Annotated in this window: 102 protein-coding genes and 5 pseudogenes (2 of these 107 only partly in view); 64 read left to right on the forward strand and 43 right to left on the reverse strand. The window is 63.1% G+C overall.

Annotated features, from left to right (window positions below; all coding sequences use genetic code 11):
* A protein-coding gene (locus tag YUA_RS0117820) for an NRAMP family divalent metal transporter (protein ID WP_027531920.1) crosses the window boundary here: on the reverse strand, positions 1-773 show its 5' portion. It extends 475 nt beyond the left edge of the window; 773 of the gene's 1,248 nt are visible here — the first part of the coding sequence; the start codon lies at positions 771-773; its stop codon lies off the left edge, out of view.
* Positions 774-1,249: 476 nt separating this feature from the next.
* Between YUA_RS0117820 and YUA_RS48335 the strand changes: the two genes are divergently transcribed.
* Positions 1,250-1,423: a DUF3606 domain-containing protein gene (locus YUA_RS48335; protein ID WP_084292666.1), complete on the forward strand. Its 174-nt coding sequence runs from the start codon at positions 1,250-1,252 to the stop codon at positions 1,421-1,423.
* Between the two features lie 50 nt (positions 1,424-1,473).
* Here the strand turns inward: YUA_RS48335 and YUA_RS0117830 are convergent, their stop codons facing one another.
* A complete protein-coding gene (locus YUA_RS0117830; RefSeq protein WP_027531921.1) occupies positions 1,474-1,659 on the reverse strand; it encodes a hypothetical protein in 186 nt (61 codons plus the stop codon).
* Positions 1,660-2,092: 433 nt separating this feature from the next.
* Between YUA_RS0117830 and YUA_RS0117845 the strand changes: the two genes are divergently transcribed.
* Entirely contained in the window at positions 2,093-2,341 is a 249-nt protein-coding gene (locus tag YUA_RS0117845; protein WP_027531922.1) for a hypothetical protein, read from the forward strand.
* A gap of 107 nt (positions 2,342-2,448) precedes the next feature.
* Entirely contained in the window at positions 2,449-2,706 is a 258-nt protein-coding gene (locus YUA_RS0117850; protein WP_027531923.1) for a hypothetical protein, read from the forward strand.
* A gap of 298 nt (positions 2,707-3,004) precedes the next feature.
* Here the strand turns inward: YUA_RS0117850 and YUA_RS0117855 are convergent, their stop codons facing one another.
* Positions 3,005-3,190, reverse strand: coding sequence for a hypothetical protein (locus tag YUA_RS0117855; RefSeq protein WP_027531924.1), 186 nt, complete (start codon positions 3,188-3,190; stop codon positions 3,005-3,007).
* A gap of 304 nt (positions 3,191-3,494) precedes the next feature.
* Between YUA_RS0117855 and YUA_RS51720 the strand changes: the two are divergent.
* The 4 genes and pseudogenes from YUA_RS51720 to YUA_RS0117870 form a co-directional block, all read left to right on the forward strand.
* Positions 3,495-3,632, forward strand: a pseudogene (locus YUA_RS51720) (GNAT family N-acetyltransferase); the annotation flags it as partial.
* Between the two features lie 233 nt (positions 3,633-3,865).
* Positions 3,866-5,134 (forward strand): CaiB/BaiF CoA-transferase family protein, encoded by a 1,269-nt coding sequence (locus YUA_RS0117860; protein ID WP_027531925.1) that lies wholly within the window; start codon positions 3,866-3,868, stop codon positions 5,132-5,134.
* 64 nt (positions 5,135-5,198) lie between these two features.
* Positions 5,199-6,428, forward strand: coding sequence for an acyl-CoA dehydrogenase family protein (locus YUA_RS0117865; protein WP_035971224.1), 1,230 nt, complete (start codon positions 5,199-5,201; stop codon positions 6,426-6,428).
* Positions 6,429-6,437: 9 nt separating this feature from the next.
* The gene (locus YUA_RS0117870) at positions 6,438-7,001 is read left to right on the forward strand and encodes a flavin reductase family protein (protein WP_027531927.1); all 564 of its coding nucleotides are present in this window, start codon (positions 6,438-6,440) and stop codon (positions 6,999-7,001) included.
* A 6-nt stretch (positions 7,002-7,007) separates the two neighbouring features.
* Here the strand turns inward: YUA_RS0117870 and YUA_RS0117875 are convergent, their stop codons facing one another.
* Positions 7,008-7,916, reverse strand: coding sequence for an NAD(P)-dependent oxidoreductase (locus tag YUA_RS0117875; protein WP_027531928.1), 909 nt, complete (start codon positions 7,914-7,916; stop codon positions 7,008-7,010).
* 176 nt (positions 7,917-8,092) lie between these two features.
* On the opposite strand from YUA_RS0117875, the gene YUA_RS0117880 reads away from it, so the two are divergent.
* From YUA_RS0117880 to YUA_RS0117905, 6 genes are all read left to right on the forward strand, one after another.
* Positions 8,093-9,076: an ABC transporter substrate-binding protein gene (locus YUA_RS0117880; RefSeq protein WP_027531929.1), complete on the forward strand. Its 984-nt coding sequence runs from the start codon at positions 8,093-8,095 to the stop codon at positions 9,074-9,076.
* Between the two features lie 77 nt (positions 9,077-9,153).
* A complete protein-coding gene (gene ilvD, locus YUA_RS0117885) occupies positions 9,154-10,848 on the forward strand; it encodes a dihydroxy-acid dehydratase (protein WP_027531930.1) in 1,695 nt (564 codons plus the stop codon).
* Between the two features lie 126 nt (positions 10,849-10,974).
* On the forward strand, positions 10,975-11,820 hold the full coding sequence (locus tag YUA_RS0117890) for an ABC transporter ATP-binding protein (protein ID WP_027531931.1): 846 nt from the start codon (positions 10,975-10,977) through the stop codon (positions 11,818-11,820).
* Positions 11,817-12,602, forward strand: coding sequence for an ABC transporter permease (locus tag YUA_RS0117895; RefSeq protein WP_027531932.1), 786 nt, complete (start codon positions 11,817-11,819; stop codon positions 12,600-12,602). The genes YUA_RS0117890 and YUA_RS0117895 overlap by 4 nt, the downstream gene beginning before the upstream one ends.
* Complete coding sequence (locus YUA_RS0117900) at positions 12,599-13,366, forward strand: ABC transporter permease (RefSeq protein ID WP_027531933.1); 768 nt, start codon at positions 12,599-12,601, stop codon at positions 13,364-13,366. Before YUA_RS0117895 ends, YUA_RS0117900 begins: the two co-directional genes overlap by 4 nt.
* 29 nt (positions 13,367-13,395) lie before the next feature.
* A complete protein-coding gene (locus YUA_RS0117905) occupies positions 13,396-14,442 on the forward strand; it encodes a peptidase M29 (RefSeq protein ID WP_027531934.1) in 1,047 nt (348 codons plus the stop codon).
* Here YUA_RS0117905 and YUA_RS0117910 read toward each other — a convergent pair.
* From YUA_RS0117910 to YUA_RS0117930, 5 genes are read right to left on the reverse strand one after another with little or no spacing between them, the layout of a single operon-like run.
* Positions 14,439-15,431, reverse strand: a complete 993-nt coding sequence (locus tag YUA_RS0117910) for a 3-hydroxybutyryl-CoA dehydrogenase (protein WP_027531935.1) — start codon at positions 15,429-15,431, stop codon at positions 14,439-14,441. The genes YUA_RS0117905 and YUA_RS0117910 overlap by 4 nt on opposite strands.
* 3 nt (positions 15,432-15,434) lie before the next feature.
* A complete protein-coding gene (locus YUA_RS0117915) occupies positions 15,435-16,523 on the reverse strand; it encodes an NAD/NADP-dependent octopine/nopaline dehydrogenase family protein (RefSeq protein ID WP_027531936.1) in 1,089 nt (362 codons plus the stop codon).
* The gene (locus tag YUA_RS0117920) at positions 16,520-18,046 is read right to left on the reverse strand and encodes a class I adenylate-forming enzyme family protein (protein WP_027531937.1); all 1,527 of its coding nucleotides are present in this window, start codon (positions 18,044-18,046) and stop codon (positions 16,520-16,522) included. Before YUA_RS0117920 ends, YUA_RS0117915 begins: the two co-directional genes overlap by 4 nt.
* Before the next feature lie 2 nt (positions 18,047-18,048).
* Positions 18,049-19,338 carry an acyl-CoA dehydrogenase family protein gene (locus tag YUA_RS0117925; RefSeq protein ID WP_027531938.1) on the reverse strand — a complete coding sequence of 430 codons (1,290 nt, stop codon included), beginning with the start codon at positions 19,336-19,338 and terminating at the stop codon, positions 18,049-18,051.
* Positions 19,339-19,345: 7 nt separating this feature from the next.
* Positions 19,346-20,164, reverse strand: coding sequence for an alpha/beta fold hydrolase (locus YUA_RS0117930; RefSeq protein WP_027531939.1), 819 nt, complete (start codon positions 20,162-20,164; stop codon positions 19,346-19,348).
* Positions 20,165-20,394: 230 nt separating this feature from the next.
* On the opposite strand from YUA_RS0117930, the gene YUA_RS0117935 reads away from it, so the two are divergent.
* The 4 genes and pseudogenes from YUA_RS0117935 to YUA_RS0117950 all read left to right on the forward strand — a co-directional run bounded on the left by YUA_RS0117935 (position 20,395) and on the right by YUA_RS0117950 (position 23,760).
* Complete coding sequence (locus tag YUA_RS0117935; protein ID WP_027531940.1) at positions 20,395-21,156, forward strand: SDR family NAD(P)-dependent oxidoreductase; 762 nt, start codon at positions 20,395-20,397, stop codon at positions 21,154-21,156.
* A gap of 43 nt (positions 21,157-21,199) precedes the next feature.
* Positions 21,200-22,036 carry an enoyl-CoA hydratase family protein gene (locus YUA_RS0117940; RefSeq protein ID WP_027531941.1) on the forward strand — a complete coding sequence of 279 codons (837 nt, stop codon included), beginning with the start codon at positions 21,200-21,202 and terminating at the stop codon, positions 22,034-22,036.
* A 76-nt stretch (positions 22,037-22,112) separates the two neighbouring features.
* Positions 22,113-22,374: pseudogene (locus YUA_RS0117945) on the forward strand (bifunctional salicylyl-CoA 5-hydroxylase/oxidoreductase); the annotation flags it as partial.
* 135 nt (positions 22,375-22,509) lie between these two features.
* Positions 22,510-23,760, forward strand: a complete 1,251-nt coding sequence (locus YUA_RS0117950; RefSeq protein WP_027531943.1) for a flavin-dependent oxidoreductase — start codon at positions 22,510-22,512, stop codon at positions 23,758-23,760.
* Between the two features lie 8 nt (positions 23,761-23,768).
* Here YUA_RS0117950 and YUA_RS0117955 read toward each other — a convergent pair whose 3' ends face one another.
* Together YUA_RS0117955 and YUA_RS0117960 are read right to left on the reverse strand one after the other, a co-directional pair.
* Positions 23,769-24,227 carry a cupin domain-containing protein gene (locus tag YUA_RS0117955; RefSeq protein WP_027531944.1) on the reverse strand — a complete coding sequence of 153 codons (459 nt, stop codon included), beginning with the start codon at positions 24,225-24,227 and terminating at the stop codon, positions 23,769-23,771.
* Between the two features lie 30 nt (positions 24,228-24,257).
* The gene (locus YUA_RS0117960) at positions 24,258-25,433 is read right to left on the reverse strand and encodes an ABC transporter substrate-binding protein (RefSeq protein WP_027531945.1); all 1,176 of its coding nucleotides are present in this window, start codon (positions 25,431-25,433) and stop codon (positions 24,258-24,260) included.
* A 274-nt stretch (positions 25,434-25,707) separates the two neighbouring features.
* Between YUA_RS0117960 and YUA_RS0117965 the strand changes: the two genes are divergently transcribed.
* The 3 genes from YUA_RS0117965 (at position 25,708) to YUA_RS0117975 (ending at position 28,516) form a co-directional block, all read left to right on the forward strand.
* Entirely contained in the window at positions 25,708-26,199 is a 492-nt protein-coding gene (locus YUA_RS0117965; protein WP_035971233.1) for a MarR family winged helix-turn-helix transcriptional regulator, read from the forward strand.
* A 148-nt stretch (positions 26,200-26,347) separates the two neighbouring features.
* Complete coding sequence (locus tag YUA_RS0117970) at positions 26,348-28,039, forward strand: benzoate-CoA ligase family protein (RefSeq protein ID WP_027531947.1); 1,692 nt, start codon at positions 26,348-26,350, stop codon at positions 28,037-28,039.
* A gap of 21 nt (positions 28,040-28,060) precedes the next feature.
* A complete protein-coding gene (locus YUA_RS0117975; protein ID WP_027531948.1) occupies positions 28,061-28,516 on the forward strand; it encodes a RidA family protein in 456 nt (151 codons plus the stop codon).
* Positions 28,517-28,523: 7 nt separating this feature from the next.
* Here YUA_RS0117975 and YUA_RS0117980 read toward each other — a convergent pair whose 3' ends face one another.
* Complete coding sequence (locus YUA_RS0117980; RefSeq protein WP_027531949.1) at positions 28,524-29,252, reverse strand: CBS domain-containing protein; 729 nt, start codon at positions 29,250-29,252, stop codon at positions 28,524-28,526.
* A 211-nt stretch (positions 29,253-29,463) separates the two neighbouring features.
* Here YUA_RS0117980 and YUA_RS0117985 point away from each other — a divergent pair, with 211 nt between their 5' ends.
* On the forward strand, positions 29,464-31,296 hold the full coding sequence (locus tag YUA_RS0117985) for an alpha/beta hydrolase (RefSeq protein ID WP_027531950.1): 1,833 nt from the start codon (positions 29,464-29,466) through the stop codon (positions 31,294-31,296).
* Here YUA_RS0117985 and YUA_RS0117990 read toward each other — a convergent pair.
* Positions 31,293-32,267: a CHAD domain-containing protein gene (locus YUA_RS0117990; protein WP_027531951.1), complete on the reverse strand. Its 975-nt coding sequence runs from the start codon at positions 32,265-32,267 to the stop codon at positions 31,293-31,295. The two genes, YUA_RS0117985 and YUA_RS0117990, sit on opposite strands and share 4 nt — an antisense overlap.
* 25 nt (positions 32,268-32,292) lie before the next feature.
* Positions 32,293-33,816 carry a bifunctional aminoglycoside phosphotransferase/ATP-binding protein gene (locus YUA_RS0117995; RefSeq protein WP_027531952.1) on the reverse strand — a complete coding sequence of 508 codons (1,524 nt, stop codon included), beginning with the start codon at positions 33,814-33,816 and terminating at the stop codon, positions 32,293-32,295.
* Between the two features lie 195 nt (positions 33,817-34,011).
* Here YUA_RS0117995 and YUA_RS0118000 point away from each other — a divergent pair, with 195 nt between their 5' ends.
* On the forward strand, positions 34,012-34,851 hold the full coding sequence (locus YUA_RS0118000) for a universal stress protein (RefSeq protein WP_027531953.1): 840 nt from the start codon (positions 34,012-34,014) through the stop codon (positions 34,849-34,851).
* Here YUA_RS0118000 and YUA_RS51725 read toward each other — a convergent pair.
* Together YUA_RS51725 and YUA_RS51730 are read right to left on the reverse strand one after the other, a co-directional pair.
* Positions 34,848-35,147: pseudogene (locus YUA_RS51725) on the reverse strand (IS630 family transposase); the annotation flags it as partial. The gene YUA_RS0118000 and the pseudogene YUA_RS51725 sit on opposite strands and share 4 nt — an antisense overlap.
* 40 nt (positions 35,148-35,187) lie before the next feature.
* Positions 35,188-35,646: pseudogene (locus YUA_RS51730) on the reverse strand (DNA ligase); the annotation flags it as partial.
* Positions 35,647-36,277: 631 nt separating this feature from the next.
* Here YUA_RS51730 and YUA_RS46940 point away from each other — a divergent pair.
* The 3 genes and pseudogenes from YUA_RS46940 (at position 36,278) to YUA_RS0118020 (ending at position 44,216) form a co-directional block, all read left to right on the forward strand.
* Positions 36,278-40,306 (forward strand): FG-GAP-like repeat-containing protein, encoded by a 4,029-nt coding sequence (locus tag YUA_RS46940; RefSeq protein WP_084292670.1) that lies wholly within the window; start codon positions 36,278-36,280, stop codon positions 40,304-40,306.
* A 278-nt stretch (positions 40,307-40,584) separates the two neighbouring features.
* A pseudogene (locus YUA_RS51065) lies at positions 40,585-41,456 on the forward strand (IS630 family transposase).
* A 69-nt stretch (positions 41,457-41,525) separates the two neighbouring features.
* A complete protein-coding gene (locus tag YUA_RS0118020) occupies positions 41,526-44,216 on the forward strand; it encodes a bifunctional acetate--CoA ligase family protein/GNAT family N-acetyltransferase (RefSeq protein ID WP_027531955.1) in 2,691 nt (896 codons plus the stop codon).
* Positions 44,217-44,226: 10 nt separating this feature from the next.
* Here the strand turns inward: YUA_RS0118020 and YUA_RS0118025 are convergent, their stop codons facing one another.
* On the reverse strand, positions 44,227-44,715 hold the full coding sequence (locus tag YUA_RS0118025) for a hypothetical protein (RefSeq protein ID WP_027531956.1): 489 nt from the start codon (positions 44,713-44,715) through the stop codon (positions 44,227-44,229).
* Positions 44,716-44,985 (reverse strand): hypothetical protein, encoded by a 270-nt coding sequence (locus YUA_RS0118030; protein ID WP_027531957.1) that lies wholly within the window; start codon positions 44,983-44,985, stop codon positions 44,716-44,718.
* A gap of 181 nt (positions 44,986-45,166) precedes the next feature.
* Here YUA_RS0118030 and YUA_RS0118035 point away from each other — a divergent pair, with 181 nt between their 5' ends.
* The 3 genes from YUA_RS0118035 to YUA_RS0118045 are packed head-to-tail and all read left to right on the forward strand — an operon-like array spanning position 45,167 to position 48,183.
* The gene (locus tag YUA_RS0118035; protein ID WP_027531958.1) at positions 45,167-46,303 is read left to right on the forward strand and encodes an ABC transporter permease; all 1,137 of its coding nucleotides are present in this window, start codon (positions 45,167-45,169) and stop codon (positions 46,301-46,303) included.
* 2 nt (positions 46,304-46,305) lie between these two features.
* Positions 46,306-47,076, forward strand: coding sequence for an ABC transporter ATP-binding protein (locus YUA_RS0118040; protein ID WP_027531959.1), 771 nt, complete (start codon positions 46,306-46,308; stop codon positions 47,074-47,076).
* A gap of 3 nt (positions 47,077-47,079) precedes the next feature.
* A complete protein-coding gene (locus YUA_RS0118045; RefSeq protein WP_027531960.1) occupies positions 47,080-48,183 on the forward strand; it encodes an ABC-type transport auxiliary lipoprotein family protein in 1,104 nt (367 codons plus the stop codon).
* A 13-nt stretch (positions 48,184-48,196) separates the two neighbouring features.
* Here YUA_RS0118045 and YUA_RS0118050 read toward each other — a convergent pair whose 3' ends face one another.
* The gene (locus tag YUA_RS0118050) at positions 48,197-48,514 is read right to left on the reverse strand and encodes a cytochrome c (protein WP_027531961.1); all 318 of its coding nucleotides are present in this window, start codon (positions 48,512-48,514) and stop codon (positions 48,197-48,199) included.
* Between the two features lie 154 nt (positions 48,515-48,668).
* On the opposite strand from YUA_RS0118050, the gene YUA_RS0118055 reads away from it, so the two are divergent.
* Positions 48,669-49,382: a helix-turn-helix domain-containing protein gene (locus YUA_RS0118055; protein ID WP_027531962.1), complete on the forward strand. Its 714-nt coding sequence runs from the start codon at positions 48,669-48,671 to the stop codon at positions 49,380-49,382.
* Positions 49,383-49,636: 254 nt separating this feature from the next.
* Positions 49,637-50,365: a Crp/Fnr family transcriptional regulator gene (locus YUA_RS0118060; protein ID WP_027531963.1), complete on the forward strand. Its 729-nt coding sequence runs from the start codon at positions 49,637-49,639 to the stop codon at positions 50,363-50,365.
* 10 nt (positions 50,366-50,375) lie between these two features.
* On the opposite strand, the gene YUA_RS0118065 is transcribed toward YUA_RS0118060, so the two are convergent.
* Positions 50,376-51,152, reverse strand: coding sequence for a cyclase family protein (locus YUA_RS0118065; protein WP_027531964.1), 777 nt, complete (start codon positions 51,150-51,152; stop codon positions 50,376-50,378).
* A gap of 613 nt (positions 51,153-51,765) precedes the next feature.
* Between YUA_RS0118065 and YUA_RS0118070 the strand changes: the two genes are divergently transcribed.
* From YUA_RS0118070 to YUA_RS0118085, 4 genes are all read left to right on the forward strand, one after another.
* Complete coding sequence (locus YUA_RS0118070) at positions 51,766-52,737, forward strand: TRAP transporter substrate-binding protein (RefSeq protein WP_027531965.1); 972 nt, start codon at positions 51,766-51,768, stop codon at positions 52,735-52,737.
* Positions 52,738-52,801: 64 nt separating this feature from the next.
* Positions 52,802-53,350 (forward strand): TRAP transporter small permease, encoded by a 549-nt coding sequence (locus tag YUA_RS0118075; RefSeq protein WP_027531966.1) that lies wholly within the window; start codon positions 52,802-52,804, stop codon positions 53,348-53,350.
* Positions 53,341-54,633 carry a TRAP transporter large permease gene (locus YUA_RS0118080; RefSeq protein ID WP_027531967.1) on the forward strand — a complete coding sequence of 431 codons (1,293 nt, stop codon included), beginning with the start codon at positions 53,341-53,343 and terminating at the stop codon, positions 54,631-54,633. Before YUA_RS0118075 ends, YUA_RS0118080 begins: the two co-directional genes overlap by 10 nt.
* A gap of 78 nt (positions 54,634-54,711) precedes the next feature.
* Complete coding sequence (locus YUA_RS0118085; RefSeq protein ID WP_027531968.1) at positions 54,712-55,518, forward strand: SDR family NAD(P)-dependent oxidoreductase; 807 nt, start codon at positions 54,712-54,714, stop codon at positions 55,516-55,518.
* Between the two features lie 9 nt (positions 55,519-55,527).
* Here YUA_RS0118085 and YUA_RS0118090 read toward each other — a convergent pair whose 3' ends face one another.
* Genes YUA_RS0118090 through YUA_RS0118105 form a run of 4 tightly spaced genes read right to left on the reverse strand, consistent with a single transcriptional unit; the run spans position 55,528 to position 59,789 of the window.
* The gene (locus YUA_RS0118090; protein ID WP_027531969.1) at positions 55,528-56,226 is read right to left on the reverse strand and encodes a substrate-binding domain-containing protein; all 699 of its coding nucleotides are present in this window, start codon (positions 56,224-56,226) and stop codon (positions 55,528-55,530) included.
* A complete protein-coding gene (locus YUA_RS0118095) occupies positions 56,223-58,352 on the reverse strand; it encodes a molybdopterin cofactor-binding domain-containing protein (RefSeq protein WP_027531970.1) in 2,130 nt (709 codons plus the stop codon). Before YUA_RS0118095 ends, YUA_RS0118090 begins: the two co-directional genes overlap by 4 nt.
* On the reverse strand, positions 58,349-58,819 hold the full coding sequence (locus YUA_RS0118100) for a (2Fe-2S)-binding protein (protein ID WP_027531971.1): 471 nt from the start codon (positions 58,817-58,819) through the stop codon (positions 58,349-58,351). The genes YUA_RS0118095 and YUA_RS0118100 overlap by 4 nt, the downstream gene beginning before the upstream one ends.
* 13 nt (positions 58,820-58,832) lie before the next feature.
* Positions 58,833-59,789, reverse strand: coding sequence for a tripartite tricarboxylate transporter substrate binding protein (locus YUA_RS0118105; protein WP_198029454.1), 957 nt, complete (start codon positions 59,787-59,789; stop codon positions 58,833-58,835).
* A gap of 252 nt (positions 59,790-60,041) precedes the next feature.
* Here YUA_RS0118105 and YUA_RS0118110 point away from each other — a divergent pair, with 252 nt between their 5' ends.
* Entirely contained in the window at positions 60,042-62,132 is a 2,091-nt protein-coding gene (locus tag YUA_RS0118110; RefSeq protein ID WP_027531973.1) for a molybdopterin oxidoreductase family protein, read from the forward strand.
* A 126-nt stretch (positions 62,133-62,258) separates the two neighbouring features.
* Positions 62,259-63,041, forward strand: a complete 783-nt coding sequence (locus YUA_RS0118115; protein ID WP_027531974.1) for an enoyl-CoA hydratase/isomerase family protein — start codon at positions 62,259-62,261, stop codon at positions 63,039-63,041.
* Between the two features lie 883 nt (positions 63,042-63,924).
* Here YUA_RS0118115 and YUA_RS0118120 read toward each other — a convergent pair.
* The 3 genes from YUA_RS0118120 to YUA_RS0118130 form a co-directional block, all read right to left on the reverse strand.
* Positions 63,925-64,353: a heme-binding protein gene (locus YUA_RS0118120; protein WP_027531975.1), complete on the reverse strand. Its 429-nt coding sequence runs from the start codon at positions 64,351-64,353 to the stop codon at positions 63,925-63,927.
* On the reverse strand, positions 64,346-67,321 hold the full coding sequence (locus YUA_RS0118125) for an FAD-binding and (Fe-S)-binding domain-containing protein (protein WP_027531976.1): 2,976 nt from the start codon (positions 67,319-67,321) through the stop codon (positions 64,346-64,348). The genes YUA_RS0118120 and YUA_RS0118125 overlap by 8 nt, the downstream gene beginning before the upstream one ends.
* A gap of 104 nt (positions 67,322-67,425) precedes the next feature.
* Complete coding sequence (locus tag YUA_RS0118130) at positions 67,426-68,163, reverse strand: GntR family transcriptional regulator (RefSeq protein WP_027531977.1); 738 nt, start codon at positions 68,161-68,163, stop codon at positions 67,426-67,428.
* 133 nt (positions 68,164-68,296) lie between these two features.
* On the opposite strand from YUA_RS0118130, the gene YUA_RS0118135 reads away from it, so the two are divergent.
* The 8 genes from YUA_RS0118135 to YUA_RS44320 all read left to right on the forward strand — a co-directional run bounded on the left by YUA_RS0118135 (position 68,297) and on the right by YUA_RS44320 (position 77,055).
* Entirely contained in the window at positions 68,297-69,499 is a 1,203-nt protein-coding gene (locus YUA_RS0118135; RefSeq protein WP_027531978.1) for an alanine--glyoxylate aminotransferase family protein, read from the forward strand.
* Positions 69,500-69,554: 55 nt separating this feature from the next.
* On the forward strand, positions 69,555-70,838 hold the full coding sequence (locus tag YUA_RS0118140) for an MFS transporter (protein ID WP_027531979.1): 1,284 nt from the start codon (positions 69,555-69,557) through the stop codon (positions 70,836-70,838).
* Between the two features lie 114 nt (positions 70,839-70,952).
* Positions 70,953-72,152, forward strand: a complete 1,200-nt coding sequence (locus tag YUA_RS0118145; RefSeq protein WP_027531980.1) for an alanine--glyoxylate aminotransferase family protein — start codon at positions 70,953-70,955, stop codon at positions 72,150-72,152.
* Positions 72,153-72,268: 116 nt separating this feature from the next.
* Positions 72,269-73,066, forward strand: a complete 798-nt coding sequence (locus YUA_RS0118155) for an enoyl-CoA hydratase/isomerase family protein (protein ID WP_027531981.1) — start codon at positions 72,269-72,271, stop codon at positions 73,064-73,066.
* 122 nt (positions 73,067-73,188) lie between these two features.
* On the forward strand, positions 73,189-74,163 hold the full coding sequence (locus YUA_RS0118160) for a tripartite tricarboxylate transporter substrate-binding protein (protein WP_027531982.1): 975 nt from the start codon (positions 73,189-73,191) through the stop codon (positions 74,161-74,163).
* Between the two features lie 77 nt (positions 74,164-74,240).
* Positions 74,241-74,783 carry a tripartite tricarboxylate transporter TctB family protein gene (locus tag YUA_RS0118165; protein ID WP_027531983.1) on the forward strand — a complete coding sequence of 181 codons (543 nt, stop codon included), beginning with the start codon at positions 74,241-74,243 and terminating at the stop codon, positions 74,781-74,783.
* Between the two features lie 11 nt (positions 74,784-74,794).
* Positions 74,795-76,312 (forward strand): tripartite tricarboxylate transporter permease, encoded by a 1,518-nt coding sequence (locus YUA_RS0118170; protein WP_027531984.1) that lies wholly within the window; start codon positions 74,795-74,797, stop codon positions 76,310-76,312.
* 368 nt (positions 76,313-76,680) lie between these two features.
* Entirely contained in the window at positions 76,681-77,055 is a 375-nt protein-coding gene (locus YUA_RS44320; RefSeq protein WP_156947161.1) for a hypothetical protein, read from the forward strand.
* Positions 77,056-77,480: 425 nt separating this feature from the next.
* Here the strand turns inward: YUA_RS44320 and YUA_RS0118185 are convergent, their stop codons facing one another.
* A complete protein-coding gene (locus YUA_RS0118185) occupies positions 77,481-78,410 on the reverse strand; it encodes an SDR family oxidoreductase (RefSeq protein WP_063627799.1) in 930 nt (309 codons plus the stop codon).
* A 284-nt stretch (positions 78,411-78,694) separates the two neighbouring features.
* Here YUA_RS0118185 and YUA_RS0118190 point away from each other — a divergent pair, with 284 nt between their 5' ends.
* Both YUA_RS0118190 and wecB read left to right on the forward strand, forming a co-directional pair.
* Positions 78,695-79,981 (forward strand): class I SAM-dependent methyltransferase, encoded by a 1,287-nt coding sequence (locus YUA_RS0118190; protein WP_084292674.1) that lies wholly within the window; start codon positions 78,695-78,697, stop codon positions 79,979-79,981.
* 36 nt (positions 79,982-80,017) lie between these two features.
* Entirely contained in the window at positions 80,018-81,100 is a 1,083-nt protein-coding gene (gene wecB / locus YUA_RS44325; RefSeq protein ID WP_063627800.1) for a non-hydrolyzing UDP-N-acetylglucosamine 2-epimerase, read from the forward strand.
* 100 nt (positions 81,101-81,200) lie between these two features.
* Here the strand turns inward: wecB and YUA_RS0118200 are convergent, their stop codons facing one another.
* Positions 81,201-81,974: a glycosyltransferase gene (locus tag YUA_RS0118200; protein WP_027531989.1), complete on the reverse strand. Its 774-nt coding sequence runs from the start codon at positions 81,972-81,974 to the stop codon at positions 81,201-81,203.
* A gap of 38 nt (positions 81,975-82,012) precedes the next feature.
* Positions 82,013-82,279: a hypothetical protein gene (locus YUA_RS0118205; protein ID WP_156947162.1), complete on the reverse strand. Its 267-nt coding sequence runs from the start codon at positions 82,277-82,279 to the stop codon at positions 82,013-82,015.
* Between the two features lie 154 nt (positions 82,280-82,433).
* Between YUA_RS0118205 and YUA_RS0118210 the strand changes: the two genes are divergently transcribed.
* The gene (locus YUA_RS0118210) at positions 82,434-84,236 is read left to right on the forward strand and encodes a hypothetical protein (RefSeq protein ID WP_156947163.1); all 1,803 of its coding nucleotides are present in this window, start codon (positions 82,434-82,436) and stop codon (positions 84,234-84,236) included.
* A gap of 460 nt (positions 84,237-84,696) precedes the next feature.
* Here the strand turns inward: YUA_RS0118210 and YUA_RS0118220 are convergent, their stop codons facing one another.
* Entirely contained in the window at positions 84,697-85,890 is a 1,194-nt protein-coding gene (locus YUA_RS0118220) for a CaiB/BaiF CoA-transferase family protein (RefSeq protein ID WP_027531993.1), read from the reverse strand.
* Positions 85,891-86,409: 519 nt separating this feature from the next.
* On the opposite strand from YUA_RS0118220, the gene YUA_RS46945 reads away from it, so the two are divergent.
* The 3 genes from YUA_RS46945 to YUA_RS0118235 all read left to right on the forward strand — a co-directional run bounded on the left by YUA_RS46945 (position 86,410) and on the right by YUA_RS0118235 (position 90,544).
* Positions 86,410-88,743 carry an NF038122 family metalloprotease gene (locus tag YUA_RS46945; RefSeq protein ID WP_051383257.1) on the forward strand — a complete coding sequence of 778 codons (2,334 nt, stop codon included), beginning with the start codon at positions 86,410-86,412 and terminating at the stop codon, positions 88,741-88,743.
* Positions 88,744-88,896: 153 nt separating this feature from the next.
* Positions 88,897-89,871: a glycosyltransferase family 2 protein gene (locus YUA_RS0118230; protein ID WP_027531994.1), complete on the forward strand. Its 975-nt coding sequence runs from the start codon at positions 88,897-88,899 to the stop codon at positions 89,869-89,871.
* A 34-nt stretch (positions 89,872-89,905) separates the two neighbouring features.
* A complete protein-coding gene (locus tag YUA_RS0118235) occupies positions 89,906-90,544 on the forward strand; it encodes a class I SAM-dependent methyltransferase (RefSeq protein ID WP_027531995.1) in 639 nt (212 codons plus the stop codon).
* Positions 90,545-90,552: 8 nt separating this feature from the next.
* Here the strand turns inward: YUA_RS0118235 and YUA_RS0118240 are convergent, their stop codons facing one another.
* Together YUA_RS0118240 and YUA_RS0118245 are read right to left on the reverse strand one after the other, a co-directional pair.
* Complete coding sequence (locus YUA_RS0118240) at positions 90,553-91,476, reverse strand: hypothetical protein (RefSeq protein ID WP_027531996.1); 924 nt, start codon at positions 91,474-91,476, stop codon at positions 90,553-90,555.
* A 14-nt stretch (positions 91,477-91,490) separates the two neighbouring features.
* Positions 91,491-92,153 (reverse strand): acetyltransferase, encoded by a 663-nt coding sequence (locus YUA_RS0118245; protein WP_027531997.1) that lies wholly within the window; start codon positions 92,151-92,153, stop codon positions 91,491-91,493.
* A gap of 599 nt (positions 92,154-92,752) precedes the next feature.
* Here YUA_RS0118245 and YUA_RS48365 point away from each other — a divergent pair.
* Both YUA_RS48365 and YUA_RS48370 read left to right on the forward strand, forming a co-directional pair.
* Complete coding sequence (locus tag YUA_RS48365) at positions 92,753-93,115, forward strand: hypothetical protein (protein ID WP_156947164.1); 363 nt, start codon at positions 92,753-92,755, stop codon at positions 93,113-93,115.
* Positions 93,116-93,172: 57 nt separating this feature from the next.
* Positions 93,173-93,664, forward strand: coding sequence for a hypothetical protein (locus YUA_RS48370; protein WP_198029452.1), 492 nt, complete (start codon positions 93,173-93,175; stop codon positions 93,662-93,664).
* Positions 93,665-93,733: 69 nt separating this feature from the next.
* Here YUA_RS48370 and YUA_RS0118255 read toward each other — a convergent pair whose 3' ends face one another.
* On the reverse strand, positions 93,734-94,435 hold the full coding sequence (locus tag YUA_RS0118255; protein WP_035971234.1) for a WbqC family protein: 702 nt from the start codon (positions 94,433-94,435) through the stop codon (positions 93,734-93,736).
* 217 nt (positions 94,436-94,652) lie between these two features.
* On the opposite strand from YUA_RS0118255, the gene YUA_RS0118260 reads away from it, so the two are divergent.
* Positions 94,653-95,168 carry a tetratricopeptide repeat protein gene (locus YUA_RS0118260; RefSeq protein WP_371259896.1) on the forward strand — a complete coding sequence of 172 codons (516 nt, stop codon included), beginning with the start codon at positions 94,653-94,655 and terminating at the stop codon, positions 95,166-95,168.
* A 133-nt stretch (positions 95,169-95,301) separates the two neighbouring features.
* Here the strand turns inward: YUA_RS0118260 and YUA_RS0118265 are convergent, their stop codons facing one another.
* Both YUA_RS0118265 and gspD read right to left on the reverse strand, forming a co-directional pair.
* Positions 95,302-95,901: an A24 family peptidase gene (locus tag YUA_RS0118265; protein WP_051383260.1), complete on the reverse strand. Its 600-nt coding sequence runs from the start codon at positions 95,899-95,901 to the stop codon at positions 95,302-95,304.
* 4 nt (positions 95,902-95,905) lie between these two features.
* Positions 95,906-98,293 (reverse strand): type II secretion system secretin GspD, encoded by a 2,388-nt coding sequence (gspD, locus tag YUA_RS0118270; RefSeq protein ID WP_027532001.1) that lies wholly within the window; start codon positions 98,291-98,293, stop codon positions 95,906-95,908.
* Between the two features lie 136 nt (positions 98,294-98,429).
* Between gspD and YUA_RS0118275 the strand changes: the two genes are divergently transcribed.
* The 10 genes from YUA_RS0118275 to YUA_RS0118320 all read left to right on the forward strand — a co-directional run bounded on the left by YUA_RS0118275 (position 98,430) and on the right by YUA_RS0118320 (position 107,282).
* On the forward strand, positions 98,430-100,115 hold the full coding sequence (locus YUA_RS0118275) for a GspE/PulE family protein (protein WP_371259897.1): 1,686 nt from the start codon (positions 98,430-98,432) through the stop codon (positions 100,113-100,115).
* A 272-nt stretch (positions 100,116-100,387) separates the two neighbouring features.
* On the forward strand, positions 100,388-101,599 hold the full coding sequence (locus tag YUA_RS0118280) for a type II secretion system F family protein (RefSeq protein WP_027532003.1): 1,212 nt from the start codon (positions 100,388-100,390) through the stop codon (positions 101,597-101,599).
* Positions 101,600-101,624: 25 nt separating this feature from the next.
* The gene (gene gspG, locus YUA_RS0118285) at positions 101,625-102,080 is read left to right on the forward strand and encodes a type II secretion system major pseudopilin GspG (RefSeq protein WP_027532004.1); all 456 of its coding nucleotides are present in this window, start codon (positions 101,625-101,627) and stop codon (positions 102,078-102,080) included.
* Complete coding sequence (locus YUA_RS0118290) at positions 102,043-102,552, forward strand: prepilin-type N-terminal cleavage/methylation domain-containing protein (protein ID WP_027532005.1); 510 nt, start codon at positions 102,043-102,045, stop codon at positions 102,550-102,552. The genes gspG and YUA_RS0118290 overlap by 38 nt, the downstream gene beginning before the upstream one ends.
* The gene (locus tag YUA_RS0118295; RefSeq protein ID WP_027532006.1) at positions 102,530-102,928 is read left to right on the forward strand and encodes a prepilin-type N-terminal cleavage/methylation domain-containing protein; all 399 of its coding nucleotides are present in this window, start codon (positions 102,530-102,532) and stop codon (positions 102,926-102,928) included. Before YUA_RS0118290 ends, YUA_RS0118295 begins: the two co-directional genes overlap by 23 nt.
* Complete coding sequence (locus YUA_RS0118300) at positions 102,925-103,653, forward strand: hypothetical protein (protein WP_035971235.1); 729 nt, start codon at positions 102,925-102,927, stop codon at positions 103,651-103,653. The genes YUA_RS0118295 and YUA_RS0118300 overlap by 4 nt, the downstream gene beginning before the upstream one ends.
* Entirely contained in the window at positions 103,650-104,609 is a 960-nt protein-coding gene (locus YUA_RS0118305; protein ID WP_245285192.1) for a general secretion pathway protein GspK, read from the forward strand. The genes YUA_RS0118300 and YUA_RS0118305 overlap by 4 nt, the downstream gene beginning before the upstream one ends.
* Before the next feature lies 1 nt (position 104,610).
* A complete protein-coding gene (locus tag YUA_RS0118310) occupies positions 104,611-105,648 on the forward strand; it encodes a PilN domain-containing protein (RefSeq protein WP_027532009.1) in 1,038 nt (345 codons plus the stop codon).
* A complete protein-coding gene (gene gspM, locus YUA_RS0118315; protein WP_027532010.1) occupies positions 105,645-106,226 on the forward strand; it encodes a type II secretion system protein GspM in 582 nt (193 codons plus the stop codon). The genes YUA_RS0118310 and gspM overlap by 4 nt, the downstream gene beginning before the upstream one ends.
* 357 nt (positions 106,227-106,583) lie before the next feature.
* Positions 106,584-107,282: a hypothetical protein gene (locus YUA_RS0118320; RefSeq protein ID WP_027532011.1), complete on the forward strand. Its 699-nt coding sequence runs from the start codon at positions 106,584-106,586 to the stop codon at positions 107,280-107,282.
* Positions 107,283-107,343: 61 nt separating this feature from the next.
* Here YUA_RS0118320 and rffA read toward each other — a convergent pair whose 3' ends face one another.
* On the reverse strand, positions 107,344-108,486 hold the full coding sequence (gene rffA / locus YUA_RS0118325) for a dTDP-4-amino-4,6-dideoxygalactose transaminase (RefSeq protein WP_027532012.1): 1,143 nt from the start codon (positions 108,484-108,486) through the stop codon (positions 107,344-107,346).
* 117 nt (positions 108,487-108,603) lie between these two features.
* On the opposite strand from rffA, the gene YUA_RS0118330 reads away from it, so the two are divergent.
* Positions 108,604-110,169, forward strand: coding sequence for a lipopolysaccharide biosynthesis protein (locus YUA_RS0118330; protein ID WP_027532013.1), 1,566 nt, complete (start codon positions 108,604-108,606; stop codon positions 110,167-110,169).
* Between the two features lie 9 nt (positions 110,170-110,178).
* Here the strand turns inward: YUA_RS0118330 and YUA_RS0118335 are convergent, their stop codons facing one another.
* The 6 genes from YUA_RS0118335 to YUA_RS0118360 form a co-directional block, all read right to left on the reverse strand.
* Positions 110,179-111,387, reverse strand: coding sequence for a glycosyltransferase (locus YUA_RS0118335; protein ID WP_027532014.1), 1,209 nt, complete (start codon positions 111,385-111,387; stop codon positions 110,179-110,181).
* Complete coding sequence (locus YUA_RS0118340; protein ID WP_027532015.1) at positions 111,384-112,151, reverse strand: class I SAM-dependent methyltransferase; 768 nt, start codon at positions 112,149-112,151, stop codon at positions 111,384-111,386. The genes YUA_RS0118335 and YUA_RS0118340 overlap by 4 nt, the downstream gene beginning before the upstream one ends.
* Positions 112,148-113,269: a DegT/DnrJ/EryC1/StrS aminotransferase family protein gene (locus YUA_RS0118345; protein WP_027532016.1), complete on the reverse strand. Its 1,122-nt coding sequence runs from the start codon at positions 113,267-113,269 to the stop codon at positions 112,148-112,150. The genes YUA_RS0118340 and YUA_RS0118345 overlap by 4 nt, the downstream gene beginning before the upstream one ends.
* Positions 113,266-113,712: a hypothetical protein gene (locus YUA_RS0118350; protein WP_027532017.1), complete on the reverse strand. Its 447-nt coding sequence runs from the start codon at positions 113,710-113,712 to the stop codon at positions 113,266-113,268. Before YUA_RS0118350 ends, YUA_RS0118345 begins: the two co-directional genes overlap by 4 nt.
* A 100-nt stretch (positions 113,713-113,812) precedes the next feature.
* The gene (locus YUA_RS0118355) at positions 113,813-114,994 is read right to left on the reverse strand and encodes a glycosyltransferase (RefSeq protein ID WP_027532018.1); all 1,182 of its coding nucleotides are present in this window, start codon (positions 114,992-114,994) and stop codon (positions 113,813-113,815) included.
* A gap of 147 nt (positions 114,995-115,141) precedes the next feature.
* Positions 115,142-115,343 carry the 3' end of a phenylacetate--CoA ligase family protein gene (locus YUA_RS0118360; RefSeq protein WP_027532019.1) on the reverse strand. Its footprint extends 1,022 nt past the window's final position, so only the last 202 of its 1,224 coding nucleotides appear in the window; the start codon falls outside the window, past its right edge; the stop codon is at positions 115,142-115,144.

The raw sequence follows: 115,343 nt of genomic DNA on the forward strand, positions 1-115,343 counted from the left end.
TTGGCGTTCAGCACCGAGGCGGTGGTCAGGATGATGAAGAAGGCGATGCCGTTCGACAGCAGCATGCCGACGATGGTGTCGGCCCTGATGCGCGCGATTTCGGGATCGCCGCCGTTCGGCAGGTCGCGCAGCGGCTTGTCGCGCTTGCCCTGGTTCATCTCCTCGACCTCTTGCGACGCCTGCCAGAAGAAGAGATAGGGGCTGATGGTGGTGCCGACGACTGCGACCACCATCATGAAATAATCGGCGTTGACGGTCGCCTTCGGCCACACCGTGGCAAGCAGCGCCGTGCTCCACGGGATCTTCACGGTGAAGGCGGTGGCGACATAGGCGAACAGCGACAACGTCAGGAATTTCAGCACCGGCGAATAGCGTCGATAGGGCACGAACACCTGGAGCAGGGTCGAGCCCGCCGCGAAGATCAGCGCGTGCTCGTGGTCGAGCCCGCCGATGACCAGCGAGAGCGCCTCCGCCATCGCCGCGATGTCGGCGGCGATGTTGAAGGTGTTGGCGGCAACGAGCAGCCCCACGAGTCCCATCACGATCCAGCGCGGCGCGAGCTGCAGGATGTTGGCGGCCAGCCCCTTGCCGGTGACCCGGCCGATCTGCGCGCTGACGAGCTGGATGGCGATCATGAACGGCGTGGTCAGGAACACCGTCCAGAGCAGCCCGTAACCGAATTGCGCGCCGGCCTGCGAATAGGTCGCGATACCCGACGGATCGTCGTCGGCCGCGCCGGTGATGAGTCCGGGACCGAGCAGCCGCAGCCACATCGGAGCGGACTTCGCCGGCGCGTCCGGGCGGCCGTGCTTGGTGGGCCGGTGGTGCGATCGGTTCGACAGGGCTGACCTTCCGGAAATGACGAATTCAAGGCTCAAGCGCCATCATAGCCGGAAAGTTCCTCGGCCGGCCAGCGACATGCGGTGCCCACGGTCTTTCTCCGGCGGCGGTCTAGCTTCGCTTCAAGACAAGGCCGTGACCTAGCTTGTCGCTGCGCGCGATTCCCTTGCGGAAAGCACACGGTGAGGCGCGACGGTTACCTGCTGCTCCGCGGCGCCGGCACGCGCGACTTAACATTTATCAGGTGCGACGCTCCGCCGGACTCGGAAGCGATCTTGCGCGCCGCGGCGCTCGGCTGCCCAGCCGGTTTTCCGAATCGCAAATCTCGTGCGCAAACACCGCGCCGACGATCCGTTTCGGAACGGCGGAGGCGCGATGGCGTTCTTCTGTCGTGAGGAGGACGTCGCAAATGGACCATCTGACGAAACGCGAGCAGCCGGACCGCAGCAAGATCAACATGCACGAGGCCTGGGAGGTTAAGTACTGGACCCATGCGCTCGGCGTTTCCAGGGACAAGCTGCAACAGGCCGTCGACAAGGTCGGCAATTCGGCCGCCGCGGTCCGCAAGGAGCTGGCGGTTTAAGCCGGCCCCTTTTCCGTCGGATTATTCCGCTCGCTGTCGCCGGCGGCGGGCTACTTGATGCTGACGAACATGCCCCAGGCGGCGGCGAGCGCCGCGCCGGTGAAGACGACCACCGGGTTCTCACAAAACGTGCTGCCATAGGTACAGACGCCCGCTCCGAACTGGCCGAGCTCGTGGTGGCTCGCGGAGTAGAACAGTCCTGAAAGCCCAAGCAATGCGGCGGCGACGTAGTACATCGGCCCTCTCTCCTGAGAACGACATGTGCCAGTATGGCGCGAACAGATTTCGTTCCGCCGAATCCGATTCGTTGCATTCAATTAAAGTTTGACTCGTCGGCCTCACGGTCACGACTGGATGCAAATGGGCGGTACGGCTTTCGGCTCGCTGCTATGCTTCGCCGGCGCGCTCATCGGGTGGCAGCCGCACGGCTGAGTCCGTCTCGCGCGATGCGGCCTGCGCCGACAACGAAACAATCTTGAAACAATCCTGAAACCAGATCGTCCTGAACGCCTTCGCTGTTCGCCCCGACCAACGGAGCGAAAAGGAGATTATCATGATCCAGATCGGTTCGAAGGAAGAAGTCGCGCTGCTGCTGGCGCTGTTCGGGACGCATACCCAGCCCGTCAGGAAGCCCAAGACGAAATCGCGGCAAGGCTGAGATACGAACCCATGCCGGGTCTGGCCGATTGCCTGAGCTTTCTGCGTTTGCTGATCGCGAGGGGAGATCCGAAAGGCATCCCGCTGGCGATGGGCGCCATCGACGACTATCTGGCGATGGCGCCGGTCAGCGCACGCAGGCGTGGCTTGCGCGTGCTCCAGCAGGACGCGCTTGAGCTCCATGTCACGTCGGTTGGCGTGCAACGCTCGTTTGCGGAGACGGTGGACGCCTATATCGAGCGGAGGCTGGCGGAGGAGTGAGGCGCTCAGGCGCTTGTTCTGGTTCCTTAAAAGCTGGCATCGCTTTTGCTGCATGACGTCTTCATCCAAGCCCGGCCCATCGGGCCGTTTCAGATTGAGGCGATCACATGCAGTCACCGTCCCGTTTCGAAGCGACCGCGTCCTTGCAGCTCCATGCCCTGATCTCCGATCTGCAGTGGCGGATCCAGATGCTGGAGAGCGACATTGCCGAGGAGGAGCGCAATGCCCGCAATGCCGATCCCGGCAGTGCCACCTATTCGATGCTGGCCCTCGCGTTGCGCGCGCGCAGGGACAATCTGCTGACCTCGATCGCCTTGCTGCAGGGACGCGAACAGCGCGCGGCGGAGTTGTCGCGAGCTGCGTAACGGCTGGTAGCTCGGTTAGGAACTTCCGGCTCCGAAGCTGATTTGGTGAGGTGGTCGGTCTGGCCGCCGATGGACCGGCCTGGAATGGCGGCTCCGGCGCCCAAGCCCCCGTCCCGCGCCGGGGCCGTTCTCTCGCTTTGACACGTCGGGCAAAACACCGGCACAATGGCATCATCGAAACAGTTCGGTCCGCGCGAAAGACATCCGTCGCGGGCTTTTTTACGCAAGCCATCTTTGCGCAAGCCTTCGCCCTTCGCCTCGCTGCAGGCTGATTTCGCCGGCGGACGCGCGGCGCGGCTCAATCGTCTCGCGAGAGATTGCGGGGCTTGGCGGGAATGCCGATGGTGCCGCCGTCGCCGTGCACGAGGTCGCGGTCCTTGTTGTCGGTCTTGTCGGCGTCCTCGATGACCGCCTGCTGCGTGTCGCGCTCGCTGTCCTTGCGTGGCTCAGGTCCGGGCAGAGTTCGTGAAGTCTTGGGTGTCATGGTCGGGTGTCCTGTCGGGTGTCCTGGCGGATATGCTGATCCCAACGTTTGCCTTGCTCAATCGTTCGTTTGACACGTCGGGCAAAACACTGGCAGAATGGCATGATCGGAAAATCGAAAATCAGGTCGCGCCCGCGCGGAGGCAATCCGCCGCGGGTTTTCATTCGTGGAGGAGATACGCGCCGCGACTAAGGCCGCGAAGCTAGTCTCCGGCAAGTGGCGTCGCCATCTGTCAAGTCAACTTCCGATGCGCACGACACGACGCGGGTGCGTTGTCCCGCGTACCGTTGCGCTTCTCGACAAATGGGACGGTATCGTTTCGGATACAACGGACAATCGTTTCTCCGCTAATAATTTCATCATGGCGGGCTATCGGCTCTACGAACCCGAGGTGCCCTGGGCCTGGTCGCACACGCTCTATTGGCGAAGGTCGCTTCGCTGAGTGGAGCTTCCCGTGGTGCGGAAGGTGACTTTCGCAACGTCAAATCGTGTGCCGACGCAAGCTCGGACTTGTTCACCTGAACTGCTTGAGGACCCGGCAGCTTGACCGCTGCCGGGTCCTTTTTGCGTATTGAAGCGTTGCTGCTGAAGCACTTGCGAAGTCGGCCCTATCGGGCTTTAAGTTCGCTTGCAGGAAATTCGGCGAGCACAAGCCGATGTAAGGGAGCCTAAGGGATGTCCACCAAGCCTCAATTGCCGGAACGTCCGTCGCGGGCGGCGGGAGGACCAACTGCACTTGATGGTCTGCTAGTCGTCGATTTCACGCGCGTGGTCGCGGGTCCCGCCTGCACCCAAACGCTCGCCGACTTCGGTGCGCGCGTCATCAAGATCGAGAATCCCGATGGTGGTGACGACACGCGCGCGTATGAACATGCCGAAATCGGCGGCGAAAGCGCGGCCTATCTCAGCCTGAACCGCAACAAAAGCGGCATCGCACTCGATCTCGGCGTGCCGGAGGCGCGCGAAATCGCGTTGGATCTGATCCGCAAGGCGGACGTGGTCGTGGAGAATTTTTCCAGCGGGGTGATGAAGAAGTTCGGGCTGGACTATGAGGCCGTGGCGCCACTCAATCCGCGGCTGGTCTATTGCTCGATCTCGGCTTACGGGCGCACCGGGCCGTTCGCCTCGCGCCCCGGCTTCGATCCCATTACACAAGCCGAGAGCGGATTCATGTCGCTCAACGGGTTTGCCGACGGTCCAGCGGTTCGGACCGGCCCGCCGATTGTCGACATGGCGACGGGGATGTCGGCCTGCAATGCCATCCTGCTGGCGCTACTGGCGCGGGATCGGCTTGGCCGTGGACAGCATGTCGAGGTCGCGCTGTTCGACGTCGCCATGGGAATGACCGGATTTTACGGCATGGCCTATCTGATCAACGGCGAGAACCCGGGACGATTTGGCAATTCGCCGAGTGGCTCTCCCACCGTCGGCGTCTATGAGGCATCCGACGGTCCGCTCTACATGGCCTGCGCCAATGACCGGCTGTATCGACGGCTGGTGGTCGAGGTGCTGAACCGCCCGGACCTCGTCAACGAGCCGCAGTTCGCCACGCGGAAGGCGCGGTCCGAGAACAAGGAGCTCCTGCGTACGGCCATCGCGGAAGTGTTCGCAAGCGACACGCTCGAGAACTGGATGGCAAAGATGAAGCTGGCCAATATTCCGGTCGGCTATCTCCGGACAGTCGAGGAGGGATTCAATGCGCCCGAAGCACGCGAACGCGCGCGCTTGAGCCGAATCCCGCATCGTACGGCGCAGTGGGTGCCGAACATCGAACCGCCGATCAATATGAGCCTGACGGCCGCAATTGATCCCGTGGCCGCGCCGCTGCTGGGCGAGCACACTGAGGGCGTCATGCGCGAGACGCTCGGCTACGACACAGACCGGATTGCGGTTTTGGTCGAAAAAGGGGTATTTGGGCGGCGCAAGGCTGCGACGTCAGGCTGAGCGCCGCACCAGCTTGATTTGGCAGGGTTCCCGCCGCATAAATGCTTGAGAGCGAGGGATACGAATGGCGCCTGGTCAAGAGCCGAGTATGGGTCAGTCGGTTGCGACCGACTCCGGCGAGCGAGCCTATGCGACGATGATTGCAAGGGCCCGGTCGCTCGTGCCGCAACTGCGGGAACGCGCGGCTCGCACTGAGGAGTTGCGGCACCTCCCACCGGAAACCGAGCGCGACCTGCACGACGCGGGCCTGTTCCGGATGCTCCAGCCGAAGCGCATCGGCGGCGCCGAGCTCGACTATGTCGCCCTGATCGATTGCGCAGAGCTGCTCGGACGCGCGGACGCATCGGTGGCGTGGAATCTTGCCAATCTGGCGAGCCACCATTGGATGCTCGGCATGTTCGAGCAGCGTGCGCAGGATCTGGTCTGGAGCAGAGATCCGGACGTGCTGATCGCATCATCCTTCATCTTCCCCGCCGGCCGTGCCAGCAAGATCGAGGGCGGATACCGGCTGCACGGAAGCTGGCCGTTCTCGTCGGGCGTCGGCTCCTGCGCATGGAACATGCTCGCAAGCGTCGTCTCGTCTGACGACGAGGCCGATGGCATTGAATACCGCATCTTTCTGTTACCCAAGGCCGACTACAAGATCCTCGATACCTGGAACGTCGCCGGACTGCGCGGCACCGGGTCGTCGGATGTCGAAGTCAGGGATGCATTTGTGCCCGAGTATATGACAGTCGCTGTCGGTGATCTTGCGGGAGGCGCAACGCCCGGAAGCAAGGTGAACCCCAATCCGCTGTACGCGCTCCCCGTGTTCTCGCTGTTTCCCTATGTTCTCTCTGGCGTCGCGCTTGGAAATGCGCAGGCCTGCCTGGACGACTATGCGGAGGTCGCGCGTCACCGCGTATCGACGTACAACCGCGCCAAGCTCAGCGACTTCCAGAGCACGCAAATCAAGATCGCCGAGACCTCAGCCAAGATCGATGCCGCGCGCCTGATCATGCGCTCGGCCTGCATCGAGGCGATGGGAGACGCACGACGCAACCACACGCCCGACATGATGGCCAAGACCAGATATCGACGTGACGGGGCGTTCTCGGTCAATCTATGCACGGACGCCGTCTCAATGCTGTTTGCAGCGAGCGGGGCGCGCGGCCTGTTCACGACAGGGGTGTTGCAGCGGCAATTCCGCGATGCGCACGCGATCAATTCACATCTCGCATTCAATTTCGATGCGGCCGGAACTAATTATGGACGTGTGGCACTCGGCCTGCCGTCCGAGAATCTCACCTTGTGAGGCCGGCTGATGAATGATTTGCCAAAGCAGCCGGCCGCGCCTGATCCAGCCAACGAGTTCGCGAGCGACAGCTCTCAGATTGATCCGCGTGATTTTCGCAACGCGCTCGGCAGTTACGGAACAGGCGTCACGATCATCACGGCCACGGCGGCTGATGGAAAGCCGTATGGCATCACCTGCAACTCATTTGCGTCGGTTTCCTTGAATCCTCCCCTGGTCCTCTGGAGCCTCGGAGTTTATTCGTCGAGCCTGATCGTGTTTCAGAACGCCAGCCATTTCACCGTCCACGTGCTGGGCACCTCGCAGCAGGCGCTTGCAGACAAATTCGCAAAATCGTCCGACGACAAGTTCGCGGGAGTGGACTGGACGCCAGGCCTCGGCAACGCACCGGTGCTTGCCGAGAGCGTAGCGAATTTTCAATGCCGATCCGTCAATCGCTATTATGGCGGCGATCACGTGATCTTTCTCGGTGCGGTAGAGGCTTATGCCTACAACGCAACAGAGCCGCTGCTGTTTGCGCGGGGGGCGTATGGCCGGTTTCTGGCCGACGACGAGCGCCAGAAGTCGCCGTAGGTCGATTCACCGATCTGTGGCCGAGAGCTTGTAGATTTCCAAAGCGTCTGCGTCTGCGCCGCGTGCAGCCTTGGCCAATCTGAAGATCTGTCCCGCGAGGGTCGCCATCGGTACCGGTGTCGACGTCGCCTGGGCGACATCGGCGACGGTGTCGAGATCCTTCAGCATCGTCGCGATGTGGCCGAGCGGCGGCGAGTGGATTCCATGGACCATGCGCGGCACGAAGAGCTGAAGCGGGATCGAATCCGCAAAGCCGCCGGCGAGCGCCTCGGGCAGCCGGCTTGCGTCAATTCCAGCATTCGAGGCAAGGCGCGTTGCTTCCGCGAGCACGGCCATTGCGCACCCGACGATCACCTGGTTGCAGAGTTTTGTGGTCTGTCCCGCGCCGGCCGGACCCATGTGGGTGAATCTGCGCGCCATGGCCAGCACGTAGGGCCGCACTCTCTCGATATCGTCAGCTGCTCCGCCGGCCATGATCGCAAGCGTGCCTTCTTCGGCCCCCTTGGTGCCACCGGACACCGGTGCATCGATCCAGCTTGCGCCGTTCGCAGTTTTCAATCGCGCCGCAAGCTCGCGCGCGGCGTCGGGGTGGATCGACGAGAAATCGACCACGAGCTTGCCTGCGGCGGGAGCGGCTGCAAGGCCCTCTGGTCCGAAGATCACTTCTTCGACGGCGGTGGCATCCGTCACGCACATGAAGACGACGTCGGAGTTCTCCAACAGGTCACGAGGCGTGCCCGCGCGCTTGGCGCCGGCTTCGACGAGCGGAGCTACCTTGCCCTCCGAACGGTTCCAGACGCTGACGGGATACCCGGCCTTGAGCAGGCGCCGGGTCATCGGCGTTCCCATCAGTCCTAGGCCGAGATAGCCGAGCCTCTCGGCGCCTTGCGGGTTTGCCTTGCTCGCATCAGCCATAGGTTGCCTCCTCCTGTCGCGGCGCAAAGCCGCGCGACCGCTGCGCACCATACATGAGGGATCCCACAGCGAAACCGGCCGGCATGCATGGCTTGCCTGATTGTTTGAACCATGAAACATTTGGGCTGGTCGGGTTGGGTGGCGTCGGTCGGCGCCGGAGCAACGGAGTGGGCACGATGCGGGCAGTTTCGAGGTGGATGCTGGCAGCAGGGGCTGTGGCGGCCATGATCGCGGGCGCAAGCCCTTCACGGGCGCAGCAGATGATCCGCGTGGGCTGGACCATCCCGGCCGAGGAATCCAAATACTGGATGATGCGCAGGCCGGCCGAATTTCCCGCTATCGGCAAGACCTATAATATCGAGTGGACCCAGTTTCAGGGTACCGCACCGATGACGCAGGCCTTAGCGGCCGGCGCACTGGATTGCGCGACGCAGGCGCCGCTGTCGCTTGCCAACGGCGTGGTCGGCGGCAATCTCAAGGCCTACATCGTGGCGCAGCACGTCTTCGAGAAGCCCGGTGGCTTCTCAGTCTACTGGGCGGTCATGGATGACTCGCCAATCAAAACGATCGCAGATCTCAAGGGCAAGACGGTCGGCATTTCCGTCATCGGCGGCGGCACGCAAGGCCCGTTCAACCTGCTCCTGAAGCAGAACGGCATCGATCCGACCAAGGACATCAAGCTGGTTGAGGTTGGTTTTGCCGTCTCCGAGGACGCGCTGCGTCAGGGCCGGGTCGATGCGGTCAATATGAACCAGCCCTTTGCGGCGCGAGCTGAGGCCAAGGGCGGCACCCGCAAACTTTTCTCGCTGTCGCAGGCCATGCCGAACATCGTGCACATTCTGGAAGCCTGCCGTGCCGATTTCGTCGACAAGAACCCGGAGCTGGTCAAAGCCTATGTCCGCGACATCACGTCGGGCATGAAGAAGGCGCTGGCGAACCGCGAAGAGACGTTGAAGGTCGTCAATGAGGTCTTGAAAGCGCCCATCCCGGTGCTCGAGACCTATCTCCTCAAGGACAATGATTTCGGTCGCGATCCCGGTGCGGCGCCGAATTTCCCGGCGATCCAGAAGATGCTCGACATCTATGCGGAGACGGGAATGTTGCCGAAGCTGGATGTTGCGCAGTTCAAGCACCCGACGATCGTCGCGCCACTGCAATAGGCGATCGGGCTGTTCCTGGACCAATGAGGTCGCAATGTCCCGCCGCGTGCGGGACATTGCATGAAGATGATGCTGGCATGAAGAAGTTGCGATCACGGATAACGACCGACGGCCTCGACCGAGCGCCGCACCGCGCCTTCATGCGCGCCATGGGCCTGGACGACGCGGCCATCGCCAAGCCGATGGTGGGCATCGTCAGCATGAAGGGCGAGCAGACGCCCTGCAACATGACCCACGATTTCCAGGTGGCTGCGGCCAAGATCGGGATCGAGGAGGCCGGCGGGACGCCGCGCGAATTCTCGACCATCTCGGTTTCCGACGGCATCAGCATGAATCACGAGGGGATGAAGTTCTCCCTGTTTTCGCGTGAACTGATCGCCGACTCCATCGAGGCCGTCGTCCATGGCCTCGCCTACGATGCGCTGATCGGATACGGCGGATGCGACAAGACGCTTCCGGGCGTGATGATGGGCATGGTTCGTTGCAACGTACCTTCCATCTTCATTTATGGCGGCAGCTCGCTGCCGGGACACGTGGATGGGCGAACGCTGACCGTTCTCGACTCCTATGAGGCCGTCGGCAGCTTCATGACCGGAGAGATCGACGCTGCGACGCTTGAGCGGATCGAGCGCGCCTGCCTGCCGACCATCGGCGCCTGCGCCGGCCAGTTCACCGCGAACACCATGGGGATGGTGTCGGAGGCCATGGGCCTGACCATTCCAAACGTGTCGATGGTGCCCGGTGTCTATGCCGAGCGCGCGCAGATCTCCCGCCGCGCTGGGCGGCTGATCATGGAGATGCTCGAACGAGGCGGGCCGCTACCACGTGACATCGTGACGCGGAAATCCCTGGAGAATGGCGCGGCGATCGTTGCTGCGACAGGCGGCTCGACCAACGCCGCGCTGCATCTGCCGGCGATCGCGAACGAGGCCGGTATTGCATTCACGATCGATGATGTCGGTGAAGTCTTTGCCAGGACGCCGTTGATCGGAAACTTGCGGCCCGGAGGCAAATACACGGCGAAGGACGTCTACGATATCGGCGGTGCGGCCGTCGTGATCCGCGAGTTGATCCAAGGCGGGCATATCGATGGCAGCTGCCTGACCATCACGGGCCGTACGCTCGCGGAAGAATATGGCGCGGCCCATGCGCCCGATGGCGATGTCGTTTACGCGGTTCGCGCGCCGATCATGCCCGACGGCGGTGTAGCTGTGCTGAAGGGAAACCTCTGTCCTGATGGCGCCGTCATCAAGGTTGCGGGTTTGAAGAGCCAGTTCTTTGAGGGCGTAGCGCGCGTCTTCGAGGATGAAGAGGCTTGCGTCGCGGCTGTTCGTGACCGCAGCTACAAGGCCGGCGAGGTTTTGGTGATCCGCAATGAAGGGCCGGTGGGTGGTCCCGGCATGCGCGAGATGCTCGGCGTCACCGCGCTGATCTATGGCCAGGGTATGGGCGAGAAGGTGGCCCTCATCACCGATGGTCGGTTCTCCGGCGCCACGCGCGGTATGTGTATCGGATATGTATCGCCCGAAGCGTTCGTTGGTGGGCCGTTGGCGCTCGTTCGCGATGGCGATAAGATCCGGATTGATGCCGCTGACCGCCGCATGGACCTGCTGGTCGCCGAGCAGGAACTCGCTACGCGCCGACGCGATTGGAAGCAACGCCCGCCGCGTCATCGCGCCGGCGCGTTGGCGAAATATGCGCGTCTGGTCGGCCAGGCGCCAGGCGGGGCCGTCACGCATGAGGGGCCGACGGAGTGGCCGTGGTTCGACTGAGCAATCGGACGTGTGCGAAAGTGGTGACCCGTTTGGCAAGTTTCTTGCTAAGCTCGTGCTGCTGATGGAGGACATTCAGCAAGATCGGTTGCGTGATGTCAGCGCGAGAGTGAAGCGAGAAACGGGATGAAGGTAGTGCCTTCGAGATCGAGCGAATGGGTGGGACCGGTGACGTCACAAAAGCGGGCTTCGGCGATCATCGAGATCGACCGCGTCTCGCAGGTCTTCCAGACTTCGGCGCGCAAGGATCATTTGGCGCTATCGAATATCTCGCTGACGATCGAGGAGGGAGCCTTCGTCTCCATCCTTGGGCCGTCCGGTTGCGGCAAGTCGACATTGCTTTACATCGTCGGCGGTTTCGTCAGCCCGACCAGCGGCGCGGCGAAGATCAAGGGACAGGCGATCACCGGGCCGGGCCCCGATCGCGGACCGGTGTTCCAGGAATTCGCGCTGTTTCCATGGAAAACCGTGCTTGGCAACGTGATGTACGGTCCGCGCCAGCAGGGTGTGCGAGCCGCCGAGGCGGAAGCGCAGAGCCGCGCTTTGATCGAAATGGTCGGGCTCAAGGGTTACGAGAGCTTCTATCCCAAGGAGCTGTCGGGCGGCATGAAGCAGCGCGTCGCGCTCGCCCGGACGCTCGCCTACCATCCCGAAGTCCTGCTGATGGACGAGCCGTTCGGCGCACTTGACGCTCACACCCGGACCCGCTTGCAGAACGACCTTCTGAACATCTGGGAGCGTGACCGCAAGACGGTGCTATTCGTCACCCACTCCGTCGATGAAGCCGTCTTCCTCTCGGACAAGGTCGTGATGATGTCGAAGTCTCCCGGCTGCATTCGGGAAGTCATCGATATCGACCTGCCGCGCCCGCGGCGCCGCAACGAGTTGTTGCTCGATCCTCGCTACCAGAAATACATCGTCAACATCGAGCGCATGTTCGATGAAAGCGACGAAGCCGGGGCGCCCTCATGATCTCGCCGGCTGCCGTAACGAAACGCGCTGCGCCGGTGCTGGCCTGCATCGGATTGCTGGCGGTGTGGCAGGTCGCCTCGCTCGGGCTGAAGAACGACAGTTTCCCGACCGCTATCGAAGCGATCCGCGCGATCCCCGATATCCTCGGTGACAAGGAATCGCTGATCAACATCCTGGCCTCGCTCCGCCGCATGGCGATCGGCTTTGGCATCGCGGTACTGGTTTCTATTCCGCTAGGCCTGTTGATGGGCCGTAGCCGCGCGGTCGCGGCCTTCTTCAATCCGCTGCTGATGGTGATCTATCCAGTGCCGAAGGCGGCCTTGATGCCGATCATCATGCTGTGGCTCGGCGTCGGCGATATCACCAAGACGCTGGTGATCTTCCTCGGGGTCAGCCTGCCGGTGATCTATCACAGTTTTGAGGGTGCCAAGGCCGTCGAAGAAAAGATGCTGTGGTCGGGTGCGGCGATGGGACTGTCGCCTTTGCAGCGCCTGGTCCGGATCGTGTTGCCGGCTGCGCTCCCGGAAATTCTGACCGGGTGCCGCACTGGCCTAGTGCTGGCATTGATCACCATGATCACCAGCGAGATGATCGCTCGCCAGTCGGGAGCCGGAAACATCCTCTTCAATGCGCTCGACATGGGGCAATACGACACGGTCTACGCGATGATCATCATCGTCGGCGCGATGGGCATTTGCCTTGATGCAGTCTTTGAGCGGGTCCGCGCAAGGCTCGTGCGCTGGTCCGAGCCTCAGTTCGACATGCCGTTGAGCTTCTCATGATGTCGCGGTTTCTCTCAGCAAACGTCATCTTTGGGCTCGCGCCAATCTTGTTGGTGGTTGCGCTGTGGCAAGGCCTGGTATCATTCGGCTTCGCGCCCGCGGTTTTGCTGCCCCCGCCGGGCGTCATTTTCAGCCGGCTGCTCCAACAGCTTGTAACGTGGACGTTTCAGCAGGATATCGTGGCAACGCTGATCCGGCTGTTTGCTGGTTTTGCGATAGCGGTCGTGCTTGGCGTCAGCATCGGCATTGCGGCGGCTGCTAGTCCGGCGATCAATGCCGTGGTGCGGCCGATCGTGCGGGTGCTGGCGCCATTGCCGAAGGTCGCTCTCTATCCGGCGCTGTTGCTGTTGCTTGGCTTCGGTCACGGATCGAAGATCACGCTGGTGGCGGCGGACGCGCTCTTTCCCATTCTGCTGTCAACCTATTACGGGGCTTCGACGGTGGAGCAAAAGCTGATCTGGTCGGCCATGGCGGCGGGAACGCCGCGCTATGAAATCCTGTTCAAGGTTGTCTTGCCGGCGGCAATGCCCTCGATCCTGACCGGGTGCCGGATCGGCCTTGTCATTTCCTGCATCGTGGTGTTTCTGGCAGAGATGATCACGTCGACGGACGGCCTGGGCCATGCCCTCGTGACAGCGGCCCGCACCTTCCAGGCCGTTGATATGTTCGTGCCGTTGATCACAATCTCGGTTTTGGGTTTGATCCTGAACGGCCTGTTGGGTGCCGTGCGATCGTACCTCTTGCGGGGTTTCCCCGAAGCGTGAATTGACGAACAGAAGACCAGGAGTGAACCATGCTGGCTGACCGCATCGAGGCAAAGTGGATCGACGCATTTTGCGAGATTTTTGAGCGATGTGCGGTCAAGGCCGGCGATACCGCGGCGATCCTCTCGGAGACCCAGTCGCGCGCGCTGAATGTACATCTGGCGGAGCTGGCCCTGCTGCGGATGGGTGCGAAGCCGTTTCACGTCGTCATGCCGACGCCGCGCAACCGCAATATCGTTCCGGTGCGCTCGACAGGCGCGAGCGAAGCGATCCAGCGGCTCGGCCCAGTCATCACTGCGCTTCAGCAAGCGGGCTTCGTGGTGGATTGCACCATCGAAGGCCTGATGCATGCGGTGGAGACGCCCGAGATATTGAAGGCTGGCGCGCGCATTCTGGTGATCTCCAACGAGCATCCCGAGGCGCTCGAGCGGATGATGCCGGATCCAGCGCTTGAGAAGCGCGTTCGGACGGCAGCGAAGATGTTGCGTGGGACGAAGCGGATGCGGGTCACCTCGAAGGCCGGCACGGCGCTCGATGTGGACATGGTCGGCGCTTCGACAGTCGGCGTATGGGGCTGGACGGACAAGCCCGGCACTCTGGCGCATTGGCCGGGCGGCATCGTCGTCAGCTTCCCGAAGAGCGGGACGATCAACGGCACGCTGGTGATGGCGCCTGGCGACATCAACCTCACGTTCAAGCGCTATCTGACGTCGCCGGTGAAGATGACGTTGGAGGACGATTACGTGGTCGAGCTGGAAGGCGAGGGGACCGATGCCGCAATGATGCGCGCCTATCTCGCCGCCTGGGGCGATCGCGAGGCCTATGCCGTGTCGCATGTCGGTTTCGGCATGAACCCCGGTGCGCGCTACGAGGCGCTGTCAATGTATGACCAGCGCGACACCAACGGCACCGAGATTCGCGCCGTCTCTGGCAATTTTCTGTTCTCGACCGGTGCTAATGAGTTTGCCGGTCGTTATACCGCAGGCCATTTCGACCTGCCAATGATGGGAACGACCATCGAGCTCGATGGCGTCGCAGTGGTGCGGGAAGGCGTGCTTCAGGACGTTTTTGGCTAGCTGCGATCGAGCACCGGAGGCCGGGCCAGGTCGAAGTGCCGGAGCAGGTCGACCATGGCCTGGAGCCGCTTCACCCGATAGGCGTCAACATCCATGCCTGAGTAATCGAGGAAGCCAGCGCCTGTGCGCAGGCCGATCCGGCCTTCATGCATGTTGCGTGAGATGACGTCCGGCGCGCGATAACGATCGCTGCCGAGAGCGCCTTCGAGATAGCGGCTGGCGTAGTACAGTATATCCCCGCCGCCCCAGTCGATGAACTCAAGCAACCCAAGCACCGCATAACGGAAGCCGAACCCGTAGCGGATGGCCTTGTCGATCTCCTCCGCGCTGGCGACGCCTTCCTCGACCATGCGCGCGGCCTCGTTCATTGCCAACGCCTGGATGCGGGGGACGATGAAGCCGGGTGTTGCTGCGCAAACGACCGGCACCTTGCCGATGCCTTCGAGCAGCGCCTTGACCTCGTCGATGATGGCAGGGTCGGTGGCTTTGCCGGGCGAAACCTCGACCAGTGGGATCAGATAGGCCGGGTTGAGCCAATGCACGTTGAGGAAGCGGCGGGGATTCACGATCGCTCCCGAGAGATCGTCGACGAGGATGGTCGACGTGGTCGACGCGATGATCGTGTCTGGGCCGATCTGCTTTGAAGCCGCCCTCAACACCTCGCGCTTGAGCTCGACGACCTCAGGAACGCCCTCGAATACCATTCCGGCTCCGGACAACGCGGCGCCGCTTTGGCTGGCCGGCACGACCGATACCCGCGCGATGAGCGGATCAACATCCGCCTCGGTCAGCAACCCCAGCTTCGACAGGCTGGCAAAGGTCTTCCTGACCTCGCCGAGAGCGTCGGCCTCCAGCTTGGCGAAATCGTCCGCTGAACGGGCCTTGATGTCGATCATCGTGACCGTGTGTCCCGCATAGGCGAACGCGACGGCGATACCGCGGCCCATCCGACCTGCCCCGAGACAGGCAATGTTGGCGCGACGGGTCATCGGTCAGAATCCCTCACGAAGCAGCATCTGCAATTCGGCCTTGTGAAGCTTGCCAAGCCCCAGCGTCTCCAACGTCCGGCCGTCTTGCGCAAAATCCTCGCCGCAGATTGCGCCGCCGATGGCCAGGAACGCCTTGGCGAGCGGTGCGGCCACGCCCGCTAGCTCAGCGACGGACACCAGCAGCGACAACCCAAGCCGCAGATCCTCGCGCATGTAGCGGTGCTCGGTCAGCACGATCCGCTCGCGCCAGTCGCCCGAATCCGTCAGGCGGTCATGCGAGCCGCGGCCATACATCCAGATCTCGCCTTCCTTGGCGTAGTGATGGGCGAGTGGAAAGTGAGGCGCACCATAGCCAAGCGACTCGCGCACCGCGATCCGTTCGGCGTCGAGTGCGTCAGTGACACGCCGGATTGCAGCTTGCGTTCCCTCCTTGTGGATGTCCCATCTTTCGAAGTGCTCAATCGGACCCGCATTCATCACGATCAGCGGCGGATGAATGATGCAGCCCGCATTCATCAGCGCGCCGGATAGCGCGTCGCCGCAGGGCTCGATCACGCCCGGAAAGGCGCGCCCAATCACCTCGATCGCATGTGGCGCCTGGTCGAGCGGGAACACACCGACCGGCAGTCGCTTGGCGCGGATGGTGATCGCGACCTCGAATGGCCCGTGTTTGCGGGTGAGCCAGGGCAGCGTGCCGGTTTCGGCGAAGCTCGCCTTGGCGCGATTGTCGGCGTCTCGCGCTGCCTGCGCGAAGATCATCGAGCCGAATGTTGCGGGCGGCAGAAACACGACCTGGCCGTCCTGCAGATGCGGGGCGAGGAGCCGGGCGATATCCTGCTGAGCGAAGGCGGGGGCAGGGCAGAGGATCAGCTCAGTACCGCTGATCGCTTCGGCGATGTCGGTGGTCACCAGCGCCAGCTTGACGTCGTGGCGGCCATTGTGGTCCTTCAGGAGGATGCGGGAGCCGGCGGCACGGTGTGCTTCGACCTGTTCTACGTCACGGCGCCATAGCCGGACCTCATGCCCTGACAGCGCAAAGTCGCCCGCGGCCGCGAAAGAGCCGTTTCCCCCACCCAGAACCGCAATCTTCAAGTTGCTTCTCCTTGCGCGCGCGACTGCGCATCAAGCTGCTTCAGCAGGAAATGTTGAACCTTGCCAAGCGCCGTCCGCGGCAGGTCGGCGACGAAGACGATGTCGCGTGGAACCTTGTAGCGAGCGAGCTGGGCTTGAACATGCGCTCTCAGCTCGTCCGCTTCGAGACGGCGGCCGGATCGTCGGATGACATAGGCGATGGGGACCTCGTCCCAGCGTGGATCCGGCCGGCCGATAACGGCGCATTCGCTGACATCGGGATGTTCGAGCAGCACCCGTTCGACCTCGGCGGGATAGACGTTCTCGCCGCCGGAAATGATCATGTTCTTCTTGCGGTCGCGGACCCAGAAATAACCATCCGGGTCGCACAGGCCGATATCGCCGGTGCGATACCAGCCGTCGTGCAGTGCGTCGCGCGTGGCGTCCGCATTGCCCCAATATTCGAAGAAGACGTTGGGGCCGCGGACCGCGATCTCGCCCGGCGTGCCAGCCGGTACCTCGTTGCCGGCCTGATCAATCACCTTCGCTTCGCAGCACAGGCCGGCAAGTCCGGTCGATCCCGCGCGCGACAGATCGCCACCGAGGCGGGTGTAGATGGCGATCGGACAGGTTTCCGTCGAACCGTAAACCTGCAGCACCGGCACGCCGCGCGCGACGAAGCGATCAATCAGGTGTGATGGCACGATGGTCGAGCCGGTCGCGACGGCCTTCAGCGACGAGAGATCGGTCGTCGCCCAGGCGGGGTGCTCGCTGACGGCCTGGATGATTGCCGGCACCATGACCGTCAACGTCGGCCGCTCCCGTTCGATGGCCGCAAGTGCCGTGTCCGGCGTGAAGCGGGCGTGGATTGTGACCGTCGCGCCGAGCTGAAGTGCCGCGGTAGTCTGGATGTTGAGCCCGCCGACATGGAAGAACGGCAACACCGTCAGCACATGATCGTCCGACGTCATGTTGTGCATGTGCTGGCTCATGGCGCCGTTCCAGAACAGCGCCTCCTGGCGCAGCACAGCACCCTTCGGCCGCCCGGTCGTTCCTGACGTGTAGACGATGAGCAGCGGGCAGGAGAGATCGGTGTGCGGATTGCGTCCGCTGCGTCCCTCGCGCGCCAGCAGGCTCTCGAAGGTCATGCCGCGCGGTGGCGCAAAATTGATGCCGACGACGGCAGTCCCCGGCGCGAGTTCGGGAAGGACTGCCTCAAATGCCTGCTCGAGCACCAGCAACTTGGCGCCGGCATCGGTGAGGATGAAAAGTTGCTCGGCGACCGCCAGCCGCCAGTTCAGCGGCACCAACATGGCGCCAAGCCGTGCACATGCGTAGAGCAGGACCAGATAGTCCGGACGGTTCAGGCTCAGGATCGCGACGCGGTCACCGCGGCCGACACCAAATTCCTGCTTCAAAGCTGTTGCGGTCCGTTCGATGCGATCGGCGAACGCCGCGTAGCTCAGCCGCTCCCCCTCGAAGGCGATGGCGGTCTTGTCTGGCGAAAACGCCGCGTTGCGATCGATCAGACTGCAGAGATCCACCGTCAGTCGTCCGTTTCGCCGGCCTCGTACAACGCCTCGTGACCAATCCGGTCGAGGCAGAGCTCGGCTGTCCAGGGCAGCATCAGCGAGCCGCAGCGGCTGTCGCGATAGATGCGCTCCAGCGGCAGCGAGCGGAGCATCGCCTGTCCCCCGCAGGTGCGGATCGCGAGCGCAGCGAGCTCATTGGCGCCTTCCATCACCGAATATTGCGCGGCATAGGCGCGCAGTACCTGCTCCTTGCTCGGATTGGCGCGCGCCTCGGTGACGGCCTGGAACCAGATCGCCTTGATCTGCTCTAGCTTGATCTGCATCTGCGCGACCGCGATCTGCTTGGTCGGGTACATCCGCCGCTTGACCGGAGGCATGCCCGGCACCTCGCCGCGCAGATAGCGCACCGTGAAATCGTAAGCGGCTTGTGCGAGGCCCATATAGGTCGGCGACAGCGTCAGGAACATGTGGGGCCAGCGCATCGCCGCCTGGAAATAGACGCCGCGCGGCATCAGAGCGGAATCGCCCGGGACGAACACATCATTGAACAGCAGCGTCCGCGAGACGGTGCCGCGCATGCCGAGCGGATCCCAGTCGCCGACGACGGACACGCCTTGCGATTTCGCGGGGATGGCGAGGTACAGCGTATTGCGGCGTGAGGCCTTCTCGCCTTCCTCGATCTCGGTGCAGAGCACGCCGTAATAGTCGGCGTGACCGGAGAGCGATGCAAAGATCTTCTTGCCGTTGACGATCCAGCCGCCTTCGACAGGCTTTGCTTCCGTGCCAAAAGCGACCCCGCCGGCGGCTGCCGCGCCGCCCTCGGAGAACGGCTGCGAGTAGATCGCGCCGTCCGCGACGATGCGCGCGTAATGGACGGCGCGCCGTTTCTCGTGTTCCGCGCGGGTCTCGGTGTCCATGTCGAGGTCATCGGCGAGGGGCCCGGACCACAGCGTCGAGCAGACATGCATGTTCCAGGTCAGCGCGGTCGCGCCGCAATAGCGGCCGATCTCCGCCGCGGCGAGAGCGTAGGTCTGATAGCTTGCTCCCAGTCCGCCGTGCTTCTTGGGCACGGCGATGCCGAGCAGGCCGACGCGATGCAGGTCGCGATAATTCTCGGTCGGGAAGACCGCGTCGCGATCGTAGGTCGCGGCGCGACCTGCGAACACGCTCTGGCCGATCTCCCGCGTACGTGCGATGATCCCGGCCTGTTCGTCGCTCAGGCGGAACGCCACAGGATCGAAGATCGGTGCATCCAGCGCGATCTTGTCGGTGGCGCCGATCGTCTTGCTGACTTGCATGGTCATTGCGCAGTCATCCGTGTTTTGCAGCGACGGAATCGACGAAGCTGCCGAGAGCCTTGTCGAAGGCATCGGGACGTTCAAGATTGGCGAGATGGCCGACGCCGGGAAGTTCGATATATTCGGCCGCGGGAATGTAGGTCGCGGTCTTCGCCATCATCGACGCAGGGGCATTGTTGTCCTTGGAACCGGACAGCAGCAGGGTCGGCACGGAAATGTCCTTAAGCGTGCTGCGCTGATCGAATCCGATCAACGCCAGCATCATGGCGCGATAGCTCGCCTCGGGCACGCTTCCCATGCAATCGCGCGCAAGCTCCATCCCCTTTGGGTCTGGATCGTCACCGACGAGCTCCTTCACCAGCGAGGGCGCCAGCGACTTCATGATCTCGCCGCGGTCGAGCGGGCCTAGCCGCGCCGCGATGAACGATTTTTGCCAGTCGCCGTCGGCCTTGCCGAAGGCTGGGCTTGTCTGTGCCAGAACGACCGCACGCGCCAATTTCGGCGATTGCACCAGCCATTTCTGGACGATCATGCCGCCGATCGAATGCCCGACCAGAATGGGCTTGCTCGCACTGATCTGTTCGATGAATTGCTGAAGCGCTTCGGCCAGGGCAGCGATGCTGACACTGGCAAGCGGCGCCGAGCCGCCATAGCCCGGCATATCCCACGCAATTGCGCGGAAACGATTGCCGAATGTGGCAAGCTGCTGCCGCCAGGCCCGCGCCGCGCCGCCAATGCCATGCAGGAAAATCAGGGGTGCCGCGTCCGGATCGCCCGCGGTTTCATAGGCGAAGCGTCCGTCCCTTGTTATCATTGGCGCAGGCTGCGACACGCGACATCCTTTTGCTTGGCCCGGCGATGCTAACAGGCCTGTGGGGGATGGGAAGAGATAATTTTATACTTAAAGCAATTTTCGGGCCGGTCTCTTGCAAGAGAGTGTTTGCTGCAAGAGAGTGTTTGCTGCAAGAGAGTGTTTGCGGTGTCGATCGGCGCTTTCGTTGCAAAAACTTGAAGGTTAAAATATATCGGAGGAACGATCAGCTGACCTCAGGGAGCCCGCGCATGTCCGCATTGCCGCATTCGCCGCACGCGCTGGTGACCGGTGGCGGTCGCGGCATCGGCCGCGCGATCGCAGCGTCCCTTGTCGGCGCTGGCGTCACCGTGACGGTGCTCGGCCGGAACGCGGCTACTCTCGAAGAGGCGGTGAGCGCAGGCGCCGCACATTTTGCTGCCGCCGCCGACGTCTCGGATGAAACGGCGTTGAAGGCAGCTATCGCCGAAGCACATGCACGAAAGCCGATCGATATCCTGATCGCCAATGCCGGCAGCGCCGAATCCGCGCCGTTCGCGAAATCGGACAGCGCGCTTTTTGCGCGCATGATGGATGTCAATTTCATGGGCGTTGTCCATGCTATCAGCGCAGTGCTGCCCGGGATGAAGGATCGTCCTTATGGGCGCATTGTCGCGATTGCATCGACGGCCGGGCTCAAGGGGTATGCTTACGTGAGCGCGTATACTGCGGCGAAGCACGCCGTGGTCGGTCTTGTACGTTCGCTTGCCCTGGAATTGGCTAGCAGCAACGTGACCGTGAATGCGGTCTGCCCCGGCTTTACCGACACCGATCTGGTTGCCGGCAGCATCGATACCATCATGAAGAAGACCGGGCGAACCCGCGAGCAGGCGATCGCGGAACTCGCGAAGCACAATCCGCAGGGACGCCTGATCACGCCGCGGGAAGTGGCGAATGCCGTGCTTTGGTTGTGCAGTGAGAACGCCGGTGCGATCACGGGGCAGGCGATTGCGGTCGCCGGTGGCGAAATCTAGTGCGCGTGGTGCAGAGGCGGAACAAGGAAGCCAAGGAGATCGCATGAGCAGACCAGCCAATCCCGTCACCGTGCCGCTCGCGGACTATTCGCCGCAACACTTCCTGCTGGCCGTGGTCGACGGCGTTGCCACCGTGACGCTCAACCGTCCCGAGCGGAAGAATCCGCTGACATTCGAGAGCTACCGCGAACTGACGGATTTCTTCCGCGCCTGCGCGTTCGACGACGCGGTCAAATCGATCGTCGTCACTGGTGCCGGCGGCAATTTCTCGTCCGGCGGCGACGTGTTCGAGATCATTGGCCCGCTTGTGAAGATGGACACCAGGGGGCTGACTGCTTTCACCCGGATGACCGGTGACCTCGTCAAGGCGATGCGAGCTTGCCCGCAGCCGATCGTCGCCGCGATCGAGGGTATCTGCGCCGGCGCTGGCGCGATCATCGCGATGGCGTCCGACATGCGGCTTGCCGCAAGCGGCGCCGAGGTGGCTTTCCTGTTCAACAAGGTTGGTCTTGGCGGCTGTGACATGGGTGCCTGCGCGATCCTGCCGCGGATCATCGGTCAGTCCCGCGCCTCCGAGCTTCTGTACACTGGCCGGTTCATGACAGCGGAAGAGGGCGAGCGCTGGGGCTTCTTCAGCCGCATCGTCACGTCGGAACAAGTGCTGCCCCAGGCGCAGCTGCTGGCCAAGCAGGTGGCGGAAGGGCCGACCTTCGGCAACACCATGACCAAGAGGATGCTGGCCATGGAATGGGCGATGTCGGTGGAAGAGGCGATCGAAGCGGAGGCCGTTGCCCAAGCGCTGTGCATGACGACGGCTGATTTCGAGCGCGCGTTCGAGGCGTTTGCGAACAAGGTCAAGCCGGTCTTCAGGGGGGATTGAGAGCCTTTCCTGCGGGAGGCCTGCAACGGGGACTTGCGCGGAAATATTTTAGGCTTGAAATAATTTTCCTGCAATCCGCCCGAGCGCCGATATCACCGTCTATGAGCGCAACCGCGCCGACGACACCTTCGGCTTCGGCGTGGTGTTTCTCGGATGCTACGCTCGACAATTTCGAGAAACATGACCTCCCGAGCTATCGCCGCATCACCCAGGTATTCGCCTATTGGGACGATATCGCCGTGCATTTTCGCGGCCCGGTGCATCGGGTCGGCGGCAACGGTTTCTGCGGCTGCTCTCGGCAAAAGCTGCTTCTGATTCTGCAGGAGCGGGCGCGGCAGGGCCTCGAGGAGCTGAGAATTAAGCCCAAGACCCGGGCTGAGCTCAAGGCGGAGGCGACAAAGCCGCTTGCGGCGGAGTGACCGATCGTGCGACGTTAACCCAATTGCCTGTGTATTTGAGTGGAGTATAGGGCAATGAAGGCGATTATCGTCGGTGGCGGTATCGGTGGTCTCACCACGGCTTTGATGCTGCGGGCTCGTGGCATCGGGTGCGAGATTTTCGAGCAGTCCGATACGATCCGCGAGCTCGGCGTCGGTATCAACACGCTGCCGCACGCCATGCGTGAGCTTGCCAGTCTTGGCCTGCTGCAAAAGCTTGACGACGTCGCAATCCGCACCGACCAGCTCTATTACCTCAACCGTCATGGTCAGGAGGTCTGGCGCGAAGCCCGCGGCGTGGACGCCGGCCACGATGTGCCGCAATTCTCAATCCATCGCGGCCGCCTCCAGGGTGTCATTCATCGCGCTGTCGAGGAGCGGCTCGGGGCGGAGGCGATCCACACCGGTTGCCGGCTTGGCGCGTTCACGCAGGACGAGGGCGGCGTCACGGCCTATTTCTTCGATCGCATCGGCTCGCATATTCACACCGCGCGTGGCGATATCCTGATCGGCGCGGACGGCATCCATTCGCGCGTGCGCGATACGCTGTTTCCGAACGAAGGGCCGCCGTGCTGGAACGGCCTGATGCTGTGGCGCGGTGCGCGCGACTGGCCGCTGTTCCTGACCGGCAAGTCGATGATCGTTGCCGGTGGCCTCAACGCCAAGGTGGTGGTCTATCCGATCGCGGAGGGATCGAGCCCTGCGAGCCGCCTCACCAACTGGGCGGTGCTCGTGAAGATCGGCGAGGGCAATGCGCCGCCGCCGCGGAAAGAGGATTGGTCGCGCCCGGGCCGGCGCGAAGAGCTGATGCCGCATGTGGCGCGCTTCTCGGTGCCCTATATCGACGTCAAGAGCCTGATCTCGGCGACGCCCGAGTTTTATGAACATCCGATCTGCGACCGTGATCCCTTGCCCTATTGGTCGTCCGGATGCGTCACCCTGCTCGGCGATGCCGCGCATCCGATGTATCCGGTTGGCTCCAATGGCGCCTCACAGGCGATCCTCGACGCGCGCTGCCTTGCGGACGCGCTGGTGCGCGCCGAGCATCCGCGTCAGGCCTTGATGGAATACGAGAAGAAGCGCCTGCCGATGACGGCGGACATCGTCCGCTCCAACCGGCGCGGAGGCCCCGAAGGCGTCATCGACGCCGTTGAGCAACTTGCGCCCGACGGCTTCGACAATGTCGACAACGTGCTGAGCTATTCCCAGCGCGAGGCGATCGTGCGTGGCTATGCCACCAAGGCCGGCTTCGCCGCGGTCCCGGGACTCGCGGCGGTGCGGGCCTAAAGCAGCTGTTAGCCGGCGCCGGGAGGCGGCGGCAGGAAGTGGATGTTGAACTCGGCGGCCATCGCCACCACGTCTTCAGGCTTCTGTTCCTTCATGTTGTGAAGGCCCCAGAACAGGTCGAACAGCTTTTTGGTCGGCGAGACCCAGAACAGCACTTTCGCGGTCTGGTCCGACTTGTTGAAGATGCCGTGCGGCACGCCCATGCCGAGCCGGATCAGGTCGCCGGGCGTTGCCTGCGCCTCCGAATTGCCGAGCATGAAATCGAGCTTGCCCTCCAGCATGTAGAGATATTCATCCTGGTCGGGATGGATATGCGGTGGCACGAAGGTGCCCGGCGGCAGCGTGGCGTGCCAGGAGAAGCTGTGCTCGGTGTTGCTCTTCGGCACATAGGTTTGGCCGAGGATGTTCCAGGAAATGCCCTGGATTCCCTCATTGGCCCTGGTGATGCCAGTGATCTCGCTCTTCATTGCAGTCCTCCCTAAACGCGACGCGCGGCCTTAGTTCGCCGCCTTGCAGTCCTTGGCATAGCGGTCGCCGTAGTTCTCAAAAACCTTCTGGACGATCTCGGTCTGGAATTTGCCGTCAGGACGCTTGGCGACCTTGGTCAGGTAAAAATCCTGGATCGGATAGCCGTTGGTGTTGAACTTGAACGAACCGCGCAGCGACGTGAAGTCCGCCTTCTTCAATGCTGCCCCAACGGCGTCCTTGTTGGAGAGGTCGCCCTTCACAGCTTTGACGGCGCTGTCGATCAGCATTGCGGCGTCATAGGCCTGGAAGGCGTAGGTGCCCGGCACGCTGTTATAGGCGGCCTCATAGGCGGCGACGAACTTCTTGTTCTGGGGATTGTCGAGATTAGGCGCCCAGTTCGCGCCGCCAAACATGCCGACGGCCGCGTCCTGCTGCGCCGGCAAGGTCGATTCATCCACCGTGAAGGCCGAGAGCACGGGAATGCTGTCGGCGAGACCCGCCTGCTTGTACTGCTTGACGAGGTTGACGCCGAGACCGCCCGGCATGAACGTGAACAGCGCATCGGGCTTCTGCGATGCAATCTTGGAAAGCTCCGGCTGGAAGTCCAGCGTGTTGAGCGGCATGTAGGATTCTTCGACGATCTCGCCCTTGTAGTCGAGCTTGAAGCCGGCGACCGAGTCCTTGCCGGCCTGATAGTTCGGCACCATCAGGTACATCCGCTTGTAGCCGCGATCCTGCGCGACCTTGCCGAGGACCTCGTGCACCTGGTCATTCTGGTACGACGTCACATAGAAGAATGGGTTGCAGTCCTTGCCGGCAAAAGTCGACGGGCCGGCATTGGGGCTGATCAGGAACACCTTGGATTCCGTGACCGGCCGGTGGATCGCCTGGAGGATGTTGGAGAAGATCGGGCCGACCACGAAGTCGATCTTGTCGCGCTCGAGCAGGCCCTTGACCTTGGTCACGGCCGCGTCGGGCTTCAACTCGTCGTCGACCACGACGACCTCGACATCACGGCCGCCCATCTTGCCGCCGAGATCCTTCACCGCGAGGGCAAAGCCATCGCGAACCTGCTGCCCGAGTGCTGCGGCGGGTCCCGACAGGGTCACGATCACCCCCAGCTTGATCTTCTCTTGGGCGAGGGCAGGACTCATCGCGGTCCCAAGAAGAAGTGCGGCTGCGGCCAAGGTCAGTTGCGTCTTCATGATCCGTCCCCCCGTGAGCTTGCACAGCAAGCCGCGTACTTCGATCCAAGCTTATGCCGATGACGGCGCTCGCGGCAAGCCAAGCTCAAGGCGTCACCATCTTGCGGGCAGTTGTGCATGCAAGCGGCGCGCCAATTATTTGAAGCCTAAAGAAATTGGCGTGCGGTCGATTGTTGCAGCTTTGGGCTTGCGGCTGGCCACGATTTATTTGAAGCTCAAAACGTTGGGGAGTCCGTGCCCGGCGCCAGTGCCGGCCGTGAGTGACTGCATCGAGATGCTCGATTCCGAGACCAAGGCCGTCGAAACGCCGGAGGACCATGCCGAAGAGCTTCGGCTGTGGTTGCGCCTGCTCACCTGCACGACTCTGATCGAGGGCGAAGTCCGCGGTCGGCTGCGACAGCGCTTCGACGTCACGTTGCCTCGCTTCGATCTGATGGCGCAGCTCGACAAGGCGCCCGATGGCATGACGTTGTCGGATGTCTCCAAGCGCATGATGGTGTCCAACGGCAACGTCACCGGCCTCGTCGAACGCCTTGTGGAATCCGGCCACCTCGACCGGCGGACCTCTGAGACCGACCGCCGCGTCCAGGTGATCCGCCTCACAAAGCTTGGTCGTGCCGAGTTTCGCAGGATGGCTGCGGAACACGAGACCTGGATCGCCGATCTCTTCGCCGATTTGACGCCGAAGGATGTGCGCGAACTGATGCGGTTGCTGGCCAAGACCAAGGCGTCGGCGCAGAAATCGGCTGCGCGTCGCCGGCCCTGAGCGTGGGCCGACGCGCCTTCTCATCCCCCTTTGCCGCACGAAAATGCATGGGATGCTCAAAATCCGCTATTGCGCCGAATTGTTTTAAGCCTAAAATGTTTCCTGAGTTAATGCTGCCGGGTGCTTTCCATGCGCAAAGGAGCGTGCGATGGCCAACGCCGCCAAGGTTCAAGTCTCGGGCTCGCATGACGGCAACGCTGCGACCGCCCATGTCGACACGTTTGCGCGGCAGCATCTGCCACCGCCGGAGCTCTGGCCGGAGTTCATCTTCACGCGGCCGGAACTGCGTTATCCGTCGCGATTGAACTGCGTCAGCTATTTCCTCGACCGCTGGGTCGAGCAGGGGCAGGGCGATGCGCCTTGCGTCATCAGTCCCGCTGTCAGCTACACCTATCGCGAGTTGCAGGCGCTCGTGAACCGCATCGCCAATGTACTCGTCGGCAAGCTCGGTCTCGTCACTGGCGGCCGCGTGATGCTGCGCTCCGCCAACAGCCCGATGATGGTCGCGACCTATCTCGCGGTGATCAAAGCTGGCGGCATTTGCGTGGCGACGATGCCGTTGCTGCGCGCCAAGGAGTTGTCCTATCCGATCCAGAAGGCGGAGATCACGCTCGCGCTTTGCGACGGCAAACTCTCCGATGAGATGGAAAAGGCGAAACTCGCTGCGCCCGGTCTCAAGCAGGTGGTCTATTGGGGCAACGGTGCTCCCGACGCGCTCGAGGCGCTGATCGCGGATGCGAGCGCTGATTTTGCTGCGGTCGATACCGCCGCTGACGATATCTGCCTCATCGCGTTCACGTCGGGCACGACCGGCGATCCGAAGGGCACCATGCATTTCCATCGCGACATGCTGGCCGTGTGCGATGGGTACGCGCGCAACATCCTGCGAGCAGAGCAGAAGGATCGTTTCGTCGGCTCCGCGCCGCTCGCTTTCACTTTCGGCTTTGGCGGCGTGCTATTTCCGATGCATATCGGCGCCTCCTTCGTCGTTCTGGAGAAGACGACGCCCGATGACATCCTCTCGGCAATCGAGCAGTACAAGACCACTGTCTGCTTTACGGCGCCGACCGCTTACCGCGCCATGATCGGGAAGCTCCCGGGCCGCGACATCTCCTCACTGCGAAAATGCGTCTCCGCGGGTGAGACCTTGCCCAAGCCGACATTCGACGCCTGGCTCAAGGCCACCGGCATCAAGCTGATGGACGGGATCGGCTCGACCGAGCTACTGCACATTTTCATCAGTGCGACCGAAGACGAAATTCGTCCCGGCGCGACCGGCAAGCCCGTGCCCGGCTATGAGGCGAAGATCGTCGACGATGACGGCAATGATTTGCCGCCGGGCACGATGGGCAAGCTTGCGGTGCGCGGGCCGACCGGCTGCCGCTATCTCGCTGACGAGCGGCAGCGGAAATACGTCCAGAACGGCTGGAACATCACCGGCGACACCTACCTGATGGATAGCGACGGCTACTTCTGGTACCAGTCGCGCTCCGACGACATGATCGTGTCATCCGGGTACAATATCGCGGGCACGGATGTGGAAGCTGCGCTGCTCACGCATCCGTCCGTCGCTGAGTGCGGCGTCGTCGGTGCGCCGGACGAGGCGCGCGGGATGATTGTGAAGGCCTATGTCATTGCCGCACCCGACGTGACGCCGGATGCAAAGCTCGCAGCCGAGTTGCAGGAGCATGTCAAACGCGAGATCGCGCCGTATAAATATCCGCGCGAGATCGAGTTCGTGACGCAGCTGCCGAAGACCGAGACCGGCAAATTGAAGCGCTTTGCCTTGCGGCAACTGGCGCAGGCGGCGGCGACGTCCTCGGGCGTCGCGGCAGAATGAGATGAGGATCAAGAATTGTCCGTGACGACGCCGAAAGGCCCACAGCTCGCGGTGCTGCCGACCGACGATGATGAGACCCGCTCGAAGGCGCAGGTGCTTCAGCCCTCCGGCTGGCCGATGCCGAAGGGCTATGCCAATGGCATGGCCGCCGAAGGGCGCATCGTCGTGACCGGGGGCGTGATCGGCTGGGATGCCGAGGAGCGTCTCGCGGACGGTTTTGTCGCGCAGGTGCGCCAGACCCTGAGCAACATCGCGGAAATCCTTGCCGAGGCCGGCGCGCGGCCCGAGCACCTGGTGCGCCTGACCTGGTACGTCGTCGACATGGAGGAGTACCTGACGAACCTGAAGGAGCTCGGCAGGATCTACCGTACCGTCTTCGGTGCGCACTATCCCGCGATGGCGCTGGTCCAGGTCGTACGCCTTGTGGAGAAAGCGGCGCGCGTCGAGATCGAAGCCACCGCCGTCATTCCTCGCTGAACGACGCTCAGCTCGCCTTGGAGAGATTCTCGTCCTCGGGGGAGTTCAGGTAGACGCCTGACATGGTGTCGACCCAGCACAGATGGTCGTGCACTTTCTTGACGCCCTCGACATTTTCCGCGGCGACGGCCGCGGCCTGACGCGCCCGCTCCTCGGTGATGACGCCGCTTAAGTGAACGATGCCGTCGCGCACGATAACGTTCAGGCCGAACGGACACCAGTCGTTCTTCTCCATGGCATCGATGATGCGGCCGCGGATGTGATCGTCGTCGGCCGTCGGATCCGGCACCTCGCGGGCGAGGCCGGCCACGGCCTGCAGAAGGTTGGCGCGCGACACGATGCCGACGACCTTATCGCCGCGAACCACCGGCAGCCGCTTCACGTTGTTCCGTTCCATGAGATCGACGATCTCCGCAAGTGCGGCATCCTCAGTGATGGTCACAGGCGAGGCGGTCATGACTTCTGCGACCTTGCGGCCATGCTCGTGGACGAAATCGCTGGCCGTCGTACCGGGTCCGAGGATGAATCGCAGCCAGCGGCCGCGCTTGCGTCCGGTGCCGATCTCACTGCGACGGATGAAATCGCCTTCCGAGACCACGCCGACCAGCTTGCCGTTGTCGTCGACCACGGTGAGGCCGCTGACGTGGCGCTTTAGCATGATGTTGGCGGCCTCGACGATGCTGGTGTCGGGCGTGACCGAGATAACCGACCGGGTCATGATCTGGTGGGCGCGCATGGAATGCTCCGCTAGCATGTCGAATTTCGATGGAAAAAATCTAGATCAGGCCGCACGGCGGAGTTTGACGCAAGTCAAGCGGACGAAGCCGGTTCTTGCGGGTTAAGCGATTGTGATCGACCTCTGGAATTGATGCAGCTCAACGTCTCCCAAGCGGGTGGTCATATCCTGTCGCTTACATGCGACCAGCAGCGCGCGGAGATACTTGGCTATGAACGTCGTGCAAATCCTTCCTCGGCCCGAACGGCCGGCGCGGTCCACCGACCCGGTCGTGGACCCCGCCCCCTCAACGAACATCGAGCCGACCGCTGGGACGTCAGCCGGCAAGCCGGTGTCGGAACCCTACCTACTCGATCGCACGTTCCACGCGTTGCTCGCTCGGTTCACGGGTGGAATCTCGCCAGCTGCCTTGCTGCTCGCCTGGCTCGATTGGAGCTCCCACCTTGCCGCGGCGCCGCAGCGCCGGATGGAGATCGCGGGGAACGTCGTTCGTGACACCGGCCGTTTGCTGGAAGCTGTCGCGCACGCGACCTCGCCGGGACAAAAGCCCTGGTCTGTGATCCGGCCGGAGGGACGGGACCGCCGTTTCAGGGAGCCGCAATGGGAGGCCGCGCCGTTCAATATTTTCGCACAGGCGTTTCTGCTCGGAGAGCGCTGGTGGCACGACGCCACGACGGGGATACGTGGCGTCTCGCGCGCGAACGAGGCCATCGTCGAATTCTCGACCCGGCAGATGCTCGACATGCTGGCCCCGTCGAACTTTGCGATGACCAATCCGGAGGTGCTGGAGAAGGCCTTTCAGAGTGGCGGAGAGAATTTCGTCTTTGGCTGGCAGAACTGGTGCGGCGATCTGACACGCATGCTCTCGGCCGCGAAGCCGGTCGGAGATGAGCAGTTCATCGTCGGCAGCACTGTCGCGGCTTCGCCCGGCAAGGTCGCCTACCGCAACGAGCTGATCGAGCTGATCCAGTACCATCCCACCACGGCGCAAGTGTGGCCCGAGCCGATCCTGATCGTGCCGGCCTGGATCATGAAATACTATATCCTCGATCTGTCGCCGCAGAACTCGCTGGTCAAATATCTCACCGATCAGGGCTTTACCGTGTTCGCGATCTCCTGGCGCAATCCGGACGCCAGGGGTCGGGATGTCGCGTTCGACGACTATCGCAAGCTGGGCGTGATGGCCGCGCTGGATGTGATCGGCCGGATCGTGCCGTCTCAGAAGATCCACGCGCTCGGTTATTGTCTCGGCGGCACCTTGCTGTCGATCACCGCCGCCGCGATGGCGCGCGACGGCGACGATCGTCTCGGCACCGTCACTCTCCTGGCCGCGCAGACTGACTTCACCGAGGCCGGTGAGCTGACGCTCTTCATCAACGAAAGCCAGGTTGCCTTTCTCGAGGACATGATGTGGCAGCGAGGCTACCTCGATACGGCGCAGATGGCGGGCGCGTTCGCGCTACTGCGTTCGAACGATCTGATCTGGTCACGGTTATCGCATGATTACCTGATGGGCGAGGCGTCGTCGCCGAGCGATCTGATGGCCTGGAACGCCGATGCGACGCGGTTGCCTTATCGGATGCATTCGGAATATCTGCGAAAACTGTTCCTCTACAATGATCTCGCCGAGGGACGTTACCGGGTCGAGGGCAAGAGTATCTCGCTGTCCGACATTCATGTGCCGATGTTTGTGGTCGGTACGCTCGCTGATCACGTGGCGCCGTGGCGATCCGTGCACAAGATCCACTACCAGGTCGATGCCGACCTGACGTTCCTGTTGACCAGCGGCGGCCACAATGCCGGCGTCGTTGCGCCGCCCGAGGACCCCGGACACATCTATCAGATCATGACCAAGGCTGCGGACGCGCGCTATGTGGGCCCGGATGAATGGCTGAAGCTCGCGCCCCATGTCGAAGGATCGTGGTGGCCGGAATGGAGCCGCTGGCTCATCGCGAAATCCGGCGAGCTCTGCGATCCGCCGCCGATCGGGTATGGCGACATTGATGGCCTTCCCGATGCACCGGGCGACTACGTCCGCACCTAATCCTCCGGCTCCGAATCCGGCGTCAGGTCGGAGGAGCGGAAGGGCTTGGACTTGTCCAGCTTGCGATAGGCCGTCGAAGCGGTTCGCAGCAGCTTGTTTTCCCGCTTGCGGTCGAGAAAGCGAATGCCGGCCTCGGGCAGGGCCTCGTTCAACGACGCGGCCAGCGTCTGACCGCGCGCATCGTCGTTCAATTGTCCGAGCGATTTTTGCGCCCTGCGCAATTGCTTGAGGATGGACTTCTGCTTCGTCAGCGATTCGTCGGCGAACAAATCCTGCAGTGACTCGATCGAATAGGTCAGTCGCTTGTTGAGGATCCGCAGCTTGTGCCGTTTCTCGACGTCGAGCTTGCGCAGCTTCTTGGCCTTCCTGAGCAGCGTCTTTTCCCATTCGGTCAGTTGCGCCATTGCGTGGTCGGCGAGCGGGCAGCGGCGCAGCCTGATGGCTTCCTTGCTGCGCCTTGTCGACCAGGGGCCACTCTCGATCCAGCTCGAGGTCTGTTCGACCAGGCGGCGATATCGCGCCGATTGCAGCGCGCGGGCCAGCAGGCGATGGCTCTCGGCGCGCTTTTCGTCCCAGTGCTGCAACTCAGCGATCACGGCGAGCTCGTCGCCGGTCTCGGCCACGACGCGTTCGATGGCCACGTCGAGGTCCCGCACCATGCCGAGCTGGCTGTTCAGCCATTTCAACTCGGCCCAGACTTTGGGTCGTAGCGCATCGTCGACCATGGGCGAAAAGAAGCGAATCGCGGTCCGCAGGTGGGTCAGCGCGATTCGGATCTGATGCAGCGCTTCCGGATCGCCACGGCAGGTACCTTCATGCTGGGCGAGGACGGCGGCGAGGTGACGGCGGGCGATGATTCGGAAGGCCGTGTCGCAGGCCATGCCGGCGCTGAGACGGCCGGGCAGTGTATTGCGGCTCGCCGCCGGCTTGGCACGGGCGGTCGCCTTCGAACTCCCGGTGGGTCGCGTCATCCTAGCCCGCGCCAATCAGATTGCCTTACCTGCCCTCAGCGATCGCGTCCCGGCAGCTCTGGAGCGTCTGCGCTTGCGTCCCGGATGCATCGATGGTCGCCCAACCGATATGGCCGATATTATAGTGCTCTTGCAGCGCGGCAACCTCTTGCGTGGCGTCGGATGCGTCGCCGCGGCGGCCGCCGATTCGGGCCTGCCGGGTCGGCAGGTCCGCGACCAGGAAGAGGCCGGTGAGAGGCACGTTGCAATCCCGGGCCAGCGTGGCGAAGGCGTCCCGCTCGGCATCGCGGGCGAACACGCCGTCGACGACCGCCGAATGGCCCTGGGCCAGCACGCGCCGGGCACGTTCAGCCAACGCCTCGTAAACCCGCGCCGCAAGCTCGGGCGTGTAGGCGGATGGCGGCAGCCGCTCCGTGTCTGCGATACCGAACATCTGCTTGCGAATGACGTCGCTGCGCAACACAACGGCGCCCGGCTGCGGCGCGACGGTGGGTGCGAGCGCGCGTGCCAAAACCGTCTTGCCGGTGCCCGACAATCCGCCCACCGCGATCAGATGGGGAGTGGGTGGCTGAATCAGCGTCCGGGCAAGGGCAAAATAACGGCGTGCTTGGTCGAGAATGCCGGCATCGTCGGAATGCGGAGGCTTCAGCCGTGTCAGCGCCACCTGGGCCCGGACCGCGGCGCGAATCGACATGAACAACGGTAGCGCGCTGAGCGCGTCGAGGTTTTCCAGCGGCGTCGCGGCAAGGTACCGGTTCAGAACGGTGTTGGCCGCCAGCGGCTGATCGTGGTGCAACAGATCCATCAGCGCAAACGCGAGGTCATAGAATACGTCGACAGTCGCCATCTGCGCGTCGAACTCGATGGCATCGAACAGCACGGGCTGCCGCTCGATCAGCACAATATTCGCAAGATGCAGGTCGCCGTGGCAACGGCGCACGAAGCCTCGGCGGCCGCGTTCTTCAAGCAAGGGGCGGACGCGCAGCAACGCCGCGTGCGAGGCCTGTGCAAGCTGCTCGATCTCTGCGGCCGGGACATGATTGCCGTTCCGCAGACCATTGCTGTTGCCGTCGATCAGGGCAGGGATGGAGGAAGCCCATGCTCTGCCGTCGGCGGGCATCGCCGCCGCATGCGAAACCGCGATCGCGTCGGCGATGGCCGACGCAAAGTCCGCATCGAACTGTCCGCCCTTCGCCAGATGGTCCAGCGTCCGGCTCTCGTCGAAACGCGACATGTCCACGGCATATTCGATCGGCCGGCCGTGGCCGTCGACATTCACCGACCCGTCCGGCTCTTCTGTGATGGCCACGATGCGATGATAGATCTGGGGCGCATGCGGTCGGTTGATCCTGACCTCCTCCTCGCAGGCTGCCTTGCGTTTCTCGAGTGTCGAATAGTCGAGAAACGGATACTTGACCGCCCGCTTGATCTTCAGCGCGCGCGTCCCGTCGAGGAAGACCGAAGCAGCGTGCGTGTCGATCCGCTTCACGCCGGGATGTGCGGTCAGTGCCGCGAAGATCCGTTCCTGGGTCGCAGAATTGTCTGTCATCTTTGCCGGCATGTTGCAGATGGGGGCGCCAAGCGATCCGGCTGTAAACCAGGGTAACCCTTAAGTCGAGACCGGGACCAGTCCTTGACTTCCGTCAAAGCCTGTCGTCGGCTGGCGATGCGGAGTTTTTCCGGCTTGAGGAGGATCAAGCGCCCGGACCGAAGGCGGCCTATTCTGGCCGGGAAGGAGAATCCGATGCCCATCAAGGACGTCTTTCTGCCGCTCGTTGGCGAGCCGCGCGCCCCCACGCTGGCCGCGATTGAGAAGTGCGTCGCCGTGGCCGCCGACCTCGGTGCCAGGGTGACCGGGCTTGCGCTCGAGGACGATGTCTTCGTGCGGCCGAAAGTGGTGTTTCCCGATGACCTGGAGTCTGCCGAACTCAGCGTTGCGCGCGAAGGGGGCGACACGCAGCAGCTCCTGAATGCATTCATCAATGCGACCTCGCGTATCGGCGTCCGCGCCCAAAGCCGATCGGGCAGGGTGCCGGCGGACCAGATCGCATCGACCTTGGCTGAACATGCGCGCTTCAGCGACCTTACGCTCATGCCCGTGAAACAGCATGACAGCCGAGCCGAAAACATCGTTGAAACCTTCCTGTTCCAATCCGGCCGGCCGCTGTTGCTTTGTCCGGAGCAGCATGTGGAGGCGCTGCGGCCGGAATTCGAGAATGTCGTGATTGCCTGGGACTCTTCGGCGCGCGCCGCGCGTGCGGTCGGCGACGCATTGCCGATCCTGCAAGCCGCCGCTGTGGTGCGCGTGATCACGGTGGCGGACGACAAGGACGAAGCGATCACACAGTCCGGCACCAGCCTCGTCGATCATCTCAGGGAACACGGGATCTATGCGTCCTTCGAAACCGTGAAGGGCGCTGGAAGCTCGATCGGCAAGGTGCTGGGGAGCTGGGCGCAGTCCCACGCCGTCGACGCCATCGTCATGGGCGCCTACCATCACTCACGCCTGAACGAGATCGTCTGGGGCGGCGTGACCAAGACCGTCATCGGCCAGCCACCGTGCTGGGTGATGATCTCGCACTAGTGCCCTGGACCGGAACTTCGCAACATCGCGTCGTGTTCTGCTAGGGCATTGTAGCAGCAGAAGCGCTCGATGGAAGCAAGGAGGTCATCGGCGGACTTGGTCCATCGGACCGGTTTGGGATCGGCGTTGTGTCGTTCGATGAACGATGTGATGTCAGCCCTGAGGGCAGCGACGCTGCGATAGACGCCGCGCCTGATCTTCTTAGCGGTAAGGAGCGCAAAGAAGCGCTCGACTTGGTTAAGCCATGACGAACTGGTCGGGGTCAGGCGTACGTGCCAGCGGGGCCTTTTTAGCCAGCCATCTTTGAAAGAGCAGCAGGCTTACTTGGTTCTAGCCGCTGTCGCGGACTTTTGAGACCACGCACTCAAGCCCGATCTTGTAGGCGAACTTTCGCTGAACTGCAGCTGAGCCAGAAATGATCTTCTTCAATTCCGCCTTGCACTGAATCAGCGGTACGCGCCGCAAGTCTCTTATTGAGGTACAGCAGGTCGAATGCGACGAGTTCGATAAGGTGCCTCTAAGCTCGTTCTGTAGAACAGAGAAATCCGTGGTGTCGTTGGCAGCCGGGACCACGATCTCGCTGTCGATGATCGCCGAACCTGCCTTGATATGCCAGGCATCGTCGGCAATCTTCCTAAATCGCTAGGTCCAATCATTTCCGCTGCGAGTGAAGACGCTGATAAACCGATTGGCCATCCGTTTCCGCGAGTCTGGTCTCATCTCGCGCCGGCTATTAGGAAGGAGACGGACGCACCGCGCATTTTGCTTCCTCTGCAAGAAGCCCCATTTTACGATGCGCTGACCAAGCCGTCCGCGATCACGCGGAGGAGGCTCGCGGAAATCTTCAGAAAGCTTACGTGGCTGCCGTACGTGTCTGCCAACCTGCCGAACCAGCGGGGTTTTCTGGGTTCATGCACAAAGAGCTACGGTCCAGGCAACGGCCTGCGACAAGGGGCGGGCACTGGTCGCATCGGACCCCTCCAAAAGCGCCGGAATGGTTATTGAGTTCTCAACACGTCGCGCCCTCATGTGATTGAATGAGGTACCTCCTCCGAGCCATTGGCTCGATTGGTGAACTCAGCGAGTATCGAGACAAATCGCAGGTCGTCGCGTCTCGGATTCAGCGAGTCGGGGCTTTCTGTCATCAGACGTTCTGAAGAGGCCGAGCGGACCGCGGCAGCGGCGCGCCTAAATCTCTATTGCCGCACACCGGAGGGGAATTCATGCGGACGCCAAGTACCCCGAGTTCCGAGACTGCAGTAGTGGCCGTCTTGGAGCCTGCTCTCTCGACCAACAGGCACCGCGATCTCTCACGCTTCGTCTGTCCCGTCCGCCTTCTGGGGCCGCCGCAGAGACGAACGCAAAGAGCAGCACACCTTGATGAACAAGGTTGCGCGCATCGAACCGCAAGGGAGGACTGACGACCATGGCCACGACTCCGAGCCACATTGTGGTCCTTTCCCTGGAAAACGAGAACTACTCCGACATCGTAGGTAGTTCCCAGGCGCCTTACCTGAACTCGCTGATCGCTCAGGGGATGTTGCTCACCAACTACTACGGTGTGACCCATCCGAGCCAGCCCAATTACATTGCCCTGTTTTCCGGCTCGACGCAGGGCGTCACCACCAACGGCGCCGTTCCCCAGTTTCCGGCCAGCGTACCGACGTTGGCAACCACGCTCGCCGCCCACGGTTACACCTTCGGCGGTTACGCCGAAACCACGGCGGATCCCGAACGCCAACCTTGGATCGACTTCGCCAATTCGGCCAACACCGCTCACGATTTCAGCACTTTTCCTCAGGCCTCGGCCGGCTTCGCCAACCTTCCGACGGTCTCCTATGTTTCGCCAAACGACGCCCACAACATGACGCCGACGAGCGACAACGGCGGCGGGATTCCGGCGGGCGACGCCTGGGTCCAGGCCAATCTCTCCGCCTACGCTGCCTGGGCGCAGGCCAACAATTCGCTGCTGATCGTCACCTTCGACGAAAACAACACCAATCCAGCGGTGACCTACCCCGATCACATTGCGGCAATCGTCGTCGGCGCGGGCGTCCCGGCGGGGACCGTCAACGACTCGCCGGCTGATTCCTATTCCTTGCTTGCCACGATCGAAAGCCTTTACGGCGCTGCGCCGATCGGCGCCAGCGCCGGCGTACCGGCACTCAACTTCTATTCGGCGACGCCACCGACGTCGTCCACCTCGGTCGACCATTCATTTTCCGGATTGTCCGATCCGAGCAACACTCCGCCCCAAAACGCGTTGGCGGTAGGACCGAATTACATTTTCACCGCGGAGACCACCCACTACGAGATAACCGACCTGAGCGGCCATCCAATCGTATCCAACGGATCATTATACAGCTTGTTCTCGCCGCTTGGCGCCACGCTCGACAACAACCTTCTCGACGCGCGCGCCACCTATGACAGTTCGACCGGCCACTACGTGGTCGTCGCGGACAATTTTCAACCAGGAGTCGGGAATTTCGCTACCAATGTCGATATCGCCGTGTCGATCGATAGCAATCCGAACGACGGCTGGTATCTGGCTTCGATCGACACGTCCAACGGCGCCACGACCCAATCTGACATGCCCTATCTGTCGGTCGGCAACGGCAAAATCTACGTCTCCGCGCCCGAATATATCGACGCGGGAGGCGGCTACAACAACGGCGAATTCGTCGTCAACGAAAGCAGCGTCATAGCCGCTGCAAACCGCGCGATCACGCCTGACGCCAGCACTATTGTGTCAGGGGCCGGCGGCATCATGCGCAACATCGCCGGCGACAACGGGGTGACCTACTATTTGAGCGCCTATTCGACCGCGAGGCAAACCGCGCTCACATATCAAACGTACGATCCGACGCACGGCTTCAGCGGAACCCAAACGCTCTTCCTCGGCGACGCCGATGTGGGAGGAGGCGGAAGCAATTACACCGCCGCCCAGTTGGGCACGACCAAGACGCTCGGCATTGGCGACGGGCGCATCCAAAGCCTTGCCTACACCTCGTCCGGAGGACACAACTACGTCTTTGGCGTGAGCGAAGCCATGCCGAGCGCAGGGTCGCTCGCGCAAATCGAGTGGTTCAAGCTCGATGTCACCGATCCCACGAATCCGCAATATGTCATCGGGAACGTCATTTCCGGCGCCTCCATCGGCACGGGCGTGGCCGTGTTCACCCCTTCGATTGCGGTCGACCAGAACGGCGACGTGCTCATCAATTTTTCGGCCTCCGGGCCGAACATGTACCCTTCCGACTATTATACGGTGCTCGGCGCCGGCGCTTCCGCCTTCACCGCGCCGACGCTTTACCAGGCGAGCAGCACGTATTTCGATTCCGGCGCTCTGAACGACCAGCGCTGGGGCACCTATTCGACCGCTATCGCTGATCCGAACAACCCGAACGGGTTCTGGATATCGAATGAATATGTCGCCAACGGATGGTGGCAAACGGCAGTAGCTCAGGTCAGCGTCCATCCGGATACGACGGTGCCGGTCCCGCCGACCGGCCTGTCGCTCGACGCGACGACGGACAGCGGTACGATCGGCGATGGCGTCACCAGCTTTGCGCACGTCAAGATCGACGGCACGGCCGAGCGCGGCAGCACGGTGAAGCTTTATGATACGAACGGCACCACAGTGCTTGGCACGGGCACTGCGGACCTGACGACCGGTGCGTTCAGTATTACGACATCGGCGCTAACCGAGGGGACGCACAATATCACCGCAAAAGCGACCGATGCGTGGGGGAATACGAGCACTGCGTCTGCCGTGCTTGCCGTGACACTGGACACTACGACGCCGACGGGCGGCACGCCGGATCTCATCGCGGCTTCCGATACTGGTTCGTCGAACACTGACAATATCACCAAGGATACCGCGCCGACGTTCCAGGTGGCGGTCAATCCAACCGTGCAGGCGGGTGATACGGTCGAGTTGAAACTCGGTGGCGCATCGCTGACCCATCGCGTGCTGCACACCATTACTGCAGGCGAGGTCGCGGTCGGATTCGTACAGTTGACAGTGACGGCGGGCGATCTAGGCGCGGATGGCACGAAGTCGATCACCGCGGCCTTTGCCGACGCCGCCGGGAATTCATCGACGACCTCGGCGCTGCTGATCACACTCGACACGACGATCGCGACGCCAACTGTCACACTGACCCACGACACCGGCATCTCGGACACCGACCACGTCACGCGGGATGACGCCCTGACCATCAGCGCGGCGGCCGGAGATGTCAGCCGCACCTATTCAGTGGACGGCCAGCCGCCGGCAGCGAGCTACATCGCGCCCGTCGTGGACGGCAGCCATACGGTGGTCGTGACTGATACCGACATTGCCGGCAACACGGCCAGTGCCAGCATCACTTTCAGGCTCGATCACACGGACGTCAATTTCGGTACGTCTGGCGGCATGTCCAACTTGCTACTCCAGAACGACGCCAGCAATGGCATTGCGGTCTGGGAAATGAATGGAACACAGGTGGTCGCGAATCCCCAGGTCGGGACCGCGCCGTCAGGGTCCGAACTCGCTGCCACGGGAGACTTCAACGGTGACGGCAAAACCGACTTGCTGTTCATCAACGATACGACCCATGCCGTTACGATGTGGGAAATGAACGGCACACAGGTGACGACGGACGCCACGGTCGGCACCATTAATGCCGCCGCCGGCTGGCAATTCGAGGGCACCGGCGATTTCAATGGTGACGGCAAGACCGACCTGCTGCTTCTCAACTCGACCACTCATGGCGTGGCGGTCTGGGAGATGAACGGCACCCAGGTCATGGCCAACCCGCAAATCGGTACCATCAATGCCGCGGCCGGCTGGCACTTCGAGGGCACCGGCGATTTCAATGGTGACGGCAAGACCGACCTGCTGCTTCTCAACTCGACCACTCATGGCGTGGCGGTCTGGGAGATGAACGGCACCCAGGTCATGGCCAACCCGCAAATCGGTACCATCAATGCCGCGGCCGGCTGGCACTTCGAGGGCACTGGCGATTTCAACGGTGACGGCAAGACCGACCTGCTGCTTCTCAATTCAACCACCAATGGCGTTGCGATCTGGGAGATGAACGGCACCCAGGTCATGGCCAATCCGCAAATCGGCACCATCAATGCCGCGGCCGGTTGGCACTTCGCCGACACTGGTGACTTCAACGGCGACGGCAAGACCGACCTGCTGCTCCTCAACAACACAACCGGCGGCGTCGCGATTTGGACGATGAACGGCACCCAGGTCACGGCCAACCCGCAGATCGGCGTCATGGACCCCGGCTTCCACTTCGTCGGCGAGGGCGACTACAACGGCGATCACAAGACCGATCTTCTGTTCGAGAACGATGCCACTCATGCGTTGTCGGTCTGGGAGATGAACGGCACACAGGTCGAGGCCAAGGTTCAAATCGGAACGATCAATGCTGCAGCCGATTGGCATCTCGTGAGCTAGCATGACGTCCAGTCAGCTTCTGCTCGCCGCCACTTACCTGCTTTCCGCGTTGGCGCTCGAATTCGCAGGACAATGATCGAGGTTCGTTTACTCATTTCATCGGCGCTTGCCTACAATCTAGTGTCCCGAGTCACAGGTTCGCAATGGTAGATGGCAGTAGGTTCGCGTCGCTGCACCAAGACGGGGGCTGCAGCAGCGACGGAGTTTCTGATGGCGGTCCAGCACTTGGGCCCTTGACATTGAGCGATGACGACCGGGGCGAACTGGAGTCGCTGGCGATGCGGCGGAAGACGGCGCGGCGCTGACTTTGAGAGCCCGTATCCTGCTGACCTGCGCGGAAGGCAGTCAGAACAAGGAAGTGGCGGCCAAGCTGGGCCTCGATCGGCGACGGCCAGTAAGCGGCGGCAACCGTTTGTGGAGCGGCGCGGGGACGGGCTGCATGACGAGCCGCGCTCCGGAGCGCTGCTCACGATTGACGATGCTCGCATCGAAGCCGTGATCGTGAGGACACTGTTGCGCCGAGAACACCACCCGTTGGAGTTCCCGCGACATGGCGAAGGCTAGCGACCTGTCGGTGTCGACGGTGCAACGCATCTGGCGGGCCTTCGGGCTCCTGCCGCATCGGGTGGAGACGTTCAAGCTTTCCACCAATCCAAACTTCGTCCATGACTACGCGAGGCACGGCACCATATGTTCGCTGCCCTCGATATTGCGACCGGATGGGTCACCGGGCCACCGTGCTTCCGGGTTCCCAAATTCCTCGACGAGATCGAGGCCGCCGTGCCGCACGAACTCGACATCCCTCTCGTCATGCATTATTGCGTCACGCATAAAACCCCACTGATCCAAAGATGGCTGGCTAAAAGGCTCCGCTGGCACGTACACCCGACCCTGAGCAGTTCGTCATGGCTCAACGAAGTCGAACGCTTCTTCGCCTCCTTACCTATAGGATAGGCGCCGCCTCTATCGCAGCGTCGCTGCCCTCAGGACTGATATCACATCGTTCATCGACCGACACAACGCCGATCCCAAACTGATCCGATGGACCAAGTCCGCCGATGACCTCCTTGCTTCCATCGAGCGCTTCTGCTGCTACAATGCCCAAGCAGAATGCGACGGGGTGCTACAAACTTCCGGTTCAGGACACTAGGTGCGCTCGCCCCATATCCGGGCTAGCATCACAACTGTCGGGTCCGCACCCGAACTCATGATTGTCATCATGTCAACCTATCGGCTGAAAAATCTGTTGTCGCCCGGATCCGTTGCACTGGTCGGCGCAAGCTCCCGCCCGGTCTCGGTCGGACGCGCGGTCCTGGAAAACATTCGCAAGGCGGAATTCAAGGGGCAATTCGGTTTGGTCAACCCGCGTCATGCCGAGATCGGCGGCGTGGCGTCGGTAAGCAGCCTTGAACACCTGCCGTTCGTGCCCGAGCTCGTCGTCATCACCGCGCCGGCGCGGGAGGTCCCTGAGATCATCGACCAGGCCGGCCGTCGCGGCTCGGCCGGCGCGCTGATCGTCTCCGCGGGACTCGGTCATGGCCCGGGATCGCTCCAGGAAGCGGCGGTCGTTGCGGCCCGCAAATACGGCATGCGGCTGATTGGCCCCAATTGCTTGGGCATCATGATGCCCGGCGCAAACTTGAATGCGAGTTTCGCGGCGCACATGCCGGGAGCGGGAAACCTCGCGCTGATCTCGCAGTCGGGCGCGATCGCGGCCGGCATGGTGGACTGGGCCGCGCAGCGTGGTGTCGGCTTCTCGGGCATTGTCACGATTGGGGATCAGATCGACGTCGATATCGCGGACCTGCTCGACCATTTCGCGATGGACCACAAGACCCGCGCGATTCTGCTCTATATCGAGGCCATCAAGGACGCGCGGAAATTTATGTCGGCGGCGCGCGCTGCGGCGCGCGTGAAGCCCGTCGTCGTGGTGAAGTCCGGCCGCATGGCGCAGGGTGCGAAGGCGGCCGCCACGCATACGGGTGCGCTCGCAGGTGCGGACGCGGTCTATGACGCGGCCTTCCGCCGCGCCGGCGTGCTCCGGGTATCTGATCTGCGCGAGCTGTTCGATTGTGCCGAGACGCTCGGCCGGATCGGATCGCCTGCGGGAAAGCGCCTCGCCATTCTGACCAATGGTGGCGGCATCGGTGTCCTGGCGGTCGACCGGCTGGCGGACCTTGGCGGAATTCCCGCGCCGATGACACCGGAGACGCGCGTGAAGCTCGACGCGGTGCTGCCGCCGACCTGGTCCGGCGCCAATCCCGTCGATATCGTCGGCGACGCCGATGCGTCGCGCTATGCCGCGGCGCTGCAGGTGCTGCTCGACGATCCCGGCAATGATGCGGTCCTGGTGCTCAACGTGCAGACCGCGATCGCCTCGGCCGCCGCGATCGCGACGACCGTGACCGAGCTTGTCGGTAAGTATCGCCAGAAGCATCACAGTTGGGCCAAGCCAGTGCTTGCGGCTTGGGTCGGAGCCGATCAGGAGATCATTGCGACGCTGTCCGGCGCCGGCATTCCGAACTATCCGACCGAAGACGACGCGGTGCGCGGTTTCATGCATCTGGTCCGGCATCGTGAGGTGGTCGACGAGCTGAGCCAGGTCCCCCCGGCGATGCCGGATACGTTCGTGCCGGATGTCGCGGCTGCGAGGCAGATCGTTGCGACGGCCATCGCCGATGGCCGAAAATGGCTCGAGCCCGTCGAGATCAAGCATCTGCTTGGGTGCTATGACATCGCAATGGTGCCGACCTATGCGGCCGCAGATGTCGAGCAGGCGGTCACCCATGCGGATGAGATATTCGCGCAAGGGGCGACAGCCGTGCTCAAAATCATGTCGCGCGACATCGTGCACAAGTCCGATGTCGGCGGTGTCGTGCTCAATCTGACCACGCCGGCTGCAGTGCGCTCGGCGGCTGTCGATATTCTCGCCCGCGCGAAGAAGCTGCGGCCGGAAGCCCGCATTGATGGCGTCATCGTGCAAGCCATGGTCGTCAAGGCCAAGGCGCGCGAGCTGATCCTCGGCCTCGCCGACGATCCGACTTTCGGCACCGTCGTCGTGTTCGGCCGCGGCGGGACGGCCGTGGAGATCATCAACGACAAGGCCCTGGCGCTGCCGCCGCTCGATTTGCAGCTCGCCCGTGACCTGATCGAGCGCACCCGTGTGTCGCGGTTGTTGCCCGCGTACCGGGACGTGCCGGCCGTCAAGCAGGACGCAGTCGCCTTGGTGCTGGTCAAGCTGGCGCAGATGGCGACGGACATCCCCGAAATCCGCGAGCTCGATATCAATCCGCTGCTCGCGGATGAAACCGGCGCAACTGCTGTTGATGCCCGCGTCGCGGTGGCGCCGCCGCAGCGGAAGTTTGCGGGCTCCGGTCCCGCCAATTTCGCCGTCCGCGCCTATCCGTCGCAATGGGAGCGCCGTCTTGCGCTCAAGGACGGCTGGCGCATCTTCGTGCGGCCCCTGCGTCCGGAGGACGAGCCGACCATCCACGAATTCCTGCGCCATGTCACGCCCCACGATCTCCGCTTGCGCTTCTTCGCGCCGATGAAGGAGTTTACGCATGAGTTCATCGCACGTCTGACCCAGCTCGATTACGCGCGCGCCATGGCGTTTATTGCGTTCGATGAGAAGAACGAGATGGTCGGCGTGGTGCGGCTTCACTCGGACTCGGTCTACGAGAGCGGCGAATACGCGATCCTGCTGCGGTCCGACCTCAAGGGCAGGGGGCTCGGCTGGGCCCTGATGCAGCTGATCATCGACTACGCCAAGTCGGAAGGGCTCAAGACCATCTCGGGCGACGTGCTCAAGGAAAACGTCGTGATGCTCGAGATGTGCCGGCAGCTCGGCTTTGAGATCAAGCCGGACCCGACAGAGCCTGACATCTGCGACGTCCGGCTGAAGCTCTGAGGCGCACCGGCTACGAGCGCGCTTCGGACGATGCGTCTGTGGCGCACTCCCCGGCCGTCTTCCGCATGTTCTTGACGACGATCGCGATCAGCGGCACCAGCACCGGCACGATCGTGCTGAGCGGATGATGAACCGCGCCGGTCAATTGAGCCTGGAACGCCCGGGCTTCGACCTGGAGGGCCTCGATCGACGTGCCGTGAATTTCATTGGCAAGCTCGATGTCGCGGCCTGAGGGTGGGCGTCCGGCGACGATGAAAAGGACCGCGGCGATGGCGAAGTTGATCGCCCCGAGAACGGCGGCTGCGGCGATCGCGCTCCAGATCTGGACCAGGGCAAAATAGGCCGACAGCTCCAGCATCAGGAGCCCTAATGCGGCGATCAGTGCCGCGAAGGCCCGCAGACCGAGCCCGATCAGCAAATGGCGGAGCCTGATATCCGCGATGATCCTGTCCGTGCGCCACAGGGCGCGCAGATGCTTGACCACATTCTCGGTATTCACCTAGTGCCTCCTCAGCATGAAGCCGACGACCACGCCGAGTGCAAAGGCGGATGCGAGCGAGGCGACAGGGCGCTCGGTAATGAGATCATGGAGCTGCTCCTGCTCCTCGCCGATGGTTTCGCCAAGTTCGGCCAGCGCGGCCTTGATCTGATCGGCGAGCGCATCGGCACGGTCTTTCGACGTCTCGAACTCGCCAGCGGCGCTCAGCAGACGTGTGACGTCGATCTTCAGCGCATTCAGCTCGTCGTTCATTCTGCCGGTGTCGAACATTGGCGGTCTCCATTCAATGGCGGGAGCCTATGCTGGCCGGCCTGAAGGCCATTGATTTGGGTCAAGGGGGCGAGAGCGGACCTGTGTTTGAGGCAAGTCTGCTTGAGGCAGGTCAATCGAGCCGCTCCAAGCCGGCCTAGAACACAACCATTGGGGCCGGTCGTCCCATGAGGATATGCGCGTGAATTCGGAACCTCTGCTCCTGGCAACCCCGTCCGGTGATGCGCTCGAATTGCGGCCTGAGGGGCCGTGGATCGCGGCCAATGTAGCAAAGCTTGAAACCCTCTCCCGATCAGTCGGGGTGGATGTCGATCGATCGAGAGCCGTGACGCTGGACATGTCGGGCATCAGCGCGCTCGACACGCTCGGTGCCTGGATCCTGGAGAAATTGTCGCGCAAGGCTGCATCATCTGGAAGGCCGGCCGAGATCGTCGGCGTGGCCGATCATTTCAGCGGCCTGCTGGAGGAGGTGAGGCAGGTCAACCGTCATACGCTGGCGCCGGCAGCAGCGCCCAACCCGGTCCTGCTCAGGCTCAGCGATCTCGGTAAGTCTACAGTCGGCGCTCGCGAAGACGTCGCGATCTTTCTGCAAATGCTGGGCGCTTTGTTCATGGCCGTGATCGGAATCGTGCGCAGGCCCCGCTCGCTGCGTCTGACATCGCTGGTCTATCAGCTCAACCGGATCGGTTTCCAGGCGATTCCCATCGTCGTGCTGATCACGTTCCTGATCGGCGCCATCATTGCCCAGCAGGGTTTCTTCCATTTTCGCAGGTTCGGCGCGGAATCCTACACCGTCGACATGGTCGGCATCCTCGTCCTGCGTGAGCTCGGCGTGTTGATCGTCGCCATCATGGTGGCCGGTCGTTCAGGGAGCGCCTACACCGCCGAACTCGGCTCGATGAAGATGCGCGAGGAGATCGACGCGCTCTCGACCATGGGGCTCGATCCTGTCGACGTCCTGATCCTGCCGCGCGTGGCTGCGCTCGTCATTGCGCTGCCAATTCTCGCGTTCATCGGATCGATTGCCGCGCTCTATGGCGGCGGACTGGTCGCGCAATTCTACGGCGACATGGGGCCGGCGATCTATATCGCGCGGCTGCATGAGGCCATCTCTGTCACCCATTTCGAGGTCGGCATCCTGAAGGCGCCGTTCATGGCGCTGGTGATCGGCATCGTTGCCTGCAGCGAGGGATTGCGCGTCAAGGGCAGCGCGGAGTCGCTCGGTCGGCAAACGACCACGTCGGTGGTGAAGTCGATCTTCCTGGTGATCGTGCTCGATGGCCTGTTCGCGATCTTCTTCGCCTCAATCGGAATGTGACGATGCCCGAGCCTCAGGACGAGTTCGCGATCCGCGTCCATGACCTCGTGGTCGGTTTCGGTCGCCAGACTGTGCTCGATCATTTGTCGCTCGATGTCCGCCGTGGCGAGATCCTCGGGCTGGTGGGGGCGTCCGGCGGCGGCAAGTCGGTGCTGATGCGCACCATCATCGGCCTCATCCCGCGTCGTAGCGGGACCATCGAAGTTATGGGACGGCCGATCGATGGCGCGCATGACCGCAGCCGGGCAGCGATATGGGGCATCCTGTTCCAGCAGGGCGCGCTGTTCTCCTCGTTGACAGTCCGGCAGAACGTGCAATTTCCGCTCCGCGAAAATCTCCTGCTGTCGCAGGAGTTGATGGACGAGATCGCGATCGCCAAGCTCGAGATGGTCGGGCTGCGTGCGCAGGACGGCGACAAATATCCGTCAGAGCTGTCAGGCGGCATGACCAAGCGCGTGGCGCTGGCACGCGCGCTCGCGCTTGATCCGCCGATCCTCTTTCTCGATGAGCCGACGTCCGGCCTCGATCCGATTGCCGCCGGGGATTTCGACGCTCTGATCAGGACGCTGCAAAAGACCTTGGGGCTCACCGTCTTCATGGTGACCCATGATCTCGCGAGCCTCACAACGGTCTGCGATCGCGTGGCCGCGCTCGCCGACGGCAGGATCGTGGCAATCGGCCCGATGCGCGAACTGCTGCAATCCGAGCATCCCTGGGTGCGCGCCTATTTCCACGGCAAGCGCTCGCAGATGCTTCAACACGAGATGAGATGAGACATGGAAACCCGCGCTCCCTACGTGCTGATCGGCAGCTTCGTGCTGGCCGCGATCCTTGCGGTGTTCGGCTTCGTCTATTGGCTGAGCAACACCGGCGGCATCGGGCCGCGCACGAATTACCACGTGCAGTTCCAGGGGCCGGTGCCGGGTCTGCTGGTCGGCGCCGGCGTGCTGTTCAACGGCATCCGTGTTGGCGAGGTGACGCAGCTTGGTCTCGCGCCTGACAATCCGCGCTTCGTCAACGCGACGATCTCGGTTGCCTCGACGACGCCGGTGCGTCCCGACTCCAAGGTCGGGCTCGATTTCCAAGGGCTGACCGGCGTGCCGGTGGTGACGCTGGAGGGCGGCGTGATCGTCGCCAAATCCGGCGAGCCCCTGACGTTGATCGCCGAAGCCGGCGCGGGCCAGAGCATGACTCAGGCGGCGCGCGATGCATTGCGCCGCGTCGACACAGTGCTGGAGGACAATTCCGGCCCGCTCAAGGACACCATTGCCAATTTCAAGACATTCTCCGATGGCCTTGCGCGTAACACCGCCAAGCTGGACGGCATTTTGGCAGGCCTCGAGAAAATGACCGGCGGCGGCGCGCCCGCGCGGAAGATCACCTATGATCTCCGCACGCCGCAAAATCTCGGGTCGGCCGACAGGACGCTCTCGGCGTCGCTGGCCATTCCAGAGCCGACCGCGGTCGCGATGCTTCAAACGCAACGCATGCTGTTCGCGCCGGTTGGCGACAACCAGGGCTTTGCCGACTTCCTGTGGGCCGACAGCATTCCAAAGCTGGTGCAGGCGCGGCTGATCGACAGCTTCGAGAATTACGATATCGCCCACGCCCCGCTGCGGACGACTGACCTGGGACAAGCGGACTATCAGCTTCTGATCGACATCAGGCGCTTTCGCATTGCCACTGAAGGCGAGACCCGGGTCGAGATCGGACTGTCGGCGCGGATCGTCGACAAGAACGGCAAGGTGATCGCATCACGGCTCGCCGAGACGAGCGAGAAGCTCGACAGGATCGAGCCGGCTGCCGCGGTTGAAGCGTTCGACGCGGCCTTCGCGCGCGTCGCCAAGGAACTGATCGGCTGGACGGTGCAGGCGGTGTGATGCCGCCGCTAGGCTATTCGAGCGTCTTGAGGTAGGAGAGGAGGTCGTGGATCTGGTCCGGATCGAGCTCGAAAGCGGGCATGTCGGCGTGGCCGGTATAGATGCCCTCGGCGAGCGCTTCCTCGAGGGAGACGATCGGGTAGCGTTGGTGCAAGGTCCTGAACGGCGGCGCGGTCTTGAGCGGGCTTTCGGAGCGACGGTCGATCGCATGACAGCGCGCGCAATTGGCCCGCGCATAGGCTTTGCCGCGTTGCTCGGCGGTCGGCGCTGCGAAAGCGGGAGTGATCAGAAGCAGCCCGATCAGGCCGCGGCGCAACGCGGTTAGCAGCATGGAAATTGGTCCCGTCGAACTCTCGACACAGAATAGGGCGGGAGTGGGCGCCAAAATTGATCTGCGTCAATCGACTTTGGCACGTTGCAGTCAAATGCACTCCGCGCGTTGGACTCTGTCAGGTGCGGAGGTCCGGTGACGCTTGGAGCGGTGGATGAGGGCTTCCGTGACGACGATCGAGCCGAATGGGCATTTTTGTAGCGATTGCGCGGTCCGCGGCTTCGCGGTTTGTTCGTCGCTGGACCCGGCCGAGCTCAGGGAGTTCGAGCACCTCGGGTGCCGCGTCCATTTCGCCACGGGAGAGACCGTGTTCTCCGAGGAGGACATCGCGACCTCGTTCTACAATCTCCTCGAAGGCGTAATGCGGCTCTACAAATTGCTGCCCGACGGAAGGCGGCAGATCGTGGGCTTCGCGCTCCCTGGCGATTTCCTGGGGATGAATATATCCGGCCGCCACAATTTCTCGGCTGATGCGATTGGCGCGGTGACCGTGTGCCAGTTCGCCAAGGCGCCCTTTGGTCGCTTCATCGAGGACCGGCCACATCTGCTCAGGCGGATCAACGAGCTGGCGATTCGCGAGTTGAGCCAGGCCCGCGACCACATGGTCCTGCTCGGCCGTCGCTCAGCGGACGAAAAGGTCGCGACGTTTCTGCTCGGCTGGCGCGAGCGGCTGTTTTCGCTCAAGGGATCGTCGAACATGGTCCCCCTTCCGATGAGCCGGCAGGACATTGCGGACTATCTCGGCCTGACCATCGAAACCGTCAGCCGCACCTTCACCAAGCTGGAACGGCACGGAGCGATCGAGATCGTCCACGGTGGGATCGGCCTGCGCGATCGCGCACGGGTCGAGGCACTGGTTGCGGCCTGAATCCTGGCGCCGCCGGAGCGCTCCGCCGCGATTCCAAGGCAATTCCGCCTGTTCCAGTCCAACTGTGACTTGCTGTCCTTGCAACTCTGCATGGTCGTAAGCGCACTAGCGCACCCAACGGATGCGGATTCGTGGTGCAATCGTGGCATTTTAACAGCACTTGCTTCAAACTGTGTCTTTGCTTTCCGGTTGAAAAGCCTGCTAACGTTGACTACGCAGGAACTCCAGTGCCTCGCAGTCTTAGGAGTCCCGGCGTGCCTCAGGACAAGACCGGCGATCCCCGGCAGCAATCGGGCAACAAACTATCGGTTCTGCGTAAGCATCCGATCTTCGCAGATCTGGATCCGGAAGCGCTCGACCAGCTTTGCCGCTACGCCAAGCACACCACGGTCAAGCGTGGCGCGACGATTGCCGCCAAGGGCGATCCCGGCAACAACCTGTTCGCGGTGGTCACGGGAACAGTGAAGATCTCCTCCTCGTCGCCAGACGGTCGGAACGCCATTCTCAATCTGATCGGTCCCGGAGAAATCTTCGGCGAGATCGCCGTGCTCGATGGTGCGCCGCGGTCGGCGGATGCGACCGCCAACACCAATTGCGAGCTCTACATCATCGATCGCCGCGACTTCCTGCCGTTCGTGAAGAGTCAGCCGGCGCTGGCGATGAAATTCATCGAACTGCTCTGCGCGCGGCTGCGCTGGACCAGTCAGCAGGTCGAGCAGGTGATCTTGCAGAATCTGCCCGGCCGGTTGGCGAGCGCGCTGCTCGGCCTGACAGAGGAGCGCAAGTTCGACTCCGGCAGCGGCACACTCGCGATCACCCAGCAGGAGATCAGCGAGATGGTGGGAATGACGCGCGAGAGCATCAACAAGCAATTGCGCGCCTGGGCCGGACGGAACTGGGTGCGGCTCGAGCATGGCGCCATCGTCGTGCTCGACACCGATGCGCTGCGAGAGCTTGCCGAAAGTGGCCTCGGCGGCGAGTGAGCTTGCTAGTCTAATCGTCGATGATGGCGACCGCGCGGGTCCAGCCCGCAGAGGCGCGTTCGATCTTCACCGGGAAGCATGAGACCGTGAACCCGGTCGGAGGCAATTGCTCGAGATTGTGCAGCTTCTCGAGATGGCAATAGCCGATGTGCCGTCCCGCCTTGTGGCCTTCCCAGATCAGGCCGGCATCTTTTGTTTCTGCATATTTCTTTGCGGTGTAGACGAACGGTGCGTCCCAGCTCCAGCCATCGGTGCCGGTCAGCCGCACGCCGCGCTCGAGTAGGTACATGGTGGCGTCATAGCCCATACCGCAGCCCGAGTTGACGTAATCCGCCTGGCCGAATTTTGCGCCGGCGCTGGTGTTCACGACGACGATATCGAGCGGCGAGAGCGTGTGGCCGATGCGCTTGAGCTCTTTCTCGACGTCGTCGGCGGTTGCGACATAGCCATCCGGTAGATGCCGGAAGTCGAGCTTCACGCCGGGCTGCAAGCACCACTCCAGGGGGACCTCGTCGATGGTCCATGACCGCTCGCCACGATTCATGGTCGGATGAAAGTGCCAGGGCGCGTCGAGATGCGTGCCGTTGTGCGTGGACAGCGAGACCTGCTCGACGGCCCAGCCCTGGCCATCGGGCAGGTCTTCCGCCTTGAGCCCGTCGAAAAACTGCAGCATGCGGGGCAGGCCCTGCTGGTGATCGATGTAATGGATCGTCGGATGGTTGCCCGGCGGATCGGCCGGCACGTTGTTCTGCAACGGCACGGAGATATCGATCAGCTTCCGCGGCATGGGCATTCCCTCGAGATGGTCCGTTCTGTTTCGGAGCATCTTGAGGGCGCTCTGCCGCCGACGTCAAGTAACGCTCCCGCGCCGATGTCTTCGGAAAAACGGGACTATTTGCCGATTGTCCGCTGGGGTGCCGCGTGGTCGATCAATGCAACTCCAGCATCGATCAATGCCGCATTTGGCTTGGACTCAGAATGCCGCCAGCCCTAGGGACGACGTTGGCGATATCGCGCCGATGCGGCGCGTTCGTCCAGGATGAGGCGATCGTCTCGCCCCAAACTCCAAGCCGCAATCAATAGCGGTCGAGCACAAAACCAGAGGAACGTCCATGGATACGATGAGCATCGTTACCGCGCATTCGGCATTGGCCGGTGACGCGGCCCGATTGCCGGGGAGCCGGCACTTGCCGCACAGGTCCCCCGCTGGAGCGGGCGCGATGAGCGTCGCACTGTCCCCGACAGAGATTACCATTCGCCTAACCCCCTCGACTCCGCCGCGCAATCCTACGAAGGTGGTGCAGTTGTAGCGCTTGACTTCACACCTGAAGTGGAGCGACCCAAGGCGGCCCGCAGCACGTGCTCAACGACGACATAATCAACTCAGGAGGAAACCCCAGATGAAGACACTAATCGGTATCATCGCAGCCGCTGCACTGACGGTCTCGGCGCCGCTCGCGACCGCACGCGATTTCCGCTCCGCCGACGTCCATCCGGCCGACTATCCGACCGTCGAAGCCGTCAAGTTCATGGGCAAGCAGCTCGCGACCGCGAGCGGCGGCAAGCTTGGCGTGAAGGTGTTTCCCAACGGAGCCCTCGGCTCGGAAAAGGACACCATCGAGCAGCTCAAGATCGGGGCGCTCGACATGATGCGGATCAACGCATCCCCACTGAACAATTTCGTGCCGGAAACCGTCGCCTTGTGCCTGCCCTTCATCTTCCGCGACACCCAGCACATGCGTACCGTTCTCGACGGGCCGATCGGCGATGAGATCCTGGCGGCCATGGAGCCTGCGGGGCTGATCGGTCTGGCCTATTACGACAGCGGCGCCCGGTCCATCTACACCGTCAAGGCACCGATCAAGTCGCTCGCGGACGTCAAGGGTCTGAAGATCCGCGTCCAGCAGTCCGACCTCTGGGTCGGCATGATCCAGAGCCTCGGCGCCAACCCGACGCCGATGCCGTATGGCGAGGTCTACACCGCCCTCAAGACTGGTCTGGTGGACGCGGCCGAGAACAACTGGCCTTCCTACGAATCCTCGCGCCACTTCGAGGCCGCCAAGTTCTACAACGTCACCGAGCACTCGCTGGCGCCCGAAGTCCTCGTGATGTCCAAGAAGGTCTGGGATACGCTCAGCAAGGAGGATCAGGCGATGGTCCGCAAGGCGGCCAAGGAATCGGTGCCCGTCATGCGCAAGCTCTGGGACGAGCGTGAGCAGGCGTCCCGCAAGACCGTCGAGGCAGCAGGCGTTCAGGTCGTCACCATCGCCAACAAGCAGGAATTCGTCGACGCGATGAAGCCGGTCTACGCCAGGTTCGCCGGCGACGACAAGCTGCAGAGCCTCGTCAAGCGCATCCAGGCCACGAAGTAAGACCACAGCGCGTCGGGTCCGGCGTCGCCGCGAGGCGGCACCGGGTCCTCGCAAGGAGACGATGATGACAGACCCTCACGTCGCAAGCCACGAGCAGGAGGTAGAAGGGCGCCCGTCTACCGGCTTGCTGTCGCGGATCAATGCCGTCGTCGCTCGGCTCGGCATGTATCTGTCGGTGACCGGCCTGCTCGTCATCGTCAGCATCGTGTTCTATCAGGTGTTCGGGCGTTACATCCTCAACTCGAGCCCGACCTGGACCGAGAACCTCGCCCTGGTGCTGATCCTCTACGTCACCCTGATCGGCGCCGCCGTCGGGGTGCGCGATGCCGGGCACATCGGCATGGACAGCTTGCTGGTGATGCTTCCGGATCGTGTACGCGAGAAGATCGAGCTCGTGATCCACATCCTGGTGGCGCTCTTCGGCGTTGCGATGGTCTACAACGGCTGGATCCTCGGCGCCTCGGTCGGGACCGTGAAGATCCCCAATCTCGGCCTGCCCGAGGTCGTCCGCTACGTGCCGCTGATCGCCTCCGGCGTCCTGATCGTCTCCTTCTCAATCGAGCACATCATTGCTCTCCTGCGCGGCGAAGAGGTCGTCCCCTCATGGAACTGATTATTCTCGGCGCCACGTTCTTCGGCTTCCTGGTCCTCGGCGTACCGGTCGCCTTTGCGATCGGCCTCTCGGCGATCTGCACCATCCTCTACGAAGGCCTGCCGGTCGCCGTCATCTTCCAGCAGATGATGTCGGGGATGAACATCTTCTCCTTCCTGGCCATTCCGTTCTTCGTCTTCAGCGGTGAGCTGATGCTGCATGGCGGTGTCGCCGACAAGATCGTGCAGCTTGCCAAGAATCTCGTCGGACACATCCGCGGTGGCCTCGGCATGTCGAACGTGGTCGCCTGCACGCTGTTCGGCGGCGTCTCCGGCTCGCCGGTGGCCGACGTGTCGGCGATGGGCGCGGTGATGATCCCGATGATGAAAAAGGAAGGGTTCGACACCGACTACGCCGTCAACGTCACCACCCACGCCTCGCTGGTCGGCGCGCTGATGCCGACCAGCCACAACATGATCATCTATGCGCTCGCCGCCGGCGGCAAGGTCTCGATCGGCGCGCTGATCGCGGCCGGCCTCCTGCCGGCGCTCGTGCTGATGGTGTGCATGCTGGTCGCCGCCTACGCCGTCGCGGTGAAGCGCGGCTATCCGGCCGGCAAGTTCCCGGGCTGGGCCGAGGTGTTCCGCTCGTTCGCGGCCGCGCTGCCGGGCCTGTTGATCGTCGGCATCATCCTGGCGGGCATTCTGTCGGGCGTCTTCACGGCCACTGAATCCGCGGCCGTCGCGGTCACCTATACGATCCTGCTGACGTTTTTCATCTACCGCAGCATGACCTTGCCGAACTTCCTGCGGGCGGCGGCGAAGGCTGTGAAGACGACTGGCGTGGTGCTGCTGCTGATCGGCGTCTCCACCATGTTCCAGTATCTGATGGGACTCTACGAGGTGGCCGATTTCGCCGGCGACCTGATGAGCAAGGTGTCGACGCAGCCCTGGGTCATCTTCCTGCTGATCAATGTGATCCTGTTCGTGCTCGGCACGTTCATGGACATGGCGGCGACCATCCTGATCTGCACCCCGATCTTCCTGCCGATTGCGATGAAGGCAGGCATGGACCCGGTGCAGTTCGGCATGCTGATGCTGATCAACTGCGCCCTCGGGCTGAACACCCCGCCGGTCGGAACGACGCAGTTTGTCGGCTGCGCCATCGGCGGCATCTCGGTCGGCGCGGTGATGCGCACCATCCTGCCGTTCTACGCCGCCCTGATCGCAGCGCTGATGTTCGTGACTTACGTTCCGGCCTTCTCGCTGTGGCTGCCCCGCCTGCTGATGGGATACAAGGGATAGCTGTCGTGCGTTCGCCGGCATTGGCCGGCGAACCGCGCTTGCGATAGTTTGCGTCACAGCAACAGGGAGAATCTGTCCGTGACTGATTATCGCAAGCTCTTCGATCTCACCGGCAAGACGGCCGTGGTGCTCGGCGCCGCGTCGGGCATCGGCAGATCGTCGGCCGAGGCGCTGGCCGGGCTCGGTGCCCGCGTCGTCTGCGCCGATCGCGCGCTTGACGCGGCAGAGGCGACGGCCGCGGGCATCCGCGACAAGGGCGGCTGGGCGGAAGCTGCCGCATGCGACGCCGCGAGCGCTGCGGACGTCAATGCGCTCGCCAAAACCGTGATGCAGAAATTCTCGCGGCTCGATATCGCCGTGACCACGCCCGGGCTCAACATCCGCAAGACGATCCTCGATTACACCGAGGAGGATCTCGACCGCGTCCTGAACCTCAACGTCAAGGGCACGGTCTGGTTCTTCCAGGCGTTTGGCCGCATCATGGTCGAGCAGAAGTGCGGCAGCATCATTGCCTGCTCCTCGGTTCGTGCGGTGACCATCGAGCCGGGCCTCGGCGTTTACGGCTCGACCAAGGCGGCGATCGGCCTGCTGGTGAAGGGCTTTGCCTCCGAGGTCGGTCATGCTGGCGTCCGCGTCAACGCGATCGCGCCGAGCATCGTGGAGACCGCGCTGACCAGCCCGTTCAAGCAGCGTTCCGACATCTACAATCTCTACGCCGGCCACACCGTGTTCAACCGCTGGAGCAGCGCCGACGAGGTCGCGACGGCGGTGGCCTATCTCGCCTCGGATGCTGCGAGCTATGTCAGCGGCAGCACGCTGTTCGTCGATGGCGGCTGGACCGGGGTCGACGGCCCGCCGACCGGTCTCACCCAGCTGCCCAAGTAAGGTTCGCATCTAGCTGGCAAAGCCCATGCGCTGGCGCAGGTCTCTCCGGTCTACGCCGGTTAGCAGTGCGATCAGCGCGGCGGCTTCGTTCGGATGCGTCGCCTGCGTGGCGATGCCGGTACTGTACATCGTCACCAGCTCGCAGCCGGGCGGCAGCGACCCTGATAGCGCGATGCCGTCGGTTGCGATGATCTCGGTCGCCTGCGTGCATCCGATCGGCCGCGTCGCGGTCGACGCCGCCAGCTCGCGCATCGCCGTTGCGCCGTTGGGAAAGATCTTCAGGCGCGACGTGATCTCATAGGCGATGCCGAGCTGATCCAGCACCTTTGCGACGTGCTTGCCCGCGGTCGACGCCTTGGTGTCGGGAACGTAGATGGCGTCTGCGGAGCGCAGGATTTCGCGAAGATCGGCTTCCGTTTTCACGGTCACCTTGGGATCGCGGTTGCGGACCGCCAGCGCGGTCTCGACCCGGCCGACATCGGCGATCGAGGAGGGCGTTACAAGCTTCTCCGCAGCAAGCTTTGCAAGGAGGGTCTGCGTCAGGATCACGAGATCGGCCGGCGTGCTCGCGCGCAGCTTCTCCGCCATCACACCGACCGCGCCGAATTCGCCGGCGATGCCGAAGCCGGTCTGTGCCTTGAAGGCCTCGGTGAGGCCGCGCACCAGGCCTTGCGCCGCGCCGCCGCTCAAAATGCTCACTGTCGTCACGATGCAAGCTCCATCGCTGCGATGATTTTGTCCCGCGTGATCGGCAGGTCGCGCACGCGCACGCCGAGGCAATCATGGACCGCATTGGCGATCGCCGCCGTCACCGGGCCGTGCGCGGCCTCGCCGGCGCCGACCGGCTCGATCTCCGGCCGCTGGATGATCTCGACATCCACCATTGGCGCCTCGCTGAATGTGAGGATCGGATAGTTCGTCCACGAGGTCGATGTGATGCGCGTCCGGTCGAAACGGACGCGCTCCTTGAGCACCCAGCTCGTCGCCTGGATCGCGCCGCCTTCGATCTGGTTGATGACGCCATCCGGATTGATGGCCTCGCCGACGTCGACCGCAAGCGTCAGCCGCCTCACTCGGATGTCGTCGGCGCCTTCGACCTCGGCGATCGCGGCGCAATAGGCGCCCGTGTTCTTGTAGCGGGCAAAGCCGACGCCGTGGCCGATGCCGGATCGTCTCTCGGGCTTCCATCCCGCGCGTCGCGCCGCGGCGCGAATGACCTCGCGTGCGCGCTCGTCGCTGAGGTAGCGCAGGCGGAATTCGATCGGGTCTTCGGCGCGCAGGGCTGCGATCTCGTCGAGCAGGGATTCGATCGCGAACACGTTGCCCTGTGCACCGAGGGTCCGTAGCGCCGAGGTGCGCACCGGCATGGTCAGCAGGCGATGGCTCGTAATCGTCCAGGCCGGGAGGTCGTAGAGCGGAACGGAGTTGCGGTCGCCGCCGCCCCCATTGGCGGCCGGCGGATTTGTCGAGATCATGCGGGGGTAGGGATTTGCAATCTCGGATGCGGCGAGCAGCGCGGGCTGTGCCGCACGCCCGGGCCGCGCCGCGTGGCCGTTGCTCCAGATCGCATGGCGCCAGCCGACGATCTCGTTGTCCACATCGAGATCGGCCTCGATCTCGATGGCCATCGCGGCACCAAACGGCGTGTGAGACATCTCGTCGTGGCGCGACCATTGCACTCGCACCGGACGGCCGCTGGCGGCTTTCGCCAGCAGCACGGCGTCGAGCGCGACATCATCGGCCGCATTGTGCCCGTAGCAGCCCGCACCCTCCATATGCTCGACGACGATGTTTTCGGCCGACAGCTTGAGCACGATCGCGAGATCGGCGCGGAGCAGATAGACGCCCTGGCTGTGCGTCCAGACATGGACCCGGTCGCCGTCCCATTGCGCCATTGCGCAGGACGGCGCGATCGAGGCATGTGCGATGTAAGGGCGGGTGTACTGCCGGCGGAGCGTGCGCGTAGCCTTTGCCGCAGCCGCTGCCCTGGTATCGATGACCGTGGTCTCGACCGGCTGGCTTCTCAAGAAGCCGGCCAGATCGCTTTCATCCGGCAGCGGCTCGCCGGCCGACCATGTCGCGCCCTTGCGTAAGGCTTTCAGCGCGGCTTCCGCCGCAGCCTCGCTGTCGGCGACGACGCCCGCAAAGCTGCCGTCGCGGACGAGCGCAATGAGCCCGGAAACAGCGCGCGCGGCCGCTTCCTCGAGCGCGATCAGCTTGGCGCCGGAGATATCCGGCCGCAGCAGGCGTCCATGCACCAGCCCCGGCAACGTGCAGTCATGGATGAAGCGCGGCCGCGCGAATACCTTGTCGGGAATGTCGACGCGCTGGATCGAATGCCCGGCCACGCTGCGTGTGACGGCGGACTTCGCTATGGTGCCTGCAGTCACATCGTGGTCGAGGGAAACGTCACCCGACAGCTCCCAATAGCTGGTCCTGACGTTCCCCGGGGCCGAGATCGTGCCGTCAGCGACGCCGAGCAGTGCCGCATCGACACCAAGACGCTCCGAGGCTGCTGCGAGAAAACGCTGGCGCACCTCGGCGCAGGCGTGGCGCAATGCGCGGCCGGATTGCTGAATCGACAGGCTGCCGGAGGTGACGCCTTCGTTCGGGCTCGCAGCCGTCGAGGCGCGGATCATCTCGATGCGTCCGATCCCGACGTCGAGTTCGTCCGCCGCGATCTGCGCCAGCGCCGTGACGATGCCCTGGCCGATCTCGACCTTGCCAGGCGAGATCGCCACGCGGCCTTCGCCGGTGAACCTCACCCAGGACGACAGTCTTGGATTGGCGGCCAGGCTGACCGGCAGTTTCGGGGCAGGGGACGGCGCACTCATGACGTCGCCATCTCCGATGCGGCCCGCAGCACCGCGCGCACCATGCGATTATGCGACCCGCAGCGACACAGATTGCGATCGAGCGCCGTCCTGACCTCCGCCTCCGTTGACGACAGATTGCGCTTGAGCAGCGCTGCCGCGCTGATCAGGATCCCCGAGACGCAATAGCCGCATTGCATCGCCTGCTCGGAGATGAAGGCGCGTTGCAGCGGATGCGGTTGCTCGGCCGTGCCGAGGCCCTCCAGTGTGACGACGTCCTTGTTCGCCATCGACCACATCGGCATGTCGCAGGAGGCCATTGCACGGCCATCGACCATGACATGACAGGCTCCGCATTCACCGGCGCCGCAGCCGAAATGCGGACTGGTGATTCCAAGCCGGCCGCGGAGCGCATCGAGCAGCGTCTGGTCCGGATCGGCATCAACTGAAACCGTCGCGCCGTTGAGGTGGAATTGAATGGCGGGCATGATCGGTGTGGCCTCAGGGCTTGTCGAACTTCTTGACGACATCGGCCCATTTCGCGATGTCGCCCCGCAGGAACTTGTCGAACTCCTCCGGTGTCATCGACATGGGCACGGCACCTTGCTCGGTCCAGAGCTTGACGATGTCCGCCCGCTTCACCATCGTGTTCACGGCGGCGTTGAGCTTGTCGATGACAGGTTTCGGCGTGCCCGCCGGCGCCATCAGGCCGAGCCAGATCGTCGCCTCATAGCCTGCGACGCCCGCCTCGCCAGCAGTCGGCACATTGGGCAGCACCGCGGATCGCTGCTGGCCGGTGGTCGCGAGCGCGCGGACCTGATTCTCTCCAATGTTCGGCGCCATCGCCGGCACCGCGTCGATCATCATCTGCACCTGGCCGCCGATCACGCCGCTGCGGGCCTCGCCGCTGTTGCGATAGGGGACGTGGACAACGTCGATGCCGGCCATCGCTTTGAACAGCTCGCCGGCCATGTGGTACGGCGTGCCCTGGCCGGAAGAGGCGTAGTTCAGTTTGCCGGGCTGCGCTTTGGCGAGCGCAATGAACTCCTGCAGCGTTTTCGCCGGAACTTGCGGGTTCACCACGATGACGAGATCGGAATAGTTCACCGGCGCGATCGGCGCCAAGTCGCGCATCAAATCGTATTTGCGTTGCTCCGGCGTCAGCAGCGATTCATTCGCGGTCTGGGTGTTGGACATCATCAGCAGCGTGTAGCCGTCGGCCGGCGACTTCACGGCTTCGACCGTGCCGATGACGCCGCCCGCGCCGGTGCGGTTCTCGACCACGAAGGGCTGGCCAAACCGCTCCTGCAGCGCTTGGCCGATCAGCCGAGCCGCGACGTCGGCCGGCCCACCCGCGCCGAAGGGCACGACGATGCGGACCGCGTGCGCAGGATAATCTTGCGCCAGGGAGGGGCTTGCGGAGAATGCGGTGAGCAGGCCGGCGGCCAGCGCCAGCATCAATTGTCGGGCCCTCACACCCACCTCCCCGCACTCGTTCTTGTTGGCCGGCACTGTAGCGGCAGCGGGCGCAGACTGTCGACGCCTCACAAAGTCGATTTCGGACGGAATATCGGGCCGTTTTCGGTGGGACCACGGGGCATTTCGCGATCGCGGGAGGAACACGCCACGCGCACGGTTTGAGCATTTTGCATGGGCATTGCCGGATAAATGCCCTCGGCTGCCCGGTATTTTGGTGTTACGAAATTGACCATGAACCAGCACGCCAAGATCGAGATCCGCCACTCCACCTGTCCGCACGATTGTCCGTCGGCCTGCGCGCTCGATATCGAAGTGGTCGAAGGCCGCAGCATCGGCCGCGTCCGCGGTTCGAAAAAGCAGACCTACACGGCTGGCGTGGTCTGCGCCAAGGTCGCTCGCTACGCCGAGCGCATCCATCATCCGGAGCGCGTGACGTTTCCGATGCGCCGAACGGGTGCGAAGGGCTCCGGCCAGTTCGCGCGGATTCCCTGGGACGAGGCGCTGGACGAGATCGCCGATCGCTTCAACCAGGCCGAGCGCGAGTTCGGCGCGGAGTCGATCTGGCCGTACTACTACGCCGGCACGATGGGGCTGGTGATGCGCGACGGCCTCAACCGTCTCACGCATGTGAAAAAATATTCGCGCTTCTACCAGACGATCTGCGCCAATGTCGGGCGCATTGGGTTTGCGATCGGCACCGGCAAGATCGCCGGCGTCGATCCGCGCGAAATGGCGCTGTCCGATCTCGTGGTAATCTGGGGCACCAACCCCGTCAACACCCAGGTCAACGTGATGACGCACGCCGCGCGTGCGCGGAAGGAGCGCGGCGCGAAGATCGCTGCCGTCGACATCTACGACAACGAGACGATGAAGCAGGCGGACATCAAGATCCTGCTGCGGCCTGGCACTGACGGCGCGTTTGCCTGCGGCGTGATGCATGTGCTGTTCCGCGACGGCTATGCCGACCGCGCCTACATGGACAAGTACACCGATTGCCCCGCCGAGCTCGAGGCGCATCTGAAGACACGCACGCCGGAATGGGCCTCCGCAATCTCTGGCGTGCCGGTGGCGGAGATCGAGGCCTTCGCCAAGGCCGTCGGCGAGACCAAGCGGACCTTCTTCCGGCTCGGCTACGGCTTCACCCGTTCGCGCAACGGCGCGACGCAAATGCATGCGGCGAACTGCATTCCCGCGGTGACCGGCGCCTGGCAGTACGAGGGCGGCGGCGCCTTCTTCAACAATTACGCGCTGTGGCACTTCAACGAAGCCGTCATCGAAGGTCATGACGCGATCGACAAGACCACCCGCGCACTCGACCAGTCGCAGATCGGCCGCATCCTCACCGGCGATGCCGAGGCCCTGCTCGGCAAGGGCCCGGTCAAGGCGATGCTGATCCAGAACACCAACCCGATGACGGTTGCGCCAGAGCAGGCGCTGGTGCGGCAGGGTTTTGCGCGCGAGGATCTGTTCGTCGCGGTGCACGAGCAGTTCATGACCGAGACCGCGCTTATGGCCGACATCGTGCTGCCGGCGACGATGTTCATGGAGCATGACGACCTCTATTATGGCGGCGGCCACCAGCACATCTCGGTCGGCCCAAAACTGATCGACCCGCCCGGCGAATGCCGCTCCAACCACCAGGTGCTGCAGGCGCTGGCGCCGCGGCTTGGCGCGAGGCATCGCGGCTTCGAGATGACGCCGCGCGAGTTGATCGACACGACGCTAAAACTCAGCGACCACGGCGACATCGCCGGCCTCGAGGCCGACATCTGGCGCGATCTGCAGCCGGACTTCCGCACCTCGCATTATCTCGATGGCTTCGCTCATCCCGACAACAAATTCCACTTCAAGGCCGATTGGGCGCATCCGCCGTTCGGCCAGACCATGGGCGACTTCGACAAGATGCCGTCGCTGCCGGACCATTGGGCCGTGATCGAGCACTCCGATCAGGCCCATCCGTTCCGGCTCGCGACCAGCCCGTCGCGCAGCTTCCTCAACACCACCTTCAACGAGACCCCGTCCTCGCAGGCGCGCGAAGGCAGAGCGAGCGTGATGATCCATCCGCTGGATGCGGCCGCGCTCGACATCGCCGACGGAGACGCCGTGACGCTCGGCAACGCCCGCGGCGAGACCACGCTGATCGCCGCACTGTTTGAGGGCGTGCGGCGCGGCGTGCTGATTGCGGAGTCCGTGCATCCGAACAAGAATCATATTGGCGGTCGCGGCATCAACATGCTGACCGGTGCGGACACCATCGCGCCGATCGGCGGCGCTGCGTTCCACGACAACAAGGTCTGGATCAGGAAGGCAACTGCTGCCTGAGGCGCGCTCGCGCTTCGTACTGATTTGCGTCGAGGCGCTAAAGCGACGCCTTCTGACAGATTGCCCTTGCACCGCGCACCCGGGCTGCCGCAAATGGCTGCAAAACGGGAGCAAGGATATAGCGTCATGACCGACACCACAGGCGTCATCACCGAGAAGCGCGGGCAGGCGTTCTGGATCACCATCAACCGGCCGGAGAAGCGCAACGCGCTGAACGGCGACGTGATCGCGGGCATCGCACGTGGCTATCGCGACGCGCATGAGGACAAGGACGTTCGCGTCATCGTGCTGACCGGCGCGGGCGACAAGGCGTTCTGCGCCGGCGCCGACTTGCAGAACTCCGGTGCGGCCTTCGCGATGGATCATTCCAGGCCGAATGTCGATTATGCCGACCTGCTGCGCCTGTCGCAGAACGCGACCAAGCCCGCGATCGCGCGCGTCAGCGGCGTCTGCATGGCCGGCGGCATGGGCTTGCTGTGCATGACCGATATGGCGGTGGCGGCGGATCATGTCATCTTCGGCCTGCCCGAGGTGAAGGTCGGCGTGTTTCCGATGCAGGTGTTGAGCCTGTTGCAGGAGATCGCACCGCGACGCCTCGTCAACGAATGGGCGCTCACGGGCGAGCCGTTCGACGCGAAAGCCGCGCAGGCCGCGGGCCTTTTGAATCACGTCGTGCCGACCGCCGAGCTCGATGCCAAGGTCGACTGGCTGATCGGCCGCATCGTCGACAAATCCCCGACCGCGATCCGCCGCGGCAAATACGCCATGCGCGCCATCGCCTCGATGTCGTTCGACGAGAGCATCGCCTACACCGAAAGCCAGATCGCACTGCTCGCCATGACCGAGGACGCCAAGGAGGGGCTGAAGGCATTCGGCGAGAAGCGCAAGCCGGTCTGGACGGGGCGGTGAGGGGACGCACCCACCGCTGTCATGCCCCCCGAAGGCGGGGCATCCAGTAAGCCGCGGCCTATCGGCCTAATCACAGCCGTCTCTGGAATACTGGATCGCCCGCCTTCGCGGGCGATGACATCGAGAGTGCGGCGAGCACTCACCACGCGCTCGCAATGACGGAGGGCGCAGCGCGGCCATCGTGATCCAATTCACGGCTCAAACAGCAGGCACACCTTCTCATTCTCGCGGCGCAATTCGCCCGAGCTTTGCTTGATCTCTCCACCCTCTTGACCAAGAGGGCGCAGGGAAGGCCGGGTGCTGACCTCGCACCCGCGGTCCGCTGCGCGAAGATGTAGCGCAGGAAAACCGCACAGCAGCATACAGGTGGTGCCAATCACTCGGCCTTCCCTGCGCGATGGGTTGACGGCTTATGCCGTGCTCTCCCGGGAGCCGAATTCCTTCTGGCCTCCCTCGCCCCGCGAATTGACGATGCGGTTGACCCGGTTGGGCGCTCCACACCTCCGCGACAGGCTTGACCGTAGCAACGACGGCCAGGACCACACGGTTTTGCCGTACGCGCGCATCGCCTGGTGCCACAGGGTCTCGCAGCCGTGTGCACACGCGCCGCAAGAATGTTGGCGAGACGAACTGAACAGCGCCGCTCGTCCGCACGCGGCTTCGGGCTCACAGGGACTACCCGCCCTGCCCGCACCCCTCGTGCCGACGCTGCCGCGTCCACCGCAAACCCGGCTCGCAATTCGTGACGACGTACGATCGCCCCTCAAGGATGAGCCGGGATAGCGCGACACATACGCTATTTCCGAATTTCGGTAAAGCGAAATATTTTTGCAAAGAAGGGTTGACGGCGGAATGGGTGTTTCTAACCCACCGTACGAGACCTCTAACCCGCGTTGGCCTTCAGGCCGGCGGCCTGGATGCCGGCGACCGCACAGGCTTCGTCATTGTCAGACGTATCACCGGAGACGCCGACAGCGCCGAGCAAGGTCGTGCCGTCCATGATCAGGACGCCGCCGGGGACCGGCACCAGCGCGCCCTTGGCGATGGTGTTCACGGCGTCGATGAAATAGGCCTGCTCCTGTGCCCGCTGGTACAGCGCGCGCGAGCCCATGCCCATCGCAAGCGCGCCATAGGCCTTGCCGTGGGCGATCTCGGCGCGCATCAGGCTGGTGCCGTCCTGGGCTGCGGCGATCTTGAGCACGCCGCGTGCGTCCAGGATGGTTACGACCAGCGGCTTCAGCTTCAGCTCGGTGGATTTGGCGAAGGCGGCGTCGAGGATCTTTCGGGCGGTGTCGAGCGTGAGGTCAGCCATGGCCGGGTTCCTTTATAGCGGTTGAAGTGGATTGGGTCTCGGCGCGGTCGAGGCTCAGTGCCAGCACGCGCGCGACGTGGAGCGCCTCGCGCTGCGCGCCGTCGTGGATCTGGTGCCGGCAGGAGGTGCCATCGGCGACGACCAACGTCGCCTGATCAGCCTTCCGCACGGCGGGCAGCAGCGACAGTTCGGCCATCTCGATCGAGGCATCATAGGTGTCGGCACCATAGCCGAACGCGCCGGCCATGCCGCAGCAGCTGGACTCGATGGTCTCGACCTCAAGACCTGGGACGAGCCGCAGCACCTGCTCGACCGGCTTGAAGGCGCCGAAGGATTTTTGATGGCAATGGCCGTGCACAACGGCCTTTTTGGCGACGGTGCCGAGCGGCAGTTGCAGCCGGCCAGCCTCTGCCTCGCGCACCAGAAATTCCTCGAAGGTGAGGGCATGGGCGCCGACGGCCTTGGCGTCGTTGTCCTTGCGCAGCGAAGCGAGCTCGTCGCGGAGCGTCAGCAGGCAGCTCGGTTCGAGACCGACGATCGGCACGCCGCGCGCGGCAAAGGGTGCGAAAGCGGTCACGAGTCGATTGAGCTCGGACCTGGCTTCATCGACGAGACCGGCGGACAGGAACGTGCGGCCGCAGCACAGCGGGCGGCTGCCGCTGGCGGGCTTCGGCATATGCACGCGATAGCCGCCAGCCGCGAGCACGCGTAGCGCGGCCTCGAGGTTCTCGCGCTCGTAGATGCGATTGAAGGTGTCGACGAACAGAACGATCTCGCGGCCGGTCTTCGGTCCGACGCTGTCGGCCAGTGGCACGAAGACGTCGCTGCGGAAGGCGGGCAGGGCGCGGCGCGCGCTGATGCCGGCAAAGCGCTCGAACAGCTTTCGCAGCAGCGGGCTGTGGTTGCGCAAATTCGCCAGCGGCGCGAAGCGCGAGGCGAGGCCGGCATAGCGCGGGAGATAGCCGACCAGGCGATCGCGCAAGGTCAGGCCGTGGGTGGCGGCGCGCGCGGCCAGCACCTCGATCTTCATCTTGGCCATGTCGACGCCAACAGGGCATTCGTGCCGGCAGGCCTTGCAGGAGACACAAAGCTTGAGCGTCTCCATCATCTCGTCGGAGGCGAGCGCATCGGGGCCGAGCTGGCCGGAGATCGCGAGCCGCAGCGTGTTGGCGCGCCCTCGCGTGACGTCCTTCTCGTTGCGCGTGGCGCGATAGGACGGGCACATCACGCCGCCCTCGAGCTTGCGGCAGGCCCCGTTGTTGTTGCACATCTCGACCGCGCCCTGAAAACCGCCGCCGGCGCCGGGATAAGCGGACCAGTCGAGTTTTGTCTTGAGGTCAGCGACGCGGTAGTCGGGCTTGAAGCGGAACAGCGAGCGGTCGTCCATCCTCGGCGCATCGACGATCTTGCCGGGATTGAGCACGCCATCGGGATCGAAGCGGTGCTTCACCTCCCTGAAATCGGCGACGAGGCGCTCGCCGAACATGGTCTCGTGAAATTCGGAGCGCACCAGGCCGTCGCCATGCTCGCCGGAATGCGAGCCCTTGTATTCACGCACCAGCGCGAAGGCTTCTTCGGCGATGGCGCGCATCGCCTTGACGTCTTTTTCGAGCTTGAGGTTCAGCACGGGCCGCACATGCAGGCAGCCCTCGGAGGCGTGCGCGTACATCGTGCCGCTGGTGCCGTGCCTGGCGAAGACCTCGTTCAGCCGCTGGGTGTAGTCGGCGAGATGTGGTAGCGGCACGGCGCAGTCCTCGACGAAGGAGACCGGCTTGCCCTCCTGCTTCATCGACATCATGACGTTGAGGCCGGCGGCGCGGAAATCGGCGATGCCGCTCTGCAGCGCGGGCTCGGTGATCTCGACCACGCCGCCCCATTTGCGCGTGTCGTTGGTCCAACCGAAGCCGAGATCGCCCATCAGCTCGTTGAGCTGCTTGAGGCGAAAGAGATTGTCGGCCTCGTCCTCCTCGGCGAACTCGACCACCAGCACGGCGTCCGGATCGCCCTTGATCGCTGCATTGATGATCGGCTTGAACATCGCGATGTCGCGGCCGAGCGCGAGCATGGTGCGGTCGACCAACTCGACCGCGATCGGCTTCAGCTTGACCAGATGCTGGGCCGCGTCCATCGCCTCGTAGAAGCTGCCGAAATGGCAGACACCGAGCGCCTTGTTGCGGATGACAGGCCACAGCTTCAGCTTGACGTTGGTGGTGAAAGCGAGCGTGCCTTCCGAGCCGACCAGGAGATGCGCCATGTTGTTGCGCGCATTGCGCGGGGTGAGCGCATCGAGATTGTAGCCGCCGACGCGGCGCTGCACTTTTGGAAAGCGCGCCGCGATCTCGTCGGCCTCACGCGTGCCGAGATCGAGCATGTCGCGGAACAGCGCGCGCATGGTCTCGCCGGCATCGCTATCGGAGAGATCGCGCGAGACCTCGCCGAAGCGGCTCAGCGTGCCGTCGGCGAGCGAGGCCTCCATCGATAGCGTGTTGTCGCGCATGGTGCCGTAGCGAAGCGAGCGGCCGCCGCAGGAATTGTTGCCGGCCATGCCGCCGATGGTGGCGCGCGAGGCCGTGGAAACGTCGACCGGAAACCAGAGGCCGTGCTTTTTGAGCTCGCGGTTGAGGTCGTCGAGCACGATGCCGGGTTCGACCACGCAGGTCCGACCCTCGACATCGAGCGACAGGATGCGGTTGAGGTGTTTTGAGAGATCGACGATGAGGCCGTCATTGACGGTCTGGCCGCATTGCGAAGTGCCGCCGCCGCGCGGGGTGACCTTCACGCCCTCGTCGCGGGCGATCGCCAGGGCCCGGAGCGCCTCGTCCATCGTTTTGGGGACGACCACGCCTGATGGCACGATCTGGTAAAACGAGGCGTCGGTGGCGTAGCGGCCGCGGCTGAAGCCGTCGAACAGGACGTCGCCGGTCATGTCCGCGCGCAGGCGCCGTTCGAGCGAGGAGGCGTTTGTCATCCCTGGTCCCGGAGTGATCCAGCGAGGCGCGCGGCCCGCTGGATTATGCATTCTTGTTTCTGACCGATTATATTATGAATTCAAAATGAGCAAGCCGGCGACCCTCAGGGCGAGGCCGGCGCGTCCTCTTGCGGTTCGGTCAGATGCTCGATCGCGGCCGTCCGCTTGTTGCGCAGGTGCTGGAACAGGATGTCGCTGAGCTCGCTGCCGGCGCGGCGGCGCAGTGCGTCGAGGATGGCCTCGTGCTCGCGCATCGCTTCCGCCCAGCGCTGCCGCTTGCGGGCGAAATTGGCGGAGTAGCGGACCCTGCGGATCCGTCCCGCGAAGCTGGTGTAGGCGGTCTTCAGCGTCTCGTTGCGGGCGGCCGCGACGATGCTCTCGTGGATGCGCTGGTTGGCCTGGAAATAGCCGTGCATGTCGCGATGCAGATAGTGGCCGTACATCTCGTAATGCAGTTGCTCGATCGCGGCGATTTCCTCATCCGTGATGGCCTCGCAGGCGAGACGCCCGGCTAGGCTTTCCAGTCCGGCCATCACATCGAACAGCTCTTCCAGATCGCGCTGGCTGAGTTGACGGATTCGAGCGCCGCGGTTCGGCAGCAACTCGATCAAGCCCTCGGCGGCGAGAACCTTTAAGGCCTCGCGCAGGGGCGTGCGGGAGATGCCGAACATTTCGCAGAGCTGGCGCTCGGGAACGCGGGCGCCGTCGGGAATGTTGCCTTCCACGACATAGTCGCGCAGCCGCAGCAGGATCTCGCCATGGAGCGAGGCTGCCTCGCGGTCGCCGCCATTTGTGGCGGGCGGGGCGATCGGAACCCCGATGTCGGGAATCGTGGATTTCATTTGCAGCACAATAGTTTGCCCATTTGGTCGCGTCGACGGCCACAATCAAATACCAAATTTCGATTGAAATGACAAAAAATGAATGCAAAATAAGCACTCAAGCCGGCCAGAATTCGCCGCCAGGGAGGTTTTCATGCATCAGGGACGCCATTTCCTTCAGATTCCGGGCCCGAGCCCGGTCCCCGAGCGCGTCCTGCGCGCCATGGACATGCCTGTCATCGACCACAGAAGCGCGGAATTTGGTGAACTCGGCCGCACCGTGCTCGAAGGCAGCCAGACAATTTTCCAGACCAAGGGTCCGGTCATCATCTTCCCCTCCTCAGGGACGGGCGCCTGGGAGGCCGCGATCGTCAACACGCTGTCGCCGGGCGACAAGGTGCTGATGGTCGAGACCGGCCATTTCGCCACGCTGTGGCGGCAGATGGCGGGCCGCTTCGGCATCGAGGTCGACTTCGTGCCCGGCGACTGGCGCCGCGGCGCCGATCACGCCGTGATCGAAGCAAAACTCACCGATGACAAGGCGCGCGCGATCAAGGCCGTGATGGTCGTGCACAACGAGACCTCGACCGGCGCGACCAGCCGTATCGCCGAAATCCGCGCCGCGATCGACCGCAGCGGCCATCCCGCGCTGCTGATGGTCGACACCATCTCGTCGCTCGGCTCGGTCGACTACCGCCACGACGAGTGGAAGGTCGATGTCAGCGTCAGCTGCTCGCAGAAGGGTTTTATGCTGCCGCCCGGCCTCGGCTTCAACGCGATCTCCGAGAAGGCGCGCGCGGCGGCGAAGACCAACAAGATGCCGCGTTCCTATTTCGACTGGGAGGAGATGCTCAAGCCCAACGCCAACGGCTTCTTCCCCTACACGCCGGCGACCAATTTGCTCTACGGCCTGCGCGAAGCGATCGCGATGCTGCTCGAAGAAGGCCTCGACAACGTGTTCGCACGGCATCAGCGGCTCGCGGCCGCAACGCGCGCCGCCGTCAATCATTGGGGGCTCGAAGTGCTCTGCCAGGAGCCGGCCGAGTTCTCGCCGGTGCTGACCGCGGTGTTGATGCCGCCTGGCCATGACGCCGACCAGTTCCGCAAGATCGTCCTCGACAATTACAACATGTCGCTCGGCTCGGGCCTGTCGAAGGTCGCCGGAAAGGTCTTCCGCATCGGCCATCTCGGTGAATGCAATGCGCTGACGCTGCTCGGCGCGCTCACCGGCGTGGAGATGGGCCTGTCGGTTGCCGGCGTGCCGCACCGTTCCGGCGGCGTCGACGTCGCGATGAAGCTGCTGGAGCAGCGCCCGCAGGGCAATGCATCGCCGCATCTCAAAGTGGTCGGCACTTAATCCGCGCGGGACACGCGAGCGGCAATCATAAAAAAAGCGATCAGGAGGGGTGGAGATGGGAATTCGGTTCAAGGCCACGCATGTCGTGTTGGCGATGCTCTGCGCGATGTATTTCATCACCTATGTCGACCGGGTGAACATCGGCACTGCCGCGAGCGAGATCCAGAAGGAGCTTGCTCTCTCGAACACCCAGCTCGGCCTCGTCTTCTCCGCCTTCGCCTATCCTTATCTGCTGTTCCAGGTGATCGGTGGCTGGGTCGGTGATCGCTTCGGGCCGCGCAAGACGCTGTTCTGGTGCGGCATGATCTGGGCGGTTGCGACCATCTCGACCGGCTTCGTCAATAGTCTCGGCGCGCTGTTCGTCGCGCGCTTCGCGCTCGGTTTCGGCGAGGGCGCCACGTTCCCGACCGCGACGCGCGCGATGCAATACTGGACACCGGCAAACCGCCGCGGCTTTGCGCAAGGCCTGACCCATTCCTTCGCCCGGCTCGGCAATGCCGTGACGCCGCCGGTGGTGGCGTTGCTGATACTCTGGCTGACCTGGCGCGGCGCGTTCGTCGTGCTCGGCTTCGTAAGCCTCATCTGGGGCGTGATCTGGGTCTGGTACTTCCGCAACGAGCCGAAAGAACACGCCTCGATCACGGAAGCCGAGCTCGCCGCGCTGCCGCCGCGCCCGACCGGCGAGCGGCCGCGCGTGCCCTGGGGCCCACTGCTCGGCCGGATGTGGCCGGTGACGCTGACCTATTTCTGCTACGGCTGGTGCCTGTGGCTCTATCTCAACTGGCTGCCGCTGTTCTTCAAGAACAACTACAATCTCGACATCAAGAACTCGGCGCTGTTCGCCTCCGGCGTCTTCTTTGCCGGCGTGATCGGCGACAGCGTCGGCGGCGTGATCTCGGACAAGATCCTCGACCGCACCGGCAATGTCCGCGTGGCGCGGCTCAGCGTCACCGTTGCGGGATTTGCGGGGGCGCTGCTTTCGCTGTTCCCGATCCTGTTCGTCCACGACATCACGATCGTCGCGCTGTGCCTGTCGGCCGGCTTCTTCTGTGCCGAGCTCGTGATCGGCCCGATGTGGTCGATCCCGATGGACATCGCCCCGAAATACTCAGGGACCGCGTCGGGCCTCATGAACACCGGCTCGGCCTTTGCCGCCATCGTCTCCCCGCTGGTCGCGGGCTTCGTGATCGATGCGACCGGAAACTGGTACCTGCCGTTCCTGATGTCGATGGGCCTGCTGCTGCTCGGCGGCGCCTCGGCCTTCCTGATGCACCCGGAACGCCCGTTTACGGAGGCAGAGGGGCGGGCGCCGTCCGGCAAGGTGGTCGCCGCGGAGTAGGGCGGCGGAGGGTCTCCGGTTATGCATGGACGTCGCCCCTTGGAGAGGGGACAAGCCGGTCAAATGGTGCTATTCGGCGGCCATCAAAACAAGGCTAGACCGGGAAGGACGCCTATGACCGTGCATACTGGAAGGCATTTTCTCCAGATTCCAGGACCGACCAACGTGCCCGACCGCGTGTTGCGGGCGATGGACATGCCGACTCTGGACCATCGCGGTCCGGAGTTCGCCGAGCTCGGTTTTGCGGTTCTCGCCTCGATGCAGCGGGTGTTCCGCACCAAGCAGCCCGTGATCATCTTCCCCTCGTCCGGCACCGGCGCCTGGGAAGCGGCGATGGTCAACGTGTTCGCCCCCGGCGACAAGATTTTGATGTGCGAGACCGGTCAGTTCGCCGTGCTGTGGCGCGGCATCGCCGAGAAGTTCAAGCTCGACGTCGACTTCATCCCGAGCGACTGGCGCCATGGTGCCGACCTCGCCGAGATCGAAAAGCGCCTTGCTGCCGACAAGCAGCACGCGATCAAGGCGGTCTGCGTCGTCCATAACGAGACCTCGACTGGCTGCGTGACGCCGCCGCTCGACGTGCGCAAGCTGCTCGACCGTGTCAAGCATCCGGCGCTGTTGATGGTCGACACCATTTCCGGCCTCGGCTCGATGGAGTACGAGCACGACGCCTGGGGCATCGACGTTTCGGTCGCGGGCTCGCAGAAGGGACTGATGCTGCCGCCGGGCCTCGGCTTCAACGCCGTCTCGGAGAAGGCGCTCGCCGTCGCCAAAGCCAACGAGGGCATGCGCTCTTATTGGGATTGGCAGGAAGTCATCTCCTTCAACAAGCTCGGCACCTTCCCCTACACGCCCGCGACCAATCTGCTCTACGGCCTGCGTGAAGCGGTCAAGATGCTGGAGGAAGAGGGGCTGGAGAACGCCTGGTCCCGCCACAAGCGCCACAGCGCGGCGACGCGCGCAGCAGTCAAGGTCTGGGGTCTCGAGACGCAGTGCGTTGATCCCGCCGCACATTCGCCGGCGCTGACCGGCGTGCGCGTGCCCGACGGACACGACGCCGACGCCTTCCGCAAGGTCGTGCTTGAGAACTTCGACATGTCGCTCGGCACCGGCCTGAACAAGGTCAAGGGCAAGGTGTTCCGCATCGGCCATATCGGTCATTTTAACGATCTGATGCTGATGGGTACGCTCGCCGGCGTCGAGATGGGCCTGGATCTTGCTAAGATTCCGCACCGGAGCGGCGGCGTGCTGGCGGCCATGGACGTCCTGAAGGGACGCGACGTGGTGCCGATGACGAAGGCGCAAGTGGCCTGAACTACTCTAAAGCGCGATGAGGTCATCGCGCTTTAGGTCTTCTAGTTTGAGCATGATCTTGTCGGAAAACCGCTGCACACTTTTCCGGATCATGCTCTAGAGAAAGTGAGCGCGCGATGAACGCACCGACGACGACCAACGAAGACCTGCTCTACTCCGTCACCGACGGCATCGCGCGGATCACCTTCAACCGCCCGCAGGCGCGCAACGCCATGACCTTCGCCATGTATGACCGGATGGCGGAGATCTGCCTGGAGATCAACGCCGATCGTTCGATCAAGGCGCTGATCCTCACCGGTGCCGGCGACAAGGCGTTCGCCTCCGGCACCGACATCTCGCAGTTCCGCGCGTTCAAAACTGCACAGGATGCGCTCGATTACGAGGCTCGCATCGACCGCGTGCTCGGCACGCTTGAGCAGTGCCGGGTGCCCGTGATCGCGGCCATTGCAGGCGCCTGCACTGGCGGCGGCGCCGGCATCGCCGCCTGCTGCGATCTCCGCATTGGCACCGAGACGACGCGCATGGGTTTCCCGATCGCGCGCACGCTCGGCAACTGCCTGTCGATGTCGAACATCAGCCGCGTCGTTTCGCTCGTGGGTCCCGCCCGCACCAAGGATCTGATCTTCAGGGCGCGGCTGGTCGAGGCGCACGAAGCGCTGTCGCTCGGGCTGCTCACCGAAATCGTGCCTGATGTCGAGACGCTGCAACGCCGCGCCGACGAAACTGCCAAACTCGTCGCGAGCCATGCGCCGCTGACGCTCGAAACGACGAAGGAAGCGGTGCGCCGCATCCGCCCCACGCTGTCGCGCGAACAGGGCGAGGACCTGATCCTCAAGGCCTATATGAGCGAAGATTTCCGCGAGGGCATGGACGCCTTCCTCAACAAGCGCACGCCGAACTGGAAGGGCAAGTAGCGCGCGCGTCGTCAGCCGAAAGTCATATGCGGCGGAATGTCCGCCTGCTTGAACTCGCGATCTTTAGTCCGCACAATACAAAGCCAATAAGAAACCAGGGGACGAAACTCGTGCGAATTCCAGTGAAAGCCGTCGGAGCTGCGACGGCCTTGTTGTTGAGCGCGCCGGCCTTTGCCGGCTGGGAGCCCACCAAGCCGGTCGAGATCGTGGTGGCAGCCGGTGCGGGCGGCGCCTCCGACCAGATGGCGCGGATGATGCAGGCCGCGATCCAGAAGAACAATCTGATGAAGCAGCCGATGGTGGTCTCGCTCAAGGGCGGCGCGTCGGGTGCGGAAGCGCTGATGTACATGAAGTCCAGCGAGGGCGATCCGAACAAGGTGCTGATCGCCTATTCGTTGATCTACATGCTGCCGCTCTCCGCCAAGATCCCGTTCAACTGGCGCGAGCTGACCCCGGTCTCGGTGATCGCGCTCGACCAGTTCGTGCTGTGGGACAACAGCGCCGGCCCAAAGACGGTGAAGGAGTTCGTCGACGCCGCGAAGGCGGCAACCGCGCCGTTCAAGATGGGCGGCACCGGCTCCAAGCGCGAGGATCACGTGCTGACCGTCTTCCTCGAGCAGAAGACCGGCGCGAAATTCTCCTATCTGCCCTACAAGTCCGGCGGCGAGGCCGCGACGCAGCTGGTCGGCAACCACACCGAATCCAACGTCAACAACCCTAGCGAAAATCTCGAAGTCTGGCGCGCCGGTCAGGTGCGTCCGCTCTGCGTGTTCGACAAGGAGCGCATTGCCTACACCGGCAAGGTGACGGACACGCAGTCCTGGGCCGACATCCCGACTTGCAAGGAGGAGGGCGTCGACGTCCAGTATCTGATGCTGCGCGCGATGTTCCTGCCCGGCAAGGTCACGCCGGAGCAGCAGGCGTTCTATGTCGAGCTGTTCCACAAGGTGACGCAGACCGCTGAATACAAGGACTACATGGAAAAGCAGGCGTTGAAGCCGATCTTCCTCACCGGCAAGGACATGGTGCAGTTCCTCGAGGAGGACGACGCCACCAACAAGTCGCTGATGACGGAAGCCGGGTTCGTCGCGAAGTGACTGCTCTTTTTTCTCTCCTCCCTCGCCCGTTTTGCGGCGGAGAGGGAGAATTGACTGCACTCCGTCCCTGACAGAGCATGTCCCAAACCGATCTTGAAATCGTCGTCGACGATCCGACCGCGCCTGAGGAAAACTCTCCCTCTGTCACCATCTCCGGCACGGTCGAAATCATCGTCTGCCTGCTGCTGCTCGTGCTGGCGGCGATCCTCGGCTATGACAATTGGCGCACCGGCGCCTCCTGGGATTCGACCGGGCCTGAGCCCGGCTATTTTCCGTTCTATCTCTCCGTCATCCTCGCCGGCGGCAGCCTTTACGGACTGATCGTGGCGCTGGTCGCGCGTCGCGGGGCCGCCGAGACCTTCGTCACGCGCGCGCAGGCGCGCCGCGTGACGAAGGTGTTCGTGCCAACGCTGCTGTTCTGCCTGGTGACGCAGTTCCTTGGCCTCTACGTCGCAAGCTTCCTGCTGATTGCGGGTTTCATGCGCCTCGTCGGCAAGATCGCGCTGTGGAAGTCGCTGCTCACCGCCTTCCTGTTCACGGCGATCATGTTCGTCACCTTCGACATCGCCTTCGACGTCATCATGCCGAAGGGACCGCTCGAAGCGGCCTTCGGCTACTAGGCGGACCCGCGATGGAAGCTTTCGGTCTCCTGCTTCACGGCTTCGCCGTCCTGCTGACGTGGAAGACGCTCGCGTTGATGATGATCGGGCTGGTGCTCGGCATCTTTGTCGGCGTGCTGCCCGGGCTCGGCGGCCCCAACGGCGTCGCGATCCTGTTGCCGCTCACCTTCACGATGGATCCCACCTCGGCGATCGTGATGCTGTCCTGCATCTACTGGGGCGCTCTGTTCGGCGGCGCCATCACCTCGATCCTGTTCAACATCCCGGGCGAAGCCTGGTCGGTCGCCACCACTTTCGACGGCTATCCGATGGCGCAGCAGGGCAGGGCGGCGGAAGCACTGACCGCGGCGTTCACGTCCTCCTTCATCGGCTCGCTGGTCGCGGTGCTGCTGATCACCTTCCTCGCGCCGATGATCTCGTCCTTTGCGCTGAAGTTCGGCCCGCCCGAGTTCTTCGCGGTGTATCTGCTGACCTTCTGCTCCTTCGTCGGCCTCGGGCGCGAGGCCAAGCACAAGACCGTTATCTCGATGTCGCTCGGGCTTCTGCTCGCCGGCGTCGGCATGGACACGGTGTCGGGTCAGTTGCGCATGACCTTCGGCTCGTCCGAGCTTTTGCGCGGCATCAATTTCCTCGTCGCCGTCATCGGCCTGTTCGGCATCAGCGAGATCCTGCTGACCATGGAGGAGCGGCTGGCGCTGCGCGGTCATGCCGCGAGCATCTCGCTGCGTGTGGTGCTGAGCGTGTGGAAGGACTTGCCGAAATACTGGGTGACGTTGCTGCGCTCCTCCTTCATCGGCTGCTGGCTCGGCATCACGCCGGGCGGCGCGATCGCGGCGTCCTTCATGGGCTACAATCTCGCCAAGCGCTTCGCCAAGGATCCCGAGAGCTTTGGCAAGGGCCGCATCGAGGGCGTGTTCGCGCCGGAGACCGCGGCGCATGCCTCCGGCACCTCCGCGCTGCTGCCGATGCTGGCGCTAGGCATTCCCGGCTCTGGCACGGCTGCGATCCTGCTCGGTGGCTTGATGGTGTGGGGGCTCAATCCCGGACCGCTGCTGTTCGTCGAGCACAAGGATTTCGTCTGGGGCCTGATCGCCTCGATGTATCTCGGCAATGTCGTCGGCCTCGTGCTGGTGCTGACCACGGTGCCGATCTTCGCTTCGATCCTGCGTGTGCCGTTCGCGGCGGTGGCGCCGATGATCGTGGTATCCTGCGCGATCGGCGCCTATGCGATCCAGAACGCCATGTTCGACATCTGGCTGATGCTCGGCTTCGGTGTCGTCGGTTACGTCTTCAAGAAGATCGGCATTGCGCTGGCGCCGTTCACGCTGGCGCTTGTGCTCGGCAACCGTGCCGAGGACGCCTTCCGGCTGTCGATGATCGGCTCCGGCGGCGACCTCAAAGTGTTCTGGTCGAACGGTCTGGTCGGCTCGATCACGACGCTGGCGATCGTGCTGCTGTTCTGGCCGGCGATCGATGCTTTGCTGGGTCGCGTCCGATGGACGCAGCGGACAAGGGCGACGTCGTGCTAGGCCTGTCGGGCAATATTAGTTGATATCAACGACATAGCGAATCGGTGGTGTTTCGGTCGGGACGCCACTTTGACATGTTTGCTTCTGGATGTTGCTGGCGTGGCGCAGCCCTTGGGCAGCTGCTGTCCCATGGTTCCGACGCACGCTCGATGCGCATATGGCTGAAGGCAGCGACTGGCGCAGTGTCGTCGATGCCATTCGTCCTTATACCCAGCATACCCAGCGCATCTGGCGCGAGCTCTCGGTGCCGTCGCGGCGACACTTTCTCGAACATGCGCGCGCCTGGTGGGACGTTCGTCGTCATCGCATGGCCCCCGAAGGTGGAGGTCCGGATCGCAAGCGCCCTTGCCGAGCGGAAATTGAAGATCATGGCAGCGAAGCTGGTCGTCCTGACGCCAAACGAAGACGGGGTATCGGTTCAATATCGCCCCTGCGGCGAGCGCGACGTCCGCGGGATGCAGGTCCGGGCCGTCGTGGACTGCACGGGCGTGGGGGAGGATCCACGCGCGAGCGCGAATCCCGTGGTGCGCATCCGGCTGAAGGAAGGCCGGGCGCATATCGATCCGCTGGGGATCGGGATCGACGTCAGTGTCGATTGCGCGATCATTGATGGGAACGGATTGCCCTCGCATCGGCTTTTCGCCGTTGGGCCTCTGACGCGTGCAGCCTTCTGGGAAATCATCGCGATTCCCAACATTCGCAATCAATGTGCCGAATTGGCCGCGCGCCTCGCTCGCGCCTGAGCTATCCCCAGCTGCCTGGGGCGAAAACTGTGTTCTTCGTCAATCGATGATATGACGATCATCTTTCTGGCCGGAGGAAACCGTGTTCTTCGTTCGATCCAAGCCGCTCGGCATCATGGCGCTGCCGCTGAATTTCCTGATCGGCCTCGGCGTACTCGGCTCCCTCCTGCTCATGACGCGATTCGTCAGGCTTGGTCGCGCGCTGCTGGTCCTGTCTGCCGTGATGCTCCGGTATGCGGGTTCGCACCGGTCGGAAACCTGCCGCTCTATCCGCTGGAGTCTCGCTTCCCGGCCTGGAGCCCGTCCCAAGCCGCCCCGGATGGCATCATCGTTCTCCGTGCATCGATCGATGTCGATCTGTCTGCGGCTCATGGTACGCTGGTCGTATCGACCGAGCGAAATGCGGCCCCTACGACCGCTGGCGTTCAATGCTCATCGTAGGGCGTCGGATCGCCATGCATTTCCCTGATCATTGTTTGCCAGTCGGGTGCATGGAATCCGGTTCGCTTGGCGAAGTTGCTGCCATCAAGCCTGCGATCACAGAAAAACTTATCATCGCGATCGAGGGTCACGCCGAGCCCGTATTGAGCGTTCACGATCTGCAAAAGCTCGTATTTGCTGATCGGATCCGAGGCAACGTGCCAAACGCCGTCGACGTCCGGATGTTCCGTAATCAATTTTCCGACCAGATCCGACATGGCACTGGTCGTGAGACCGGTATAGAGAGCGCCGGCGAATCCCTTCGCGTGCCCGCCGCGTTGCGACATGAACCATTCGATCAGACTGGAGCGTCCGCGCAGTTCCCTGCCGACGATGGACGACCGAATGGTCAGGCAGCCGGGCCCCGAAACTTCGCCCAGCAGCTTGCTGCGTCCGTACAGATCCTCGGCATCGGTCGGCGAGTCTTCTGAAAACGGACCTTTCCGGCCGGCGAACACACAATCGGTGCTGAATTGTATCATGCGAGCCCCGCGCTTCCGGCAGAGTGCTGCGGCTCTGTGTGGAAGCATCGCGTTGGCGGCAATCGAAGTAATGGCATCCTTTGCCAGATCGGTCTGCTTGATGACGCCGACCGCATTGATCACGAGATCAGGATTTGCCATCTCGATCGCGGCCTGGAGGGCCGCGTCCTGCAGAACATCTACATTCGGCTGGATCTGGTGTGCGCCAGCCAGGGCCAGACGGGCCGCGGGCGTGTCAGGAATCGACGACGAACGAATCGTTCCGGAAACCTGAAAGCCCTGCGCCGCCAGCCTCTGGACAAGCTTGTGCCCGAGCATACCGGTCGCCCCGAGCACGAGCACGTGCGGGACGCGGCGAGCCGTAAGTGAATCAGGCGGCAATTCCGGTGACATTCTTCATTTCCACTCACGATTAACGTGGCCGAGTATCTCAGCGGATGGCATCTATCTCACCGGTCTGTCAAGAAAATCCGGATTTCGCGAGGGCGGGCCCGGACCGAAGGCTGGTCGATGTGTCATTTCCCGTCCGCTCAGTGGTTCGGTCCCGCTTGACAAGTTCGAGCCATCAGGCGCACGGCTGGTGCATAGGGCTTGCTGGCTATAAAATTCGCCAACTGCCGCGCAACTGGACCTAATCTCGGGGCTCGCCCCCATCAAGTAGGACCTCGACAGTCGTTATGGAAAGATTGCATCCGATTGACCCCCAGAATGGCCGATGTGCATTTTGTGAGGCAGAGGGTCTGGTAGAAGTCATTGATTTCGGCGACGTGGCGCTCGCCGGCGGGTTCTTGAAGGAAGAAGCGTTCGCCAGGGAATCGAAATTCCGGCTGCGGGTGTGTTTCTGCCCGAGCTGCTACGCGGTCCAGGTTCCCGACAAGGTCGATCCGAGCCTTCTCTTTGCCGACTATTTCTACTTCTCGTCGGCGATCCGGACGCTAAGGGAGCATTTCAACGACTACGCGACGGAGGTGGTGGCGCGATTTGTCACGCCGCGCCATGCCACGGTGCTCGAATTCGGTTGCAATGACGGCATCCTCCTGAAGCCGCTGGCGGATCAGGGTATCGCCAATCTCATCGGCGTCGATCCTGCGCTCAATATTCTGAAGACGATCGACGATCCGAGAATCAACACGGTACATGGCTTCTTCAACGAATCGCTCGCCGAGGAGTTGATCGGGCGTTTCGGCAAGGCCGATCTGGTTCTCGCCAACAATGTGTTCGCGCACATTCCTGACATCAACGGCGTGACGCGGGCGGTAGAGAAAATCCTGAAGGACGACGGCGTCTTTGTCTTCGAGGTGCACTATCTCGGCAAGATCATCCAGGATCTCCAGTACGACATGATCTATCACGAGCACCTGTATTATTACTCCCTGCTTGCGGTCGAAAATCATTTTGCCCGTCACGGCATGACAGTCTTCGACATCAAGCCGATACCGATCCACGGCGGCTCGATGCGTTACTATGTCTGCAAGAAGAACAGTTTCCACGCCAAGGACATCTCGGTCCGCGTGCACAATCTGCGGAACGAGGAGCGGGCGCTTGGCTATGACCGTGCGGAGACTTATACGACCTTTGCCGCAAACTGCGCCGACCGTCGCGAAAGGCTGATGGATCTGCTTACGCGGCTGCGCACAAAGGGCCGTACGATCGCCGGATACGGCGCGTCCGGCCGTGCCAACACCATTATCCAGTATTGCGGGATCGGGCGCGAACACCTCGAATACATGATTGACGATGCGCCCGCAAAGCATGGCTATTCGACGCCTGGTTCGCATGTCATGATCCGCAGCAACGACGTGCTGCGTACGGATCCTCCGGATTATCTGCTGATCTTTGCCTGGAGTTTCTTCAACGAAATTGCGGCGAAGAGCGCAGACTACGTCGCGCAAGGCGGCCGGTTGATGGTACCGCTTCCCGATGTGCGGATAACGTTCTATCCGACGTCGGATGACCTGCTCTAGAAAAACTAAATTGCCCGGTAAAAGTCGGAGACTAGAATGAAAGTTATGTCGATTTTCGGCACGCGGCCGGAAATGATCAAGATGTGGTCGACGTTCAAAAAGCTCGATGCCCTGAACTTCGAGCACATCATGGTTCACACCGGCCAGAATTTCACGCCGGAGCTCAAGGATTTCTTCTTCCGCGATCTCGAGCTGCGCGAGCCGGACCATCAGCTCAATATCGACACCTCGAGCTATTCGCGCGAAGTCGCCGACGTGATCATCAAGTCCGATCAGTTGTTCGAACAGCACAAGCCGGACGCCCTGCTGATCCTCGGCGATACGTTCAGCGGACTGTCGGTGATGCCGGCGGCACAGCGCGGCATCAAGATATTCCACATGGAAGCCGGGCTACGCGCTTGGGACAAGCGGATGCCGGAGCAGCGCAACCGCATCCTGATCGACCACATGAGCAACATCTTGCTGCCATTCAATACCTATCATCGAGAGAATCTTCTCCGTGAGAACATTCATCCCTCGAAGATATTCCTGTCCGGCAATCCGACTTTCGAGGTGATGCGTCACTTCCTGCCGCAGATCCAGGCTTGCGACGTTCTCAAGCGCATGAACCTGTCGCCGAAGGGCTACATTCTGGTCACCGCGCATCGCAGCGAGAACGTCGACAATCCGGTCTATCTCGCGCGCCTGTTCGAGGCCTTCGGGGAGATGGCGCGCCGCTTCAAGCGTGAGGTGATTTATCCCATGCACCCGCGCACCAAGAGCAAGCTAAAGGACATCAAGATCGCAGACGGTGTTCGCGTCATGGCGCCGCTCGGATTTTACGATTTCAACAAGCTACTCTCAGAGAGCTTCTGTGTGCTTTCGGATTCCGGCACCGCCCCGGAAGAGGCGTTGTTCTACAAGGTACCATGCGTCAGCCTGCGCATGACCACGGAACGACCGGAGACTGTCGAGGCTGGCGCCGTCGTGGTCGGCGGCATGGAAGTGTCCAACCTTGTGGACGCAGTGGAGACGGTGACCGGTCAGGATTGGCAGGTACGCTACGACTTCAACGAGAACTTCGCGGCGTCTTCGGTTGTGGTCAACTGCATCCGCAGCCAGATCACCAACTGGTTCTGAGCGGGCTGAAGACGGGCGCCGAACGGGTTGCCGGCCTCGATGGGAGGCCGGCTATCCCTGGCCATGGATGCTGGAGACGGGGTGACGGTCTCCGGCGACATCATCTTTTGAAGATGTAATGGAGATAGCGCCAGTAGATGCTCCACTGGTAGGTGAATTTCGACTCCGATCCCTCCTCTTGTCTCACGGTCAGGATGTAGGGCACTTCGGCGAAGCTGAAGCCCATCTTGCCCGCAAGATAGATCTCCTCGATCAGGACGATGAAGCCTCGCTCTGTTGTCGGGATTCTGGCCCAGGCCTGCGTACGGATCGCGCGAAAGCCGTTCGTAAAGTCGGTGATTGGCAGGCCCATCACCATCCGGGCAAGCAGATTTCCCGCACGAGAAATCCAGTAGCGCTGCCAGGAAACGCCTTTGACTGTGCCCCCCTTATCGTACCGGGTCGCCTTCACCAGATCGATACGGTGCCGCATGGGTTCGAAGAAGTTGGCGATGAAATGCGGCGCCTGCGTTCCGTCCGCATCCATGACCAGCGCGTATTCGAAACCATTTTCGGCCGCGACCCTGCAAAGGGTCCGCTGGGCTGCGCCGTAACCGCCGTTCTGAGCATGGCGATCGAGAATGAGCGAGGGGAACTTGCGCTGGAGCTGAAGCAGGATCTCCCAGGTCTTGTCGCTGCTGCCGTCGTCGACGGCAATGATCGCCGTGCGCGTGGGGACCGTGCTCAGGAATGAAGAAATGTTCGTCACGCAGTTTTCGATCGCGGCCGCCTCATTGTAGGTGGGCAGCGCAATACAAAAGCTCGGCAGCTTTTCTGCACTCTCCGCTGGGTGGGAGCTCGCAGCAACGGACGAGGTGTCGGCGGGGTCTTGCAAGTGCAGATCTCCAACAGGGCTGACCGATACAGGATCCACTATCCGGCCAGCCGGACCTGTGCAGAAGCGCCGTCAGCGGCCCTTCCCATCATGGCCGCCGGCCGCGGATCAATCCACTGCCGGAATAGAACGAGACAAAGCAGGACGGCAAGCCCAATGATCGAGAATATCTTGCCTGTCAAGAATGTCCGGGGGTATAGCGTCTCGACGACATGCTTGCCGGGGTCCAGCAGCACGCCACGGAAGGCCTGATTGACGTGGCCAAGATAGTATTCCCTTTCCTGACTCCTGTGGTCGTTCTGCACCACGGCCTTCCGAGCCGTCCCCTCAAGTTTGCTTAGCAAGAGCAGAGCATTGTCCCACATTGCGCGACATGCTGGTTCCGTAGGTTAACGATTGCTCGATTAGAGGGTGTGGTGTACGGATCGACAACTTTTACAAAAAAGCGGGCTGACAGACGTGTTATCGGGACTGTGGATATCGGGCAGGGCAACCAAAGCACTGAGCTACCTGCTGCTAGCCTTGGTTGCTTATGTGATCATTGTGACGAGAGTCGGAGATTGGAATATCCGACTGGCAATGGTGTCTGGTGACGACAGCCTAGAAGCAATTTCGATTTATTTCGCGCGCGAAAGCGAATTCTCCGCGGACGTATTTATGCAGGCGTGGGCGCCGATCTCGCTGGCCTCAGCCGTCTCTTGGATTCCGGCCCTCACCTACAAGTTTCTCCACGTTCACCCGATATTATTCTTCAAAATCTTCACCGTCTGGCAGACTGTTGGGTTGGCGTTGGCCATGTTCCATTTCTCGTCCGCCGTTACGAGATCGCATTTATTGGCTTGGCTCACAGCGGCCATGACGATCTGCTGGAATCCACAGTTCTGGAATCTCTCTTTAATTGGCGGACTCGAATGGATGCCTTATGCCAATTGGATTGCACTTCCGTTTCTGGTTTTCGCCTTTTCGTCTGCATATCGGGGGGAGCGGTTTCGCAGCTACGTTTCGCTTTTGATCGGAGCGATGATACATCCAATCATGGGTATGCTGGCTACCGCCATCGTCGTTCCGTTTGTGGCTTATGATAGCGTCGCGACCCGAAATTTCCGGCTGTTCGTCGAACCTGCCATAGCATCGGTCGTCATCGCAGCGTCCGCGGCCGTGCCGATGATACTATCAACGCGCGGTGTAAGTTTTGTCTCAGCCGATCAGACCGCGTCGCTTCTGGCCAACCAACATGTGCGCCCTTGGGGTGCAGAGTATCCATACGGCATTTCTTCGCTTCTTAGCTCGGCGCTTTGCATTGCCAGCCTGGTGACATTGGCCAACACCAGGGACCGATTTTTCATCGTAGCTCTGATAATGTCATCTGCCATGACGGCGGTACATTTTTTGGCCGTTTTATTCTTGATCCCTCCGGTGATGTCGGTGATCGCGAGCCGCTCAATCATTCTGCTGGTGCTCGTTTCTCTACCTTTTGTCGCATCAAGCTTCTGGAAAGCTATTCAGACCGGGAACCCAGTTAAGATTCTTGCCGTTTCGCTCGCTCTGTTTCGAACGAATGCGATCACACTGATTGCCGCTACAACAGCTGTGCGTGGCGGAAAAGTTGGCGCCATCGTTGGCGCCGTTATCTCTGTTGCGGTCGTAATTAGTGAAGTTTACCCATTTCTAGTACCGGCGTTCGGGGCCGCCGCGCCGTGGCTGCTCGCATTTCAAAATCTGATTTCGTTTTCCTGGGGCGCGATCGGTGTAGGTTTAGCCGGCGCGATTCTCGCGTCGCTATCCGTCCCGCGAATCGGAGGCGCCATGATTGTCGCGGCAATGCTCTCGTCGGCGACGCTCGGGGCATATAGAACCAAGCTTTACGTCTCAAATGGCAAATACGCGGATTACGCAGCTGCTCAGCTGTGGGCCCGCGACAATACTGCTCCCGGGGCTGCCTTTACTCTGCTGCAAACCGTGCCCGAGCTATCATGGCGAAGCTTATCGGAGCGGCCTGTCGTGTCGGCCACCGGGGTCTTCACCGTTTACCGTCTGACGACGGCCGCGAACGATTACAACAAACGACTGGCCGACTTTCAAAGAAAACGGACGACGGCGGCAAGCCTGGGTAACCTGCAAGAACTAGATGAGAACTATTGGCGTGCTTTTGCCGAGGAATTTGGCGTCGATTATCTGGTCAGGCCGATTGGCTGGCCGGCGCTGGCTTTTCCCGAGGCATATCAAAACTTATCTTTCCGAATCTACCAGATCAGGCGATGAATCATTGATTCTGGCGTCCCGATAGGTGCAGGAAATTCCAATCGAAGCCGCATCACCAGTGCTGCGTAGGTCGTTTCCCGCTGGACAATATCGCGACCGGCTTGGCTGAAACGACGGGTACGCATCGCGACCTCCACGATGCCCGGGTCGCCGCGTCCTCATGCGACGGTATCTTCATGGCAAACGCAGGCAGGATTCTTTCATGACTAATCACGTGCCGGTTTTCACCTCCTCATCCGCGACGGGCAGCTTCACCGAGTTCACCGATACCACCGATTTGACGACGCTGCAGCATACACGGCGCTGACCGCTGGCGGTGGCAGCATCCTCATCGCTACCCAAGGCAACGAGACGATGATCGGCGGAGCCCGCAATGACGTTCTGATGAGGCACCGGCTTTTGCGAATTGTGCGCGGGCTCCGCAAGGGCCCCCGCCTTTTTGCGGGTCGGCCGCGGACGCCTACACCACCTTGGCCTGTCTTAGCTTCGCGATCTCCTCGGCATTGAAACCGAACTCGGTGAGCACCTCGTCAGTCTGCTCGCCGAATTCCGGCGGCCGCGCCACCATTTTGCTGGGCGTGCGCGACAGCGTGACGGGCTGGCCGACCAGGCGGAGATGGCGGTCTTCTTCGTTCGGCACCTCCTGGGCGATGCCGAGATGCCTGACCTGGGCGTCCTCGAACATCTGGTCGATGGCGTAGATCGGCCCGCAGGGCACGCCGGCCTCGTTGAGTTCATTGACCCAGGTCTCGGTCGATTTGGTCACGGTCCGTTTCTCGATCTCGGCGTTGAGGGCGTCGCGATTCTCAGAGCGGGCAGGCGCCGTTGTATAGTCGGGATGACTATAGAGTTCCGGCGCGCCGATCGCTTGCGCGCAGCGTTCCCAGATCCGTCCGCCCGTGGTGGCGATGTTGATATAGCCGTCCGAGGTTTTGAACACCCCGGTCGGGATGCTGGTCGGATGGTTGTTGCCGGCCTGCTTGGCGACTTCCTTCTCCATCAGCCAGCGCGCGGCCTGGAAGTCGAGCATGAAGATCTGGGCCTGGAGCAGCGAGGTCTGCACCCATTGCCCCTTGCCCGAAACCTCGCGCTCGAGCAGCGCGGTGAGGATGCCCATGGCGCAGAACAGGCCGGCGGTGAGGTCGGCAACGGGAATGCCGACCCGCATCGGGCCTTCGCCCGGCGCACCGGTGATCGACATCAGTCCACCCATGCCCTGTGCGATCTGATCGAAGCCCGGTCGCTTATGATAGGGGCCGTCCTGGCCGAAGCCGGAAATGCTGCCATAGACGATGCGCGGGTTGATCTCGCGCAGGCTCTCATAGTCGATGCCGAGCCTCTTCTTCACGTCGGGCCGGAAATTCTCGACCACGACGTCGGCCATGGCCGCAAGGCGCTTGAACACCGCAAGGCCCTTGGGGTCCTTCAGGTTCAGGGTCATCGCCCGTTTGTTGCGGTGCAAATTCTGGAAATCCGAGCCCCAGCGCGGGCCGCCCGGCTGCTCGCCGGCGGCGTCTTCCAGCAGCGCGTCGATCTTGATGACGTTGGCGCCCCAGTCCGCCAGCTGCCGCACGCAAGTGGGCCCGGAACGGACGCGGGTGAGATCGAGCACGGTGAAGCGTGACAGGGCTTGCGAGGCATGCGGAAAAGACATCGTGAACCGGCTCCGGGACAAATCGGAGCCTACCATAGTGCCGAAACGGCCGGCGGCAAGCTCATCCAGGCGCTGGTGCTGCGTACGAGACCCGAGCTGTTTGCACCGGGCGGCGCAGGCGCAAACAGTGGAAGTCATGACGTAGCCGGACGCAGTTTTCGACGTCTGAGGATTGCATCATGGACGGCGCTCCAGCCTCGATGTGCCGGGGATTGTGCGGAAGCCAAACGGAGGAGCCCCGCGGCCAGGCTGCCGATCCGTAGAAGCACGGGGTACGCCATTTGCCTAAATTAAGACAAACGCGTCCAAATAAACGTTAATTTAGTAACCGGCCTGAATCATACAGAATCATCCTGGCCCATACAAATTTCGCTACTGTGTAAGCGCCACCAACAATCCGGAATATTAGCAGTTGCGAAACCAAAGGACGAGGGAGCCGGCAGTTTTTCGGATTGGGTACGCAAATCGCCCAATTCGAGCTCCGGGATGGCGGGTTGCCACCAGAACGAGGATTGAGCAGTGATTTCGCGCCATTCGAAATTCGACCTGGACTCTCCCGACGACTGGACCAGGCCCATCTACTCGGATGACCCGTTCTACACGGTCACAGGGAATTTGGTTTCCGCCAGTTATTTTCCAACGTCATCCGACGGATCGACCGCGATTACCGGCAGCTCGGGCTCAGTCGTTGCGGTCACGTCCAACGGCTTCACGATCAATTTGATTTTCGATGCGGCCGCGATGGCTGCGCCGGCAAGCTTCAGGAGCGGTATCCAGCAAGCCGCAGCCATCCTGGCTTCCGACCTCAAAGACAAGATTACCGTCAATCTCAAGATCGACTATAGCGGCACCGGGGGCGGGGCTTCGGCAGGACCGGATTCAGGCTACGGTGAAAGCTATTCCTGGGTCCACTCGATGTTGGTCAACAATGCGAGCCCGGGCGATACGACATTCAGTAGCCTGCCGAGCGGCAGCTCGGTTCAGGGCCAATCAAATGTCGTGGTCTGGAATGCACAACTGAAATTGTGGGGCGTGCTCGGCGCCAACGACACCACGACCGACGATGGCAGCGCCAACTTCGCGACTGACATCAATCCAAATTTGCTGGTCGGTGTTGCTTTGCACGAGCTGACGCATGCGCTAGGGCGCGTGCCTTACGGTTCTACGCCCGATATCTTCGATCTCTACCGCTTCACGAGCCCCGGCGTTCGTCTGTTTCAGGGCAGCTCGACAGCGCCGGCCGCCTATTTCTCCTTGGATGGCGGCAATACGAAGCTGGCGGATTACGGCCGGAATTCGGATCCCAGCGACTTCCTGAACAGCGGCGTTCAAGGACCCAACGATCCATTTAACGAGTATTATACCGGGAGCACGTTGCAGCAATTGACGACCGTCGACTTGACGCAGTTGGACGCGCTCGGATTTCACATTTGGTCTCCGGACACGCAGCCGTCGACGATAACCGTCAATAACCCGCTCTCCATAGCGCCTGGCGCGACGCTGACCATTACGTCCAGCCTTCTCAGTGCCACTGATGACGCAAGTTCCGGCGCCAATCTGCTGTTTTCCGTTACCGCGTCCCCGGCCGAGGGAACGCTCCTGCTGAACGGCACGCCGACGACCTCCTTCACGGAGGCCGACCTTTCCAATGGGGTGGTGAGTTACCATGAGACGGCCCCCGGTCCGGCGTCCGATAGCTTTCAATTCACGGTCACTGACGCTGCCGGAAATACGAGCGCCGTCGATACATTTCACATCAACGTCAGCGCCAACAATCATAGCGCCACATCGAATGCTTTCGACTTCGATGGCAATGGAACCGCCGACCTGCTCCTTAACAGCAGTACCCAGGGGGTCGCGGTGTGGCTGATGAACGGCGCCACCGTGACAGCAAATCCGCAGGTCGGGACGATAGCCTCGGGCTTTCACTATGCGGCACATGGCGACTTCAACGGCGACGGAAACTCCGATCTCCTGATGATCAACGACACCACCCACGCTGTGGTTGTCTGGGAGATGAACGGAACGCAAGTCACTACGAGTCAAACGATCGGAACGATCAACGCATCCGCCGGCTGGCAATTTACCGGAACGGGCGACTTCAACGGCGACGGCCAAACGGATTTGCTGCTGACCAATAGTACGACGAATGGTGTCGCGATCTGGACCGTGAACGGCACCCAGGTTACCGCCAATCCGCAGATCGGCACCATCAATGCAGCAGCAGGCTGGAGCTTCGGCGGCACGGGGGATTTCGACGGCGATGGCAAGACCGATCTGCTGATGTTGAACAGCACGACGCATGGCGTTGCGATATGGGAGATGAACGGCACCAAGGTCACTGCGAACCCCCAGATTGGCACGATCAATGCTGGGGCCGGCTGGGCCTTCGCTGGCACCGGCGACTTCGACGGCGACGGCAAGACCGACCTCTTGCTGCTCAACAGCACCACGAACGGTGTTGCGATCTGGAAAATGAACGGCACCCAGGTCATGGCGAATCCTCAGATCGGCACGATCAATGCTGGGGCCGGCTGGGCCTTCGCCGGCACTGGCGACTTCAACGGCGACGGCAGGACCGACCTCTTGCTGCTCAACAGCACCACGAAGGGCGTCGCAATCTGGGAGCTGGACGGCACGCACGTCATCGCCAATCCGCAAATCGGAACGATGGCATCGGGCTTCTCGTTCGACAGCACGAACGATTTCAACGGCGATCACAAGACCGATCTCTTGTTTGAGAATTCCACCACGCATGCCCTCGTCGCGTGGGAGATGAACGGGACGCAGGTCGCGGTCAATCAGCAGATCGGGACCGTGAACGACAGTGCCGGATGGCATATCGTCACCTAACCGGGCGTGGCGGATTGCACGCCCCTACGGCCGCTGAGATCTGCGCGATTCGACACTTGTCCGGCCCACCGCCGCCTGCATAGATTGTCCTTGCACGCGCCTGGAGAATGCGGCAAATCCCGGAACGTTCGATGATCTGGAGGGATTTTCCCCGTGAAGCTGTCCATCGTGACCACCCTCTACCGTTCAGAGGCGACGATTGACGAGTTCTATCGCCGCGCGTTTGCCGCCGCCGAGCCCATCACCCAGGACATCGAAATCGTGATGGTGAACGACGGCTCGCCTGACGACAGCCTGTCGCGTGCCGTAGCGCTCCACAAAGCGGACCCTCGTGTCGTTGTCGTCGACCTGTCCCGCAATTTCGGTCACCATAAGGCCTTGATGACGGGACTCGCGCATGCAACAGGCGATCTCATTTTTCTCATCGACAGCGATCTCGAGGAGGCGCCCGAGCTTCTCACGCGTTTCTACGTGCGGCACATGGAGGGAGATTGCGACGTTGTGTTCGGAGTGCAGACGGCGCGACGCGGAGGCTTGTTCGAGCGTGCCACTGGGGCGCTGTTCTTCTCGCTCGTAGACATTCTCAGTGATCACAGCATCCCGCGCAATGTCGTAGTGGCCCGCCTAATGACGCGCGACTACGTCCGCGCGCTCATCCGTCATCGTGATCGGGAGTTTTTGATCGCGCATTTGTGGCAAGTGACGGGATTTCGGCAGGTTCAGCTCCCGGTCAAGAAGCTGTCGGAGTCGCAAACGACTTATTCAGTCAGAATGCGCGTCGCGATGGCGGTCAAGTTTCTGACGACTACGTCGACGAAGTTGCTCTACGGGGTTTTATATCTGGGCTTATGCATTTTTGTGCTGTCGACGCTTGCGATCGGATATTATGTCAGCCGCTATCTTCTTTCGGGCATCGGCGTCGATGGTTACACGTCGATCATCGTGTCGATCTGGTTCTTCGGCGGCCTGACGACGCTCATTCTTGGAATTCTGGGAATTTACATTGCCAACGTGGTCGCCGAAGTCAAACGCCGGCCCTACACGGTGGTTCGATCGGTCCATCGTGCCCATGACGCAGCGGTCAGTCTCCAAAATCATTCATGCTCCATCTCGGGAGGCCCGGCATGACATCGGGCCGAGAACGTAGATGTCGGAGAATCCTATGACGACGGTTGGCTCTGAATCTCCGATTTTGAGCAATGTTGCTGCGTATTACACCTCTAAGCTCCAGCTTCACGGTGCGACGCCGCGCGGCGTGGATTGGAACGGTACGCCCTCCCACGAACTGCGGCATCAACAATTTCTCCGACTGCTGGATGGCTCCGCGGAGAGCTCAATTCTCGATCTGGGCTGCGGATATGGCGACTTCCTCCGCTTCCTTCGCCACGCCGGACATCGTGGCCCGTTTATCGGCTACGACATCGCGCCTGCCATGATTGAGGAGGCGCGACGGATCCACGGCGACGGCGCGGATCGCCAGTGGCACGTCGGCGCAGAACCCCACGCCGTTGCAGATTTCGCTCTGGCCAGCGGCATCTTCAACGTCAAGGGTGACGTGCTGCAGGAGACTTGGGAACGCTACGTCTATGAGACCATCGAGACGATAGCCAAAGCGGGGCGACGCGGCTTCGCGTTCAATGTTCTCAGCCTGTCAAGCGACCCGGAGCGCCGGTCGCCGAATTTGTATTACGCGGATCCCGGCGCGATGCTGTCGCACTGCCTGCTTCATTACGGGCGGGCAGTGGCGCTGCTTCAGGACTACGGACTCTACGAATTCACCGTGATCGTCCGGCGCATCTGACGTTCGCTTTAGTCTTGCTCCAGCACCGCGATCCCGAACCCGGCGTCGCCATAGCGTCCGCCATTGTACAGCATCATCCGGCCGAGATCGGTATCGAACACGAATGGATAGCATATCATCGGGCCTTCCCAGCCGGCATTGCGCTCGATGCCGGCCTCTTCGTCGCGGCGCGTCCATGAAATGCCGTCGGTCGAGGTTGCGAAGCCGATACGATAGCCCCAATCGTTGGCCCGGTATGAATACCATGCCTTGTAGCTTCCATCGCGCTCTCTTAGGGGACAGAAGCGAGCGATAGCCACCTCGCCCGGATGTTGGAAAGCTAGCGACTGAATGCCCGTCAGGTTCCAATTCAAGCCGTCAGCCGACTGTGCATAGCGGATGTCATACGATGGTAGGGCGACATCGGCAGGGCGCGTCCACGGGCGCCCGGACTGATACCACATTCGCCATTGTCCATCCTCGATCAAGACCGCAGGATCAGCGATGAAAACCGGCTCTTGGCGGCAACGGTCTAGAATTGGCCCTTCGCTGATTCGTTCAAAGGGACGATCCGGATTGCCGGCCGGACGTTCGGCCACGCCGACCGCGACGTAGAAACTCACGGTCACCCCGCGCATCCACCCCTGATAGTAAAGCCGCTCGACACCGTCATGCTCGAGGATCCAGCACCCCATGGCCCCGCTGTCGTCGAAGCATCCAAGCGGCCCAGGCAACAGGAGCGGATGCTCCGACAGCCGTAGGACCTTGGTCGGATCGCGAATATCAAGATCGAGCCAGCTCACATTGGACCGGTTCTGCCGGTCGCGTGGACTGAAATAGATTCTATAGCGATGCGCATCCAGCGCCCGCGCAATCGGAACGATGCCGTGGCTGTGGACCCACTCCGAGGTGCCGTTAGCGACGAAAATTCGTCCGAGCTTCTTCCAGCGCATCTTTCGACTGTCTCTCAAATGCGGCGAAGCCGGTTGCTGGGGACGGGTGATCGTTCGGTGCCGCGTGGCGCCAGGACCGAAAGGTCGGGTTGATCCTCGAGCACGAGCGCTCCCGCGCCGATCACGCATTTCTTGCCGATCGCAACGTGGTCGCGGACGGTGGCGTTGACGCCGAGAAAGCTTCCTTGACCGATCCTGACCCCGCCTGAAATGACCACATGCGAGGCAATGAAAACGTTGTCTTCGATCACGGAATGATGACCGATATGGTTGCCACTCCACAACGTGACGTTGGCCCCGATCCGCGCAAAGGGCTGTATGGTGTTGTTCTCGAGAATGAAGCAGTTCTCCTTGACCTCCAGGCCGGGAAAGGTCGTCGCTTTGCTGCTCACATAGGAGACCAGCCGATAGCCGGCGGCGCGAGCAACCGCGACCCGGGACGCCCGCAACTCGTTGAGCTTCGAGTAGCTGACCGCAACGAATAAACCGAAATCTGACGGTGGAAACGACTGCGTGACGTTTTCGAACGGCACCAGCGGACGCCCGTGAAACACGGGCTCCTTGACGTAGGCCTGATCGACGGTGAAACCCGCAACCTCGAAATCGGAGTCATGCGTGAAATAGAAATCGGCAAGTTCGGCGATTTCGCCTGTGCCAAAAATGACGATCTTCTGCATCGCTATGGGACCTCACGTAAGTGCCTTGGATAAGTAATGTGATGTTGGGAGGGACGCGTCAACGACCGCTGGAGGTCTTTTGAGTATCAAGGGCGAGGGGCTCGCGTACCGGCTGCGCCTGATGAACCGGATCGGTGATTCCCCGTCATCGCCTTCCTCCAAGACATGCTTTTCCGATCCTGGCTAGAGTGTCTTTTGCTGGAGTAGCTTGCCATATGGCGTGTTCAATTTGCCATATAACGCATTCTCGTCTGTCGTGGCGCCAAGGAGGAGCTTTTTCACAAAGAGAACGTGCTCGATCGTTGAACCTCTACCGGGGGGCGAGCCGACCTATCAGGGCGGTTTCAGGAGCGTGTCACGATGATACTGGAACCGGGCGGCCTACCTTTCGACGATCTGGCACGTGTCGCAATCTCAGGGGCGAAAATCTGTGAACATTGGGAAGATGTATCGAGGCGGCGCGCCCCTACGCATGCGACAGCAAGTATGACTGAAGTCTGAGCACCGGTCCCATTGATCCTACACTTGACAAGCCTTGAACATTGCTCGGGGCCCTCGTCTTGGTCGAGAAAAGCTCGCTTTTCTTAAGGAGATCTTCCATGCGTCGTATTGCCTTGATGGCCTTGGCCATTGGACTGTTCCTGCCTTTCCTGGCGTCGGCACCGGCCAACGCCCAGGCGACCCGAACCTGGGTGTCCGGCGTCGGTGACGATGCCAATCCCTGTAGCCGCACGGCGCCCTGCAAGACCTTCGCGGGCGCGATCTCGAAAACCGCCGCGGCGGGCGAAATCAACTGCCTGGATCCAGGTGGGTTCGGTGCGGTCACCGTCACCAAATCGCTGACGATCTCGTGCGAGTCGGGGACCGCCGGCGTTCTGGTCTCAGGCACCAACGGCATCGTCTTCGCTGGCGCTTCAACTGACTACCTCTACCTGAAGGGGCTCGATATCGAAGGTCTGTGATCCGGCATCAACGGCATCTTGTTCAATTCGGGTGGCTTCCTCCATGTCGAGGATTGCGTGATCCGACGCTTCACTGGGGCGGGAATCCTGATTCAGGCGACCACGAGCGTGGGCTTTTCAGTGAACCGCACGACCATGTTCAGCAATGGCACGGGCTCCACCGGTGCGGGAATTCGCGTGGTCCCGGGTTCGGGCGGCTCTGCCACGGGCACGATCAACAAGGCCGTAGCCGATCGCAACGTGTTCGGTATTGCTGCAGACGGAAGCAACGGCAATGTCAACGTTGCGATCGAGGACAGCGTAGCTAGCAACAACACGCTTTCCGGTATCGTAGCGACAGCTGGTGCCGGAACGACCAACGTCGTGATCATGCGGACGCAGGCCAACAACAACGCCACGGGCGTTAACAACTCCGGCGGCAGGACTACGGTCCGGGTCGGTCAATCGGCGATCAGCGGCAATACGACGGGCGTCTCTGGCACCGTTACGTCCTACTCCCTCAATGGTAATGGAAGCGACGGCACGATGACGGCAATCCCGCTGAAATAGGCGATACCTCCACACCGACGAGAGCTCCGAGTGACGCGTCATCCGGAGCTCTTTCGTATCTGAGGCCGGTCAGGGCGACAGGGACGCCGATCGCTCGAGATAGCGGGCGGCGTCGGCGCCGGTGTTGAACAGCAGGTCGAGCACCGACACGCCGTGCTCAAACGCGCCGTAAAGTTGATTGTACTCGGGATAGCCTTCGTAGCTCATCCACTCCGTCGTAATGTCGGCCAAGTCGAACAGCGATTCGTCGAAATAGGCTCGCGCCGAAGGGCCGCTCAGGTAACGATCGGCGCCTGCGGCTCGTGAGATCGCGAGAAGCCTCTCGGTCTTCACGCCTTCGACGGGATAGATCGTGTCCCGGACAATCCTAGTCTTCAGGCTGAGCAGTCCTGCGAGCTCGCGGGTGAACAGCTCGTTAATGTCGGTTAAACGCCTCTCCTTGTCGGCGCGCTCGTACCAAGCCTGCACGCGGGGTCCCAAGGCGTCAAAGAACGGTGCGTGACGGTACGCCAGTTCCAGTGCCCGCCAGTGCTTTTCCGCCCAGGGCTTTTCGATCTCGACCTCGTCGATCGGCTGGTCGAACCGTCCCTTGGTCACGACGGGAATCGTCAACCATTCGACGCCGTTGGCGGTCTTGATCCGGTTGCGGTTGTGCCAGTGCCGCTTCACATATTGCATGCGATCGAAAATCACGTACTCGTCGCATTGCCCGATAAGGTCGAAGAAGCCTTTCCAGGGAATGTAGCAGGATTGGATGATCGAAATTCGCACAGCTATGACTTCTGGGGCAGTTGCATCAGGACCGTGTTTACAGTGCCTGCGCGATGAATTCACTCCCCATTGTTGCGGAGCACGACGGCATCCCGATGTTTGCGCCCGAACTCGCCGGCGGTGTGGGCCCGCCTCGCTATGGATTTTCCCGCACGTGGCGACTACGGTGCGGGTCATTGGGGATGATGCGACAGTGGCCGATCGCGCGGAGCGGATCTTGTTGGTGCTTGGCGACTACAGAAAGCGGGGCACCGTGGTGGCACTGTTCGCCGCGCTGCTGCTGCTCGCGGGCGGACAGGCCCACGCGCAATCCCTCCGCCATGGCATCTCCGCCTTCCAGCGGCAGGACTATGTGACGGCGTCCCGCGTCTTCATTCCGCTCGCCGAGCGCGGCAACGCGGCGGCGCAGTCCTATCTCGGCTTCCTGTTCGAGACCGGCCGCGGCGTGCCGAAGAACTACACCGAAGCTGCGATGTGGTACCGGCGGGCGGCGGAGCAGGGCGACAGCCGCGCGCAATATTCGCTGGGGCTGCTCTACGATCGCGGCCAGGGCGTGCCGCAGGACATCGTAGAAGCCTCCAAATGGCTGAACCTGTCGACCGCTGCGTCGCCGCCGCGGGTTCGGGAGTCCCGGGCTCGGATCCGCGACGCCGTCACCACCAAGATGACGCGCGGGGAGATCGCCCGGGCCCGCCTGCGGGCGCTGGAATGGGCGCCGAGCCGCGAGCACTGACGCCGGGCAGACGGGTTCCACGACCCCTCCGACAAAAAAGTCGAAAACAACCCCATGCACAGTAGACGATGGCAGCCGGCGGGATGCTTCACGCCTGCGCTGCAATGAGGATTCACCCTGAGCGCGTCGGGCCTTAGCCGGGCCAGCCGCCGAGCCAGTTCAGATACCAGGTCTCGGCCAGCCAGCCGATCCAGATCGACGGCGCCAGGAACAGCCCGAACGGCAGGAAGGCAGTTCCGCGCAGCGGCCTCCTGCGCAATACAGCATTGGCGACATAGGCGCCGATCGCGAGCAGCGCCGCGAACTCGATCACCGCGGCCACCGTCGCAAGATCGAGCCAGGCCCCGCTGACGCCGGCGAGCTTGACGTCGCCGAGTCCCAGCCCGTCGCGGCCGTTCCAGTACCGGTAGGCCAGCATCAGGAGCAGCAGCGGAAGCGCCACAGCCACGGCGCGCGCGATGGGCCAGAGCAGCGCCTGGGCGCCCACATCGGGCACGAAGGCGGCGGCGCGGAGCAGGGCGAGCGCGAAGGCGGCCCCGGTCAGTTCGTTCGGGATCAGATAATGACGGGCATCGTTCGCCGCGATAGCGAGCATGAGAGCGGCCAGGAACGCGCCATAGAGGCCTTCCGCGACGGGGGCCGTGACGAGGCTTGCGAACACGGCGACGAGCAGCGCGAGGCTGAGGACCAGCGGGGCGCATATCCCGTCATGCGCATCATCGTCTCTGGTCACGCCGTCAGCGCGCGGCCTTGGGTGGGCTGACGGTGACCACGGGATTGCTGGTCCCGACCAGGCGGCTGTTCATCTTGCTGCGCATCTCTTCGGCGATGACATGCGCATCGACGCCGTCCTTGATGACGGTCGGGCGGATGAACAGGATCAGCTCGGTGCGTGCGCGCGCATTGGTCTGGTGCGAAAAGGCATCGCCCACGCCGGGAATTGAATCGAGGACGGGAATGCCCTGGCGCTGGTTGTTCTCGGTCTCGCTGATCAGGCCGGCGAGCAGCACGGTCTGCCCGCTCGTCACCGCGATCGAGCTCTTGACCCGGCGCTGCGAGATCGTCGGCGTCAGCGAGTTTGCGCTGCCGGCGGCCACGCTCGAGATCTCCTGCTCGATGTCGAGCACGACGTTGCCGTTGGCGTTGGCGCGCGGCAGCACGCGCAGGATGATGCCGGTGTTCTTGTAGTCGATGGTGTTGACCACGGTGTTGTTGGCGGTCAGCACTGTCGCGGTGCCGGTCGAAAACGGCACCTGATCGCCGACCTGCAACGTCGCCGGCTGGTTGTCGAGCACCACCAGCGACGGGTTCGACAACACCTTGACATTGGTGACGCCGTGCAGCGCGTCGAGAATGACACGCGGCGAGTTCTCCGAGCCGATCAGGAAGTTGAAGCCCGGCAAGACACGTCCGAGCAGCGCGCCGGACGCGGCGTTGACGGCGTTGGACGCCGCTTCGACAGCACCGCTGCCGACGCTCGCGGCATTGCTGACGCCGGAGATGGTATTGGAGATCGAGCCCTTCTGGCTCGCCAGGAAGAACTGCACGCCGTAATTCAACTGGTCGTTCAGTGTCACCTCGGCGATGGTCGCCTCGATCGCGATCTGGCGCTGCGGCCGGTCGATCTGCCGGATCGTCTGTTCGACGACGCGCTGCGCGTCCTGGTTGGCATAGACGAGAACGGCATTGTTGGTGACGTCGGCGGTGATGCGCACGTTCTGGAGGATGCCGTTAATGCCGGACTTCGAGCCGCTGCCATTGCCCGACAATCCACCGATGCTGTTGTCCTGCGCAGGTGTTGCGGAAGCGGCAGGCGCGGGGCGGGCGCCGAATGATGATCCTGGAGCTCCGGTGACCGGGGTCGCTGCGCCGGACGCAGCTGTCGGCAGCGCGCTCAGTGAGGCGACAGGATTAGTTGAGGTCGACGTCGAAATCCCCGCGCCGGGCGCGACCTGGCTCGACGCGCTGTCGAGCGTCGTGTTGCTCGTCGCATTCTGGTTGAACAGCATCTCGTTCAGCATCGACACGACCACCTTGGAATTGCCGTAGCGCAACGGATAGGATTTCAGGTTTACGCCATCAGTATCGGAACGGTCGAGCCGCGCAATCCAGGTCTGCGCGCGCTTCAGATATTCCGGCTTCTGGCTCACCACGAGGATCGAGTTGAGCCGCGCGATCGGCTGGAGCTTGATGACGTTCTGGCCCATGCCGCCTTCGCCGGAATCCATGATCTTCTCGATCTCGGCGATGACAGGCTCGGGCGAGGAATTGCGCACCGGGAAGATTCCGACCGATTGTCCACGCATCCAGTCGGCGTCGAATGACAGAATTGTGTCGACCGCGGTCGCCCGGTCCGTTCCGCTGCCACTGACGATCAGCGTGTTGCGGGAATTGTCGGGCCGCATGGTCGAGGCCTTCACGCCGAAGGCATCGAGCAGCTTGAAGATGTTTTGCGCCGACGTGTAGCGCAGCGGCACGACGGTGACGCCTTGGCCTGCTTCGGTGCTCGCCGAGCGGTCGATGCCGCCGGGGCCGGCTTCCGGCGCCGGCAGCAGGCGATAGCCGGTGCGATCGCGCACCAGCGCCACTCCGGACATGCGCAGCGCATTCTCCAACACATAGATCGCGTCCGCCTTGGGAACCGGACGCACCGAGGCAAGCGTCACGGTTCCCTGCACGCGGGGATCGATCGTGTAGCCGACATTGAGGACGTCGCCGAGGATGACCTTGGCCACGGTCGCCACCGGCGCATTCTCGAAATTGAGGTCGTAGCCGCTGCCACCGCCATCGTCGCGCTCGGCCAGCGCGCCGCCTTGCGGTGCACCATCGCTCAGATAGATTGCGGGTTTCGACGATCTCGGCTGGCCGATGCCGGTTGCCCCTGCATCCGCAGGCTGCCGGGGCTGGAGGTCGAGGCCGCGGATCTTGTCGACAAGATCCTGGGCGCGCGGGTCTTTGGGATCCGCTTCGACCGACTGGTCGGCGGTGACGATGCAGGCTGTGAGCAGGAAGGCCGACGACAACAGGACGAGCATTCCAGTCAACGCAGAGCGTCGGCGCAAAAGCGGCTGGACCACTTCAAACAAGATACGCCTGCCAACGCTGGAAGTGACTGGAAACAGCATCCGATCCCCCTTGGTTCGGACGCGCAATAATTTGCGCCACGATTATGTTTTTGCTAGTAAATAAGTCAAGGGTTAAAGGACTTCCGTTGGCCGCGGGGGCTGTTGCTTTCAAGTAACAAGGCAAGCTGTGAGTGCGATGCGAGACCTTTCCGCAGAGAGCTTCCGGCAGCATCTCCTCGAGAAATATTCATCGCCGCCGCGGGCGCGCGCTCGAGTGGAAAATTCCACCAATCCGGCGCTGACGCGCCCCTTGCTCGAATTATGGGAAGCGACCGACCTGTCGGCGGCCGAATTCGCCGACGAGGTATCAGACTATTTCGGCCTGGCGCGGCTCGGCCTGCCGCAACTGCTGACGACGACACCCTGCCTCGACGGGTTTTCCCGCCGCTTCCTGCGTGAGTCCACCATCTTTCCGTTCCGTGCGCCGAACGGCGGTTTTCGGCTGGCGATCGCCGATCCCTCTGATACCGCGGCGGTGCGCGCCGCCGAGATCGTGTTCGGTGAGACGGTCGAGGTCGTCGTCGCATCGTTCGAGGACATCACCACGGTGCTCGATCAGCGCACCGAGGCGGGCGAGACGAGGGCGGACGACGTGCGCAGCGTTGGGCAACAGTCCGACGACGACATCGAGAGCCTGCGCGATCTCGCCAGCGGCGCGCCTGTCGTGCGCGCGCTCAACGATCTGCTGGAGCGCGCGGTCGATCTGCGCGCCAGCGACATTCACGTCGAGCCGTTCCGCTCCGGGCTCACGGTGCGCATGCGCGTCGACGGCCTGTTGCGCGCGCTGCCATCGCCGCATGGCATTCCGCCGCAAGCGCTGATCTCGCGCATCAAGATTCTCGCAAGCCTCAACATCGCCGAGCGCCGCCTGCCGCAGGACGGCGCAGCGCGCGTCCGCGTCGGCCGCAACGAGCTCGATGTTCGTGTCGCGACCATGCCGACGCAGCATGGCGAGAGTGCCGTGATCCGCCTGTTGCCGCGCGACCGCGGTCTGCTCGAGATGAGCAAGCTCGGCCTGCGGACCCGCGACGAGAGTGCGATGACGCGCCTGCTCGCGATGCCGCATGGCATGATCGTGATCACCGGGCCGACAGGCAGCGGCAAGACCACCACGCTTGCGACCATGCTGTCGATCCTCAACGAGCCGACGCGCAAGATCCTCACCATCGAGGATCCGGTCGAGTACGAGATCCCCGGCATCAACCAGTCCCAGGTCAAGCCGTCGATCGGCCTGACCTTTGCCTCCGCCATGCGGGCCTTCGTGCGTCAGGACCCCGACGTGATCATGGTCGGCGAGGTCCGCGACGCCGAGACCGCGCATATCGCGATCCACGCCGCGCTCACCGGCCATCTCGTGCTGACGACGCTGCACACCGAGACCGCGGCTGCGGCCGTGCCGCGCCTGATTGATCTCGGCATCGAGGGTTTCCTGCTCAAGTCGACGCTGCGCGCGGTGGTGGCGCAGCGCCTCGTCCGCATGCTATGCGACCGCTGCAAGGTGCCGCACGCGCTGACCGAGGCCGACCTCGCCAAGGACCCGCGCTTTGCCGTGATCGGCTTCAAGTGCGGCGAGGTCGTGCACGAGGCCGGCGGCTGCGAACGCTGCGGCGGCACCGGCTATCGCGGTCGCAACGGCGTGTTCGAGATCCTCGAAATGTCCGACGAGGTCCGTACGCTGATCGGGCCGCAGACCGACTCCCACTCCATCGACGCCGCTGCGATGCGGGGCGGAATGACGACGATGCTCGAAGATGCCGTCGCCAAATGCCGGGCCGGGTTGACGACGGTGCCCGAAGTCTTCCGCGTCACGACGGTGCGCTAGAGCATGATGAGATCAGGTTCATATGTTGCAACGAGGGAGGTGCGCTCCCTCCCCCGCTCGCGGGGGAGGGTTGGGGAGAGGGTGTCTCCGCAATCGAGAACCCCCAAGAGGAGAAAACCCTCACCCGCGCCTTCGGCAAAGCCGAGGCCTTGCCTCGGCGTGCTTCAAGAGAACGGCCGCCAAAGGCGGCCGCTGCCTCTCCCGCAAGCGGGAGAGGTGCACCGAGCGCGCGGACAATCCATTCGACCCAAGTTCATCCGGCTTTAGGAACCATGCCGAACTATCGCTACCGCGCCCTCAATACCAACGGCGAACTGGTCTCCGGGGCCATCGCCGCGCCGGCGCCGGGCGACGTGGCGCAGCGGATCGAGCGGCTCGGCCTGGTGCTGGTCGACAACGTCACGCCGGAGGAGGGCGGTGCGGCGGGTGGCGCGCTCAGCCTGTTCAACAGGCCGAAGGCCGAGGACGTGACCATCTTCACCCGCGATCTCGCGCTGCTGCTCCGCGCCGGCGCCCGCATCAATGACGGGCTGGAGCTGCTCGCCGCCGATCCGGATTTCGGACGGCTGCGGTCCGTCGTCGCCGACATCCGCGCGCGCGTCGTTTCCGGCGAGAGCTTTGGCGAGGCGCTGGGGCGGCATGAGGGGCTGTTTCCGCCGATGTACATCGCGCTGGTGCGGGTCGGTGAGGCGTCGGGATCGCTGGACCAGGTGCTGGAGGTGCTGGCCGGCGAACGCGCGCGCGGCGAGGCGCTGAAGCGGCGCCTGACCGATGCGATCCGCTATCCCGTCTTCGTGCTCGGCGCGGCCGGATGCGTGCTGCTGTTCTTCCTGACATTCGTGCTGCCGCAATTTGCCAGCGTCTTGCAGGATTTCGGCGCCAAGGTCGATCCGATCGTCGGCGTGTTCCTCAACATCTCCACGTTCTTGCGCGGCAATTCAGAGGCGGTGCTGGCCGGCCTTGCGGCGTTCGTCGCGGCCGCCTGGCTATTGTTGCGCCAGGAACGCATTCGTCGCGGCATCACCAATGCATTCACGCGGCTGCCGGCGATCCGTAACGTGATGGGCGCATATCGCACGGCGCTGTTCTGCCGCAATCTCGGCCTGCTGCTCGGCAGCGGTGTCAACCTTACGACGACGCTGCGCATCCTCGTCGACATGATGGCGACGACAGGATCGTCCGCGGTCTGGAGCGATGCTGCCGACCGTGTCCGCCATGGCTCGAAACTCTCCGATGCGCTCGCCGAGACAGAGGCGTTGCCGCCCATGGCGGTGCGCATGCTGAGATTGGGCGATGAGACCGGGCAACTGCCGATGCTGTCCGGCCGCGTCGCCGAATTCTACGAGGCCAAGCTGCAACGCACGCTCGACCGCGCGGTCGGCATTGCCGGACCTGCGGCGATCATCGCGATCTCGCTCGTCGTCGGCGGCCTGATCACATCGGTGATGACAGCGCTGATGTCGGTGAGCCAGATTGTTGGTTAGGCGGATGTAATGGGAGGGGGATGAAGTGACCAGATATCCATCGTCAAGGCGACGCCTGCGGCGCGCCCCCTGCGGAGAGGCCGGCTTCACCCTGGTCGAAATGCTCGTCGTCATCACCATCATCGGCATGATCATGGCGTTGGTCGGCCCGCGGGTGCTGAACTATCTCAGCGAGTCCAAGGCCAAGGCGGCGAAAATCCAGATCGAGAGCTTCTCCAGCGCGCTCGATCTCTACTATCTCGATCTCGGCCGCTATCCGACGTCGAATGAGGGCCTCACCGGGCTGACGCGCAGCAGCAACCAGGCCGGCTGGAACGGGCCATACTTGCGCGGCGGCGTGGTGCCCAACGATCCCTGGGGGCACGTCTATGTCTATCGTTCGCCGGGCGCGAGCGCTCCCTACGAGATCATCTCGCTCGGATCAGACGGTCAGGAAGGCGGCAGTGGAACGGCAGCCGACATTGTCAGCGGCGCGCGCTAAGCCAGTTCGTGACGCGCGGGCGTTCGATGCGCTGGGTTTTGCGCTGATCGAGATCCTGTGCGTGCTCGCGATCATCGGCCTGCTTGCGGCGATCATTCTGCCGGCGATCCCGCACTCGACGACGCGGGCAAAGCTCGAAAGCTACGCGATCGAGACCGCGGCGCTGCTGAAATCCGATCGCAACAGCGCGCTGCGCCGCCAGGTCACGGTCGCAACCCAGGTTGATGCGGAAGCGCGCGCGATCCGCTCCGGCGTCACCGGACAGACCATCCGGCTGCCGCGCGACGTGATCGTGCAGGTGACGCTGGCCGCGCGCTGCGCCGATCGCGCCACGGGGCGGTCGATCGATTTCTTTCCGTCGGGCATGTCGTGCGGCGGAACGATTGCGCTGGCGCGGCCCGGAATGGGTTACGAGGTGCGCGTCAACTGGCTGACCGGAGGCGTCGAGATTGTCCCGCAGAAGCTGCTCTGACGGCGCCGCCGGTTTCACGCTGATCGAGGCACTGGTCGCGCTCGCGATCATCGCCATCGTGCTCGGGACCATCGGCTCGGTCATCGCCGTCACGACCAGGGGCACGCGCTCGATCGACCAGCGTCTGGCGCTGGCCGGCACCGCCGAGACCTTGCTTGCGGACCTCCCGGCGCGTGGAGTGCTGAAGCCCGGCCGGCAGAGCGGGCAGCTCGCCGGCAGCCGCTGGCGCGTTGATATTGCGCCGATGAATGTTGCCGGCGGCAATCCCGCCACCGATCGCTTCGTGCCACTGGCGGTCAACCTGCGGCTTCAGCGCGCTGACGGCAGCGCGATCCAGGTCACGACGGTGAAGCTGGTGCCAAGGTCCACGCAATGACCCGCGCCAAGAAACGTGTCATCAAACGCCTGCACCGCACGCTCGCTTCCGAGGCGGGTTTCACCCTGCTCGAAGTGCTGCTGGCGACGCTGCTGATGACCGTGATCCTGGCCGCGCTCGCGACCGTGACGGCACAGTGGCTGCCGAACTGGAATCGCGGCATAGCGCGGGTGCAGCGCGCGGAGCGCCTCGCCACCGGCCTCGACCGCATCGTCGCCGATCTCTCCGTCGCCGAGCAGATGACCGTGAACGGCGACGCCAGGGTACCGCTGTTCGACGGGGCTGAATTATCGGTGACGTTCCTGCGCACCGCGCTCGGTCCGAGCGCGCGCCCGGGCCTCGAATTCATCCGCCTGATCGAGAAGGCCGACGCGCAGGGGCTGGCGCTGGTGCGCGAGCGCGCGCCGTTCCAGCCGATGCCGACCGACGGGCAGATCCGTTTCATCGACCAGGTGGTGCTGATCCGCGCGCCGTTTCGCGTCAGCTTCGCCTATGCCGGGCTCGACAGGACGTGGCAGCCGACCTGGCACAACCAGTCGCAACTGCCGGAGCGCATCCGCATCACGGTGCGCGACGGCGCCACGGGTCAGGTGCTGGCGGTTTCGGCCGCCGTACTGCCGCACATCAATGCACCGGCCGAATGCGCGCGGGCCAAGAATCCGACGACCTGCGTGACGGGCACAAGGCCGCAACAGGCGGAGAAGAAAGAGGAGCAGCAGCTGTGAGCGGCGCGGCGCATGATCGGGGTACGCTTGGCCAGGAAGCACTTGGCCAGGAAACACTTGGCCAGGAAATACTTGGCGATGACCGCGGCTTCATCGTGATCGTGGTGCTCTGGATGCTGGCTGCGCTCGCCACGCTCGCGCTGATCTATCTGACCTATGTCACCAACACCGCGGTCACGATCGCCGTCAACACCGACCGCTTGCAGGCCGACGCCTTGATGAACGCCGGCCTCGAGCTCGCGGCCTATCGGCTGACCGCGCAAAGCGAGGCGACCCGCCCGACCAGCGGCACCTTCAACGCCCGCGTCGGTGCGGGCCGGGTGGCCGTGACGTTCCGCTCGGAGGCCGCGCGCATCGATCTCAACGTGGCGCCGAAAGCCGTCCTCGCCGGCCTGATGAAAGGGCTCGGCGTCTCCGCATCGGATGCGCCTGACTACGCCGACCGGATCCTGGCGTGGCGGTCGTCGACGGAGACAGGCCAGGACAATCCGGAAGATTCCTACTACCGCACGCTCGGCGCGCCCTACCTGCCGCGCCATGCGCCGTTCCCGCACAGCGACGAGCTGTGGCTGGTGCGCGGTATCCCGCCGGCCGTGATCGAGCGCATGCTGCCCTTCGTCACCGTGTTCAGCAACATGCGCACCGTGAACGTGCTGGATGCCGCGCCGCAGGTGGTGGCGGCGCTGCCGAATATGACGCCGGAGACCCTGCAACGGCTGCTGCGCGACCGTGCCGATCCCAACGTCGACCCGCGGTCCCTGATTGGGCTGGCCGGCAGCGCCAGCGCGACGATCGAGGGTTCGAAGGCCTACCGCGTGACGGTCGCCGCCGAGGCGCCGTCGCACCGGCGGAGCTCGGCCGAGATCGTCATCCTGCTTCTCGAAAGCGGCGATGAGCCCTATCGTGTATTGTCGTGGCACAACGCCTTCGACGGCTCTGCCGGAAAGCCTTTGTGAGATGAGTTCGCTCAATTCCCTTCGCGCCATTTTCGATGCCTGGACCGGCACGGTGGCCGGTGCCATTGTGGCCGGACTGGAGCGAATGGTCTCGCCGCGCCTGGTGCGGCTGGTCGAGGGCGAGACCGGGGCGTTCGCGCTGGAGGCTGCGAAGCCGGAGAACACGCCGAAGCAGATCGCGTTCGAGGACGGCAAGTTCACCGGTGCCAATCTCGCGCCAATCGTCCGCGGCTGCCGCGTCGAGATCGTGCTGCGGCCGGCGCGCTTCCTGTTCCGTCCGCTGGAGCTGCCGGCGCGTGCGGCGGATTTCCTCGACGGCATCGTGCGGGCGCAGATCGACCGGCTGACGCCGTGGAGCGCGGGCGACGCCGTGTTCGGTTGCAGCGCGCCGGTGGCCCAGGGCAGCGAGGGCATCACCACGATGATCGCGGCCGCACCGCGCCGGCTCGCGATGGGCTATGTCGATGCGGTGTCCGGATTTCATCCGTCCGCGATCGCGGTTCTGACGGAGCCGGCCGAGGGCGGGCGCATCAAGGTGTTCGGGCAGAAGTCGCGCGGCGCGATCGATCCCGTGCGGTTGAGCCGGACGCTGCAGGCGGTGCTGGCCATCGCCGCGGTCGCTGCCGTATTCGGTTCGATTGTCGCGGGCTATCTGGCCGACAGTTTGAGCGCGCAGGAGAGCGACCTCGAGCAACAGATCACCCAGCGCCGTGCCGCGATCCGCGGTGCCGATGGCGGCGAGCGATCGCCGCTGGCGCTGCTGGAGCAACGCAAATACGACACGCCGGCGAGCGTGATCGTGCTGGAATCGTTGAGCCGCTTGCTGCCCGACCACACCTACGTCACCGAAATGCATCTGGTCGGCAACAAGCTCCAGATCGCCGGCATCACCCGCGACGCGCCCTCGCTGATCCCGCTGATCGAGCAGTCCCGGCATTTCACCCGCGCGACCTTCTACGCCCCGACCACGCGGAGCTCCACCGATCCCGGTGAGCGCTTCCACATCGAGGCGCAGATCGAAACGAGGAATGCGCCATGAGCACCGGTGGGATGGCAGGCGGAAACGCGGTTGCGCGATGGCTGACCGGCTCGCCGCTGATCGCGGTCACGCTCTATCTCGCGGTGACGGCCGGGCTGTTGCTGATGGCGGGCCTGTCGATCGCCGACGTCATCGCTCACCGCCAGGCCCTGGCGCAGACCTCCGACCTGCTCGACCAGCTGCGCGGCCGCAAGGGCGCCGCCAAGAATGCCGCAGCCATCTCGGCCGAGCATCCCGGCACGCCGTTCCTGGAGGGACCGACGGTGACGGTCGCGGGCGCCAACCTGCTGCAGCGGGTTGCGGCCGCGGTCGGTAATGTCGGCGGTTCGGTGCAGTCGTCGCAGGTCGACGTCTCAGGCGCGCAAGTGAAGGACGGCTTCGTCGGCCTCGTCGTCAGCTGCGAGCTGGAGCAGCCCGCGCTGCAGAAGGTGCTCTACGATCTCGAGGCCGGCATGCCGTTCCTGTTCGTCGACCAGCTCGACGTCCAGGTGCCGCAGACCACCGCGCTGAACGATGCCAGCACCGGCCGCGTCAGGGTGATTTTGGGTGTCTCCGGCCAGTGGCAGGCGGGGAAATAGGGCGGCGCTCACCAGCTGTATTTGAACACGCCCTTGCCGGAATAGCTGGTGACGTTGCCGGAGAACTCACCGCAATCGAGCAAGCAGCAACAGCGTGCCCCGGCGCGATGATCTCACGGCGTCGCAACCGGCGGCAATGAACGGCCATCGATCTGCCTGGAGTTCCCGACCATTTCGTCTGCAATTTCAGTGATCGTGGCCATTGGGCAACAATTTCATGCCATCGCAACATGCCAGGAGGCGCAGCCGCTCCAGCCAGGTCCTAAAGGGATGGCGGCGGGTTGATAGTGAGGCCTATCAGAACTAGTTTGCTGCCTCTGGCTTGCCGCGCGCTGGCCGATCGCAAGGGGGGGGTCGATGTCCGGGTGGGTGAGATCGGTCGGATTGGCTGTGTTTTGCGCGGTCCTCGGCATCACCGGAAGCGTAGCGGCCACCTCGTCGCGCATGGACATCCTGTCCGACGATGCCGCCGGCAGTCCTGCCGAGAGCGTCGATGTCGGTACGGTCAGACCGATTGCCCGGCCCGCGCCGGCTACGAGCAAGCCTGCGCCTCGCGGCAATCCGCTCTGGTCGGTGCCGCTGTCGGCGCTGAGCGGGACCCAGGAGCGCCCGATTTTCTCGGCGACGCGGCGACCGCCGCCGCGCGCGGTCGCAGCCGCCCCGGCCGAAGAGGCCCACGCGCCGCCGCCGAAGCCGGTCGAGGCGCCGCCACCGCTGATGCTGGTCGGGGCCGTGGTGGGCGAGGGGGATGCGATCGCGATCCTCGTCAACCGCACTGACCAGAAGATCATTCGGCTGCGGCAGGGCGAATCGCTGGACGGCTGGTCGCTGGCCTCGGTCCTGCCGCGCGAGGTGACACTCAAGCAGGGCGATCGCAGCGAGGTGCTGGCGCTGCAACGGCCTGATGGATCGTCTGCACCGGCGGGATCGCCCGCAACGGCAGCGGTGCCCGCGGAAGGCGGCAGCAAGCTGACGATGCCGACCACGGCCAATACCTCGTTCGCCCCCTTCGTGCCGCGCGCGACACCGAAGAACGGCGAGGCGGACGGGCTCTAAGAAATTTTAGTTTTGACGCGTTTCTTGACGCGAATCGGTGTCCACTTTGCTGGAAAACGCTCTACCGTCCGAGGATCGTCCCAAGCGTGTCGCAGATCCGCTCCTGCTGGGCCTCCTGCAGCCCCATCCACATCGGCAGCCGGATCAGACGTTCCGAGAGTTCGGTTGTCAGCGCCAGATCGCCGTGCGTTCGTCCGAACCGCTGCCCTGCGGGTGAGGAATGCAGCGGGACGTAATGGAAGACCGCAGAGATGTCCGCGTCTCTGAGCTTGCCCAGCACCATGGAACGGTCGATCTCCGGTGCCAGCAGCACGTAGTAGAGATGTCCATTGTGACGGCAATGGCCTGGGACGATGGGGCGGCGCAGGAGGCCGCGCTGCTCCATCGGCGCCAGCATGTCGTGATACCTTTTCCAGATCGCCAGCCGCTCGCGCGTGATGCGCTCGGCCTCCTCGAACTGGGCCCAGAGGAAGGCGGCGGTGATATCGCTCGGTAGATAGGAGGAACCGATATCCTGCCAGGTGTATTTGTCGACCTCGCGGCGGAAGAACCGGCTGCGATCGGTGCCCTTCTCGCGCATGATTTCGGCGCGCAACGCAAGCTCGGGGTCATTCACCAGCAGGCAGCCGCCTTCGCCCGAGATGATGTTCTTGGTCTCATGGAAGCTGAAGCTGCCGAGATCGCCGATGCCGCCGAGCGGCGAGCCCTTGTAGCTCGCCTCGACCCCCTGCGCGGCGTCCTCGACGATCCGCAGATTGTAACGCCGGGCGATCGCGACGATCGCGTCCATCTCGCAGCCGACGCCGGCATAATGCACCGGCGCAATCGCGCGCGTGCGCGGGGTGATCGCGGCCTCGATCTGCCGTTCGTCGAGATTGAGGGTGTCTTCGCGAATGTCGACGAAGACCGGGACCGCGCCGCGCAGCACGAACGCGTTCGCGGTCGAGACAAAGGTGAACGAGGGCATGATCACCTCGTCGCCGCTCTTGAGGTCGAGCAGCATCGCAGCGAGGTCGAGGGCCGAGGTGCAGGAGTGCGTCAGCAACGCCCGCGCACATCCGGTGCGCTGCTCGATCCATTGATGGCAAAGCTTGGTGAAGCGACCGTCGCCGGACACGTGAAGGCTGTCCAGCGCATTCTGGATGTAGCCGTGCTCTCTTCCGGTCGCGTAGGGCCGATTGAACGGGATGAAGTCGGATGTCATTGCCTAAGCCGTTGAACCACCTTAAGAATCGCGCTAACGCTCTGGTTCGAATCCACATTGACGTGTCCCGTTGCGGAAATCAACGGGCGACCGTGTTTTCGCGGGGAAGGATGCGGCTTGACCGACACGCAGACTGACGCGCCCGGCAAGGTCGAGGTGCCGGGCGGCGCCGGACGAGCCCGCCGGCTCGTTCGCGGCTGGTCGGCGAATCTGGTCCAGATGCTTCTGGCGCTGACCCAGCAGTTGCTGCTGATCCCTGCCTTCCTGCACGTCTGGACCGGCGACGTGCTCGCGGCGTGGCTTGCGATCTATGCTACCGGAAGCCTCGTCATCGTGGCGGATGCCGGATTGCAGCTTCGCGCCGTCAATCGGTTTCTCGCCTTCAAGTCCTGCACCGATTGCGATGGGCGCACGGCGAGCGTCTACCACGGGATGCTGCGGATCTATCTTGTCATCGTCGCCGGGCTCGGCGTCCTGCTTTGCGCGGCCCTGTATCTCGCACCGCCGTCGGCCGTGCTTGGTTTTCACGCGATGCCGACATTCGATGCCGCGATGCTGGTGATGACGCTGGGAATGCTCCTGAGCCTGCCCGCCAACCTCTGCTCCGGCCTCTATCGCGTCCGCGGCCTGTATGACCGGGCGGTGTGGCTGCAAAACGCCGCACTTCTGCTCGGTCAGATCGCGCAGCTTGCCGCGCTCTTCATGTTCGGAAGCTTGCTCGCCGTGGCGATCGCCTTCGTGTCGACGCAGCTCATCTTCACGTTCTTCATCGTCGGTTTCGATGCGCCTCGTCGTTTTCCGTTCCTGCGCCGTGCTGCAAGGCCGCGGTTGCCATCCTGGCGCTGGAGCATCGGCCAGTTCGGCCGCGCGCTGCCCTTCGCGATCGCCAACATCACCGAGCTTGCGCTCGTCAACGTTCCGGTCCTGCTCGTCTCCGCGCTCGTCACCGATCGCGTCGCGGTGGTGCAATGGGGGCTGACACGCGTGATCGCGAGCCTGGTGCGCGGGCTATGTCTCCAAACCGCCTTGCCGCTCGGCGCCGAGCTCGGGCACGATCATGCAATCGGCGACAAAGAGCGGCTCCGCCGCCTTTATGCTCATGGATCGGTGTTCGTCACCGGGCTTGCCTGCCTGGTCGTCGCTGGCTTTCTGCCGTTCTGGCCCGATTTCTTCGCACTATGGACCCATGGCAGCATACCCTATGACGGGCTGCTTGCGGTGACGCTGCTGCTCGGCTCGGCCGCAGGCGCGCCCTCGCTGATGGCGCTGGTCTTTGCCAATCACAGCGATCGCGGCGTGCTTCTGATCCGGACCAAGGGGCTCCAGTTCGTCGTATTCCTGCTGCTGGCCTTCGTCCTGATACCGAGGCTCGGACCGCTCGGCGCTGCGCTTGCGGTGGTCGCGAGCGACATTCTCGTTCAGTTCGGGCTGCTCACGCTGGTGATCATGTGGCAGACCCTGCGCCACCCGCTCAGGCACATCGCGTTCCTGATGTTCGTTGCCGCGGGGATCGTGGCGCCGGGCTGGCTGATCGGGCTCGCAGTTACCACACTCCTGCCGGGAAGCGGGCTCGTGCATTTCGTCATGGAGTGCGCGATCTGGATGGCGGTGGTCGGGGGGCTCGCAAGCCCGCTGTTGAACACGGCCCTGCGCGAGCGGCTGCGGGCACTGGTTCCGGCGTAGCCGATGATCTCAGCGTGCGGTCAGCGTCAGCCGGTGCTTCAGCCGCTCCAAATGACGGGCGAATTCCTGGTGGCCGGCCTTGGTCTCCTCGGCAAACAGCGCGAGCCGAAGATGCCCGGCCGCGCTCAAGCGCTCGCGTGTCCCCTCGGCGCGGAGATTGACGATTGCGTCGGCGAGTGAGCGCGGGTCGTCATAGTCGAACAGGATCGCGGCGTCGCCGGCTTGCGCCTTGAAGGCTTCGGGATAGATCACGGGCGTGCCCACAGCCCAGGCTTCGAGCGGCGGCAGATTGGTCGGCCCGAAATAGGTTGGCATCACCAGCGCCGATGCGCCGCGGTAGAGCGCGCCGAGCTCGGCGGATTCGACGAAGCCGATGATGGAGATCTGGTCGGACAATCCGTAGGTGCGGATCGCAAGGTCGATCCTGTCGCGACCGCTGCGGTTGGAGCCGCACAGCACCAGCCGCTCCGTGATGCCGCGTTCGCGCAACAGGGCGAGCGCGGCGAGCAGTGTGATGTGGTTCTTGTGTGGCCAGAACTGCGCCGGATAGAACAGATAGCCGGGCTCGAGTCGGTATTTCGCCAGCACGGCGGCATCGGCGGCGGTGTCGGGCGCGGACCGGCTGACATAGGTCGATGGCGAGAACGGGATGCAGATCGCGCGGTCCCGCTCCATGGCGTAGCGGCGGCAGAGATCGTCGATCAGCTCGGACGCATTGACGATCACCGCGACGGCCTTGGTGCTGGCGAGGCGGAACAGGATCTCGCGGCGCTCGAATTCGCCGAAGGCGCGCACTTCCGGAAACTCCGGCGCGTCGCGATGGCAGCCGTCGAAGATCGTGATGATGAAGGGCAGCTGGTGCAGCAGCAGGTGCCGCTTCGAGGTCGACGTGAAATGCACGACGTCGATGCCGTCGCGGATCAAGGCGCGCTCGAACGGCGATTTGAGCTCCAGCGCGATCTGGACGAGATCAAACGGCCCGCAATATTTGAGGAACAGGAAGAGATAGTCGGACACGCCGAACTTGCGCAGCCGTCCCTCGACACCGAACTCCTTCAGGATCTCGATCGTCTTCGGATAGGGCGAGTACACCACGATCTCGTTGCCGGACTGTGCCGCCCATTCGCGCAGCCAGAGCAGATCGTTGAGTGGTTGCTGAAAGCCGCCGCCGAGCTCAAGAGCCTGCTCGAGCATCACGGCTAGGCGCAGCGGTCTCACGGCTTGCCGGCCTTTCTGGCGACTGAGTAGGCGGCCCAGCTCTTCGAGTTTGGCGCGTCCTGCGTCAGCCATGCGGCGTGGTCGGCCGGCTGAAAGCCGCTCGTCGCGAGCGCTGCGTCGATCTCGAACGGAAACCAGTAGCGTATGTGGTGCGCTTCATCGACGCGACGGATCGTGGCGCGATCCGTGTCCTCGCAGAACAGCGTGTAGTTGACCGTGACGGCCGCATTCGGCTCGTCGTGGTGGGGCTGTGCGATACGGGTGAGCCGCAGCGGCTTCTGCTCGATCACTTTGACCCGCGTCTCGACGCCTTGCGCCAGCACGGCGCCGCCATACCAATAATCGAAGAAGAACACGCCGCCCGGCTTCAGCGCGGCATGCGCCGTGCGGAACATCGCTACCAGTGCATCGCGGCTGGTCTGATAGCTGGCGACGTGGAACAGCGATACCACCGCATCGTAGTCGCGTTCCGGGCCGGTCTCGCAGGCATCGCCTTGCCGGAACAGAATCGAGAGCCCGGCCTGCGCGGCGCGGGCCTTGGCGCTCGCGATCATCTCGTGGCTGAGATCGATGCCGGCAACGTTCCAGCCCTGGCGGGCGAAGGCCAGCGCGTGCAGGCCGGTGCCGCAGCCGAGATCGAGCAGCTTGCCTGAAGAGACGCCGTGATCGCGCAGGCGTGCTTCGACGAACGACGTCTCCGCCGCGTAATCCTTGTCCTGATAAAGCAGGTCATACCAGGGCGCGTAGTCGGCGAACACGGTCACGCCAAAATCTCCTTGAGCGCCTGTGCGGAGCGCGCGATCTCGTCGTCGGTCAAGGCAAGTCCGCTCGGCAGGTAGAAACCGCGACGGGCAATGTATTCCGCGTTCGGATGGGATTCATCGCGCATCAGGCCCATCCGGCGCAGCACCGGCTGCTCGTGCATGCACCAGAAGAACGGTCGCGTGCCGATGCCCTTGTCGCCGAGGCGGCGCATCGCCTCCTTGGCGTCGAACGGCACGCTGTCGTCCAGCACGACGCCGTAGACCCAGTAGATATTGTCGGCATAGTTGGTTCTTGCGACCGGGCGGCGGATGCGATCGACGCCGGCGAGATGCTCGTCGTAGAGCCGGCCGATCCGGCGCTTGAGCTCGACCGTGCGCGGCAGGCGCTCGACTTGGGCGACGCCGAGCGCGGCCTGCAAATTGGTCATGCGCGCGTTCCAGCCGAACTCCTCGTGGACGAAACGCTGCTGCGGCTGAAAGCAGAGATTGCGATAGCCTTGCAGCCGATCTGCGAGCGCGTCGTCGTCGACGAGGATCATGCCGCCTTCGCCGGTGGTGACATGCTTGTTGGGATAGAAGCTGAAGGTCGAGACGTCGCCGAAGCTGCCGCAGGGCGCGCCACGATAGGTCTGCCCATGCATCTCGGCGGCGTCCTCGATCACCCTCAGATCATGCTTGCGCGCAAGCGCCATGATCGGTTCGAGATCGACCGGCAGGCCGTAGATGTGCACCAGCATGATCGCGCGCGTGCGCGGCGTGATCGCGGCCTCCACGCCCTCGACCGTCATGTTCCAGCTCGCGGCATCGCAGTCGACCCCGACCGGGACAAGGCCGGCGCGCACGACGGCTGCGGCGCAGCTGATGATCGTGAAGGTCGGGATGATGACTTCGGAGCCTTCCTCGAGGCAGAGCGCATGGACAGCGATGTCGAGCGCGACCGAGCCGTTGGTCACCGCGATGCCGTGGCGCCGCCCGGCGGCCTCCGCCATCGCCTGCTCGAAGCGCTTGATGAACGGGCCTTCCGATGAGATCCAGCCGGTGCGGATGCATTCGGCGAGATAGTCGGCCTCGTTGCCATCGAGCAGCGGCGTGTTGACGGGAATGAACGGCGCGGTCACAGGCCCGGACCCTTGATCCGGATTTCTGACTGGGAGACTTCGCCAAAGCGGGTCTTGTCGTTCTCGCCGGAATAGGGGCCTTGCTTGATCTCGAACATCTCGACCGACTCGAGCACGTGGAAGCCGTGGGCGCCGCTGCACAACAGGATGATGTCGCCGGCGCCGAGCACGCGGCTTTCCAGATATTTTTCTTCGATCGTGTAGAAGTCGACCTGGAGCTTGCCCTTCTGGATCAGCAGCACTTCCTGGGTGTAGTGCACCTCCCGCGTCACCTTGTTGTGGCGATGCGGCTCGATGCTCTTGCCCTTCGGATGGCTCATATAGGCAAGCTGCTGCGACAGTTCGGGCGACGAAAAGAAGTGGATGCCCGGCTCGCGAAACGAGGCGCGCACGATGATCGCATAGAGCTGGTCGCCGAATCGAACATGTTCGACGTGTTCCATCTGAGCCTCGACAAAAAACGCTGGAATTTTAGTGACATAGCGTCAGTGAGGGGCACTTTGGCTATTTTGGCCCATACCGTCAAGGGTGCGCCGGCGGCTCCTATGTGCGGCCGGCGAGCTGCAAGATCGTGCTCACGCGTTGACGGAATGTGTGGGTCGAAAGCGTGCGTGCCTGTCCGGCTGCAGCGATCGCCGTGCGCGCGGGCTCATCATTGAGATAGCGATCGATCTGCGCGATGCAGTCGTCGGCCGAACGCCAGACAGCGACCTCGCGGCCGGGCTCGAACAGCGTGTGAAGATTGTCCTTGAAGTCCGTGAGCAGGAAGGCGCCGACACCGGTTGCTTCGAACAGGCGCGCATTGCCGGCTTCGGGGCCAGCCATGTCGATATGCGAGTTGAGCGTCACGCGCGAGGTGCGCAGCGCCTGATACATCTCCACGCCCCAAACCTCGCCCTGGTAACAGCGATGAAGCGGCGACGAGCCGGGCAATGTGTGCAGGCCGCTGCCGAACAGTTTCAGATCGTAGCGCCGCGCCACAGCTTCCAGCTGCGCCACCCGCTGTTGATGATCGGCCGATACGGCGCCCACGAATGAGACGTCGATGCTGCGCGCTGGTGCGGGCGGAAGAACGTCGAGGATCGCCGGCTCGAATCCGAGATGGATGACCTCGGAGCGAGCGCCTTGTTGACGAAAGAAATCCACCACCGCGGCGATTTGCGAGATCAGGAGATCGTAGACCGACCAGTCTTCACCGCGCGAGGGCACGATTCCGACCTGGCCGACCATGGTAGGGCGGCAGATCTGCTTGATCCGGCGCACCAGCCGCGTGTCGACGTGGAACAGATCCTGGTTGAGGATCAGGTCCGGCTTGAAGTCCTCGATCTGCGCCAGCAGGATCTGTTCCGACTGCACGTCGAGGCGCGGGCTCAGACCGATCTTGCGCGCGAGCGGCCTCAACACCGGCTTGAATGGTGCGACGGCGCGCTGCAGCCATCCCGGGATGGCATCGCTCACGGCGGCGCCCGGTGGCGGCGATGGAGTCACGCTGATGCCGTGTTCGCGCGCCCAAGCCGTCTGCATCCAGCCGTTGTTGACGTGGATGTTGGCGGCTGTGTGCCCGAGGGCTTCGAAATTGCGCGAGTAAAAGTCGGCGACGCCGAACAGGCTGGCGCTGCGCGCGGCCATCTGCGCGTCGTAGTCCGAATTCTCGAGGCCCGGATGGCGCCGGTACAGCCAGGCGAGAAAGCGCTGATAGTCTGCGTTGAGGATGAGAACGCGCACGGACCTAGCGCGTCCCGTTCGCGAGTTTGCGAGTGATGTCTCGACGGAGGCTCATTTGCGGGTCGAATAGCCCATTCACGGACCGTGCACAATGTCCGGGCGGCCTGAAATCCGGCGGCGCGGGACGCGATCGGTGCCGCGCGGGACCTACCGCTCGTCCGCGATCACCTTGCCGTCGTTCGGCAGCGCGCCAGGGCTGACCAGTTCGACTGCGCCGCCGAGCTTCGTTACGGCCCGCAGGCTGCTCGCGAGCTCCTCGCGCAGTGCATCGCCCGATGTGTCCGTCTCCGCCTTCAGCGTCATCGCGTCGGTCTCGCCCTGGCGGGTGACGACGAGGCGCAGCCGTCCG

This window comes from Bradyrhizobium sp. WSM3983 (genome assembly GCF_000473045.1).
In the GTDB taxonomy this organism is placed as follows: Bacteria; Pseudomonadota; Alphaproteobacteria; order Rhizobiales; family Xanthobacteraceae; genus Bradyrhizobium.

Coding starts and splice junctions, on each gene's coding strand:
- YUA_RS0118000 (WP_027531953.1), top strand. CDS start 34,012: ATGCCCATCAAGGACGTCTTTCTGCCGCTCGTTGGCGAGCCGCGCGCC.
- YUA_RS0117910 (WP_027531935.1), bottom strand. CDS start 15,431: ATGACCCGTCGCGCCAACATTGCCTGTCTCGGGGCAGGTCGGATGGGC.
- YUA_RS0117980 (WP_027531949.1), bottom strand. CDS start 29,252: ATGCGCGCCCACCAGATCATGACCCGGTCGGTTATCTCGGTCACGCCC.
- YUA_RS0118125 (WP_027531976.1), bottom strand. CDS start 67,321: ATGACAAACGCCTCCTCGCTCGAACGGCGCCTGCGCGCGGACATGACC.
- YUA_RS0118050 (WP_027531961.1), bottom strand. CDS start 48,514: ATGCTGCTAACCGCGTTGCGCCGCGGCCTGATCGGGCTGCTTCTGATC.
- YUA_RS0118245 (WP_027531997.1), bottom strand. CDS start 92,153: ATGCAGAAGATCGTCATTTTTGGCACAGGCGAAATCGCCGAACTTGCC.
- YUA_RS0118030 (WP_027531957.1), bottom strand. CDS start 44,985: ATGTTCGACACCGGCAGAATGAACGACGAGCTGAATGCGCTGAAGATC.
- YUA_RS0117955 (WP_027531944.1), bottom strand. CDS start 24,227: ATGAAGAGCGAGATCACTGGCATCACCAGGGCCAATGAGGGAATCCAG.
- wecB (WP_063627800.1), top strand. CDS start 80,018: ATGAAAGTTATGTCGATTTTCGGCACGCGGCCGGAAATGATCAAGATG.
- YUA_RS0118275 (WP_371259897.1), top strand. CDS start 98,430: ATGCGAGACCTTTCCGCAGAGAGCTTCCGGCAGCATCTCCTCGAGAAA.
- YUA_RS0118095 (WP_027531970.1), bottom strand. CDS start 58,352: ATGAGTGCGCCGTCCCCTGCCCCGAAACTGCCGGTCAGCCTGGCCGCC.
- YUA_RS0118310 (WP_027532009.1), top strand. CDS start 104,611: ATGAGTTCGCTCAATTCCCTTCGCGCCATTTTCGATGCCTGGACCGGC.
- YUA_RS0118100 (WP_027531971.1), bottom strand. CDS start 58,819: ATGCCCGCCATTCAATTCCACCTCAACGGCGCGACGGTTTCAGTTGAT.
- YUA_RS0118300 (WP_035971235.1), top strand. CDS start 102,925: ATGACCCGCGCCAAGAAACGTGTCATCAAACGCCTGCACCGCACGCTC.
- YUA_RS0118115 (WP_027531974.1), top strand. CDS start 62,259: ATGACCGACACCACAGGCGTCATCACCGAGAAGCGCGGGCAGGCGTTC.
- YUA_RS46940 (WP_084292670.1), top strand. CDS start 36,278: ATGGCCACGACTCCGAGCCACATTGTGGTCCTTTCCCTGGAAAACGAG.
- YUA_RS0118045 (WP_027531960.1), top strand. CDS start 47,080: ATGGAAACCCGCGCTCCCTACGTGCTGATCGGCAGCTTCGTGCTGGCC.
- YUA_RS0117965 (WP_035971233.1), top strand. CDS start 25,708: ATGCTCGATTCCGAGACCAAGGCCGTCGAAACGCCGGAGGACCATGCC.
- YUA_RS0118130 (WP_027531977.1), bottom strand. CDS start 68,163: ATGAAATCCACGATTCCCGACATCGGGGTTCCGATCGCCCCGCCCGCC.
- YUA_RS0117890 (WP_027531931.1), top strand. CDS start 10,975: ATGAAGGTAGTGCCTTCGAGATCGAGCGAATGGGTGGGACCGGTGACG.
- YUA_RS0118065 (WP_027531964.1), bottom strand. CDS start 51,152: ATGCCGCGGAAGCTGATCGATATCTCCGTGCCGTTGCAGAACAACGTG.
- YUA_RS0117895 (WP_027531932.1), top strand. CDS start 11,817: ATGATCTCGCCGGCTGCCGTAACGAAACGCGCTGCGCCGGTGCTGGCC.
- YUA_RS0118190 (WP_084292674.1), top strand. CDS start 78,695: ATGGAAAGATTGCATCCGATTGACCCCCAGAATGGCCGATGTGCATTT.
- YUA_RS0117935 (WP_027531940.1), top strand. CDS start 20,395: ATGTCCGCATTGCCGCATTCGCCGCACGCGCTGGTGACCGGTGGCGGT.
- YUA_RS0117845 (WP_027531922.1), top strand. CDS start 2,093: ATGCCGGGTCTGGCCGATTGCCTGAGCTTTCTGCGTTTGCTGATCGCG.
- YUA_RS48365 (WP_156947164.1), top strand. CDS start 92,753: ATGCGTCGTATTGCCTTGATGGCCTTGGCCATTGGACTGTTCCTGCCT.
- YUA_RS0118350 (WP_027532017.1), bottom strand. CDS start 113,712: ATGGAACACGTCGAACATGTTCGATTCGGCGACCAGCTCTATGCGATC.
- YUA_RS0118155 (WP_027531981.1), top strand. CDS start 72,269: ATGAACGCACCGACGACGACCAACGAAGACCTGCTCTACTCCGTCACC.
- ilvD (WP_027531930.1), top strand. CDS start 9,154: ATGAAGAAGTTGCGATCACGGATAACGACCGACGGCCTCGACCGAGCG.
- YUA_RS0118170 (WP_027531984.1), top strand. CDS start 74,795: ATGGAAGCTTTCGGTCTCCTGCTTCACGGCTTCGCCGTCCTGCTGACG.
- YUA_RS0117870 (WP_027531927.1), top strand. CDS start 6,438: ATGAATGATTTGCCAAAGCAGCCGGCCGCGCCTGATCCAGCCAACGAG.
- YUA_RS0117995 (WP_027531952.1), bottom strand. CDS start 33,816: ATGACAGACAATTCTGCGACCCAGGAACGGATCTTCGCGGCACTGACC.
- YUA_RS0118185 (WP_063627799.1), bottom strand. CDS start 78,410: ATGTCACCGGAATTGCCGCCTGATTCACTTACGGCTCGCCGCGTCCCG.
- YUA_RS0117880 (WP_027531929.1), top strand. CDS start 8,093: ATGCGGGCAGTTTCGAGGTGGATGCTGGCAGCAGGGGCTGTGGCGGCC.
- YUA_RS0118320 (WP_027532011.1), top strand. CDS start 106,584: ATGTCCGGGTGGGTGAGATCGGTCGGATTGGCTGTGTTTTGCGCGGTC.
- YUA_RS0118040 (WP_027531959.1), top strand. CDS start 46,306: ATGCCCGAGCCTCAGGACGAGTTCGCGATCCGCGTCCATGACCTCGTG.
- YUA_RS0118280 (WP_027532003.1), top strand. CDS start 100,388: ATGCCGAACTATCGCTACCGCGCCCTCAATACCAACGGCGAACTGGTC.
- YUA_RS0118135 (WP_027531978.1), top strand. CDS start 68,297: ATGCATCAGGGACGCCATTTCCTTCAGATTCCGGGCCCGAGCCCGGTC.
- gspD (WP_027532001.1), bottom strand. CDS start 98,293: ATGCTGTTTCCAGTCACTTCCAGCGTTGGCAGGCGTATCTTGTTTGAA.
- YUA_RS0118165 (WP_027531983.1), top strand. CDS start 74,241: ATGTCCCAAACCGATCTTGAAATCGTCGTCGACGATCCGACCGCGCCT.
- YUA_RS0117905 (WP_027531934.1), top strand. CDS start 13,396: ATGCTGGCTGACCGCATCGAGGCAAAGTGGATCGACGCATTTTGCGAG.
- YUA_RS0117900 (WP_027531933.1), top strand. CDS start 12,599: ATGATGTCGCGGTTTCTCTCAGCAAACGTCATCTTTGGGCTCGCGCCA.
- YUA_RS0117970 (WP_027531947.1), top strand. CDS start 26,348: ATGGCCAACGCCGCCAAGGTTCAAGTCTCGGGCTCGCATGACGGCAAC.
- YUA_RS0117985 (WP_027531950.1), top strand. CDS start 29,464: ATGAACGTCGTGCAAATCCTTCCTCGGCCCGAACGGCCGGCGCGGTCC.
- gspM (WP_027532010.1), top strand. CDS start 105,645: ATGAGCACCGGTGGGATGGCAGGCGGAAACGCGGTTGCGCGATGGCTG.
- YUA_RS0117830 (WP_027531921.1), bottom strand. CDS start 1,659: ATGTACTACGTCGCCGCCGCATTGCTTGGGCTTTCAGGACTGTTCTAC.
- YUA_RS0118055 (WP_027531962.1), top strand. CDS start 48,669: ATGAGGGCTTCCGTGACGACGATCGAGCCGAATGGGCATTTTTGTAGC.
- YUA_RS44320 (WP_156947161.1), top strand. CDS start 76,681: ATGGCAGCGAAGCTGGTCGTCCTGACGCCAAACGAAGACGGGGTATCG.
- YUA_RS0118240 (WP_027531996.1), bottom strand. CDS start 91,476: ATGCGCTGGAAGAAGCTCGGACGAATTTTCGTCGCTAACGGCACCTCG.
- YUA_RS0118145 (WP_027531980.1), top strand. CDS start 70,953: ATGACCGTGCATACTGGAAGGCATTTTCTCCAGATTCCAGGACCGACC.
- YUA_RS0118105 (WP_198029454.1), bottom strand. CDS start 59,789: ATGCTGGCGCTGGCCGCCGGCCTGCTCACCGCATTCTCCGCAAGCCCC.
- YUA_RS0117990 (WP_027531951.1), bottom strand. CDS start 32,267: ATGACGCGACCCACCGGGAGTTCGAAGGCGACCGCCCGTGCCAAGCCG.
- YUA_RS0118075 (WP_027531966.1), top strand. CDS start 52,802: ATGACAGACCCTCACGTCGCAAGCCACGAGCAGGAGGTAGAAGGGCGC.
- YUA_RS0117855 (WP_027531924.1), bottom strand. CDS start 3,190: ATGACACCCAAGACTTCACGAACTCTGCCCGGACCTGAGCCACGCAAG.
- YUA_RS0117940 (WP_027531941.1), top strand. CDS start 21,200: ATGAGCAGACCAGCCAATCCCGTCACCGTGCCGCTCGCGGACTATTCG.
- YUA_RS0118070 (WP_027531965.1), top strand. CDS start 51,766: ATGAAGACACTAATCGGTATCATCGCAGCCGCTGCACTGACGGTCTCG.
- YUA_RS0118140 (WP_027531979.1), top strand. CDS start 69,555: ATGGGAATTCGGTTCAAGGCCACGCATGTCGTGTTGGCGATGCTCTGC.
- YUA_RS0117850 (WP_027531923.1), top strand. CDS start 2,449: ATGCAGTCACCGTCCCGTTTCGAAGCGACCGCGTCCTTGCAGCTCCAT.
- YUA_RS0118110 (WP_027531973.1), top strand. CDS start 60,042: ATGAACCAGCACGCCAAGATCGAGATCCGCCACTCCACCTGTCCGCAC.
- YUA_RS0117865 (WP_035971224.1), top strand. CDS start 5,199: ATGGCGCCTGGTCAAGAGCCGAGTATGGGTCAGTCGGTTGCGACCGAC.
- YUA_RS0118080 (WP_027531967.1), top strand. CDS start 53,341: ATGGAACTGATTATTCTCGGCGCCACGTTCTTCGGCTTCCTGGTCCTC.
- YUA_RS0117960 (WP_027531945.1), bottom strand. CDS start 25,433: ATGAAGACGCAACTGACCTTGGCCGCAGCCGCACTTCTTCTTGGGACC.
- YUA_RS0118235 (WP_027531995.1), top strand. CDS start 89,906: ATGACGACGGTTGGCTCTGAATCTCCGATTTTGAGCAATGTTGCTGCG.
- YUA_RS0118020 (WP_027531955.1), top strand. CDS start 41,526: ATGTCAACCTATCGGCTGAAAAATCTGTTGTCGCCCGGATCCGTTGCA.
- YUA_RS0117950 (WP_027531943.1), top strand. CDS start 22,510: ATGAAGGCGATTATCGTCGGTGGCGGTATCGGTGGTCTCACCACGGCT.
- rffA (WP_027532012.1), bottom strand. CDS start 108,486: ATGACATCCGACTTCATCCCGTTCAATCGGCCCTACGCGACCGGAAGA.
- YUA_RS0117875 (WP_027531928.1), bottom strand. CDS start 7,916: ATGGCTGATGCGAGCAAGGCAAACCCGCAAGGCGCCGAGAGGCTCGGC.
- YUA_RS0118220 (WP_027531993.1), bottom strand. CDS start 85,890: ATGTCTTTTCCGCATGCCTCGCAAGCCCTGTCACGCTTCACCGTGCTC.
- YUA_RS0117925 (WP_027531938.1), bottom strand. CDS start 19,338: ATGACCATGCAAGTCAGCAAGACGATCGGCGCCACCGACAAGATCGCG.
- YUA_RS48335 (WP_084292666.1), top strand. CDS start 1,250: ATGGACCATCTGACGAAACGCGAGCAGCCGGACCGCAGCAAGATCAAC.
- YUA_RS0117860 (WP_027531925.1), top strand. CDS start 3,866: ATGTCCACCAAGCCTCAATTGCCGGAACGTCCGTCGCGGGCGGCGGGA.
- YUA_RS0118120 (WP_027531975.1), bottom strand. CDS start 64,353: ATGGCTGACCTCACGCTCGACACCGCCCGAAAGATCCTCGACGCCGCC.